At 42.6% G+C, this 115343-nt stretch carries 115 protein-coding genes, 1 tRNA gene and 2 pseudogenes (1 of these 118 cut by a window edge); 63 read left to right on the plus strand and 55 right to left on the minus strand.

Translation table 11 applies throughout. The features are described from left to right. Positions 1-350, plus strand: partial view of an IS5 family transposase gene (locus tag Bealeia2_RS03455; protein ID WP_331255236.1) — the 3' end only. 634 nt of this gene lie to the left of the window's left edge; the window shows 350 of its 984 coding nt (coding positions 635-984); the start codon falls outside the window, past its left edge; it ends in the stop codon at positions 348-350. A gap of 238 nt (positions 351-588) precedes the next feature. Here the strand turns inward: Bealeia2_RS03455 and Bealeia2_RS03460 are convergent, their stop codons facing one another. Continuing rightward, positions 589-2235, minus strand: a complete 1647-nt coding sequence (locus Bealeia2_RS03460; RefSeq protein ID WP_331255729.1) for a ribonuclease J — start codon at positions 2233-2235, stop codon at positions 589-591. A 482-nt stretch (positions 2236-2717) separates the two neighbouring features. Here Bealeia2_RS03460 and Bealeia2_RS03465 point away from each other — a divergent pair, with 482 nt between their 5' ends. The 6 genes from Bealeia2_RS03465 (at position 2718) to Bealeia2_RS03490 (ending at position 9610) form a co-directional block, all read left to right on the plus strand. Further along, on the plus strand, positions 2718-3860 hold the full coding sequence (locus Bealeia2_RS03465; protein WP_331255730.1) for an FIST signal transduction protein: 1143 nt from the start codon (positions 2718-2720) through the stop codon (positions 3858-3860). 3 nt (positions 3861-3863) lie between these two features. Further along, positions 3864-5807 (plus strand): putative bifunctional diguanylate cyclase/phosphodiesterase, encoded by a 1944-nt coding sequence (locus Bealeia2_RS03470; protein ID WP_331255731.1) that lies wholly within the window; start codon positions 3864-3866, stop codon positions 5805-5807. A 483-nt stretch (positions 5808-6290) separates the two neighbouring features. Then, positions 6291-6872 carry a dCTP deaminase gene (gene dcd / locus Bealeia2_RS03475; RefSeq protein WP_331255732.1) on the plus strand — a complete coding sequence of 194 codons (582 nt, stop codon included), beginning with the start codon at positions 6291-6293 and terminating at the stop codon, positions 6870-6872. Between the two features lie 12 nt (positions 6873-6884). Continuing rightward, entirely contained in the window at positions 6885-8150 is a 1266-nt protein-coding gene (gene murA / locus Bealeia2_RS03480) for a UDP-N-acetylglucosamine 1-carboxyvinyltransferase (RefSeq protein ID WP_331255733.1), read from the plus strand. Between the two features lie 49 nt (positions 8151-8199). Continuing rightward, positions 8200-8646: a DUF2948 family protein gene (locus Bealeia2_RS03485; protein WP_331255734.1), complete on the plus strand. Its 447-nt coding sequence runs from the start codon at positions 8200-8202 to the stop codon at positions 8644-8646. 325 nt (positions 8647-8971) lie between these two features. Next, entirely contained in the window at positions 8972-9610 is a 639-nt protein-coding gene (locus Bealeia2_RS03490; RefSeq protein WP_331255735.1) for a hypothetical protein, read from the plus strand. Positions 9611-9622: 12 nt separating this feature from the next. Here Bealeia2_RS03490 and Bealeia2_RS03495 read toward each other — a convergent pair whose 3' ends face one another. The 8 genes from Bealeia2_RS03495 to Bealeia2_RS03530 are packed head-to-tail and all read right to left on the minus strand — an operon-like array spanning position 9623 to position 16603. Continuing rightward, complete coding sequence (locus Bealeia2_RS03495; RefSeq protein WP_331255736.1) at positions 9623-10624, minus strand: tyrosine-protein phosphatase; 1002 nt, start codon at positions 10622-10624, stop codon at positions 9623-9625. Positions 10625-10649: 25 nt separating this feature from the next. Further along, positions 10650-11504 carry a polyprenyl synthetase family protein gene (locus Bealeia2_RS03500; protein ID WP_331255737.1) on the minus strand — a complete coding sequence of 285 codons (855 nt, stop codon included), beginning with the start codon at positions 11502-11504 and terminating at the stop codon, positions 10650-10652. After that, positions 11467-11703, minus strand: coding sequence for an exodeoxyribonuclease VII small subunit (locus Bealeia2_RS03505; RefSeq protein ID WP_331255738.1), 237 nt, complete (start codon positions 11701-11703; stop codon positions 11467-11469). The genes Bealeia2_RS03500 and Bealeia2_RS03505 overlap by 38 nt, the downstream gene beginning before the upstream one ends. Positions 11704-11719: 16 nt before the next feature. Further along, positions 11720-12592 (minus strand): 3-hydroxybutyryl-CoA dehydrogenase, encoded by an 873-nt coding sequence (locus Bealeia2_RS03510; protein ID WP_331255739.1) that lies wholly within the window; start codon positions 12590-12592, stop codon positions 11720-11722. Between the two features lie 11 nt (positions 12593-12603). Beyond that, positions 12604-13563: an electron transfer flavoprotein subunit alpha/FixB family protein gene (locus Bealeia2_RS03515; protein ID WP_331255740.1), complete on the minus strand. Its 960-nt coding sequence runs from the start codon at positions 13561-13563 to the stop codon at positions 12604-12606. Beyond that, positions 13563-14312: an electron transfer flavoprotein subunit beta/FixA family protein gene (locus Bealeia2_RS03520; RefSeq protein WP_331255741.1), complete on the minus strand. Its 750-nt coding sequence runs from the start codon at positions 14310-14312 to the stop codon at positions 13563-13565. Before Bealeia2_RS03520 ends, Bealeia2_RS03515 begins: the two co-directional genes overlap by 1 nt. A gap of 42 nt (positions 14313-14354) precedes the next feature. Then, positions 14355-15251: an arginase gene (locus Bealeia2_RS03525; protein ID WP_331255742.1), complete on the minus strand. Its 897-nt coding sequence runs from the start codon at positions 15249-15251 to the stop codon at positions 14355-14357. A 53-nt stretch (positions 15252-15304) separates the two neighbouring features. Continuing rightward, positions 15305-16603 carry an amino acid permease gene (locus tag Bealeia2_RS03530; RefSeq protein WP_331255743.1) on the minus strand — a complete coding sequence of 433 codons (1299 nt, stop codon included), beginning with the start codon at positions 16601-16603 and terminating at the stop codon, positions 15305-15307. Positions 16604-16840: 237 nt separating this feature from the next. On the opposite strand from Bealeia2_RS03530, the gene Bealeia2_RS03535 reads away from it, so the two are divergent. Further along, complete coding sequence (locus Bealeia2_RS03535) at positions 16841-17497, plus strand: LysE family translocator (RefSeq protein ID WP_331255744.1); 657 nt, start codon at positions 16841-16843, stop codon at positions 17495-17497. Here Bealeia2_RS03535 and rph read toward each other — a convergent pair. Continuing rightward, positions 17494-18210: a ribonuclease PH gene (gene rph, locus Bealeia2_RS03540; RefSeq protein ID WP_331255967.1), complete on the minus strand. Its 717-nt coding sequence runs from the start codon at positions 18208-18210 to the stop codon at positions 17494-17496. The two genes, Bealeia2_RS03535 and rph, sit on opposite strands and share 4 nt — an antisense overlap. Positions 18211-18342: 132 nt before the next feature. Here rph and hrcA point away from each other — a divergent pair, with 132 nt between their 5' ends. The 4 genes from hrcA to dnaJ all read left to right on the plus strand — a co-directional run bounded on the left by hrcA (position 18343) and on the right by dnaJ (position 23340). Next, on the plus strand, positions 18343-19383 hold the full coding sequence (hrcA, locus tag Bealeia2_RS03545; protein ID WP_331255745.1) for a heat-inducible transcriptional repressor HrcA: 1041 nt from the start codon (positions 18343-18345) through the stop codon (positions 19381-19383). Positions 19384-19393: 10 nt separating this feature from the next. Next, positions 19394-19924: a nucleotide exchange factor GrpE gene (gene grpE / locus Bealeia2_RS03550; RefSeq protein ID WP_331255746.1), complete on the plus strand. Its 531-nt coding sequence runs from the start codon at positions 19394-19396 to the stop codon at positions 19922-19924. Positions 19925-20060: 136 nt separating this feature from the next. After that, positions 20061-21980 (plus strand): molecular chaperone DnaK, encoded by a 1920-nt coding sequence (gene dnaK, locus Bealeia2_RS03555; RefSeq protein WP_331255747.1) that lies wholly within the window; start codon positions 20061-20063, stop codon positions 21978-21980. Positions 21981-22197: 217 nt separating this feature from the next. Next, complete coding sequence (gene dnaJ / locus Bealeia2_RS03560) at positions 22198-23340, plus strand: molecular chaperone DnaJ (RefSeq protein WP_331255748.1); 1143 nt, start codon at positions 22198-22200, stop codon at positions 23338-23340. Positions 23341-23565: 225 nt separating this feature from the next. On the opposite strand, the gene Bealeia2_RS03565 is transcribed toward dnaJ, so the two are convergent. Both Bealeia2_RS03565 and Bealeia2_RS03570 read right to left on the minus strand, forming a co-directional pair. Further along, positions 23566-24066 carry an IS630 family transposase gene (locus Bealeia2_RS03565; RefSeq protein WP_331255968.1) on the minus strand — a complete coding sequence of 167 codons (501 nt, stop codon included), beginning with the start codon at positions 24064-24066 and terminating at the stop codon, positions 23566-23568. Between the two features lie 22 nt (positions 24067-24088). Further along, positions 24089-24427 (minus strand): IS630 transposase-related protein, encoded by a 339-nt coding sequence (locus Bealeia2_RS03570; protein WP_331255749.1) that lies wholly within the window; start codon positions 24425-24427, stop codon positions 24089-24091. A 211-nt stretch (positions 24428-24638) separates the two neighbouring features. Between Bealeia2_RS03570 and Bealeia2_RS03575 the strand changes: the two genes are divergently transcribed. Beyond that, positions 24639-24959 carry a transposase gene (locus Bealeia2_RS03575; RefSeq protein WP_331255750.1) on the plus strand — a complete coding sequence of 107 codons (321 nt, stop codon included), beginning with the start codon at positions 24639-24641 and terminating at the stop codon, positions 24957-24959. 41 nt (positions 24960-25000) lie between these two features. Here the strand turns inward: Bealeia2_RS03575 and Bealeia2_RS03580 are convergent, their stop codons facing one another. The 3 genes and pseudogenes from Bealeia2_RS03580 to Bealeia2_RS03590 form a co-directional block, all read right to left on the minus strand. Beyond that, on the minus strand, positions 25001-25138 hold the full coding sequence (locus tag Bealeia2_RS03580; RefSeq protein WP_331255751.1) for a hypothetical protein: 138 nt from the start codon (positions 25136-25138) through the stop codon (positions 25001-25003). A gap of 81 nt (positions 25139-25219) precedes the next feature. After that, positions 25220-26734 (minus strand): hypothetical protein, encoded by a 1515-nt coding sequence (locus Bealeia2_RS03585; protein ID WP_331255752.1) that lies wholly within the window; start codon positions 26732-26734, stop codon positions 25220-25222. A gap of 191 nt (positions 26735-26925) precedes the next feature. After that, positions 26926-27947, minus strand: a pseudogene (locus tag Bealeia2_RS03590) (IS630 family transposase). A 76-nt stretch (positions 27948-28023) separates the two neighbouring features. Between Bealeia2_RS03590 and Bealeia2_RS03595 the strand changes: the two are divergent. Together Bealeia2_RS03595 and Bealeia2_RS03600 are read left to right on the plus strand one after the other, a co-directional pair. Continuing rightward, positions 28024-28248 (plus strand): hypothetical protein, encoded by a 225-nt coding sequence (locus Bealeia2_RS03595; protein WP_331255129.1) that lies wholly within the window; start codon positions 28024-28026, stop codon positions 28246-28248. A gap of 328 nt (positions 28249-28576) precedes the next feature. Then, positions 28577-28942: a hypothetical protein gene (locus tag Bealeia2_RS03600; RefSeq protein WP_331255753.1), complete on the plus strand. Its 366-nt coding sequence runs from the start codon at positions 28577-28579 to the stop codon at positions 28940-28942. A gap of 159 nt (positions 28943-29101) precedes the next feature. Here the strand turns inward: Bealeia2_RS03600 and Bealeia2_RS03605 are convergent, their stop codons facing one another. Further along, on the minus strand, positions 29102-29326 hold the full coding sequence (locus Bealeia2_RS03605) for a hypothetical protein (RefSeq protein WP_331255129.1): 225 nt from the start codon (positions 29324-29326) through the stop codon (positions 29102-29104). A 176-nt stretch (positions 29327-29502) separates the two neighbouring features. On the opposite strand from Bealeia2_RS03605, the gene Bealeia2_RS03610 reads away from it, so the two are divergent. Beyond that, positions 29503-29964, plus strand: a complete 462-nt coding sequence (locus tag Bealeia2_RS03610; protein WP_331255754.1) for a helix-turn-helix domain-containing protein — start codon at positions 29503-29505, stop codon at positions 29962-29964. A gap of 110 nt (positions 29965-30074) precedes the next feature. On the opposite strand, the gene Bealeia2_RS03615 is transcribed toward Bealeia2_RS03610, so the two are convergent. The 3 genes from Bealeia2_RS03615 to Bealeia2_RS10520 form a co-directional block, all read right to left on the minus strand. Next, on the minus strand, positions 30075-30296 hold the full coding sequence (locus tag Bealeia2_RS03615) for a transposase (RefSeq protein ID WP_331255755.1): 222 nt from the start codon (positions 30294-30296) through the stop codon (positions 30075-30077). An 80-nt stretch (positions 30297-30376) separates the two neighbouring features. After that, positions 30377-30508, minus strand: a complete 132-nt coding sequence (locus Bealeia2_RS03620) for a hypothetical protein (RefSeq protein WP_331255756.1) — start codon at positions 30506-30508, stop codon at positions 30377-30379. Positions 30509-30566: 58 nt separating this feature from the next. After that, entirely contained in the window at positions 30567-30893 is a 327-nt protein-coding gene (locus Bealeia2_RS10520) for an IS630 transposase-related protein (protein ID WP_414437841.1), read from the minus strand. Positions 30894-31054: 161 nt separating this feature from the next. Between Bealeia2_RS10520 and Bealeia2_RS03625 the strand changes: the two genes are divergently transcribed. Continuing rightward, on the plus strand, positions 31055-31435 hold the full coding sequence (locus Bealeia2_RS03625) for a transposase (RefSeq protein ID WP_331255757.1): 381 nt from the start codon (positions 31055-31057) through the stop codon (positions 31433-31435). A gap of 88 nt (positions 31436-31523) precedes the next feature. Here the strand turns inward: Bealeia2_RS03625 and mutY are convergent, their stop codons facing one another. After that, the gene (mutY, locus tag Bealeia2_RS03630; protein ID WP_331255758.1) at positions 31524-32549 is read right to left on the minus strand and encodes an A/G-specific adenine glycosylase; all 1026 of its coding nucleotides are present in this window, start codon (positions 32547-32549) and stop codon (positions 31524-31526) included. Positions 32550-32552: 3 nt separating this feature from the next. On the opposite strand from mutY, the gene Bealeia2_RS03635 reads away from it, so the two are divergent. Beyond that, positions 32553-33032, plus strand: a complete 480-nt coding sequence (locus Bealeia2_RS03635; protein WP_331255759.1) for a DUF721 domain-containing protein — start codon at positions 32553-32555, stop codon at positions 33030-33032. On the opposite strand, the gene Bealeia2_RS03640 is transcribed toward Bealeia2_RS03635, so the two are convergent. Continuing rightward, positions 33027-33848 (minus strand): hypothetical protein, encoded by an 822-nt coding sequence (locus Bealeia2_RS03640; RefSeq protein WP_331255760.1) that lies wholly within the window; start codon positions 33846-33848, stop codon positions 33027-33029. The two genes, Bealeia2_RS03635 and Bealeia2_RS03640, sit on opposite strands and share 6 nt — an antisense overlap. Positions 33849-33956: 108 nt before the next feature. Here Bealeia2_RS03640 and Bealeia2_RS03645 point away from each other — a divergent pair, with 108 nt between their 5' ends. After that, positions 33957-34205 carry a hypothetical protein gene (locus Bealeia2_RS03645; protein WP_331255761.1) on the plus strand — a complete coding sequence of 83 codons (249 nt, stop codon included), beginning with the start codon at positions 33957-33959 and terminating at the stop codon, positions 34203-34205. A gap of 78 nt (positions 34206-34283) precedes the next feature. Further along, on the plus strand, positions 34284-34769 hold the full coding sequence (locus Bealeia2_RS03650; protein WP_331255762.1) for an AAA family ATPase: 486 nt from the start codon (positions 34284-34286) through the stop codon (positions 34767-34769). Between the two features lie 35 nt (positions 34770-34804). Here Bealeia2_RS03650 and rnpA read toward each other — a convergent pair whose 3' ends face one another. Both rnpA and rpmH read right to left on the minus strand, forming a co-directional pair. Beyond that, positions 34805-35158: a ribonuclease P protein component gene (gene rnpA / locus Bealeia2_RS03655; protein ID WP_331255763.1), complete on the minus strand. Its 354-nt coding sequence runs from the start codon at positions 35156-35158 to the stop codon at positions 34805-34807. Between the two features lie 9 nt (positions 35159-35167). Continuing rightward, positions 35168-35302, minus strand: a complete 135-nt coding sequence (rpmH, locus tag Bealeia2_RS03660; RefSeq protein ID WP_331255764.1) for a 50S ribosomal protein L34 — start codon at positions 35300-35302, stop codon at positions 35168-35170. A gap of 141 nt (positions 35303-35443) precedes the next feature. Between rpmH and Bealeia2_RS03665 the strand changes: the two genes are divergently transcribed. After that, entirely contained in the window at positions 35444-36643 is a 1200-nt protein-coding gene (locus Bealeia2_RS03665) for a cation:dicarboxylate symporter family transporter (RefSeq protein WP_331255765.1), read from the plus strand. Between the two features lie 9 nt (positions 36644-36652). Here Bealeia2_RS03665 and Bealeia2_RS03670 read toward each other — a convergent pair whose 3' ends face one another. From Bealeia2_RS03670 to Bealeia2_RS03685, 4 genes are all read right to left on the minus strand, one after another. Next, positions 36653-36943, minus strand: coding sequence for a hypothetical protein (locus tag Bealeia2_RS03670; RefSeq protein WP_331255766.1), 291 nt, complete (start codon positions 36941-36943; stop codon positions 36653-36655). A 33-nt stretch (positions 36944-36976) separates the two neighbouring features. Continuing rightward, positions 36977-37327, minus strand: coding sequence for a hypothetical protein (locus tag Bealeia2_RS03675; protein WP_331255767.1), 351 nt, complete (start codon positions 37325-37327; stop codon positions 36977-36979). Positions 37328-37434: 107 nt separating this feature from the next. Further along, a complete protein-coding gene (locus Bealeia2_RS03680; protein ID WP_331255768.1) occupies positions 37435-39150 on the minus strand; it encodes a hypothetical protein in 1716 nt (571 codons plus the stop codon). A gap of 86 nt (positions 39151-39236) precedes the next feature. After that, positions 39237-41108 carry a potassium transporter Kup gene (locus Bealeia2_RS03685; RefSeq protein ID WP_331255769.1) on the minus strand — a complete coding sequence of 624 codons (1872 nt, stop codon included), beginning with the start codon at positions 41106-41108 and terminating at the stop codon, positions 39237-39239. A 400-nt stretch (positions 41109-41508) separates the two neighbouring features. Between Bealeia2_RS03685 and Bealeia2_RS03690 the strand changes: the two genes are divergently transcribed. After that, positions 41509-41847: a tRNA-binding protein gene (locus tag Bealeia2_RS03690; protein ID WP_331255770.1), complete on the plus strand. Its 339-nt coding sequence runs from the start codon at positions 41509-41511 to the stop codon at positions 41845-41847. Between the two features lie 64 nt (positions 41848-41911). On the opposite strand, the gene ndk is transcribed toward Bealeia2_RS03690, so the two are convergent. Then, a complete protein-coding gene (gene ndk / locus Bealeia2_RS03695; RefSeq protein ID WP_331255771.1) occupies positions 41912-42334 on the minus strand; it encodes a nucleoside-diphosphate kinase in 423 nt (140 codons plus the stop codon). Positions 42335-42663: 329 nt separating this feature from the next. Here ndk and Bealeia2_RS03700 point away from each other — a divergent pair, with 329 nt between their 5' ends. After that, entirely contained in the window at positions 42664-43086 is a 423-nt protein-coding gene (locus Bealeia2_RS03700) for an MgtC/SapB family protein (protein WP_331255772.1), read from the plus strand. A 34-nt stretch (positions 43087-43120) separates the two neighbouring features. Here the strand turns inward: Bealeia2_RS03700 and parE are convergent, their stop codons facing one another. Beyond that, positions 43121-45088, minus strand: coding sequence for a DNA topoisomerase IV subunit B (gene parE, locus Bealeia2_RS03705; protein ID WP_331255773.1), 1968 nt, complete (start codon positions 45086-45088; stop codon positions 43121-43123). A gap of 387 nt (positions 45089-45475) precedes the next feature. Here parE and Bealeia2_RS03710 point away from each other — a divergent pair, with 387 nt between their 5' ends. The 5 genes from Bealeia2_RS03710 to Bealeia2_RS03730 all read left to right on the plus strand — a co-directional run bounded on the left by Bealeia2_RS03710 (position 45476) and on the right by Bealeia2_RS03730 (position 50179). Further along, the gene (locus Bealeia2_RS03710) at positions 45476-45775 is read left to right on the plus strand and encodes a hypothetical protein (RefSeq protein ID WP_331255774.1); all 300 of its coding nucleotides are present in this window, start codon (positions 45476-45478) and stop codon (positions 45773-45775) included. Between the two features lie 54 nt (positions 45776-45829). Then, on the plus strand, positions 45830-46087 hold the full coding sequence (locus tag Bealeia2_RS03715; protein ID WP_331255775.1) for a hypothetical protein: 258 nt from the start codon (positions 45830-45832) through the stop codon (positions 46085-46087). Positions 46088-46161: 74 nt separating this feature from the next. Continuing rightward, the gene (locus Bealeia2_RS03720; protein ID WP_331255776.1) at positions 46162-47334 is read left to right on the plus strand and encodes a phage portal protein; all 1173 of its coding nucleotides are present in this window, start codon (positions 46162-46164) and stop codon (positions 47332-47334) included. Positions 47335-48302: 968 nt separating this feature from the next. After that, the gene (locus Bealeia2_RS03725) at positions 48303-48782 is read left to right on the plus strand and encodes an HK97 family phage prohead protease (protein ID WP_331255777.1); all 480 of its coding nucleotides are present in this window, start codon (positions 48303-48305) and stop codon (positions 48780-48782) included. Between the two features lie 185 nt (positions 48783-48967). After that, a complete protein-coding gene (locus Bealeia2_RS03730) occupies positions 48968-50179 on the plus strand; it encodes a phage major capsid protein (protein ID WP_331255778.1) in 1212 nt (403 codons plus the stop codon). 35 nt (positions 50180-50214) lie between these two features. On the opposite strand, the gene Bealeia2_RS03735 is transcribed toward Bealeia2_RS03730, so the two are convergent. Further along, positions 50215-50520, minus strand: a complete 306-nt coding sequence (locus Bealeia2_RS03735) for a hypothetical protein (RefSeq protein ID WP_331255779.1) — start codon at positions 50518-50520, stop codon at positions 50215-50217. A gap of 1 nt (position 50521) precedes the next feature. Here Bealeia2_RS03735 and Bealeia2_RS03740 point away from each other — a divergent pair, with 1 nt between their 5' ends. From Bealeia2_RS03740 to Bealeia2_RS03760, 5 genes are read left to right on the plus strand one after another with little or no spacing between them, the layout of a single operon-like run. Further along, the gene (locus tag Bealeia2_RS03740; protein WP_331255780.1) at positions 50522-51067 is read left to right on the plus strand and encodes a head-tail connector protein; all 546 of its coding nucleotides are present in this window, start codon (positions 50522-50524) and stop codon (positions 51065-51067) included. A gap of 9 nt (positions 51068-51076) precedes the next feature. Then, entirely contained in the window at positions 51077-51460 is a 384-nt protein-coding gene (locus tag Bealeia2_RS03745) for a phage head completion protein (protein ID WP_331255781.1), read from the plus strand. Beyond that, positions 51457-51819, plus strand: coding sequence for a hypothetical protein (locus tag Bealeia2_RS03750; RefSeq protein ID WP_331255782.1), 363 nt, complete (start codon positions 51457-51459; stop codon positions 51817-51819). The genes Bealeia2_RS03745 and Bealeia2_RS03750 overlap by 4 nt, the downstream gene beginning before the upstream one ends. After that, positions 51820-52332 carry a hypothetical protein gene (locus Bealeia2_RS03755; RefSeq protein WP_331255783.1) on the plus strand — a complete coding sequence of 171 codons (513 nt, stop codon included), beginning with the start codon at positions 51820-51822 and terminating at the stop codon, positions 52330-52332. It abuts the gene before it with no gap. Positions 52333-52389: 57 nt separating this feature from the next. Continuing rightward, complete coding sequence (locus Bealeia2_RS03760; protein WP_331255784.1) at positions 52390-52794, plus strand: hypothetical protein; 405 nt, start codon at positions 52390-52392, stop codon at positions 52792-52794. 49 nt (positions 52795-52843) lie between these two features. Here Bealeia2_RS03760 and Bealeia2_RS03765 read toward each other — a convergent pair whose 3' ends face one another. Further along, positions 52844-53761: a DMT family transporter gene (locus Bealeia2_RS03765; protein WP_331255785.1), complete on the minus strand. Its 918-nt coding sequence runs from the start codon at positions 53759-53761 to the stop codon at positions 52844-52846. A gap of 93 nt (positions 53762-53854) precedes the next feature. Between Bealeia2_RS03765 and Bealeia2_RS03770 the strand changes: the two genes are divergently transcribed. Beyond that, positions 53855-55141: a hypothetical protein gene (locus Bealeia2_RS03770; RefSeq protein WP_331255786.1), complete on the plus strand. Its 1287-nt coding sequence runs from the start codon at positions 53855-53857 to the stop codon at positions 55139-55141. Here Bealeia2_RS03770 and Bealeia2_RS03775 read toward each other — a convergent pair. Beyond that, positions 55125-56096, minus strand: a complete 972-nt coding sequence (locus tag Bealeia2_RS03775; protein WP_422388038.1) for an IS701 family transposase — start codon at positions 56094-56096, stop codon at positions 55125-55127. The two genes, Bealeia2_RS03770 and Bealeia2_RS03775, sit on opposite strands and share 17 nt — an antisense overlap. Positions 56097-56214: 118 nt before the next feature. Between Bealeia2_RS03775 and Bealeia2_RS03780 the strand changes: the two genes are divergently transcribed. The 6 genes from Bealeia2_RS03780 (at position 56215) to Bealeia2_RS03805 (ending at position 60102) form a co-directional block, all read left to right on the plus strand. After that, positions 56215-56787: a hypothetical protein gene (locus Bealeia2_RS03780; RefSeq protein WP_331255787.1), complete on the plus strand. Its 573-nt coding sequence runs from the start codon at positions 56215-56217 to the stop codon at positions 56785-56787. A gap of 557 nt (positions 56788-57344) precedes the next feature. Next, positions 57345-58205, plus strand: coding sequence for a hypothetical protein (locus tag Bealeia2_RS03785; RefSeq protein ID WP_331255788.1), 861 nt, complete (start codon positions 57345-57347; stop codon positions 58203-58205). 12 nt (positions 58206-58217) lie between these two features. Continuing rightward, positions 58218-58583 (plus strand): hypothetical protein, encoded by a 366-nt coding sequence (locus tag Bealeia2_RS03790; protein WP_331255789.1) that lies wholly within the window; start codon positions 58218-58220, stop codon positions 58581-58583. Beyond that, the gene (locus Bealeia2_RS03795; RefSeq protein WP_331255790.1) at positions 58574-59002 is read left to right on the plus strand and encodes a cell wall hydrolase; all 429 of its coding nucleotides are present in this window, start codon (positions 58574-58576) and stop codon (positions 59000-59002) included. Before Bealeia2_RS03790 ends, Bealeia2_RS03795 begins: the two co-directional genes overlap by 10 nt. A gap of 4 nt (positions 59003-59006) precedes the next feature. After that, a complete protein-coding gene (locus Bealeia2_RS03800) occupies positions 59007-59540 on the plus strand; it encodes a hypothetical protein (RefSeq protein WP_331255791.1) in 534 nt (177 codons plus the stop codon). Between the two features lie 73 nt (positions 59541-59613). After that, positions 59614-60102: a hypothetical protein gene (locus Bealeia2_RS03805; protein WP_331255792.1), complete on the plus strand. Its 489-nt coding sequence runs from the start codon at positions 59614-59616 to the stop codon at positions 60100-60102. A 322-nt stretch (positions 60103-60424) separates the two neighbouring features. On the opposite strand, the gene Bealeia2_RS03810 is transcribed toward Bealeia2_RS03805, so the two are convergent. From Bealeia2_RS03810 to Bealeia2_RS03845, 8 genes are all read right to left on the minus strand, one after another. Beyond that, a complete protein-coding gene (locus Bealeia2_RS03810; RefSeq protein ID WP_331255793.1) occupies positions 60425-61375 on the minus strand; it encodes a hypothetical protein in 951 nt (316 codons plus the stop codon). Between the two features lie 227 nt (positions 61376-61602). Continuing rightward, the gene (locus Bealeia2_RS03815) at positions 61603-61875 is read right to left on the minus strand and encodes an HU family DNA-binding protein (RefSeq protein WP_331255794.1); all 273 of its coding nucleotides are present in this window, start codon (positions 61873-61875) and stop codon (positions 61603-61605) included. A 159-nt stretch (positions 61876-62034) separates the two neighbouring features. Continuing rightward, on the minus strand, positions 62035-64443 hold the full coding sequence (gene lon, locus Bealeia2_RS03820; RefSeq protein WP_331255795.1) for an endopeptidase La: 2409 nt from the start codon (positions 64441-64443) through the stop codon (positions 62035-62037). Between the two features lie 85 nt (positions 64444-64528). Continuing rightward, positions 64529-65800 carry an ATP-dependent Clp protease ATP-binding subunit ClpX gene (clpX, locus tag Bealeia2_RS03825; RefSeq protein ID WP_331255796.1) on the minus strand — a complete coding sequence of 424 codons (1272 nt, stop codon included), beginning with the start codon at positions 65798-65800 and terminating at the stop codon, positions 64529-64531. A 113-nt stretch (positions 65801-65913) separates the two neighbouring features. Continuing rightward, positions 65914-66528 (minus strand): ATP-dependent Clp endopeptidase proteolytic subunit ClpP, encoded by a 615-nt coding sequence (clpP, locus tag Bealeia2_RS03830; RefSeq protein ID WP_331255797.1) that lies wholly within the window; start codon positions 66526-66528, stop codon positions 65914-65916. A 27-nt stretch (positions 66529-66555) separates the two neighbouring features. Then, positions 66556-67992, minus strand: coding sequence for a trigger factor (gene tig / locus Bealeia2_RS03835; protein ID WP_331255798.1), 1437 nt, complete (start codon positions 67990-67992; stop codon positions 66556-66558). 88 nt (positions 67993-68080) lie between these two features. Then, positions 68081-68165: transfer RNA gene (locus Bealeia2_RS03840), tRNA-Leu, on the minus strand. 532 nt (positions 68166-68697) lie between these two features. After that, a complete protein-coding gene (locus Bealeia2_RS03845) occupies positions 68698-73311 on the minus strand; it encodes a hypothetical protein (RefSeq protein ID WP_331255799.1) in 4614 nt (1537 codons plus the stop codon). 228 nt (positions 73312-73539) lie between these two features. Here Bealeia2_RS03845 and Bealeia2_RS03850 point away from each other — a divergent pair, with 228 nt between their 5' ends. The 3 genes from Bealeia2_RS03850 to rimK all read left to right on the plus strand — a co-directional run bounded on the left by Bealeia2_RS03850 (position 73540) and on the right by rimK (position 75581). Next, on the plus strand, positions 73540-73689 hold the full coding sequence (locus Bealeia2_RS03850) for a hypothetical protein (protein ID WP_331255800.1): 150 nt from the start codon (positions 73540-73542) through the stop codon (positions 73687-73689). A gap of 20 nt (positions 73690-73709) precedes the next feature. Continuing rightward, the gene (locus tag Bealeia2_RS03855) at positions 73710-74414 is read left to right on the plus strand and encodes a hypothetical protein (protein ID WP_331255801.1); all 705 of its coding nucleotides are present in this window, start codon (positions 73710-73712) and stop codon (positions 74412-74414) included. 246 nt (positions 74415-74660) lie between these two features. After that, positions 74661-75581: a 30S ribosomal protein S6--L-glutamate ligase gene (rimK, locus tag Bealeia2_RS03860; protein ID WP_331255802.1), complete on the plus strand. Its 921-nt coding sequence runs from the start codon at positions 74661-74663 to the stop codon at positions 75579-75581. Here rimK and Bealeia2_RS03865 read toward each other — a convergent pair. The 3 genes from Bealeia2_RS03865 to recJ form a co-directional block, all read right to left on the minus strand. Then, positions 75505-77067, minus strand: coding sequence for a YifB family Mg chelatase-like AAA ATPase (locus tag Bealeia2_RS03865; protein WP_331255803.1), 1563 nt, complete (start codon positions 77065-77067; stop codon positions 75505-75507). The two genes, rimK and Bealeia2_RS03865, sit on opposite strands and share 77 nt — an antisense overlap. Positions 77068-77231: 164 nt before the next feature. Beyond that, complete coding sequence (locus Bealeia2_RS03870; RefSeq protein WP_331255804.1) at positions 77232-78191, minus strand: hypothetical protein; 960 nt, start codon at positions 78189-78191, stop codon at positions 77232-77234. A gap of 169 nt (positions 78192-78360) precedes the next feature. Then, on the minus strand, positions 78361-80139 hold the full coding sequence (gene recJ, locus Bealeia2_RS03875) for a single-stranded-DNA-specific exonuclease RecJ (protein ID WP_331255805.1): 1779 nt from the start codon (positions 80137-80139) through the stop codon (positions 78361-78363). A 135-nt stretch (positions 80140-80274) separates the two neighbouring features. On the opposite strand from recJ, the gene Bealeia2_RS03880 reads away from it, so the two are divergent. Next, positions 80275-80469 (plus strand): hypothetical protein, encoded by a 195-nt coding sequence (locus Bealeia2_RS03880; RefSeq protein WP_331255806.1) that lies wholly within the window; start codon positions 80275-80277, stop codon positions 80467-80469. Between the two features lie 206 nt (positions 80470-80675). On the opposite strand, the pseudogene Bealeia2_RS03885 reads toward Bealeia2_RS03880, so the two are convergent. Beyond that, positions 80676-81472 (minus strand): annotated as a pseudogene (locus Bealeia2_RS03885) (winged helix-turn-helix domain-containing protein). Positions 81473-81679: 207 nt separating this feature from the next. Here Bealeia2_RS03885 and Bealeia2_RS03890 point away from each other — a divergent pair. The 5 genes from Bealeia2_RS03890 (at position 81680) to Bealeia2_RS03910 (ending at position 86346) form a co-directional block, all read left to right on the plus strand. Then, positions 81680-82018, plus strand: coding sequence for an IS630 transposase-related protein (locus Bealeia2_RS03890; RefSeq protein WP_331255365.1), 339 nt, complete (start codon positions 81680-81682; stop codon positions 82016-82018). Between the two features lie 58 nt (positions 82019-82076). Further along, positions 82077-82283 (plus strand): transposase, encoded by a 207-nt coding sequence (locus Bealeia2_RS03895; protein WP_331255807.1) that lies wholly within the window; start codon positions 82077-82079, stop codon positions 82281-82283. Positions 82284-82405: 122 nt separating this feature from the next. Next, entirely contained in the window at positions 82406-82675 is a 270-nt protein-coding gene (locus Bealeia2_RS03900; protein WP_414437842.1) for a transposase, read from the plus strand. A 257-nt stretch (positions 82676-82932) separates the two neighbouring features. Then, positions 82933-84684, plus strand: a complete 1752-nt coding sequence (locus Bealeia2_RS03905) for a bifunctional diguanylate cyclase/phosphodiesterase (RefSeq protein ID WP_331255808.1) — start codon at positions 82933-82935, stop codon at positions 84682-84684. A gap of 330 nt (positions 84685-85014) precedes the next feature. Beyond that, the gene (locus Bealeia2_RS03910; RefSeq protein ID WP_331255809.1) at positions 85015-86346 is read left to right on the plus strand and encodes a DEAD/DEAH box helicase; all 1332 of its coding nucleotides are present in this window, start codon (positions 85015-85017) and stop codon (positions 86344-86346) included. A gap of 196 nt (positions 86347-86542) precedes the next feature. Here the strand turns inward: Bealeia2_RS03910 and rplS are convergent, their stop codons facing one another. The 6 genes from rplS to Bealeia2_RS03940 all read right to left on the minus strand — a co-directional run bounded on the left by rplS (position 86543) and on the right by Bealeia2_RS03940 (position 91891). Next, positions 86543-86950 carry a 50S ribosomal protein L19 gene (gene rplS, locus Bealeia2_RS03915; protein WP_331255810.1) on the minus strand — a complete coding sequence of 136 codons (408 nt, stop codon included), beginning with the start codon at positions 86948-86950 and terminating at the stop codon, positions 86543-86545. A gap of 22 nt (positions 86951-86972) precedes the next feature. Further along, the gene (gene trmD, locus Bealeia2_RS03920) at positions 86973-87674 is read right to left on the minus strand and encodes a tRNA (guanosine(37)-N1)-methyltransferase TrmD (protein ID WP_414437843.1); all 702 of its coding nucleotides are present in this window, start codon (positions 87672-87674) and stop codon (positions 86973-86975) included. Continuing rightward, on the minus strand, positions 87674-88216 hold the full coding sequence (rimM, locus tag Bealeia2_RS03925; protein ID WP_331255812.1) for a ribosome maturation factor RimM: 543 nt from the start codon (positions 88214-88216) through the stop codon (positions 87674-87676). The genes trmD and rimM overlap by 1 nt, the downstream gene beginning before the upstream one ends. A 33-nt stretch (positions 88217-88249) precedes the next feature. Beyond that, entirely contained in the window at positions 88250-88684 is a 435-nt protein-coding gene (gene rpsP, locus Bealeia2_RS10525) for a 30S ribosomal protein S16 (RefSeq protein ID WP_414437827.1), read from the minus strand. A gap of 18 nt (positions 88685-88702) precedes the next feature. Continuing rightward, a complete protein-coding gene (ffh, locus tag Bealeia2_RS03935; RefSeq protein WP_331255813.1) occupies positions 88703-90061 on the minus strand; it encodes a signal recognition particle protein in 1359 nt (452 codons plus the stop codon). Between the two features lie 225 nt (positions 90062-90286). Beyond that, on the minus strand, positions 90287-91891 hold the full coding sequence (locus Bealeia2_RS03940) for a peptidylprolyl isomerase (protein WP_331255814.1): 1605 nt from the start codon (positions 91889-91891) through the stop codon (positions 90287-90289). Between the two features lie 486 nt (positions 91892-92377). On the opposite strand from Bealeia2_RS03940, the gene tssB reads away from it, so the two are divergent. The 4 genes from tssB to tssE are packed head-to-tail and all read left to right on the plus strand — an operon-like array spanning position 92378 to position 95640. Then, positions 92378-92878 carry a type VI secretion system contractile sheath small subunit gene (tssB, locus tag Bealeia2_RS03945; RefSeq protein ID WP_331255815.1) on the plus strand — a complete coding sequence of 167 codons (501 nt, stop codon included), beginning with the start codon at positions 92378-92380 and terminating at the stop codon, positions 92876-92878. Positions 92879-92924: 46 nt separating this feature from the next. Beyond that, positions 92925-94457 (plus strand): type VI secretion system contractile sheath large subunit, encoded by a 1533-nt coding sequence (gene tssC, locus Bealeia2_RS03950; protein ID WP_331255816.1) that lies wholly within the window; start codon positions 92925-92927, stop codon positions 94455-94457. Positions 94458-94498: 41 nt separating this feature from the next. After that, positions 94499-95128 (plus strand): hypothetical protein, encoded by a 630-nt coding sequence (locus Bealeia2_RS03955; protein WP_331255817.1) that lies wholly within the window; start codon positions 94499-94501, stop codon positions 95126-95128. 20 nt (positions 95129-95148) lie between these two features. Beyond that, positions 95149-95640, plus strand: coding sequence for a type VI secretion system baseplate subunit TssE (gene tssE, locus Bealeia2_RS03960; protein ID WP_331255818.1), 492 nt, complete (start codon positions 95149-95151; stop codon positions 95638-95640). Positions 95641-95822: 182 nt separating this feature from the next. Here tssE and Bealeia2_RS03965 read toward each other — a convergent pair whose 3' ends face one another. Further along, on the minus strand, positions 95823-97829 hold the full coding sequence (locus Bealeia2_RS03965; RefSeq protein WP_331255819.1) for a leucine-rich repeat domain-containing protein: 2007 nt from the start codon (positions 97827-97829) through the stop codon (positions 95823-95825). Between the two features lie 474 nt (positions 97830-98303). After that, positions 98304-99275, minus strand: coding sequence for an IS701 family transposase (locus tag Bealeia2_RS03970; RefSeq protein WP_422388038.1), 972 nt, complete (start codon positions 99273-99275; stop codon positions 98304-98306). A gap of 99 nt (positions 99276-99374) precedes the next feature. On the opposite strand from Bealeia2_RS03970, the gene Bealeia2_RS03975 reads away from it, so the two are divergent. Continuing rightward, positions 99375-99767, plus strand: coding sequence for a hypothetical protein (locus Bealeia2_RS03975; protein ID WP_331255820.1), 393 nt, complete (start codon positions 99375-99377; stop codon positions 99765-99767). Continuing rightward, positions 99757-100005 carry a transposase gene (locus Bealeia2_RS10530; protein ID WP_414437828.1) on the plus strand — a complete coding sequence of 83 codons (249 nt, stop codon included), beginning with the start codon at positions 99757-99759 and terminating at the stop codon, positions 100003-100005. The genes Bealeia2_RS03975 and Bealeia2_RS10530 overlap by 11 nt, the downstream gene beginning before the upstream one ends. 99 nt (positions 100006-100104) lie before the next feature. Here the strand turns inward: Bealeia2_RS10530 and Bealeia2_RS03985 are convergent, their stop codons facing one another. Continuing rightward, complete coding sequence (locus Bealeia2_RS03985; protein WP_331255821.1) at positions 100105-102387, minus strand: tetratricopeptide repeat protein; 2283 nt, start codon at positions 102385-102387, stop codon at positions 100105-100107. 425 nt (positions 102388-102812) lie between these two features. On the opposite strand from Bealeia2_RS03985, the gene pstC reads away from it, so the two are divergent. From pstC to putA, 7 genes are all read left to right on the plus strand, one after another. After that, entirely contained in the window at positions 102813-103751 is a 939-nt protein-coding gene (gene pstC, locus Bealeia2_RS03990; protein ID WP_331255822.1) for a phosphate ABC transporter permease subunit PstC, read from the plus strand. After that, positions 103744-104943: a phosphate ABC transporter permease PstA gene (gene pstA, locus Bealeia2_RS03995; protein ID WP_331255823.1), complete on the plus strand. Its 1200-nt coding sequence runs from the start codon at positions 103744-103746 to the stop codon at positions 104941-104943. The genes pstC and pstA overlap by 8 nt, the downstream gene beginning before the upstream one ends. A 7-nt stretch (positions 104944-104950) precedes the next feature. Further along, on the plus strand, positions 104951-105712 hold the full coding sequence (gene pstB / locus Bealeia2_RS04000) for a phosphate ABC transporter ATP-binding protein PstB (protein ID WP_331255824.1): 762 nt from the start codon (positions 104951-104953) through the stop codon (positions 105710-105712). A 13-nt stretch (positions 105713-105725) separates the two neighbouring features. Next, positions 105726-106406, plus strand: a complete 681-nt coding sequence (gene phoU / locus Bealeia2_RS04005; RefSeq protein ID WP_331255825.1) for a phosphate signaling complex protein PhoU — start codon at positions 105726-105728, stop codon at positions 106404-106406. After that, a complete protein-coding gene (gene tyrS / locus Bealeia2_RS04010; protein WP_331255826.1) occupies positions 106403-107662 on the plus strand; it encodes a tyrosine--tRNA ligase in 1260 nt (419 codons plus the stop codon). Before phoU ends, tyrS begins: the two co-directional genes overlap by 4 nt. 755 nt (positions 107663-108417) lie before the next feature. Continuing rightward, positions 108418-109413 carry a ribokinase gene (locus Bealeia2_RS04015; protein ID WP_331255827.1) on the plus strand — a complete coding sequence of 332 codons (996 nt, stop codon included), beginning with the start codon at positions 108418-108420 and terminating at the stop codon, positions 109411-109413. 33 nt (positions 109414-109446) lie between these two features. Next, positions 109447-112518, plus strand: coding sequence for a bifunctional proline dehydrogenase/L-glutamate gamma-semialdehyde dehydrogenase PutA (putA, locus tag Bealeia2_RS04020; RefSeq protein WP_331255828.1), 3072 nt, complete (start codon positions 109447-109449; stop codon positions 112516-112518). 66 nt (positions 112519-112584) lie between these two features. Here the strand turns inward: putA and Bealeia2_RS04025 are convergent, their stop codons facing one another. Beyond that, a complete protein-coding gene (locus Bealeia2_RS04025; protein ID WP_331255829.1) occupies positions 112585-112977 on the minus strand; it encodes a hypothetical protein in 393 nt (130 codons plus the stop codon). Positions 112978-113175: 198 nt separating this feature from the next. On the opposite strand from Bealeia2_RS04025, the gene Bealeia2_RS04030 reads away from it, so the two are divergent. Beyond that, positions 113176-113895 carry a hypothetical protein gene (locus Bealeia2_RS04030; RefSeq protein ID WP_331255830.1) on the plus strand — a complete coding sequence of 240 codons (720 nt, stop codon included), beginning with the start codon at positions 113176-113178 and terminating at the stop codon, positions 113893-113895. Positions 113896-113901: 6 nt separating this feature from the next. On the opposite strand, the gene alr is transcribed toward Bealeia2_RS04030, so the two are convergent. Then, entirely contained in the window at positions 113902-115044 is a 1143-nt protein-coding gene (alr, locus tag Bealeia2_RS04035; protein WP_331255831.1) for an alanine racemase, read from the minus strand. Between the last annotated feature and the right edge of the window lie 299 nt (positions 115045-115343).

The following is a 115343-nucleotide window of genomic DNA, read 5'->3' on the forward strand; positions in this document are numbered from 1 at the left end:
AAGTGAGAGAGTTGGAAGAGGTTGTGAAGAAGCGTCGAGATAAGAGGCTTTATGGAGACAAAGGGTATGCTTCCCAAGGAAACAAAGACTTGCTGAGGTCTAAGGGGATTAAGAACGGGTTGATGGAGAAAGCGAAAAGAAATAAGCCCTTAACCCATTGGCAAAAAGTATTTAACCGGATGATTTCGAAGATTCGATATAGGGTGGAACAAGGATTTGGAACCTTAAAACGAAAATTCAAATTCACGAGAGCATCCTATTTTACAACACCCAAAGTTCAAGGACAAATGGCCCTAAAAGCCATAGCCTTTAACCTCTTAAAGGCCACAAATAAGGTTGCTTATGGATAAATCAGGCGAGTTAAGTGAGTATTTGAGCAAAAAAAGAACAAAGAGACGAAGAAAAATATCATCCCCCTCAATTTAAAAAACTCAAAAATTAGCTTTTCAGGACCTCAGTTGGAATTTTTATTAATTATGCAATGGCCTTGAAAATCACATTTCTCTATTTATGCACCACTGTCATTGTTATTTGCGATAAGTTTTGTTGAAAAATAACTATTTGATTTTATTTGATGCTTCTGTGGTTTCACACCCGAATAACTTGGACATGGGTGGGTGGTTTTTTGCCTCTTGCCGCATTGACAATACGCCGAATCAGAGTTCTCGTTTTTTCTTCCAAAAGAACATCGTCCTGAAGTTCATCCAAAGTCATATCCGCCAAAATGGCTTGAAGTGATTCAATGCAGTCTTCTTGGAGTTCGAGCTCTTCATGAAATTCTCCCACCCCAAAAAAGAGGATTTCGGGTTCTGCCAGTAATTGACCTTTTTCCGAGACCACAAGTGTTGCAATAATTTGACCATTGGCCATCATGCGATGCCGAATGTGCATGGTTTCTCCTTGAAAAGGAATGAGAACGTTTCCATCCACTGCCAATCGCCCATGATGCACTTCGCCCACAATTTCAGGTTTTCCAGACGTGAGTTCTACGACCTGCCCATTATGTGTAACAATTGTATGAGGAATCTGGCAAAGCTTTCCAAGTTTCGATTGCTCGACCAAATGCTTTTCTTCTCCGTGAACGGGAATAAGAATTTGAGGTTTTGTCCAACCGTACATATCAATCAATTCATCACGGCAAGGATGACCGGAAACATGAACATCGGCTTCGATATGCGTGATGAGCTCAACACCTTGTTCCACGAGCATGTTTTGAAGCTCATCGATTTGCTTTTCATTTCCAGGAATTTGACGGGAGGAGAAAATCACAACATCACCCGTTTCGAGCTTAATATGTCTATCTTCTTGACTTGCAATGCGTTTGAGAGCTGCCCGTTGCTCACCTTGGCTTCCTGTGCAAATCAAAAGAGTTTTGCCGCGATCGAGTGCTTTGGCGTCATACGCTTTCAAAAAAGGGAGCATGCCTTGGAAATAACCAGATGCCCGTGCGGCGGCATCTACTTTTTCAAGGGAACGTCTGACTAAAACAGGAAAGCGGCCATTTTGATGGGCGGCTTCATAGCCTGTAGCCACGCGTGCGACGTTTGAGGCAAAGCACGCCATGACAACGCGTTTCCCAGGATATTTTCCTGCAAGTTCGATCAAGTTTTCGCGAATGACCGCTTCTGACCCCGAGCGACCTTCTTCAAAAACGTTGGTGGAATCGCATACAAGTGCCAAAACGCCCTCTTTTCCAAGGCGTTTTAATTTATCTTCATCCGTTGAATCTCCAACGAGGGGATTAGGGTCAATCTTCCAATCACCTGTGTGAAGAATTGTTCCTTTTGTGGTTTTAATGGCCAAGGCATTGGGCTCAGGAATCGAGTGGGTTAAATTAATAAAGTCAATGGAGAAAGGTCCAATATCAATGCCGCCACCTAGAGGTATCACGTGTACGGGCGGATTAATTCCGGCTTCCTTCGTTTTGTATTTCAGCATCTCTGCCGTAAATGGGGTTGCAAAAATGGGGCACTTGATTTTTGTCCAAAGATATTGAATCGCGCCATAATGATCTTCATGGGCATGCGTCAGAACAAGACCCAAAAGATCGTCTTTAATCTCTTCCAAAAAGGTGATGTCCGGCATGACAACTTCAATGCCAGGCGTATCATCAAAGGTAATTCCCATATCCACCATGATCCATTTTCCTTGATCATGGTAAAGGTTCAGGTTCATTCCGATCTCACCACACCCGCCTAATGGCAGGAAATACAAAGCATTTTTATCGAATTTCATCAAAGTCATTTCTTAAGTTAAAGTTTCTGCTTGTCTTGTAACATGCTTTATAATTTTAGGGGAGAGATTCATTGTAAATATTTTACGCCAATATGCCAGTATTCTTGATTTTCCGACAGGGTTACCCCCTGAAAAAGTTTACCTCAAGGGGGTATTGTATTTGAGCGTTTAAAATCAAAAAATATGTCACCCTGAACTTGTTTCAGGATCTTTTTTACCGAACACATCGCAAAAACTGTCTTTTCGGCAAAATATTGAGATGCTGAAATAAATTCAGTATGACGATTCGGTGGCCGTGATGTTTTCTGTTTTTCATGAGATTGCCTTGCGTTTTCCAAAAAGATTTCCCTTAAATTTATCTTTGTGGGGGAGGGGGCGTGCCATACATCTGTTGAGAAGAACCCAAAAATCAGTTAATCTTTTGTAAAGATATTTATGTCAAAATTTTGACGAATTAAAATATCGCAAAGGGGAGAAAACGAATGAAGGTTGAGCAGGGGTCATGGAACGCAAAACAATCGCTTGAGCAAAATACGCACCATCTTGGTGATGATGTTCAGCTAGTCCTATATTTTGGAGCTTACAAACTCCTTAAAAATCAAGATATTTATCAAAAGTTCAAAACCATATACCCTAATGCGATTATTGCTGGATGCAGCACAGGCGGTGAGATTTTTGATCGGGAATATAATGAGGATAGCTGCTCCTATTGTGCGATTAGTTTTGCAAACTCTGAAATCCAAGCCACCTCCCGCACACTCAACTCTTCAGAAGACTCTTATGAGGTTGGGAAAGAGCTCGCCCAAGAGCTGAATAAAAAAGAGAAGCTGCGTGCAGTATTTCTTCTTTCAGAGGGGCTTGTTGTCAATGGAAGCGCACTTGTAAAAGGTGTTAATGATGTTGTGGATATCTCGAAAGTAGTCGTTACAGGAGGCCTTGCGGGGGATGGCGATCGCTTCCAAGAGACCCTTGTAGGGTGTAATGCTAACCCCACCTCTCAAAATGTTGTAGCCATCGGCTTTTATGGCGATGACCTTGATATTCGTTGGGGAAGTCAAGGCGGGTGGGAAACCTTTGGACCTGAGCGCCTCATTACAAAGTCTTCAGGAAATATCATGTATGAGCTAGACGGAAAACCAGCCCTTGATCTTTATAAAAGATATTTAGGGGATGAAGCCGAAAACCTTCCTGCTTCCGCTCTCTATTTCCCACTTGCAATCTGGCCACAAGGACTCAATCCAGATCATGCAGTGACAAGGACTATTCTGGCTGTAGATGAAAACAACAACTCCCTTATATTTTCAGGTGATGTGCCAGAAGGATGGAATGCACGCCTTATGTGGGGAAAATTTGACAATATCGTAGAGGGAGCCGCCAAAGCTGCAGAATTTGCAGCTATTCCCGAAGCTGATAATTCATTTTCCATATTAATTAGCTGTTTAGGTCGTAAAGCGTTAATGGGACAACAGGTTGTGAATGAGGTTGAAGAATCCGCCAATATGTTGGGGGCAAACAACTCACGTCTTGGCTTTTATTCCTATGGAGAAATTGCCCCCCATTATCTTTCAGAAATTCCAGTCCTTCACAATCAAACGATGACAATTACAACAATTTCAGAAAAATGATCTATGTTTGAAAATATTGATGAATCAAGAATAAGGCATTCGCTTTTAAAAAAGCAAATAAAAAAGGCGGAGAAATCCACGTTTGCGGATCCCTTTGGCTATTTCGTAGCTCTTGTTGATCAAGCCTATTTAGATTCTGATAAGGAAAGACGTTTAAGCGAACACACCATGGAGGTAATGTCATCAGAGCTTATAGAGGCCAATCATGATTTAAGGCGCCAAGCACATGAACTCACTCAAACCCAGGAGCGCTATCTCTTGGCCGCAGAAGCTGCCAACGATGGCCTTTGGGATTGGGATCTTATGACAGATCTTGTTTATTATTCCATAAGGTGGCGAGATATGCTTGGAATTCCTCAAAGTATCGCTTTGAACTCCATTGAAGATTGGCTTTCTCGTATTCATCCTGACTATCAAGAGTTGGTACGAAAAGAAATTCAGCAACACATCGAAGGTCAATCTGAGAAAATTCAAATTGAATATCGCATTCAACATCATCAAGGACATTATATTTGGGCTCTTGCCCGAGGGCTTGCCTCACGAGACAAGATAGGGAAAGCCGTTCGCATTGCAGGATCTCAAACAGATATAACACTTCGCAAACAATACGAAGAGTCCTTATACAAAGCCGCCTTTCATGATGAGCTCACAGGTCTCACCAATCGTGCTCTTTTCATTGATCGCCTAGATCAAGCTATCCAAAAATCAAGACGATTGGGGGAAAAGAAAGTAGCAGTTCTTTTCCTAGATCTTGACCGTTTTAAATACATTAATGATTCCATGGGGCATGAAATTGGAGATGAAGTTCTTAAAGTTGTTGCCAATGTCCTGAGAGAGAGTACCCGCTCTACGGATACCGTGGGGCGCTTGGGAGGAGATGAATTCACGGTTCTACTTGACCCCATTAATGATCTTCAAGAGGCCAAAATCATTGCAGAACGCATTTTAAAAAAACTCAACCAGCCTTACAAAATTTCAGGCAAAGAAATTCACATTGCTTCGAGCATTGGATTAACTCTTTTAGATCCCAACCTCCCCGATCCACAAAGTGTTTTACGCAACGCTGATCTTGCGATGTATGAAGCAAAATCCACAGGCAAAGCCAGACTTGAGGTATTTGATCATTCTCAACATGAAAAAGTGATCTGGCGTATGCAAATGGAATCTGACCTCAGACATTGTGTGAATTGTGATGGATTAGAAGTCTATTATCAGCCCTTGATTGATCTTAAGACTGGACAAATTCATGCCTTTGAGACCCTCTTGCGATGGAACCATCCTGAAAAAGGGTTCATCTCTCCTGATCTTTTTATCCCGCTTGCAGAAGAAGTGGGTCTGATTGGACGTATTGGCCAGTCGGTTTTGGAAAAAGTGATTGCTCAGGTTCGTACGTGGATTCACACAATGGGAATTAAAAACACGCCTCAAATTGGTGTGAATATATCAGTGCGCCAATTGATGGATAATCATTACTTTGAACTTATTGTTTCAACTCTCAAAAAAATTGGAGGTTTGCGTCATTTTATTTATCTCGAAATTACGGAAAGTGTGATTATGAGAGATCCTAATCTTGTGATAGAGCGTCTGAAAAAACTGACTGCTTTGGGTATTAAAATCTCTATTGATGACTTTGGGACCGGATACTCATCTTTAAGTTATCTTCATAATTTTCCTTTTGATGTTTTAAAAATTGACAGAGAGTTCATATCTGCCATGATTAAAGACAAGCGTACAGAGCGCCTGGTTTCCACAATTATTGGACTTGCCAAAGATTTAGATTTAAAAATTGTAGCCGAAGGTATTGAAACTGAGGCCCAAATGAAAAAGCTCCAAGAACTATCATGCGATTACGGACAAGGTTATTATTTTGCAAAACCTATGGAAGCGGTTAATGCAACAGCCTTTCTATTAAATCAAAAAGCTTTTGACTCCGTGCGCGTGGGCTAGTTGTTTTAAGAGTTGAGGGCTATGCATTTGGAGCAATCCTCATATACGATACTTCTTGCGCATCAAACATGCCCTTGCTAACGGCGTCAGAAAGGCCAATAATCATAATTGGGAAATTTCTTTCCCTATTCTCACTTGTTATACTTCTGATGGAAAGTCTTAGTGGAAGTTTTTGGGATGGGTGCTCTGGAAAAGGCAAGCGCCCTCAAGATGCAAATTGTTCAAAAATTTGTCCATGTAGTCGCTTCTGAAAAACGGAGAGGAAATTACGAGAAAGGTCTAGGTTGTACATCCACCTAGTTCAGAACTGACTCAACACTTATAACAAAGTTTTTCAATGTAATAAGTCTCTTGGGCAATTGAAAAAATTGATTTTAAGCTCATTTTGTGCTTTTATCTAAATATACTCTTGAAGACCTCTTGTCCCAAGGCTCAGGATCCAGTAAAAGGAATCAGCTTATGACCCCTGGGGAGCCACCACACATGTCGATACTTTCTGATCAATGGATTCGCGCACAAGCCCGTGAAAACGGAATGATTGAGCCATTTGTTGAACATCAAACCAAAGAAGGCGTGATCTCTTACGGTCTTTCGTCTTATGGCTATGATGCGCGCGTGGCGCCTGAGTTTAAAATTTTCACCAATGTGGACAACGCCATTGTAGATCCCAAAAATTTCTCAGATGCAGGATTTGTCGACCGCGAGACAGACGTTTGTGTGATCCCTCCTAATAGTTTTGTGCTTGCACGCACAGTTGAATATTTCCGAATCCCTCGTGATGTTCTTGTGATTTGTCTTGGAAAATCCACTTATGCCCGTTGTGGTATTATTGTAAATGTGACCCCCCTTGAACCCGAATGGGAAGGTCATGTTACATTGGAATTTTCAAATACGACCCCGCTGCCTGCTAAAATTTATGCCAATGAAGGTGCGTGTCAGTTCCTTTTTTTAAAAGGGAATGAAGCGTGCGAAGTCTCTTATCGAGACCGTAAGGGCAAATATATGGGACAACAAGGCGTGACTCTCCCCAAAGTTATTTCTTCACTTAAATCAGTTAATTCTTAAAGGCTTGGTATTATGCATAAAATTAGAATTCAGGGCGGAAAAACGCTCAAAGGTACTATTCCTCTCAGTGGCGCTAAAAATGCGGCTCTCCCGTTGATGGCCACCTGTCTTTTGACAGATGATGCACTCCATCTTCAAAATATGCCTTTTTTGAGCGATATCAGCTCAATGATTGATCTCTTGGCGCAATTGGGCGTAGAAGTTCATTCTGACACAAGCTCAAAAACCGTCACCTTTAATGCCAAAGGATTATCGAGCACGACAGCGCCTTATGATTTAGTGCGCAAAATGCGGGCCTCCGTCCTTGTATTAGGGCCTTTGGTAGCCCGCCACGGGGAAGCTCACGTCTCCCTTCCCGGAGGTTGTGCCATTGGAACTCGTCCCATTGATCTTCATATTAAAGGGCTTCAAGCTTTGGGCGCTGAGATTGAACTCGGGGAAGGCTATATCCACGCCAAAGCCTCCCAGGGACTTAAAGGAGCTGATTTTACATTCTCCGTGGTTTCGGTGACGGGCACCGAAAACCTCATGATGGCCGCAGCCTTGGCCAAGGGGCAAACGCGCCTCATTAATGCCGCACGGGAACCTGAGATTGTGGATCTTGCCCATTGTTTAAATGGTATGGGCGCCAAAATTTCTGGCATGGGCACTGACACAATTACCATTGAAGGCGTTGAAAAACTCCATGGCTATACGCACCGTATTCTTCCTGATCGCATTGAAATGGGAACCTACGCTATTGCCGCAGCCATTACCCACGGCGATATTTTCTTAGAGTATGGAGATGTGAATCTCATTCCCAGTTTTGCGCCACTTTTAGAGCAAAGTGGTGTTAAATTCACTCAAAGCGAGACAGGCCTTCGTGTGAAATCAGTTAATGGAAAAAATCATGGTGTTGATATCATGACAGAACCCTTCCCCGGATTTGCCACCGATCTTCAAGCCCAGGCCATGACTCTCATGTGTACCGCAGAGGGTGCCTCGATGATTACCGAATCCATCTTTGAGAACCGCTTTATGCATGTGCCTGAACTTTGCCGCATGGGCGCCAACATTACCGTTCATGGTTCTTCTGCTCTTGTGCGAGGTGTCCCCCATTTAATTGGAGCACCTGTGATGGCCACCGATCTTCGCGCCTCCGTCTCTTTAGTACTTGCAGGCCTTGTGGCCCAGGGCGAGACCCTTGTTAATCGTGTCTATCATCTTGATCGCGGATATGAAGGCCTTGAAGAAAAACTCAGAAATTGCGGCGCAGAGATTGAACGCCTTCAGGAATGACACTATATATAAATGAGAACGATGACGATTCAACAGGGAAACATCAAGAATGGATCACAATTCTCATACAACACCACCTCTCAAACTCAAAGCCATTGATAGTGAAGATTTAACAATAATTTCCTCTCTTCTGCAAGATGCGCTTATTCCCATTTCGGGAATGCGTTATGAAAAAGAGAAAAATCAATTTTATCTTGTGGCCAATCGCTTTTGCTGGGAGTGTGCGCACCATCATGAAAAAGATGGAACTGCTTTTCATCGTGTGCAATCTGGGACCCTCTTTGATTATGTTAAAAATGTTCAAAAACAAGGACTTGCTACTCATCCAGAGACGCTCGTTAATCTTCTTACCATTCACAACACCAAAGATGGTTGTGTGCATTTAGTTTTCTCAGAGGGCGGACAAATCAAACTTGAGATTGAAAAGCTCAGCTGTAAACTTGAGGATTTAGAAGAAACCTATACGACTCCTTCTCATCCTGCCCATGGGATTTGAGCTCTAGGTTCTCGGAGTGTGGGCGTCCCATGAAAATGCTTTCCTCAAGAAGGTGTTGTAATTTAGTTAGAAAAGTCAGCTAACTGCATCACCCCTAACCTTTAGTCCCTGACTTGATCTGGTATTTTTTGGCTAAGTTGTTGTTTCACTGAGGGTATATTTTTAAAATCTCGTTCGTGTCCGAGTATTTCCTTGAAAGTTTTGAGTTTGCTAAAGGTTTAAAACACGAATATCTTTAAACTTTTTTGAATCCAAGGCATCGTTTTATGATTTTAAAAATTTATGGTTTTGTACAATAAAATTAAAACCTAAAGGGAGCTAATTAATGTCACATCGGAAAATCTTAATTTTATCCTTCGCTATTATTTTTGGACTCGCGCAAAATTTCATCGCTGCGGTCACGATTGAAGTTGAAGGAGAAACGGACAAGAGCATTTCACCAAAATTAAAGGTTATACAGCTAGCTCGACATCACGCATCTTTGAATGCATTGGGGTGCCCAGATCCAATAACCCCCCTTCAAATCAGCGGGAACTTGACGATCCAGTATGTAGCCAACAATCCCGCTTTAGTGGACACAATTACTATCAACAATGGAGACAGTTTAAATCAAGTGGTGGCCAAATTGAAAAACAATCAAAATATAGCAACCTATGAAATTGTAAGTCAAATGAATCCTAATATGGATAATTTTAACTATTTCATTCAAATGACTGCAAAGAAAATTGCCACTCCAATACAGGTGATTGATACAGCACTCACCTATCCAACACATTCTATTGTTTTTTCAAACACGCAAGGTTTAAATATTACAAATGGCACTCTTTTCGCTCTGGCACATCCAGAAACTACAAGTACCCTTTGTGCAAAATATGTTCGGAGCGATTTCCCAAACACGACTTTTTGTGCTGAGGAAAACTCTGTTATCATTGATGGAGTGACGTTTAATTTTAAAAGCCAATGATCACAAAGAATATTAAGCCTTAAACTCAGTGGATTTTCTGGAAAAATAATAATCCATAAAATCATAAAGAACCTGATATTGGTCAGGAGTGGCCACCATATTAGGACGTTGAACAGCAAGTTTTAAGACGACTTCTTCAATGCTGATATTATGAGGGTCCACACCTTGATCGAGGAGATTTGCTAAAGCAAATGCCGCAATAAATGTGCCGGTTCGTCCAACACCTGAAGCACAATGAACAGCAATAGGGCCTTTATTTTGCAAAGCTTGATGCGTTTTTTGAACGTCTTTAACAAGTCGATAAAGTTCTTCAACTTCGATGCCTTTATCATCTTCCCAAGACTCTGTATAAAAGTAAGTGATAAAACTAGGTTCAATTGGCTTAATGGGCCCCTGAATGGTAAGTTTGAGCAATGTATTTTTTCCATCTTGAGAAAGATTGTTTTCCCAATATTTTACAGAACCCTTTTTATTAAATTCACTTTGAGGTTTTAATCTGACCAGTGCGCTTACACGTTCATTTAAAAGAAGCTTATGAAAAGAATTGAGAATATCTTCACTGGGCTCTTGAAGCGCGATAAAATGCAGTCCCTGAATGAGAATGGTACTCGCATTATAGTGTTTATCCGTATTATTGTATTCAAAAGCAACGTTGTTGATGCTTCGGAAACGTCCTGACTCCAAAAGACTTTGAGAAAGAATATAATTTTGATGTGAAATTCTGGGCAAGGACTGAGCGTCTCGATACCATAAAGAAAGCCTCAGCTTTTCGATTTTAGCAAATTCTGCGGCGATCTCACTTTTTGTTTTTTTGTGATAGAGGGCAAAATCACTTTTCAAATTTATAAGGTGATTCCAACGATGATTAATTTCGTTTTTCACTTTTTTAATATGCTCCTGTTGAACCTCAAGAGGAAGAGAGGGGAATAGATAAGGTTGAAATTTATCGGCAATTAAAGTTGTTGAAAGTCCAGACTGAATCATCCCCAAAAACAAGCAAAGTCGATATTTCATTTGCACTTCAACTCCCTTTTAAATTTTAATCTGAAATTATTTTTTTCGCTTGTGTGATTAAATTCTCAAATTCTTTGCGCGCACCCTCAATTCCAAGAGCACTCACGAATGTCGTTTTATTGAGAGCTTCATCCCGACCCGTCGTTTTTCCAGAAACCACAGAGGAGACTTCTACATCTAAAAGGTCATCTTGTATTTGAAAGGCAATCCCATAGAGTTCGCCAAATTTGCGCAGATTTTGGAGGTCTTCAACAGAGGCTCCTCCTAAAATTCCACCAGCCTCAGTAGAAAATCCAAAAAGGGCACCTGTTTTTCCTAAAGATACTTGGAGAAGATCGCTGTGGCTCTCCGTCTTTCCTTCCCGTTCTAAATCCCGCATTTGGCCAATAACAAGGCCTTCTGCACCAATGGCACGGCTTAAAGAGGTGATCAAATGTAGTCGTACTTCAGGAGAAGGATGAGTTTTGGGATCAGAGAAAATTTCAAAGGCCAAAGGGATTAAGGCATCTCCAGCTAAAATTGCGGTGGCTTCATCAAATTGTCGATGGATTGTGGGCTTGCCCCGCCTTAAGTCCGCATTATCCATAGCAGGCAAATCATCATGGATCAAAGAATAACTATGGATAATCTCAACAGCAGCTCCCACTTTTAAGGCCTGGGATTGAGGCACGCCAAAAGCCGCAGCACTTTCCAAAACCATAAGTGTACGGAGCCGTTTCCCACCCCCCAGAGTAGCAAACGCCATCGCGCGGGCAAGTGTTGTTGTAGGCGGAGGAAGCAAATCCTTGAGCGTGTCTTCAATAAGAAGGCGCTGGGGTGCATATCCGGCTGACGTTGGGTTTTTAATTAAATTCAGCAGGTTTTGTTGAGATTTGACCATCTTGTCCTACCACGATTTGTTCTACGCGCATTTTGGCGTCCCTCAATTTTTTCTCACAATGAGATTTGAGCTGAGCGCCCCTTTCATAACAGGTAATTGCATCTTCAAGGCTGACTTTACCTTCCTCAAGACGTTTCACAATCGTCTCGAGTTCTTTTAATGCGTCCTCAAATGAGAGTTTTTCAATTTCTTGTGACATTGTTCACCACCTTTGTTTAACGTGTCGGCAGGGGCATATCACCGCTGTAATCATAAAATCCACGATCGGTTTTGCGACCGAGCCATCCCGCTTCAACATACTTGATTAAAAGAGGGCAGGGTTTGTATTTCACGCCACCTAATCCTTGATATAAGACATTCATGATTGAAGCGCAGGTGTCAAGGCCAATCAAGTCTGCAAGCTCTAAAGGCCCCATGGGATGATTGGTTCCCAAACGCATTCCCTTATCAATTGCCTCAACGGTGCCCACACTTTCATGAAGAGTCCAAACGGCTTCATTAATCATGGGCATGAGGATGCGATTGACGATAAATCCGGGAAAATCTTCAGAAATGGCGATTTGTTTCCCTAGTTTGCTCATTAGATCTTTGATTTCTGTAAAAGTGGCCTCGGATGTGGCAATTCCGCGGATGAGCTCAACCAATTGCATCAAAGGTACGGGATTCATAAAATGGACGCCCATAAAACGGTCTGGCCGATCGGTACTTGCCGCAAGGCGGGTGATCGAAATGGAAGAGGTGTTTGAGGCAATCATGGTGGCCGGAGGAAGATGCGGGACGAGATCCTTAAAGATTGCGTGTTTGAGCGTTTCATCTTCTGTTGCTGCTTCAATCACAAAATCGCAATCAGAGAATTTTTCATAGCCCACTTGACCTTTTATATGATTCAGAGCTTTGTCTTTTTCCCCTTCGCTCAATTTGTTGCGGACCACTTGCCGCTCCATATTTTTGCGAATTGTAGAAATTCCATTCTCAACACGTTCTTCGGAAATATCGCTGAGGCGTACATCAAATCCTGAGATTGCAAAAACGTGGGCGATTCCATTGCCCATTTGCCCTGCGCCAATCACTCCAACACGTTTAATCATAATGTAATCTCCTAACTAGCCTTCCTCAGGCCTTGAAGCTTTTGCGTAAGCTCGGGAACGATTTGGAATAAATCTCCCACAAGGCCATAGTCGGCAATTTGAAAAATGGGTGCCTCGGGGTCTTTATTAATGGCCACAATTACTTTACTGTCTTTCATTCCCGCCAAATGTTGAATCGCTCCTGAAATTCCAATTGCGATGTAAAGGTCGGGGGCTACGACTTTTCCCGTTTGGCCAACTTGATAATCATTGGGGACATATCCCGCATCCACCGCTGCACGAGAGGCGCCGATGGCTGCTCCCAATGTATCTGCAAGGGCTTCAATGATTTTGAAATTCTCTTGACTTTGAAGAGCTCGTCCTCCGGATACAACGATGGACGCCGAAGTCAAGTCGGGGCGATCACTTTTGCTCTCCATCAGGGAAATAAATTGGGGGAGTGGAGTTTGAGGGGGCGAAAATTCAATTGTCTCGACTTTTACATTTCCACCCGTTTGAGTGCTTCTTTCAAAAGCTGTTGTTCGAATGGTCATAACTTTAAGTGGGTCCAAAGACTCAACCGTCGTTAATGCATTTCCTGCATAAATAGGGCGGATAAATGTTTTCTCATCGATGATTTCGATGACATCAGAAATCTGTCCGACATTTTTGAGTGCCGCAATTCGGGGCAAAATATTCTTCCCAAATGTGGTCGCGGGCGCTAAAACGTGGGTATAGGATTTTTGATCTAAACATTTCAAAATTGTGGGCGTTAGGGCTTCTGCAATATCATTTTGAAGAGACGTATGACCACACGATAAAATACGCGTGACGCCGGAGCAAGATTTCAGTACTTCCACAACAGGGTCAATAACAGCACCCAAAACAAGTATATCAATGTCCTTGCCTAATTTTTGTGCCGCCCCAATTGTGGACAAAGTGCTTGCGGATAATTTTTGATCTCTGTGTTCAGCAAGAATGAGAGTTGACATTAGATCACCTTAGCTTCGTTCTGGAGTTTTGAGAGAAGTTCATCGACATTAGTTACTTTAATTCCACCATGGCGTTTTCCGGGCTCTTGGGTTTTCAAAGTTTTGAGATGCGGTGCCAAATCAATGTTTAAATCAGAAATCGCAATGATAGACATGGTCTTTTGTTTGGCTTTCATAATATTGGGGAGTGTAGCAAATCGGGGTTCATTCAAGCGGAGGTCCGTGGTTATTACGCACGGGAGGGAAAGTTTCAATGTCTCAAGCCCGCCATCGACTTCTCTTGTGACGGCTGCATGATTTCCTTCAATCGCAATTTTTGAAGCAAATGTCGCCTGACTCCAGCCCAAAAGCGCAGAGAGCATTTGTCCTGTTTGATTGCAATCATCATCAATAGCTTGTTTTCCTAGTAAAACGAGGTTAGGATTTTCTTGCGCAACAATTATTTTGAGCGCATGCGCCACATGAATCGGCTCGAGAATGGAAGTTGATTCGATATGAATGGCGCGATCCGCCCCCAACGCCAACCCAGCCCGTAAGGTTTCTTGGGAGGATTTTTCGCCCAAGCTTACGAGGACGACTTCACTGGCTTTGCCTTGCTCTTTAAGCCGAACAGCTTCTTCGATTGCAATTTCATCAAAGGGATTGATGGACATTTTTACGCCACTGAGTTCTATCCCTGATTCGTCAGATTTGACTCGAATTTTGACGTTGTAATCTATAACGCGTTTAATTGGCACCAAGATTTTCATGCACACTCCACTGTTTATAGGACTTTCTTATTGAAAGGGAGATTAAGACTTTTGGAGGACGGATGCAATGATATCTTGTAAAAGAGTTAACGTGATATCGTCTCGATCAAGCGTGGGGTTGAGTTCCACCACTTCAAATGCTTTGAAATTAGGATTTTGAATCAGACCTTGAAGAGCGGGCAAGGTCTCAGTGGGAAGGGCGCCATCGGTTTCTGGAACGCCTACACCGGGTGCAAAGCGGGGGTCGAACATATCCAGATCTAAAGTTACTCCAAAGCCTTTGGTGCCTTTTTGTGCAATCTCAAGGGCCTCATCAAAGCACGCCTGAAATCCCCGTTGATGGACTTCCTTTTGAAACATAATGCGAACATTGAGATTTTCGAGAAGCTTTTGCTCCCCTTCCTCAAAACTGCGTACACCAATTAAAACGACATGCTTTGGATTGAGTTTTGCTTTGGGGGAAATAAGATGCGTTAATTCTTCCTCACCATGTCCTAGAAGGGTGGCCAAGGGCATACCATGAATGCAATTGGAGGGCGTTGTTTGAGGTGTATGAGAATCCATATGCGCATCTAGCCAAATGAGACCAAATTCACCTTCTGCATTCAAATGATGAATCACACCGGACCACGTGCCAATGGCAACGGAATGATCTCCTCCAATCACAATTGGAAAAGCTGATTGCTCCAAAGAATCATCAACTGTATGGGCCAAACGGTGATTAAAATCGTGCACCACGGAAAGTGACTCAAGGGTTCCTGCCTGAATTTTATTGGGATTATGCTCCACAATTGTGTCTTCCCAAGAGGTCACATAGCCCAGATTATTGAGTTGCTTTAAAAAGGGCGTGTGATAAAGAGCCTCAGGGCCCTCAAGGGTCTCAGGTTTTTTGGTTCCGCAACCCAGAGCTGCGCCGATGAAATGAAGTATGTGTGTCATAATTCTAGTTCTTACATAAAATGATTAGGAAAGTCTTAAAAGCTTCTAAAATTTTATCTTCGAGGTCGTGCTTTCCTTTTCATCCATAAATGCATGGGAATTCCGCAGATGAGGAGTGCAAGTGAGAACAAAACCATCTTCAGGCTTGCGGCCCACAAGGCCCAAATAGAAAATGCGAGGGCTCCAACTCCAATCAAAATTTGAGTTATGGAATATTTTCCATCGCGGAATAGCAACTTAAAATAAGCCAAAACCGAAACCGTATAGACCAAAAGAATCAAAGTCACCGCCATATCCACAATAAACTGAAATTGCTCAAGAAGCGTATTTTCCAACGACATCAAAAGAAGGGGCAGGGTGCAAATGGAGGAAATTACAACACCCCAATAGGGCGTTCCGTGCTTGGTTGTTTTTTTGAAAATCTCAGGAAATACGCCATCATGAGCGGCACCATAGGGAATACGTCCAACCACAATCAACCATCCGTTTAGTGTTCCCAAGCAGGTGATAATAGCCGCAATGGCAATTGGTGTTCCCCAGCTTCCCCCAAAAATAAGTTGGGCCGCATCCGCATAAGGTGCCTTTGAATTGACCAAGTCATGGGGGGGGACGATGCCCATAATAGCCACAGTTCCCAAAACATAAACGGCGGTGGCAATAAGCGTTCCAATAACGGTGGCCCGAGGTACTGTTTTAGAGGCATTTAAAACTTGGCCTGCAGGAACCGTTCCCGTTTCAAGCCCCACAAAAGCCCAAAGAGTCAAAAACGCAACTGAATTCAAAGCCGTGCCCAAGGGCAATCCTGACGAATTTAAATCTGCAAAATGTGTCGGTTCAATATAAAAAAGTCCAATCAATGGCAAAAGTAACAAGGGCACAATTTTCAAAACAGTAATCCATAATTCAACCCATCCTGTGACCCTCAGTCCAAAAAGATTAAAAAGTGTGAATCCTCCTACAATCCCGAGCTCTAAAAGAAAGTGCACTGCTGGACTGAGGCCTCCCGATAAAACCGAAACATATCCCACAGCCGCAATTGCCAAGGTGGGATTGCTGATCCACGAGAGCATCCAATATCCCCAACAGACGTAATATCCCACTGTATTGCCAAAAGCTTCTCGTGCATAAAGGTAGGGGCCACCAGTTTTGGGAATGCGCGCACTTAACTGTGCAAATACAAGGGAGAGCAAAATCGCACCAATTGATGTGATGATCCATCCAAAAAGACTAATGGTGCCATAAACCGCAAGGGTTGCAGGCAATAAATAAACGCCAGAGCCGACTAAATTGCCTGTAACCAAGGACACTACGGGCCAAAGGCCAACTTTGTCGTTTGTATATCCTTTTTTCATATTCTAGAATTTCCATGAAAGGGGCACGTAATGCGCACAATTCCTTATAAGCCGTTTTTCAAATTGATAAAATAAAAATGTCGAGAGGGGGAGAAATATGTGCGCGCTTAGCTGCGCTTAAAACCTTTTTTAAAAGGTGAAGCCGTTTTTCGAAGGTACGTAATTTGAGTATACATTTTAATCATGTTGCAAACCTAGCTGGAATCCTCTTAAATAGTCAAGATTATTAATTCACCCATGCAATTTATGTTTGATCTTATTCTCACCTATTGGCCCGAAATTTTGACAGTCACGGGCATTCAAATTGCGGGGCTCATCAGTCCTGGGCCTGACTTTGCGATCGTGGTGAGAAATAGTCTTCTTTTTTCAAGAAGGGCGGCATTAGCCACAGCCTTAGGAATTGCCTTAGGGATTTTGGTTCATGTGAGTTATATTTTGTTGGGATTAGGCACTGTCATCGCCCAAACGCTCTGGCTTTTTATGGGGTTGAAAATTGTAGGCGCCGGATACCTTCTTTATATTGGATACAAAGGTCTTCGCTCTAAAAAATCGGAGGAAATTGAGACTGTAGAAAAGGCTCCTAAAAATTTAACGATTTTCCAAGCCTTAAGATTGGGCTTTCTTACAAACGCCCTGAATCCCAAAGCTATGCTTTTTTTATTAAGCCTTTTTACCGTGGTCATTCCCTCTGATGCGCCATCACTCCTTTTATCATTTTATGGCGTGATTATTTTTGGAACGACAGTTTTATGGTTTTCTCTTGTGGCGCTGTTTCTTTCCACACCGCGCATTAAAAAAGTCTTCACCCAGTCCAAGCATTGGATTGAACGTGTTACGGGTGGTGCTTTAATGGCCTTGGGTGTAAAACTCGCACTTTTAACTACAAGACCTTAGAGTCCCAAGGCTTTTCTTTGCAATTGAATGAGCTCTTGAATGCCACCTTTGGCAAGGCCCATCATCGCATTAAAATGTGTTTCTTCAAATGGTCTATCTTCGGCGGTGGTTTGAATTTCAATAATTTTGCCCTCATCCGTCAGAACAAAGTTGGAGTCGGCCTCAGCGCTTGAATCTTCGATATAATCAAGATCTAGCATGGGGTTGCCTTTAATAATTCCACAAGAGACCGCAGCGACTTGATGTGTTAAAGGAAGACTTGAAAGTTTTCCGGATTCTACCAGTTTTTGAAGAGCCAAATGCAGGGCGACGTAGGCACCAGAAATGGCGGCTGTACGTGTTCCGCCATCTGCTTGAAGGACATCGCAATCCAGTTTGATTTGACGTTCCCCCAAAGCCTTCAAATCAATTACGGCGCGCAAAGACCTGCCGATTAAGCGTTGAATTTCTTGGGTCCGTCCGCTTTGCTTTCCGCGGGCCGCCTCACGATCGATACGTGTGTGAGTCGAGCGTGGAAGCATGCCGTATTCTGCCGTAATCCACCCTGTGCCTTTGTTGCGCAAAAAGTGGGGCACTTGATCTTCGATTGTGGCTGTGCACAGTACATGGGTATCCCCAAATCGTGTTAAGCATGAGCCTTCGGCATGCTTGGTAAAACCTGTCTCAAAAGTAATTTCTCGTAATTGGTTGAACTGGCGTCCGGATTCTCGCATGATTGTATCCTTCAAAAGATTGACTGAATCTTGTGTCATTACTACATTATGTGAAATGAGGAAAGAGCATAACCTAAGGCGTCTCTTTTTGAGATGTTGAAATGAGATTAAAAACCGAAACGGTAATTAAATATGATTTTAAGCGAGCTGAATAAAAGATCTCGAGAGATTTTCCGGCATATTGTGGATGCCTATGTGGAAACGGGCGAGCCTGTGGGTTCGAAAACCCTCTCCCATCTTTTAGGGCTTTCGTTATCACCTGCCACAATCCGTGGTGTTATGGCGGATCTTGAGGAGGCAGGCCTTTTGTATTCTCCCCACACTTCTGCAGGGCGCGTTCCCACCGATGAAGGACTTCGTTTTTTTGTTCATGGTCTTTTGGAAATGGGTGACGTCTCGCCCGAAGAAAGGGATAAAATTGCACAGCAATGTCAAACCAAAGGCAAAAGTCTCGAGCAAGTTTTAGAGGAAACAACAACTGCTCTTTCCGGTCTTACGCGGTGTGCAGGGCTTGTGATTGCGCCCAAATCAGAATCCGTTTTAAAGCACATTGAATTTGTAAGTTTGGGGTCGGGGCGGATTTTGGTAGTGCTCATTACTCATGACGGTATGGTTGAAAATCGCATTGTGGAATTTCCACCGCACACACCGCTTCCTGACCTTACGCAAATTACAAATTATTTAAATTCCCATTTGCAAGGCCTCACCCTTTCTCAAGTCCGAGAGAATATTCAAAAGACTCTCTCAGAACGTCAAACGGAGCTGGATCTTTTATCATCCCAAGTTGTTCAAGAAGGCCTTGCCGTTTGGGGTGGAAAAGAGGGAAGTTCAACGGCTTTGATTGTGCGCGGCCAATCTCATTTGCTTCAAGATATCAGGCATATGGAAGATTTAGAAAGGCTCAAGTCTTTATTTGATGCACTCGATACGCAAGAGGATCTTTTAAGCCTTCTGGATGCCTCCATTCAAGCCGAAGGCGTACAAATTTTCATTGGTGCCGAAAATCGCTTCTTTCATTATTCGGGGTGTGCTCTTATTGTAGCACCCTATGCAAACGAAACGGGTCGCGTTGTGGGTGCCATTGGCGTCATTGGTCCTTCCCGTATGCGCTACCAACGTATTATCCCCATGGTGGACTATACGGCCAAATTAATTGGAAAGACTTTAAGTTAAGGAGATGATCATGAGTGAAACAGAAATAAAACCTGAAACAACCCCTGAGGAAATTTCCGAAGTTCCAGAGCAAACAAAGGAACAGCTTCTTGAAGAAGAAGTCGCAAAATTGAAAGATCAATTGTTGCGCACAGCAGCGGAACTGGAGAATAATCGCAAGCGATTTGATCGCGAAAAAGAAGACCTGGTCAAATATGCCCTTACTGGTTTTGCGCGGGATCTTTTGAATGTGTCTGACAATTTAAGACGTGCCCTTGAAACCATTCAAAAGGAAACGCTTGAACCTACCATCAAAACCATGGTTGAAGGGGTTGAGATGACGGAAAAAGAAATCCTTACGGTTTTTCAAAAATACGGTATTCAAAAAGTTGAACCCGTGGGGCAAGCTTTTGACCACAATGTGCATCAAGCGATGTTTGAAATTGAAACTGATGAGCATCCGCAAGGAACCGTTGTTCAAATGCTTCAACCCGGTTATACCTTGCATGGACGACTTTTAAGACCAGCTTTGGTAGGGGTCGCAAAACCCAAACAAAGTTGACGATCTTTTTTTGAAAGAGCCCTTGCAGAGCGAAAAGGGGCTGCTTACATAAAAGAAGAGAATAGTGTGAGAAGCCATCTTACAGCCACGTCTCGTAAGGCGCCTCCCCACCAACACAAATGAAGAAGAGGATAAAATGAGTAAAGTTATTGGAATCGATTTGGGAACCACCAACAGCTGTATTTCTGTGATGGAAGGCAGTCAACCCCGCGTGATTGAAAACGCAGAAGGTATGCGCACAACGCCTTCTATGGTGGCATTTACAAACTCAGGAGAACGTCTTGTGGGCCAAGCTGCAAAGCGACAAGCCGTGACCAACCCTGAAAATACACTTTTTGCAATCAAGCGTCTCATTGGTCGTCGTTTTGATGATCCGATGACACAAAAAGATATGGGGCTTGTTCCTTATAAAATTGTTAATGAGCAAGGGGACGCTTGGGTTGAGGCTGAAGGAGAGAAATATAGCCCCAGCCAAGTCAGTGCTTTCATTCTTCAAAAGATGAAAGAAACCGCTGAGAACTTCTTGGGCGAAACAGTTACACAAGCGGTCATCACAGTACCAGCCTATTTTAACGATGCCCAACGTCAAGCGACCAAAGACGCCGGACGAATTGCAGGTCTTGAAGTCTTGCGGATTATCAACGAGCCTACGGCCGCCGCTTTGGCCTATGGTTTGGACAAAAAAAATTCTGGGATTATTGCCGTTTATGACTTAGGTGGTGGAACATTTGACGTCTCTATTCTTGAAATTGGAGATGGCGTTTTTGAAGTGAAATCTACCAACGGTGATACATTCTTGGGCGGTGAAGACTTTGACCATCGTATCATCGAATATCTAGCAGAAGAATTCAAAAAAGATAACGGCATTGATTTGCGTAAAGATCGCTTGGCCCTTCAACGTTTGAAAGAAGCTGCTGAAAAAGCCAAGATCGAGCTTTCAAGTGCGATGCAAACGGATGTGAATCTTCCGTTCATCACAGCAGACGCCTCCGGCCCTAAGCATTTGAATGTGAAGATGACTCGTGCAAAATTGGAATCCTTGGTTGAGGATTTAATTGAACGGACAGTCAAACCTTGCAAAGCGGCTCTTAAAGATGCAGGACTGACTGCAGGTCAAATTGATGAAGTGATTTTGGTCGGGGGTATGACCCGTATGCCCAAAATCATGGAGACGGTTAAAAACTTCTTTGGACGTGAGCCTCACCGCGGCGTAAATCCAGATGAAGTTGTGGCTATGGGTGCTGCCATTCAAGGTGGTGTTTTGAAGGGCGATGTGAAAGACGTTCTCCTTCTTGACGTGACGCCTTTGTCATTGGGTATTGAGACTTTGGGCGGTGTTTTTACGAGACTCATTGATCGCAATACAACAATCCCAACGAAAAAAAGTCAGGTTTTTTCGACCGCTGAAGACAACCAAACCGCGGTGACCATTCGGGTTTTCCAAGGTGAGCGTGAAATGGCCGCAGACAACAAAATTCTTGGTCAATTTGATCTTGTGGGACTTCCTTCAGCGCCTCGTGGAATGCCGCAAATTGAAGTGACTTTTGATATTGATGCCAACGGAATTGTGAACGTTTCTGCAAAAGATAAAGCCACGAGCAAAGAGCAACAGATTCGCATTCAAGCCTCAGGCGGTTTGTCCGACGCAGACATTGAAAAGATGGTTAAAGAAGCGGAGCAAAATGCTAGTGAAGACAAAAAACGTCGTGAGATGGTGGAAGCCAAAAACCAAGCGGATAGCTTAATTCACTCGACCGAAAAGACTTTGGCTGAGCATGGCGATAAAGTTGACGCTTCTGAAAAAGGTAAGATTGAATCTGCTCTTCAAGAATTGAAAGACGTGTTGTCTTCTGATGATAAAGAGACGATTGAAACCAAAAGCCAAGCTTTGATGCAAGCTTCCATGGCATTGGGAGAAGCGATTTACAAATCCACCCAAGCGGAAGCCGAACAAGCCAAAGAGGGCGAAGTTGAAGGTTCATCATCCCACGCTTCAAACGAAGACATCGTTGACGTTGATTTTGAAGAAGTGGATGACGATAAAGCGGCGAAGTAACATTTTGGAAGGTTAAAAAAGCCGTCACAGCATCATGCTGAATTTGTTTCAGCGTCTTTTGAAAAGAAAGTTCGATGCAGTGATAAGGGACAAAAAAGATCCTGATTCACGGGATGCCTTGGCTTATCGTCAAGGCTCCTCTCAGGATAACGGAGTGTCCATTTTTTTTAACTCCAATGACTCATTTTAAACGTATTGATGAAACAAAGGTCTTTTAATGGCTAAGCAAGATTATTATGAACTTTTAGGTGTAAATAAAACGGTCAGTGCGGACGAGCTCAAAAAAGCTTACCGAAAGCTCGCCATGAAATATCACCCGGATAAAAATCCCAATGACAAATCTGCCGAACAAAAGTTCAAAGAAATTAGTGAAGCCTATGATGTCTTAAAAGACGAACAAAAACGCGCGGCCTATGATCGCATGGGACATGCAGCTTTTGAAGGTGGCATGGGCAGTGGTGCAGGTGCTGGTGGTGGATTCCATCCCGGATTTGATTTCTCCGATATTTTCGATGAAATGTTTGGCGGCGGTTTTGGTGGAGGATCTCAAAGAAGCACGCAATCTGCACAACGCGGAAATGATCTGCGCTATAATCTCACCATTAGTCTTGATCAAGCTTACAAAGGCTTGCAGAAAAAAATCACCATCCCCACGCTTCAAGAATGCGATGAATGTCATGGCAGTGGTGCAGAAAAAGGATCTAAACCCGAATCCTGTACAACGTGTCATGGTCGCGGAAAAGTCCGCTCCCAACAAGGCTTTTTTACCGTTGAGCGGACATGCCCGACCTGTCACGGTATAGGGCAGATGATTAAAAATCCTTGTCAAAAATGCCGAGGTGCCGGACGTGTCCAAAAGGAAAAAACACTTTCCATTAATGTTCCAGCAGGTATTGAAAATGGATCTCGCATCAGACTTGCGGGGGAAGGAGAAGCAGGCGTTCGCGGTGGCCCTGCGGGAGACCTCTATGTCTTTTTAAACGTCAAACCTCACCCATTTTTTGAACGCGAAGCCTCCAATCTTTTTTGCAAGGTTCCTATTTCCATGACAACGGCTGCTCTTGGTGGAAATGTGGATGTACCTACAATGGATGGTCAAAAAGCACGCGTTAAAATCCCCCAGGGTACGCAAAGCGGTAAGCAATTCCGTCTGAAGGGCAAAGGTATGCCGATTTTACGCTCCAGCGTTTTTGGAGATCTCTATATTGATGTTCATGTGGAAACACCCGTGAATCTTTCCAAAAAGCAAAAAGAGCTTTTGCAACAGTTCGCCGAATCTGAGGGTAACCATCATGTGAGCCCTGAATCTGAAGGTTTTTTCCAAAAAGTTAAGGATTTTTGGACTGATATGCGAGATTAGAAAGCCCTGGCAATCCTTTTGTATACATTGGGAAACGCGAACTTTGGGAGGGTTGGAAAACTTCTTAAGGTCAGCAATGTCGCTGTCTTAAAATGGGTTGGCAAAGAAGCAAAATCACTGGAAAGGCCTTTCCCTGCTTCTTCTTCGCCACCTCTCCGATCCTGATGTCTTGAAAAAATACCTAAACTCTTTCCTATCTATCTTTAGTAATATAGTACTTCTCCATTATATGGATAGATATTGGCTGAGGAGTTTATCAAGGAGTTGATGAAGGTTTTCTGGGTTTTGCTGGACGAGGGGGCGGAGGATGGATTTGATTTTGTGCCACCAATGTTCGATAGGATTGAGGTCAGGAGAGTCAGTTGGGAGAAAGAGGAGATGGCAGCCAAATTTCTCAATCAAATCTTTCGTTTTTGGCGATTTGTGAAAGGCGGCATTGTCCATAATCAGGGTGGTATTTTTTGATAAATTCGGCAATAAAACCTCCTCAAGCCAAGCATTAAAAAGATCTGCATGACATCCACCTTGAAAGGTGAAAGGCGCCACGAACGCACCCTTCATGAGACCGCCAATGATACTGACACGCTCTCTTTTTTGGCCCGGGATCTCCGCGTAAACCTTTTGCCCGCGCGGCGCCCAGGCATGCTCTCGATAAAGGCGATTATCAATCCCAGCTTCATCAATCCACACGATTGTTTCAGGATCTATTTTCTCAAGCTGTTTTATAAATTCGGCCCGCTTGTCTTCGTTACGTTCTTTGTAAAGCGTCGTCTTTTTTTCGTGTAATGTTTAAACGTTTAAGCCATTTACTCACGTTTTGGAATCTCAACCCCAAAGCTTCGGCGATTTGTTTGAGCGTATGATCCGGATTTTGAGCGACGTAGTCTCTGAGTTTTTGCTCATCGACTTTACGCGGATAAGAAGTGCGTTTTTTCGGTTTAATATCCCCTTGTTTATGAAGACATATCCATCGATAGATCGTGGTTTCTCCAACGTTAAAAACCTTTGCAGCCTCCCGCTTACGGTCGCCGCTCGTAATGGAGGAGATGACCTTTTTTCGCAGCTCTTCCGAATATGCTTTTACCATTCCCTCCTTATACCTAAACTTTTCCTAAAAATCTATCTATTTATAGGGGAAGGACTATATCTGTTTTTGACGGTTTCATATTGCAAGCTTTCGATCCGTTGATCCTCATTTCTTGCAATTATACTATCAAATTTTCAGCATAAAATTAATTTGATTCAACGTGTTAGGCAATATTTTAGGGGCGACAAATTAACCGGCGGAAACGTTCACAATGTCACCTGTTGCGGGCGGATTTTTTGAAGATATCATCGGCTGTTACGTGCTGGGAGATGCGGGTTACGATTCAGATCGATATCGCCGAGACCTCATGTCGAACAACAATATCGCCGTGATTCCGGGACGAAAAAATCGCAAAATTCCAATTGATTACGACAAAAAGATCTACAAGCTTCGCAGCCGCATCGAGATGTTTTTTGGAAAAATCAAAGAAAACAGAAGGCTTGGCATGAGATATGACAAACTGGATAGCTCTTTTCTCGGCTTCATTACCCTGGCTTCACTCAACATCTTCCTGAAATCAACAATTAGCTAACAGTGTCTAATTCAATGAATTCGCAATTATGAAAAATTTCTCTATGTAATCTGTTTTATGGCCGGATTAATATGTCCCTTACGGTTCATCTCTGATGACACTATCCGAATATCCGGAATGCCCAACTGATCTTCGATGATGTTCAATTTGTTCGCATTTTGAAAAGCATAAAACACCATTATCTGTTCAACACCTTGTTTTACAAACACTTTCTAGCATTTTTTTCAACAATAACTCCTAAAGAGTCAATCTTTTTTACCTCACTTATGAGCATTGGGCAGGTAGTTGAGCCCATGATTCCATCCATAGGTAGCAAACTGCCACTTTGCATATTCGTTGCGGTCTTTAATACCCAAGGGGTTAAAGGTAGGATTCCCGATACCCCCCTCATCACTATCTAGGCCGGGGTGTATTTTCCGATAAAGGTCTGGGTTGAAGTCATTGGGCAGGTAGTTGAGCCCATGATTCCATCCATAGGTAGCAAACTGCCACTTTGCATATTCGTTGCGGTCTTTAATATCCAAGGGGTTAAAGGTAGGATTCCCGATACCCCCCTCATCACTATCTAGGCCGGGGTGTATTTTCCGATAAAGGTCTGGGTTGAAGTCATTGGGCAGGTAGTTGAGCCCATGATTCCATCCATAGGTAGCAAACTGCCACTTTGCATATTCGTTGCGGTCTTTAATATCCAAGGGGTTAAAGTTAGGACTCCCGATACCCCCCTTATCACCATCTAGGCCGGGGTGTATTTTCCGATAAACCTCTGGGTTGAAGTCGACAGGAAAAGGGAATTGCTCTAACAGTGGTTGTTCTGGTCGTTGCTCATTTTTTGCTAACTTTACTGGGGTGATCAAGTGGACTAGGTCAGTCATTGGATTTTTTCCTTCAGCAAACCCAGGGATCCTGTCCGATTCTTGAAAGAGTTTGACCAGTTGTTCTGTCGTGTAAGTTCCGGAATTACTATTTTTGAACAATTCCTTAAAGCTTTGAACAAACATATGCAAGGTTACAATGGCCTTACGGGCCCCATTCTCATTCCAAGAAACATAGGAGTAAAGGCTATTCGTAAATTTGTTTAGGCCTTTGACTCCCAGAGGAACAGGAGATGTCACAACCCTCAAATGTGTTTCATCTGTATCTGCATGTGTACAATTACTACCACAGGCATGATGGACAATAAATGTCTTGTTGGGGACAATGCTTGTAATTATTTTTCCTGAATTATCCATCTCATTATTGACGGTAAAGTCTGGGTTTCCATCAACCCATGCATTTTGAATTTTATAAAACTCAACAACACCAGGCCCCTCGTTGAATAATAAGGACTTAACGTCCTTCTCTTTCCAATAGACCCCTCGATTGGGGGCATTGGGGTCAGTTCCATACTGCGGTTCAAATCCAACAACAGTTTCTGAGAGAGGCATGTGGTGATTGTGCGCAGAGACCAGGACAGTCAAAAAAGTTGGCGCGATTTGATCTTTTTCCATTTCGTCAAGAAGTCGTTTTGGCAAATTTGGAATATGGGAACGTGGAATTTGCATAAAGAGAGACGGGAACTCGGGAAAGCCTGAATGGGAATCGGGAAAATAATTAGAAAACTGTGGGACCTTAAACTGTGTAGATCCGTACAATGCGGTATGACCCACGTAATCGGGATCTTTCCCTGTCTTAGGGTAGGCGACTAGCCCGCATGGTTTGATCTTCTCCAAATTGCTGTCTACATTAAAATATTTGATTTGAAGTATCTCCACCTCCCACTGGTCATCCGGAGGCATTGAAATGCAGGGACCTAAACTGGAAAAAAAGCTGCAAAACACGGCAGCCAAAAAATACTCTTTTTTATTACGGCGCACAGGACGCATGTATACCATCTATATTACTCCAATCATAAAAAAAAATTACAAACAAATTTTACCATATTACAAAAGAATTGTCAAAAAAATTTGAGCCTTGTATATATACTCCTTTAACTTGAAGATGTCTTATTAAGGATCTGAAAGTTATCATTAATGAGGTCAACCATAGAGCTGGCGATTTGAGGCCACGTAGCAAAGAATGCGTCAATGGCATCCCTAAATTCAGCAGCACTTTGAAAGACACGATTGTTGCGTACGTACTCGTTCATCACTTTCCATAATCGCTCAATTGGATTCAAGTTTGGACTGTATGGCGGCAAATAATGAAGAACGATCCCATATTTTTCAGAGGCGCTCTTTGTGTCTTTGCTGATGTTATAAGGGCCCCTATCTAAAATCTGGTGAATTTTTGGGGCCTTGGGATATTTCTTTCGCAAGGCGGCAAAATGCTTTTCCATGGCCTTGCTATCAATGGTTTTAGGGGCTGCAATAGTCACATCCATCGTTTCCAAATTAATGGAACCCAAGAGATTAACCCGTGTACGAGAGGCAATGGTCGAGATCAACTTATCTTTCCCTTTATGAATCTACCCATGGGTTATTTTTGTTGCCATTGTGGGGTGGACGGCATCGGCAAACTCAACGGGTTCATCCTCAGGAAGATGATTGAGAAGATCTTCATAATATTGGATAAACTCAGCTTGTTTTACTGGATCAGCTTTCGAAGGTGTGCCCTTAGGTTTTTTGAAAGAAAAATGATTACGGATGAGCCACTTGTTCATTCCTGAAACAGTAAATTGGACGCCAAAAGTGTGATCCACATAGGCGCAAATAAGCTTAGCTTTGAGATAGATGTTGTCCTCAAGATGGCTGATCAGCTGCAAAGTTTGATGCGGGGTAAGATGGCTTTCAGAGCCACCATTTTCAGGATTAAGCTTTTGCTATTCTTGTAATCGTTGAGGTGATTTTGAACAGTTTCATAGCGAAGCCGCAAAGCCTGAGCGATTTGCTTTTGAGTCTCCTCCGCATTTAACAAAACGGCTTTGATGCGATCAGCCACGCGACGATCTCTTTCTTTACTGTGCTGAAATTCTAGATCTTGTTTTTCTTTATTTGTCAGTTTAATTTTCATGCCTTGTTTATACATAAAATTTTATTGAATTACAACGGTTGTTTCGTTCATTCCTCTGATTAACAAGGCTTCTTCATTGCCGAGCGGTATAGAAGACAAAGGAAAACACAAGTGGCAAGAGCTCACCGGTTACGGTCGCTGGGCTGGGGCTGAGAACAGTATGCACCCTTACAAATCACTCACCGGAGGAAAACTCAGAGCCAAACATTTTCAAAGCCAAGAAGTCGAAGTTCAGATCGTCGTGCAGATCCTCAATCGCATGGCGTCCCTTGGCATGCCCAAAGCCAGACCCTCAACTTGATCGTTTTTTCACACCTCACCTAAACTCGCCTTTATCTCTGATTTATGCACCACAGCCATTTGGGGGCGCGCTCAGCTCAGCTCATCTCATCTCCATCCCTCCCAATTTTGTCTCACTTCTATCTGAACTCGGACACAAATGAGTTACATCCTTAGGAAATAAGCCTTTTTAGAACTGAGGTCTGCGACAGATTAGCCACAGTTTGCAAGAAAGTGTTTTCAATTCTTAAGAAACTTCGGTTGACAGCGGTGAATGTGTTCGTTATTGTTTTTCTTACATTGGCACATGCCATTGATGATAACATATATCCTTAACTAGGGGAATTTTCATGCGTTTAAATTTACTTTCTATTCTCGGTGCGTCCATGTTGGCAACTGCTGGCCTAAGCGCTGATTCTGTTAATCTTTCTGGCTCTTTTGACCTTCAAGGCGAGCAAGCAAAATGCGCACAAGGCGATCAACCTTGCTTGGATCTTGCTCAAGCAAAATTTGATTGCTGGACTAAGAATTCTTCAGGGGATAGCGATATGGCTATTTGCCTTGATCATGCACAACGTGCTTGGGAAGCTGCAACAGGAAAGCCTTCAGATATGACCGCTTCTAACACAGGCGAAAGCCCCGTTGTGACTGAAGTTTCTAACTCTGACTATGATCTTGCTGATCCTGCTGATCACAAAGGCGGAGTTAAAGAATAAAATTTTATGTTTTTCTGAAAAAAACCCTCGAGAAATTTCTCGAGGGTTTTTTTGTGATCGTATCGTTTAGTTTTTGTTGAGATTTGCCAGCTCAATAATATTGGCTGTGGTGCATAAATCAGAGATAAAGGCGAGTTTAGGTGAGGTGTGAAAAAACGATCAAGTTGAGGGTCTGGCTTTGGGCATGCCAAGGGACGCCATGCGATTGAGGATCTGCACGACGATCTGAACTTCGACTTCTTGGCTTTGAAAATGTTTGGCTCTGAGTTTTCCTCCGGTGAGTGATTTGTAAGGGTGCATACTGTTCTCAGCCCCAGCCCAGCGACCGTAACCGGTGAGCTCTTGCCACTTGTGTTTTCCTTTGTCTTCTATACCGCTCGGCAATGAAGAAGCCTTGTTAATCAGAGGAGTTGCCCGAGTTCAGATAGAAGTGAGACAAAATTGGGAGGGATGGAGATGAGCTGAGAAAATTAAACGCCCCAAATTGCTGCGCAAATAAAGAATCTCCATTGCCACACCCAAACCAGGCCTCAAGAATAGGAAATGTAAAAAACCTATTGATGGAGGACTGGATGAGGATCCACGGATTACATAAAAATATGCATAGGCTTTATGCATACGCGCTTACACAAGACTGTTTGGACGTCTATCGCAAACGCTATGAAGGAGGTGTAAGGCTCTGGGAAAAGTTGAAAGCTGAAAACGTTTGCGATTCCACGTGCCAAGAAATTTGCGACATGTCCCGCGCAACTTATTATCGCCACAAGAAGATCCTGAAGGACCTTAACAAAGGGAGTGTTCCCCCTTCAAAAAGGCCACGAAATCTCAACAAACCGCGCTGGGGAGAGGCAGAGCTTCAGCTTGTTTTGAGAGTGCGCCGCGAAAATCCCACCTATGGCAAAGAGAAAATCGCCATCATTCTCAAGCGAGACCATGGGCAAATCCTGAGCGAAAGCACCGTCGGCCGTATCCTGACCTCCCTCAAAAACAAGGGGCTTGTGCAAAATCATCCTCCGCCCTGAGAACAAAAAGAAAAAGACAATTTTAACACTTGACATATTTTAAATTGGCCCAGAGTTTTTTGTATATAGTACTTCTCCATTATATGGATAGACATTGGCTGAGGAGTTTATCAAGGAGTTGATGAAGGTTTTCTGGGTTTTGCTGGACGAGGGGGGCGGAGGATGGATTTGATTTTGTGCCACCAATGTTCGATAGGATTGAGGTCAGGAGAGTCAGTTGGGAGAAAGAGGAGATGGCAGCCAAATTTCTCAATCAAATCTTTCGTTTTTGGCGATTTGTGAAAGGCGGCATTGTCCATAATCAGGGTGGTATTTTTTGATAAACCCGGCAATAAAACCTACTCAAGCCAAGCATTAAAAAGATCTGCATGACATCCACCTTGAAAGGTGAAAGGCGCCACGAACGCACCCTTCATGAGACCGCCAATGATACTGGCACGCTCTCTTTTTGGCCCGGGATCTCCGCGTAAACCTTTTGCCTGCGCGGCGCCCAGGCATGCTCTCGATAAAGGCGATTATCAATCCCAGCTTCATCAATCCACACGATTGTTTCAGGATCTATTTTCTCAAGCTGTTTTATAAATTCGGCCCGCTTGTCTTCGTTACGTTCTTTGTAAAGCGTCGTCTTTTTTTCGTGTAATGTTTAAACGTTTAAGCCATTTACTCACGTTTTGGAATCTCAACCCCAAAGCTTCGGCGATTTGTTTGAGCGTATGATCCGGATTTTGAGCGACGTAGTCTCTGAGTTTTTGCTCATCGACTTTACGCGGATAAGAAGTGCGTTTTTTCGGTTTAATATCCCCTTGTTTATGAAGACATATCCATCGACAGATCGTGGCTTCTCCAACGTTAAAAACCTTTGCAGCCTCTCGCTTACGGCCGCCGCTCGTAATGTAGGAGATGACCTTTTCCGCAGGTCTTCCGAATATGCTTTTACCATTCCCTCCTTATACCTAAACTTTTCCTAAAAATCTATCTATTTATAGGGGAAGGACTATATCTGTTTTTGACGGTTTCATATTGCAAGCTTTCGATCCGTTGATCCTCATTTCTTGCAATTATACTATCAAATTTTCAGCATAAAATTAATTTGATTCAACGTGTTAGGCAATATTTTAGGGGCGACAAATTAACCGGCGGAAACGTTCACAATGTCACCTGTTGCGGGCGGATTTTTGAAGATATCATCGGCTGTTACGTGCTGGGAGATGCGGGTTACGATTCAGATCGATATCGCCGAGACCTCATGTCGAACAACAATATCGCCGTGATTCCGGGACGAAAAAATCGCAAAATTCCAATTAATTACGAGAAAAAGATCTGCAAGCTTCGCAGCCGCATCGAGATGTTTTTTGGAAAAATCAAAGAAAACAGAAGGCTTGGCATGAGATATGACAAACTGGATACCTCTTTCCTCGGCTTCATTGCCCTGGCCTCACTTAACATCGTTCTTAAATCAATAATTAGCTAACAGTGTCTAGCCAATTTGGCAATTCTTGTGCACTCATGTGCGGAGGGGAACTGAAGAAAAACGAAGCGCCAAAAAATCATTAAAACTCTCAAAGACTCAATACCTTTTTCATCAAAGTCGGCAGTGCGTAATCTTTGAGATTTTCAAAATCTACCCATTCTCCCTGATTGAGGTGGCGGGTTGCGCCCTCCCAAACTTTGAGGTTGAGATGAAAATGGGTGAAGGTGTGATTCACCTCTCCCCGCAAATTTAGGTGTTCTGGCAATGAAATATCCTGAAGCAACCGTTTTGGTAAAGTGAGGTCCCAGTCCGTTGTGGGCACTTCATAAAGCCCGGAAAGAATTCCCTTTCCTGCACGCTTTCGAATAAGAATTTGGTGATTGGAATTTTTTAATAAAAACGCATGGCCAAATTTTTGAGGAAGCGCTTTTTTGAGGACTTTTTTGGGAAAATCTTCCGGCACAGCATTCAAATAGGCTTTGCAATTTTTCATTAAAGGACAATGTAAACACATTGGACTTTTGGGACGACACATGAGAGCCCCCAATTCCATGAGGGCTTGTGTAAAGTCTCCAAAGCGAGATTGCGGAATGACTTGCCACAAAAAGGCTTCGGCGTCTTGATCGAGCTGGGGACGCAGGCTTTCCAAAGTCAAATACCGTGAAATGACGCGCATCACATTGCCGTCCAAAGCAATGGCCGGCTTTTCAAAAGCAATTGAGGTAATGGCAGCGCTTGTATAAGGACCAATTCCGGGGAGTTTTAAAAGTGCGTTCCGATCTTCTGGGAATCTGCCCCCAAACTCACCTACAATCATTTGCGCACATTTATGGAGGTTTTTTGCGCGCGTATAATACCCAAGGCCTTGCCAAGCATGCAAAACCTCATCGAGATTCGCACGTCCCAAATCTTCAATGGTGGGCCATCTTTGAATAAAATTCAAAAAATAAGGGATCACGGATTTAACGGTCGTTTGTTGCAGCATGATTTCTGAAAGCCAAACATGGTAAGGGTTGGCGTGCCCACCCGCCTTGCGCCAAGGTAAATCGCGCTTGATTCCATCAAACCATTGGAAAAGGTCTTGTGAAAAGGAGTCGGAGTTGAGTACCATCATTTTATGAAAAAATCTTTACGTTCCATTGGAAATATCTCATCTAAGATAACAGCTCCTCTTCTTGGAAAACAAGGGCATGTTTTGGGGGCTATTTTGGCAGATTGGGGAAAAATTGTGGGCGAGAAAATTCTCTCACTCGCCGTTCCTCAAAAAATTGTCTTCCGGAATGACAAGCGCGTAGACGGCACTTTGCATCTTTTGATCTCCTCAGGGGCGGGCCCCCTTATCCAGCAGATCAGCCCCATGGTTATCGAACGCATTAATACGTATTTTGGATATGGTGCCGTGTCTATGCTCAGAATTCATCAAGGTTTCATTCCTGCCCAAAAAAAAGAGGAAACTGACATAGTCGAACTGAGCTCCCAAGATCTTCAATTTATCGGAGAGACAACGGAACATATTCAAGAAGAAGCACTGCGTGAAGCTCTCGAGAATTTTGGAAAATCTCTTATTCAAAGTCAGAAGCAGAAAAACAAATCATAATGAATGCGACATCAAACCATTAAATGCTGGCGCTGACTTGCCTGCGATCTTTTTATAAGCCAAAATTGTGGCCGTCATTACGATGGCTTCTCCGTAAGCCATTATAAAAACCATAGCAAGGGAAGGCGCAATGATGAAAAATTCATTGATCTCTGTAAAGGCAATGAGTCCTACGGCCATGAAAAACAGACCTATAGGTATGGTAAAAATGAGCTTGAGGAGGATATACAGCCCCGTCAATCGCATAACATTATTTTTGGAATCGTGAAAACTGGAGCGAATGGGTTTTTCATGACCGATAACCACAAAAGGAATGACAAAAAACAATCTTACACAAAGGTACAATGTGGCAATCACTGCAAGGCCACCTAAAACCCTGGCTAAACCTAAGAGGTCAGTTTCGGATGCAAAAACAAAGGCCATCGCCCCTGCGCCTACAACAGGAAGGAGCATAAAAATGATTACGATATAATAGCCCAAAACACGTCTTGCGATCGAAAGAAATCCCCACTGAAACCATTTCTCCCCACCTTCTTGATACATTGCGTATCGAAATCCATTAACCGCAAAGAGAATTGTCGCCAATATATCTCCTACGCGCCCAATGACAGTGGTGATGATTTCAAGAAGGGTTGGTTCCTCTTCTGTGAGTCCGTCTGAAACATTTCCAAAATTTTCCCCAACAAATCCCAAAAGAGCAGTGATAATCATGATAAGCACAGGAAGGGAAAGGACTTTCATCCATGCTTTGAGGTCGTGATTGACAAGGGAAAAGGCTTCTTTTGCCGTTTGCCAGACTTTAAATTGGGAATCCATTTTTGCACATTCTTAATTTAAGATTTTGAATTGAGTCGATCCAATATCTTAGATCGGGCTTCCCCGCAATCTATTTTATGAAAAATAGAGGCACTGAAAAAGTTTATTTTGATTTCCCCTCTTGTCTTGGTCCAAACGATTTCCGCCTACATTTTTTTTTTTGATCGCCACTGGGAATATACCACCAAGGTTTTGGCGCGTGACATTGCAGGGGACGTCTCACTTTTGGCTGATCTTTATGAGAAAAACCCAAAAAGCTTTGAATTCATCAAAGGCATTGCGGGATCTCAGCTGGGATTTTCCATGAAATTACTTCCTTTCTTCAGGGATTTTAACATACCTTTAAAAATTAGCTAACAGTTTGTATCTATTTAAGAAAATGGATTAAGATGATGTCTTGACGTAGAAATAGCATTGCGCTTTTATATGGCCATAATGGAAAATGTTCACCGCATTATGATTTTTGGGCCGCCTGGAGCGGGTAAGACAACTCTGGCTTTAAAGTTGTCGCAAGATTTGGGCTTGCCGCTTTATCACCTTGACAAATACTTCTTCGTGGATCATTGGCAAAAGCGCAACACTTTTGAGTTCCGTCAAATCCAAGAAGAGATTGTCTTACAAGAGAGCTGGATTATTGATGGCAACGCCACAGGCTCTCTTGAGATGCGTTATGTGCGGGCTGATATGGCGATTTATTATGCCCCCTGCCGATTAAGGTGCCTTTGGGGCATTTTCAAACGCACATTTTGGGATAAGCGGGATCATATCGATGATCGGGCTCCCTATTGCCCCGAGCGACTTACTTGGGGGCTCATTGAATACATGTGGGGATTTGATCGCCGGGTGACGCCAATTCTTCAGCGTTTGCAAATACAATATCCCTATGTGCGCTTTGTGAAAACGCAGAATGGGAAATTCTAAACGATGTTTAAAACTAGAATTCAAACTTGTTGTAACTATTCTTCAGTAGAATCCGATTTTTTCACTCGTTTTTCAATAAATTGAAGGGCCTTTTGAAAATCGGCTTCCAGATCCGCGAATTTGAGTTTGAGAATAGCGGGTCTGGCCACAATGACATAATACGTTTCAGAAAGGGGTTGAGATCTTAAATATCTTTGGACAAGGACACGAATGCGACGTTTGGCGAAATTACGGTCAACGGCTCCCCCCACTTTTTTGGAGGCTGTTAATCCAAAACGAGAAGGGCTTCCGCGATGGGGGAGGGCTTGGAGAATGAATCCGGGGGCAATGTATTTAAACGAAGACGCTGAAACCTTCAAGAAATCCCGTCGTTGCTTCAGCGTCTGCAAAACGATTATCTAGGCAGAAAGGCGTAAGCGGCCTTTTGCACGACGACGTGAGATGACTTTTCGTCCCCCCACTGTGGCCATACGGGCACGGAAGCCATGACGACGTTTACGAACGAGAACGCTAGGTTGATATGTTCTTTTCATGGTTTTTAAAACTCCAATTTATGATCTATTAGTGACTTGTATACGGTTTCGTGCACCAAAATGTCAAATCTAAAAAAGAAAATATTGAGAATTTGTTGGAAAATATGTAGATTCGCTGAAAGTTTATTAGGGGACCCTACCATGCTTCGCGAATTTGGACTGATTATCAAACTATTGGCTTGCATTCTTTTTATCACCTTTTTTGGGGAGTATATTCCCACGCCCCTCGAGCGGACGTTTTTCACGATCAGTCTGATCATCAAAGAACTATTGGTGTTCTCACTTCCCTTCATTATTTTTGTTTTTGTGACCTCGTGCTTACTTTCTTTTGGACAACGGGGGCCGCTTTTAATTTTCTCAATTTTTGGCGTTTTGACGGTGTCCAATTTTGTGGGGCTTCTTTTTGGATACAGCATTGGGAATTTTTTCTTAGGCGATTTTGCACAAACGGTTTCGCTTTTTAATGATGCCTCTGAAAGCGCTTTAAAACCTTGGTTTGCCTTTGCGTTGCCAAAGCTAATTCCCACAGACTATGCTCTTTTGGCGGGACTTGTGTTTGGCATTGTCGGCACTTTTACGGCTAGTTATCGATTGGTCAATATTTTCGTAAAATTAAAAGGCGCAATTAATTTTGGATTTAGTAAAATTTTCATCCCTCTTTTGCCCATTTATATCTCAGGATTTTTGATTGATATGGCCTATCAAGGATCATTGATCAACCTCTTTAAAGATTATGGGGCCGTTTTGATTCTGGTAGTTGTGGCACAAGTCTTAGTAATTTTAGCGCTTTTTCTTTTTTCGGCCCAAGGAAATCCAAAGCGTTTTATGGAATTCCTTAAAAATGCACTTCCCTCCGGATTGGTGGGATTTTCAACCATGTCGAGTGCGGCCACCATGCCTGTGACCATGAAGGGTGCTGATAAAAATACAGACAACTCAGGATTTGCCCATATCTTCATTCCGCTTTCTGCCAATATACACCAAATAGGGGATTGTTTGGCTATTCCTATTTTTATGGTGGCAATCCAAGGTATCTTTGGGCTTCCTCCCCTTTCCATGGAAACGCTCCTTTTTTTCACCGTTCTTTATGCGTTAACAAAATTTGGAAATGCCGGAGTCCCTGGTGGAAGCGTCATCGTTCTGATGCCAATTTTCCAGCAGCATCTGGGATATGATGCTCAAATGAGCGGCCTTATGACCATGCTTTATGTTTTAATGGATCCTGCCATCACTGCCACAAACGTAATGTCTAATGGGGCTTATACAATCTTTCTCAATGGAATTTACTGTAAGTGGTTTCACGGAAAATCTGATATGACTGCGGCATTGGCCTCGAAATAATCATTTGCGTTATTTTCGTCGGAACTGCTCCATTTTTTCCTTCATGGTTTTTTGAAAGAGGAACTTTTGGCGAGCACACCGAATTAAAAAGGCGCTCTTTTTTTCGCCTGGAAAAGCGTCCCATCGGAAACTAACTTTATTCAACCGTTTTAAAGGGAAATTCAAAAGGCGTTCTTGAATTGTTTTTCTTTTATAAAGCTGTGTGCGAGCGCAAATTTCTTCGTGATTTGAAGGTGTTGCATCGCAACATAGGGTTGCCGATATTGTATAAAGTATAATCAAAAACACTCGAAAATTCATTCGACTCACCTTCTTTTCATAAATTTTAAGCTTTTATGCATGCTCGTTATAATAACTTTCAAAATTTATGACCCGCTTTTCTTTTTCATAAAGTTCGAGATAAGCTTCCAGTAACTCCGCAGAGACCAGTGTGCTTTTAAGGTCCATTTCAAAATATTTAATAACGAGACACAATACATCTCTCAAGATAATTTCTGCATTTGCATCTTTAACCTTATAATATTTTACGAGTTGTGCCGTAGATGTATGCTTGAAAAAATCATTGTCTCGTATTTTCTTAATTACGGGATATTTTGTTTCCCATCCTTTGAGAGTCGCTTCAAACTCGGCGCGTCCAACGGCTTGTGCTTTGGTGGAAAATGCTAAGAGTAAAATGAAAAACATAAAATTTCTTCTCATAATACAAACCCTTGGTTGTCATATCCGTTTGTTAATTTAAAAATAATTTTGACGCTTCCCACGTTTGAGAGGATAACACTTTAAACGTGTTATCATTTTTCTTCCTTCTCAAGATTTTTCTCATTCCCTGAACCATAGGCTGAGTTAGTAGATTTGTTCAGCTCCATTCCAGGAATGGAGTCAGTTGATTTGTTCAAAGTTATGAATTTTTCTACCCGCGTTGGGAGTGGAAGATCATCATCGTCGAGAGTGATTGTCATGGATTGCCAGTTTTTTCCCAGATCTTGAGAATTTTTTTGCTTCTTGGACATTTGCTCTTCTTTTCTTTTTTGGTTCTCTTCTTCAAGCAGGAGGCGTTGTTCTTCTTGCTTCTTTCGTTTTTCAAGGGATTCGGGAAAAGTTCGCAATTCGGATTTAAGATCCCACTTTTTTTCCCATTCGCCTAAATCAGCCTCTTCAGGAAGTTTATTTTCCTCATGACACGATAAAGAAAACATTTCTAAAGAAGTTATTTTTTGGGGAAGGTCTAAGGGATTTATGTAAAATAGGTTGATATTTGCAGCACCCAGGCCTGCCTTTGTTTCAGTGATGTGAATGGTGCCCTTTTGAATGTTGTCCCCTGAATCATCAATGAGAACAATTCTCTTGGGCATTAATCCTATGATATCGGGTGCAAACATTTTTTCTTTCCAGTAGCCGTTAGAGTTTGCCCATTTGACAGAAATGATATTGCCAATGCGTTGATAGTCAAGGAAATCTCCGGTTTCAGTTTTGTGAATTCCTTTTTTTGGCGTATCATTATTCGAAAGCCCAAAGACTTTTTCTAATCCCAAGCAGGTGAGCTGCTCCAGAATATCTGAGAAAGAATTCCAAGCGCTTGATAAAATGAGTGTGGCGCCTGCATGGTGTAGGTCTTTTAATAATTCAACCGTAAATCCTCTGGCGGGAACTGTAGTTTCTCCGAGTTTGGGTTCGCTTTTAACCGTTAAAACACCGTGAAGATCAATTACAAAAGCGGTATCTTTCAGATTTTCAAATGTGAGTAGGGCTTTGAAAAGATTGGGAACGGAGGGAATGGTGTGCACCTGGATTTTATCTGCAATTTTGAGGCGTCTCTCCATATCGTTGTTTTCCAAAGATGCACTGCGCAGGAGATATTTTTTAATGTCTTCAAAATGATCTATTTTTGCTTTGATGGATTTCTTGGAGGTCAATGTTTTAATCCCAAATTGAATTTCCTCAGGACTTAAAACTGATATGAGCTCGGATAAATTTTTTGGGTTTTGAGCAGAATAATTATAGCTATAAGAATCTAGTGCTCCATAAATTGAAGACGGCAATAATGCCTTTATATCTTGAGGCGCGAGGACTTGACGCAGTTCAAGGTAAGCCAAAATAAAATCTTCATCCCATTTGTCTGAGGTTTGTGGGTTGATATATTTAACGAGTTCCTCTGTAATTTCTGGATAGGAGAGTTTTGTTTTTTTACTTGTTTCGAAGAACGCTTTGAAAATTGTGGAGCGTGCTGAAATGCTCTGTCTGTCTTTATCTAAAGTGTTAACAAGGCGCAATATTGATGTTTTAAAATCAATAAGTTCCTTTTCAGAGACTTTTCTAATTACTTTTCTTGTCTCTAAAATTTGTCCCGAGAACTCGTGTTTTAGAGAAACAGAACTTTTCTTTGAGGACCCAAAAACTTCATTAAAAAAACCAATGGCTTCTAGCTCATCTTTGCCGGCATAAAGGGGGTCGACGCCGGAAATAGAAGAGAGAAGGGATAAAGTAAAAAAAATGTGGGAGGTTTTCATGGGACAAACTCTTTCGACTAAAAATTAAAAGACAACAACATTAAAAGTGACTATTTATTAAAATTTACTTAATTTAATAAATATAATTACAATCTCCAGCGTGCACCAAGTTCAATGACACGTGCATAAGGAATTCGGAAGAACTCTGTAGCACTCATAGCATTTTTTGCAAGTAAAATATAAAGCTTGGATCTCCATTTTGGCATTTGCGGATGAACGGTGGCAAAAGGAATGCCGCGCGTTAAAAAGACAGTCGTCTCTTCAGGATCCATGTAAAGCCCCTCTGCTTTGCATCTTTCAGTAATCGCCGTAATATTGGGAACTTCCATAAAGCCATAAGTTGCACGTACACGAAATACGTCTTCTCCCAATTTTTCGAATGTAACTCGATTCTTAGAATGAATGTGTGGTACATTTTCAATAATGATGGATAGAAATATCAAACGCTCATGAATGACTTTGTTATGCTTATAATTGATTGTAAACGAGCTGGGGATACGACCCGGTGAGCTTGTCATATAAATGGCGTTTCCTGCAACGCGCAAAGGTTTGGCTTCTTTGAGCATCTCTAAAAGATCTTCATAAGAAAACGTTGCGTATTCCGCATGGGATTGCAACACGTTACGTCCTTTGTACCAGGTGGACATAATCAAAAAGGCAATCCCACCCAAAAGCATGGGGAACCAAGCACCATCAAGAACCTTGAGACTGGTCGCACTGAAAAAAACTATATCGATGAAAAGGAATGGTAAAAAAACCAGATAAGCCACAAGGGGGGGCCAACCCCATTTCTCTTGTGCGACTTGGCCGGTCAAAATGGTTGTGATCATCATGAGTCCTGTAACCGCAAACCCATAAGCGGAGGCCAACGCTGTTGAGTTTTTAAACATCAAAACGACAAGAATAATCAATGTCAGAAAAATCCAATTCATCATGGAAACATAAACTTGTCCAATATGGTGATGGGAGGTATGGAGGACGTGCATTCGGGGTAAATAATTCAACTGAATAGCCTGCCATGTTACTGAAAAAACTCCAGAAATTAAGGCTTGGGAGGCAATGATGGTGGCTGCTGTGGAAAGAATAACCATGGGAATCAAACCCCACGTTGGCGCAAGAAAATAGAATGGATTAGTGAGAGCCTCCGGATAATGCAAAAGAACGGCCCCTTGCCCAAAATAATTGAGAATGAGCGAGGGATACACAAATCCAAACCAAGATCTTCTTATGGGAGAAGGGCCAAAATGCCCCATATCGGCATAAAGGGCTTCGGCGCCTGTAAGGGCCAAAACAACAGCGCCTAACGTTGCAAAACTGCCCCAGGAATGATGGATCAAAAACGAAATGGCATAGAGTGGATTCAGAGCCTGAAAGACTTCTGGATGGTGAAGGCATCCAAAGATTCCCAAAAGCCCTATCGTAAAAAACCAGACCAGCATAATAGGACCAAAAAGTACGCCAATTTGCCCGGTGCCTTTTTCCTGATACCAAAACAGAAGAATGAGCACGAGAATACTTAAAGGCAAAATAAAGGGCGTGAGGGTGGGGGAAATCACAGATAGTCCTTCAAGGGCGCTTAAAACAGAAATTGCTGGTGTGATAATGCCATCTCCCAAAAAGAGGGCGGCGCCCAAAAGGCCCAGCATCAAAAGATTGGGACTCTTTTTCTTCTTCGAATTCGAAATGGCCAAAGTCAAAAGGGCTAAAATGCCGCCTTCACCATGATTGTCCGCCCGCATGATGAGAACGACATATTTCAAAGACACAATGAGCGTGATGGACCAAAATACAAGAGAGAGAATACCCAAAATATTTTCAGGCGTAGTACCGACTTGAAGTGAATTCAAACACTCCCGAATTGCATAAAGAGGGCTGGTTCCAATGTCGCCATAAACAATTCCTAACGCCCCCATCATCAAAAGAGGCATCGGTTCCTGGGCTTTTGATTTGGACGTCATTGGTTGTTAATTTTCCCCATTGATAAGTTAACTCCGTGCAGGCGGAGGATCTACTCCTCCGTCTGTACCGATCTTTTTAAGCGAAGATAATGACTTTTTTGTAATCCTTGTTTTATGATTCTCTACATTCGCGAGGATTGCATTTTTTTATGCTATAAAAGTTATCGAAAAAAGCAGGAAGTGTATAGTGACCTTTTGGAGTTTTTGACTTGAAGGACGCAGACATTCAATTTATAAATACGGTCATGATACAAAGCATCCACTCACTCAACCTCTGTTTTCTTTACAAACGTTAGTTTGTCAGCGCAGTAATTCGTCATCCTGAATTTGTTTCAGCGTGGCGAGTGTCTTTTATTTTTAAGCCAATATATCTTACAAATGACACAAGGATAAAACTGTTATGACTAAAATTACTTATGAAGATTTTGAAAAAGTTGAAATTCGCTCAGGCACTGTTGTGAAGGTCGAGGAATTTCCTCGCGCAAAAAAACCGGCTTACAAAGTGTGGGTGGATTTTGGCCCGACCATTGGCGTTTTGCAGACATCCGCGCAAGTGACCGTGCACTATACCTCCGAAACGCTTTTGGGACGTCAGGTTGCAGGATGTGTAAATTTAGGCGAACGGAATATTGCGGGATTTATGTCCCAATTTTTGCTGTTGGGATTTTCAGATACGGCACAGGCGATCGTCCTTATTTCACCTTCCGAAAAAGTCCCGAATGGGCAAAAACTCCATTAAGTCAATAAGCTGTATAAAAAAAGGGGAGCATTATTGCCCCCCTTTTTAAGGTCAAAACTAACTCTTAGCCAACGATTTCAATATCGCTGAAGAAGAATTTGATTTCGTTTTGTGCATTTTCGGCGCTGTCAGATCCATGGACTGAATTGGCTTCGATGGATTCAGCAAATTCTTTCCGGATTGTACCAGAAGCTGCGTTCTCAGGGTTTGTTGCGCCCATAACTTCGCGATAGCGTGCAATGGCGTTCTCGCCTTCCAAGGCTTGCACAACGACAGGTCCTGAGGTCATGAAGGTGCACAAATCATTGTAAAATGCGCGCTCAGCATGAACGCCATAAAATTGTTGAGCTTGCTCGAGGCTCAGGTGAAGGCGCTTTTGTGCAATGATACGCAAGCCTGAAGATTCAATGAGGGCGTTAATGGCGCCCGTTAAATTCCTACGTGTCGCATCAGGTTTAATAATGGAAAATGTTCTTTCGAGTGCCATGGAAAAATGCTCCTTTGGTTAACTTTTTAATGACGGGGCCATCTATACTCCCCTTCAGATCAAAAGAAAAGGTTGTTTGTATAAAACGTTGAAAATTTTTAAATTTTTATGAGCGTCTGCCTGAATTTTCTTTTTCTGTAAATAGTCTAAAAATCCAGAGAGTCACCAACTGTTTGCTTTTTTAATAAGGAAGACTCCAGTTTCACGCGTCTCAAAAAGTTTTTAAGGCTTTATGTTCCCTGCCTGATCTCTTATCATTATAAAATAGGTAGAAAAATAGAATTAGGGAAAAATGATAGATGGAAGGCCATGTTCCACATGTTTCATTAATGACTGAGATAAGTTATTTCACGGATATTCTTTTTGCTTTTTTTCTAGGAGCTTCAATTGGTTGGGAGCGCGCAATGTCTGGGAAAGATGCGGGCATTCGAACATTTGGCTTTATTTGTACAGGGTCGTGTGTTTTTACAATCATTTCAGAGCTTCTTTATGTGGATTCGTCTCGTATGATTGCTAATATTATCATGGGGATCAGCTTTGTTGCGGGTGGGGTTATTTGGAGGTCCTTGGAAACAGGGGGGAGTACCCACGGGTTAACCACTGCGGCTTCTTTATGGCTGACAGCTGGTATCGGAATTATGGTTGGCTCTCATTTTTATGCATTGAGTCTTTGCGTAACGGTCCTTGCCTTAGTCGTTCTTCACGTTCCTTACACTCAATTTTGGAAGAAGTATTTTGCACTCCATGATTAAAGATTTTAACGTAATGACGTGAGAGAGCAAAAGCTCACACGTCCAAATCTTTGGCGTAAGGAGCGTTTTGTTGAATGAAGGCAAAGCGTTCTTCAGGTTTACGGCCCATAAGGCGACTCACAAAGGCGGATACGTCTTTGACCTCCTCAGCTGGGGGTAACGTCACGCGGATAAGCGTGCGTTTTTGGGGATCCATGGTTGTAGATTTCAATTGAGCTGCGGGCATTTCACCAAGGCCCTTAAATCGGCTGACTTCAACTTTTTTCACGTTTTTAAATTCGGTGGTCATTAAGTGCTCGCGGTGCGCATCGTCTTGAGCATAAACGCTTTTTGCGCCATGTGTGATGCGATAAAGGGGTGGTTGGGTCAAGAAAAGATGACCTTGGGTCACGATTGGCAGCATATGCTGAAAGAAGAATGTGATGAGAAGGGAGGCGATGTGGGCGCCATCCACGTCCGCATCCGTCATAATAATCACACGTTCGTATCTGAGTTTTTTTGGATCACACTTGTCGCCAATGCCACAGCCAAGGGCAAGCATCATGTCCGAGATTTCTTTGTTGGCGAGGAACTTTTCCTCACTGGCGCTTGCAACGTTTAAGATCTTTCCGCGAAGGGGCAGAATGGCTTGAGTTTTGCGGTCGCGAGCTTGCTTGGCAGAGCCTCCCGCAGAATCACCTTCAACCAAAAAGATTTCTGTGCTTTTGGCGGCTTCAATGGAGCAATCAGACAATTTTCCAGGGAGTCTCAAACGACGTGTGGCTGAGGCGCGGGCGATGTCCTTGGATTGCTTACGCTTCAAACGTTCTTCCGCGCGATTGAGTGTGTATTCAAGAAGTGCTGTTGCAATTTCAGGATTGCCGGTAAGCCAATGGTCAAAGTGGTCCTTGACCGCGTTTTCAACCCAGCGGGTTGTATCCACAGTGACCAGTTTTTCCTTGGTTTGCCCTTGGAATTGGGGGTCGCGAATAAATGTTGAGATTACAAATGCAGCATTGCCGACGCAATCTTCAGCGGTAAGCTGGGAAATGCGTTTATTCCCAATCAGTTCACCATAATTGCGGAGGCTTTTTAAAATGGCATTGCGGAATCCAGTTTCGTGAGTGCCGCCCAAAGGTGTGATCACTGTATTGCAATACGAGCGTGCAAATCCTTCTTCGTCCAGGGGCCAGGTGATGGACCACTCAATGCGCCCTTGTTTTTTTTCAAATTGGGCTTCCCCAGAAAAGATTTCAGGGATAGCCAGGGGTTGATTTTTGGTAGTTTCCTCAAGGAAATCTTTGATGCCGCCGGGAAAGCGGAAAGAGGCCTCAAGTGGGAGTTCAGAGCCTTCAGGAAGAAGTTCGGGGGCGCATTTCCAACGAATTTCCACACCTTTGAAAAGATAGGCTTTGGAACGCGCCATTTTATAAAGCGTTTCGGGTTTGAATTCCGCGCGGGCGCCAAAGATTTCCGCATCGGGCAGGAATGTGATGGCGGTGCCGCGGCGATTGGAAACTTCACCTAAATCTTGGAGAGAGGAGAGGGGGATCCCGCGGCTGTACTCCTGCCGCCAAAGATGTTTGCGGGTGGCGACTTCCACCACAAATTTTTCAGAGAGTGCGTTAACGACAGACATACCCACGCCATGTAAACCTCCAGAGGTTTCATAGGATTTTCCGCCAAATTTAGCGCCAGAGTGAAGTGTTGTGAGAATAACCTCAAGGGCGGATTTATCGGGAAATTTGGGGTGAGGGTCGACAGGAATACCACGACCGTTGTCTTTGACCGTAATGGACCCATCCGCGTGAAGTTCAAGTTCAATCCGGCTTGCGTGACCAGCTACGGCCTCGTCCATGGAGTTGTCTAGAATTTCTGCGACCAAATGGTGAAGCGCACGCTCGTCTGTACCGCCAATATACATGCCAGGCCTTCTGCGGACAGGCTCAAGGCCCTCCAGGACTTCGATGTCTTTGGCAGAATAATCGTGGGCAACGGCAGTGTTTTCGAATAAATCACTCATGGCGCGCAGTATGATCAAAGTCCCTCAAAATTGCAAGGCATTCCTTGGGTTGTTTTGGTATGGGCAATTAAGAAACTTGATTTTTTAAAAAAGCTGTGGTACATGGTAAATATAAGCTGGTTGACGTGTATCTCGACTTCAGCTTATTTTTTTGTCTAAGCCCTCATGCTTTTAATATCACCCCGAACTTGTTTCGGGATCTTCTTTAGTGAACACAAATCGAAAATTGCTTTTTTTCAACCTACTGAGATGCTGAAATAAATTCAGGATGGCGATGGGGGACGTTGTTTTCTGGGTTTTATAAGGCGGCTCTGAGAGCTCTGACGTCGCATCTTTCAATGGTGCCTAAGAAATGCTAAACTTCTTAAAAAAAGAGGAGGGCAGACTATGACACAAAAAATAATCGGGGCGGCTTCAGTGCTGTTGGGACTTCTGAACTTTCATCTTCAGGCCAAAGCCTATGGCATTGATTCCCCCCGTCCTTGTATTCTTGAAAAAAGCTGTGAAGTTGAAAATCCCCATTGGAATACGTCGATTACCAAAATCGCCGTGACCTATCGTGATGAGATGAAAAATACACATCAATGGACAAAAATGATCCACTCTGATGAGAATATTAAAGATTGTGATAAGGCGGCAGCTTACTTTCCCTATCGATTTGAGACATGCCCTGAGGCGAGAGAGTAGAGGCAACACAGGTGTTAAAAGAATTTGACAACACTTAAATAAGGAAAGAACTGAATGTTGAAAAGATTTTTTATGGCCTTATCTCTCATCATGTTTGGGTGGACTCAGCAGGCGTGGTGTGAAAATAAATGTAAAACAGTACAGGGTAAGCCTGACGCACAACAGTTTTGTGAGAGCCTTTGTGGAAAGGATAATTGGAGTACGCATTATTCTGCCTATTTCCCAGACATCACAAAAGCTTCAGATGTTATGGAAAATGCTTGCAAAAACATTAATGCAGGTGAAGTTTTTCTTTGTGGATGCGATAAATAAAAATTCGTATTCATTTAAAAATTCAAATAACAACTCCCGGGAATGATCTCGGGAGTTTTTTTATGAGGTAAAATATGTGGAATTGGTTTCAAAAGAGTCAAAAGGAACTTGAGGTTAAAGAGAGTCAGGTGGCTCACTTGATTGCTGCGAAAAATGTCGGAAAACCTGTATGGACGCCCAGACAGTTTGATCAGTTGGCAGAAGAAGGTTATCAGAAAAACGTGATTGTATATCGATGTGTGTCTTTGATTGCGGGAGGGATTGCCAGTGTGCCTTGGGAGATTCATGAGAATGGGGAGACGTTGTGCGCACACCCTTTGGAAAAGCTGATTCGGGCTCCCAATCCTAATCAAGCCTTGGCGCGATTTATGGAAGCTTTGAGTGGTTATTTGATGCTTTCTGGAAATGCCTATATTGAGATGGTGCAAGTAGAGGGGGAGCCTTTGGAGCTTCATTTGTTGCGTCCGGATCGTGTTCGTGTGATTCCCGGAATTAGTGGTGTGCCAGAGGCTTATGAGTATCGAGTGGGAAGCTTTTCACGCAAAATCCCTGTGAATCCTTTAAATGGAGCGTCAACGATTTTGCATTTGAAGACGTTTCACCCTTTAAATGATTGGTATGGGATGAGCCCTTTGGAGGCTGCAGCCCATGCTATCGATCAACATAACGCGGTAGGTGGACATAATTTGGCGGTGCTACAAAATGGGGGGAGGCCCTCAGGGGCGCTGATTTTGCCTTCAGGAACGCTCACGTCCTCTCAACGTCAGGCCTTAAAAGAGGATTTTCGGGATTTCTATCAAGGGGGACCTAATGCCGGGAATATCTTTGTTTTGGAAGGGGAGTGGGATTGGAAGGAGCTGAGTATTAGTCCGAAAGATCTTGATTTTATAGAAGGTAAATATCTTTCAGCCCGTGAAATTGCTCAAGCCTTTGGGGTTCCGGCCATGCTCGTGGGCGTGCCCGGGGAGGCGACATTTTCAAACTATCGTGAGGCTCGTTATCATTTGTGGGAGGATACGATTTTGCCCCTTTTGGAATCCATAAAAACAGAGCTGAATCGATGGCTTGTGCCTTGTTTTGCATCGCAAGGGAAATTGGAATTGACCTATGACACGGATTCGATTTCAGCACTGACTCCCAGACGTGAGGGGCACTGGAATAAAATTGCACAAGCGAATTTTTTGACAATTAATGAAAAACGTCAAGCGGTTGGGTACGCGCCTATTGAGGGTGGAGATCGGGTTTAGTCCACGTTAATAATCTCTGGGTAATTGTAGATGGCTTGGGGGCCGTGACATTTAGGATGGCAACAGAAATTCAAGACCTTGTAATGCCGGTTTATAGCAGAATAACCAAAAAGAGATGGTGTGATGAGAAGCAATGAAATGGTTAGAAAATATTTCATATGATTCTCCCTAAAAATACTGAGTAAATTAGTACTCAGTATTAATATGACATAATAAGTATAATATATCGTTAATTTTGGGGATGAGGAGCTTCGGTTGCAGGTGATGCTAGGGGTTTGAAAGGACAAATATAGAGATTATGTTGTGTGTCATAAAATGGTTTTTGTTCCTTATCACATCGAAAGGCCGTGCCTTCGGGCAGCGGAGCCCCTAAGGTTAATTTTTTGAGTTCTGAGAGATTTGGTATACACTCGCATGAGTCTCCAGCGGGGCAAGTCGAACAAGGGCATGGAGCTCCATTTGAGCATTTTGCAGATGTGTTATTAGGGCAACTCGTGCACGTAAGTGCAGCACTGACAGGAAGGGAAAAACTCAGTACCAGAAGTGAAAGTGCAAAAAAGAATTTCATGAGAGAGCGCTCCTTGTGAATTATTATTGTGGGTTTGTGGTCTTAGGTGAAGGTGGGGTTACAGGTTGAGGTATGAGCTTTTGGCATTCGAAGATATTTTGTTTATCTTCCAGTAGAGAGGGGGCTTTGCCGCCTTCACATTGGTAGAGCTGGCCCGATTTAAGAATCGTAAGAATGTTCTCGTTATTGGGAATGCAAGCACATCCTGTGGGGCATGATTGTCCTAGGCAGTTGCCTTGGCATTTTAGATCACAGGTGGAGCCTATTGCACACTTGTTGGGACACGTGTCTATGACTGATGGCAAACTCGTGAGGGATCCCATAAGACTTAAACAAAAAGCTGAAATCAAGAGGGGCACCTTCATGATAAAATCTCCAATATTTTAAGGAATTTATAAAAATGTATCATAAAATTCAGGGAAAAGAAAATATTTCTGCCGCAATGTCTGCGGGAAAATTGTCAGAAACGGGCTTTATTTCAGGCTATGCCAGTGTGTTTGGTGTGTTGGATGGACACCGCGATCAAGTGGAGCGGGGCGCTTTTGACAAGACTTTACGCTCTTGGAAGTTGATGGGGCGCGCGCCTAAAATGCTGTGGCAGCACTCGCCCCTCAAACCTATTGGCGTTTGGACAAGGCTGTGCGAGGACGCTCGCGGACTTTATGTGGAGGGGCAGTTGCTCTTGAATGTTCAACAGGGGCGTGAGGCGTATGAGCTTATCAAGCATGGGGCTTTGGAAGGGTTGTCTATTGGATTTCGGACGATTGCGGCCAGTATTGATCAGGGACGAAAAATCAGAGTTTTGAAGGATATTGATCTTTTGGAAGTGTCCCTTGTCACGTTTGCCTCGAATACGGCGGCCAGAGTGGGAATATACTGAACCTTTAGTCTCAGGCTTTGTAGAACGGTATAGCCGCTTTTGTCGCCCTGAACTCATTTCAGGGTTTAATGAGATGCTGAAATAAATTCAGGATGAAATTGAAATTTAGTAAGGAAAAATAATGCCTTATTGAGTGCCTCGGAAATAACTTCCGAGGTTTTTTTATAACCAAATATGAGGAAAGAATGCACGATTATGATATTGCAACAACTTTGGATGATCTTGGACGGACATTTCAAGAATTTAAATCAACGCAGCAAGAGCGTTTGGAGAATCTTGAAAAAAAGACTGGAGAAGATCCACTTCTGGTTCAAAAATTGGACCGAATGAGTACAGCAATCGATCAAGCAGAAGTCCGCTTGAAACAGTTGGAAGTGGCGCGCTTAAGGCCGCAGTCTATGATGAGTGAAAATCCTGAAATGCGAGGACATAAATCTGCCTTTTTGAATTATGTGAGACAGGGGGTAGATCAAGATCTTCATGCCTATGAGGTTAAGGCTTTGTCGAGCCAAACGGGGAAAGAAGGCGGATTTTTAATTCCTTCAGGTCTTTCGGATACCTTGCAAGCGGTTTTGGATTCAACGTCTGTCATGCGTCAAATCGCCAACGTCAGAGAGATTGCAAACGATGCGCTGGAGCTTTTATTCGATAAAGATATGGCGGATGCGGGGTGGGCGCTTGAGACGGCTGCGCGTGATGAAACAAAAACGCCTGAATTCATAAAGATCAAAATACCCGTTCATGAGATGTATGCACGGCCACGTGCGACGCAAAAGCTTTTGGACGATGCGACTTTAAATATTGAGGAATGGCTTTCGGAAAAGATTGCTCAAAAAATGGCAGCAATGGAAAATACGGCCTTTATTTCAGGGGATGGTTCTGGAAAGCCCAAGGGTATTTTGGCTTACGATACGGCACTTAAAGGCGACTGGGCGTGGGGAAAATTTGAGCATGTCCTTTCGGGGAAAGATGGTGCTTTTGGAGATCAGGGCGTGGATACGCTTTATGATGTAATGCAGGCACTGAAACCCCAATATATTCCAGGCGCTTGCTGGTTAATGTCAAGATCTGCCCAAGCGTCATTGCGGAAATTGAGGGATGCCAATGACAACCGACATGTCTGGCAGCCAGCACTTGTAGAAGGGGCGAATCCTACCCTTTTGGGATCTCCCGTTTATGTGTCGGATGATATGCCCGCATTGGTGGGAGGAACGGAAAGTATTTCTCTTGCCTTTGGGAACTTTAAGGAGGCTTATCAAATTGTGGACCGTCAAGGTATTCACGTATTGCGAGACCCTTACAGCTCTAAACCCTATGTAGAGTTTTACACGACACGTAGGGTTGGCGGTGAAGCCGTCAATTTTGAGGCTTTAAAACTTATTAAGTTTAAAGCGTAAACTCAAAATCGGAGGGGGTTTTAGGCCCCTTCCGATTACCATCCATAATACCAAGGACGCACAGGGCAGCGATAGGGCATACAATTTTTTTCTGCAGGTTGACTGCTGTAGTTGTATCCCTTGCGATCGCTATCACCACGACCACGGGCTTGTGCATCTGAAGTGAAAACAGCTCCTGCGGCTGACAAAGCAAATGCAGATATAATTAATGTGCTGAAAAATTTAGACATAACCATTCTCCTATTAATACAAATTTTCAAATCAAAAACACCACTACTCATGCTTTTATTATGACCCAAAATTCGTAAATAAATCATTAATTTTTTATAAGGAATCAGCAAAATGATGGCAATTTTATCACGGGAGAAAAACCTTCCCGTCACGGTGGAGGAGGTGCAAACATTTTTACGGCTTTCGGATACGCAAGATGTTTCATTGTTGGAAAACTTGATCAGATCCGCCGTTGAGGAAGTCGAAACGTTTACGGGGCTTCTTTTACAAAAATGCACGAGTCAGCTTGTGTGTGATCTTAAATCGCGAAAGCCGGAGGGGCTTGTCCAAGCTCAAGGCGCTGAGATTGTGATTCGCATTCCCCATATCCCTTTTTTGAAAATGTTGAGCGTGAAAGTTGGGGAGCAAGAGATGTCCAAATATCGAATTCAAGTCTCGCATCAAGATGTGGCTCTGTGTCAGATGAGTGTGGAGGAAGGGCGAACGCTGAGCTTGACTTATGATGCTGGCTTTGGCGGCGAGATCCTTATCCCTGAAGCCTTGAAACTGGCCGTCCTTGAGATTGTAGCGTTTCGTTATGAACATCGCGGTGAGGGGCGAGGAGAGGTGCCTGGAATGACTACGTTCTTGCGTCCTTATCGTATTTTGCATCTTTAGGAGGGGTTCATGAAAATTCGTATTGGTGATTTAAAAGAGCGTATCTCCTTTTTGATTAAGAAAAAGGCGAGTGATAACAAGGGCGGCTGGATTGAATCCATTGAGGAAACAGTGCCCGTATGGGCCAATATCGTGCCCATTGTGGGACGTGACGGTTATCATCCTGATGATTTGGGAGGAGGCCTGGCATCGGGTGTGGGGTATTTGAAACAACCTTCGCGGGCCCGTTATCGTGTGACGGTTAGACGAGATATTGCAGTTCCCAATGGGGGCGATGTGATTTGGTCATTGGGTGTGATGAAAAAGCGATTCACGATGGCGTCCAGGCCTTATCTTATTTTGGATAAGCAATTTCAAGGTTTTGTTATGGTGGAAATGGGAGATGAATCATGATTGATATTTTAGGAGAGATGTGCCAAAAATTGGGCAAATCTGAGGATTTTAAAGCACTTTCAGGTGTCTTTACCCATGTTCCCTCTGAAACGCCTTATCCCTACATGACTCTTGAAAAAACAAAGAGTGAGGAAAGTTTTTCGTCTCATCGCTCAAACGTTGTACTCAAAGTTTGGAGTCGGTATCGGGGCGATGCGGAAGTTTCCCTTTATGAAAAGAAACTCAAAGAGACTCTGGAGATGGCAGAGTGGATTTCAGGGGCGTGCCTTAAAATTGAAGCTTCTCAAGTGAAAATTTTAAATGATGGTTTGACGCGCGTTTTGGAGATGAGGCTTGAAATATGGATCAGGGGAATTTAAATGGAAACAGAATTAACTCTTGAGATTCTGGGCTCACATAAGGGCTTTCCGCCTTTTTCTGCTCGTGGGTGTGTGCAAACGTTGGAGCCTATTCCTCAAGGGGAACTCCACCGCACCGTCAATGGTGATCTAGTATTGGTAGGGGGCTATCGTGAGACAAAATATCGCTCGAAAATAACGTGTAAAGATAAGCAGGGGATTGCATTGGGTGGAGTTATTATTGGTGCACCTGTTCGTGTGGGTTGTATCCAGCGCTTGGTAGAATCTGTTGAAGCAAAAAAAGATAAATACCTTTTAAAATATAACCCAGTGGAAGGGTCTATTTATTTCATTTCTGAATCAGGAATGCGGATTCAACTTGAAGGAGGGCGCGAGATAGCTTTATCCTTAGATCATGGCGTGGGATATTTAAGCTATCGTCCTACGATTGAAATGCGGATTACGTCTTATAAACTCGAGACCGATGAGTGGGGTATGACCGTTGGGTGGGCACTTGACTGTGAAGAGATTTAGGGGTTAAAAAGTTCAATTCAATATATATAAATTTTACATTTAATTGAAATTGGAGTTATGATGTTACGCTATTATTTCCCCCTTTTGATTTTTTTTATGAATTTGTATTTTAATGTCTCTGCGATGCAGAAAGATGATGATGGATGTGATGAGAATCAAAATTCTTCATCCACGCCCATTAAAGACTCAAAGGAAGAGAAGAAAGACCCAAAAAAGAAAGAAGAGAAAGAGAAGTCAGTTCTTACAAAAATGGAACCAGCCGATGAAAATGACACTCTTGTATTACAGAGTAATTTGGAAAATACTAACAGTATAGTAGAAAATCTTAATTTTAAAAATTTTCTTTTTTATGACTTAACTACTTTGACAGAGGATTCTGATGAGGACTCTCAATATGATGAAGACTCTGGCACGTCTGGCCCTGAGTCGACCTCCTATGATAGTTCCGGCAGTGACGATTAATACTATTTCGAAAAAATAGTTAACGTAATAAAAGCAGGATGATGATTGCCTAAACACCTACCTCGGCGGTTAACTTTTCCGCTTTGCGGGCTTTAAGGTGCTTGTGGGTCTCAATGTAAGCAATGTAGAACGTGGCGGGTACGATAATGGCCGCCCCCATGAGAGTGTTTATGGTAGGAAGCTCGTTGAAAATCACAAATCCAAAAGCTGCGGAAACCATCAGCTCAGAATAACGGAAAGGCTGAAGTGCGGAGACTTCGGTGGCTGCAAAGGCTTTTAAGAGGCAGAAGAGAATGAGATTTGAACCCACCCCCAAAAGAGCCAAGAAGAAGAGCTCAGAAAACTCAGGGGCGACCCAGATATAATACGTCGGGATGGCGTCCAAAATGGAGGTTCCCAATGCGGAGTAAAAAAGCATGGGGAGCATGCCTTCGTTTCCAGTCACAAGCTTTTTGTTGATGATATCAAGAGATGCAAACATGATGGTTGAACCTACGAGCAAAAGTGCCATGGGGTTGAGCGTCCCGCCATCAGGATGAAGGCTGATAAAAATTCCAATGAAGCCCAAAAAAGTCGCAATCCAACGGTGAATACCAACGTGCTCCTTTAAGAAGATTTTGGCCAAAGGCAAAATGAAAAACGGTGTTGTGAAGCTAATAGTAGTCGCCAGAGTGAGGGGCAACTGTGCCAATCCATAGCACCAAGGAGCAATTGCCATAAAAAGAAGTAATGCGCGGATCATGTGGGCTTTGGGATGTTTGGTTTTAAAGGCGACAGACCCTAATGTCATCATGAAGGGAAGAAGGACAAGCGCCCCAAATAAGAAACGGAAAAAAGCAACTTCTGCGCCAGGTAAGCGGGATCCTGCAAGTTTGGTGAGGATGTCGTTCATATTGCTGACAACACAAGACATAATCATCCAGAAAATACCTTGAAAATAACCTTTTTCGGTAAACCAACTGAGCACGGAAAGATATCCACTTCTTAAATACTATACAAGACGCACCTTCATAACGAAGTTGTGTGATGAAAGTCAAGATTATTCGGAAGGCAGTAAAAGATGAAAATTTATTTTGCAGGGGCGGCTTTGAGTGAGGCGTTTGATGAAAAAAAACATGCACGGTACGATTTTGCGGTCTTCGCACTTTCTATTTCACAAAAGGAAAATGAGGTGGCACGTGCGGAAATCAAAATGGAAAACGAGCCAGGGAAGCTTGAACATCTTAAAAAATATGAGAAATTCTTTATTTCCTGGGAAAGTCAGGGAAAAAGTGAGCTTATTTTTACAGGGATTCCTTCAAGAGGTAATCAGACATGTGAAGGTTACTTTTGTGTATTTGAGCTTTATGCCGCCCCCCCTCATCTAGAAGAGGACGTAAAGGCATTTTTAGAGCGACAAAAGAAAGCCCCATATTGGGATCCTTTGTTTGTTCCCCCTGAAAAACGTGGAAAATCTTTGGAAGTTCAAGACACGCTTCTTGAGAGCCTTTATGTGGATCGCAAATCTTGGGAGTTAAAGCGTTCATCTTTTTTTAAAGGGTCGCAAAAAATTGATTTAAAGGGAAACTTTTTGAGAGAAAGTTTTATCAATTATGTTGTGCAGACGCCTTTGCGGGCTGTCACTGTGAAGCTTAAAGCCGAATGGATGCAAGATCAGGAAGGGTACGTGGATATTGCCCGTGTCATTGCGCGAAAATTTCCAGGATTTCAAATTAATAGCTTCTCAAGTATTGGAATTGAAGCCAACTGGCCGAAACAAGGGCAAAAAGTGGGTCGCTCAGGGTATGAAGTTATCAAATCGCGCTTTGATAGAATTAAGCCGAATGCCCATGAGCCTATTCCTTTTTCCCCGCCTCTTAAAGCGCACTTAGGTATTGAGAAATACTATGTGCGACGCCATTGGTATGACGCAAAGCTTTATCTGAGATGGCAGTATCGTCAAAAGCGGCGTGAGACGTTGTTATTTACGCTTCAGCATGAATTTCAAAAAGGGGCCTCTTTGGATGGTGAGGTGAAGGAAATTTCTATTTCCCTTCAAAATATCAATCCAGAGCCACGGTCTTACCGTTGGATTCCAAAGGCTTATTATCGTGAAGGAATGCTCGTGACTCTGGGGGCTTATACGTATGTCGCCAAAGACGATCACAAATCGTCATATATATTTGAGGAGGATCGTGCTCATTGGAAGCTCAAATCCGACTCGGCTCTGGGACGAGAGGAGCGCGTTGATGAGACGTTTTTTCTAAGCCCTCGTGGTCGGCAAGCCTTTGAACATGGGTTGACTCTTGCTCAGTCACGAGTTACGCAGTTTGCAGCAAAAGGGTGGGAATCTAAGCGAAAGACATGAGTTTTGTTATTTCTCTAGAGATATCATGCTTAATAACATCCCACTGCTGCTGATAAAAAGAGAAGCCTCCAGCAAGTCGTCTTTTAAATCTTTGAATCCAAGCCGAAATGGCAAGAAATATATGATTTCTTTGGGCTCGTCCCGTGCGAGACTGACAGCGTTCAAGACCGCATGTTTGCTTTAATTCCCGATGATAAACTTCGATTTTCCAACGCGATTTCATGACCAGTTCAATATGATCACGAGAGGGATTATCCCTATTGGTTCCGATATAATCCGTGCGACCGTTTTTGGCAACAAACCGGAAAACAGTAATCCATCCATATCCGCGTAAGTGAACTTTCAGTCCTTCATCTGGAATGTCCAGCTTTTCAAGAGTTTCTCCACGATTCACTTTCCTGTTTTTCTTCAACCCCATCACCCATGTCCAGCCTATGGATTCAATGGCCTTCAGATTATTCAAGCTCGAGTACCAAGCGTCTGCAACCACGTCATCCGGATTTATCCCTCTGTCTTGAGCCAGCTTTAACATTTCCCTGAAATGGTCATTCTTGCTTTTGCCATCGCTGGCTTTATCATAAATACGATAATCAACAGGAATAGAGTCATGACTCCTCAGGCCATGCCATACCAAATTGACAAGACCTATCCCCGCAATAACATCATGGGCATTCCCAGAATACTGATAATGCACAAGCTCTATCTTCTCGCTCCGATTTTTATCCAAAATTGTATCGTCACATACTAAAAAACAAGGTTCTTTCTTGTTAATAAGAGATTGAGTAAGATTCCACACTCCGCTCGGACGCAATGCACTAGAACTCAACCATCGATTGACGCTGTCATGCGACAATGGAATCGGTGACACCTCCGAAAGTGCCAACCCTGAATAGCGCACACTGCTGGCTTGTAAAAATGAACGATAAAGTGATTTTGTGCATTTGTGTCGAGACATCATTTCTTCTCATTTAATAAATATTCCCTCTCACCTTATCTCTTCTCTCTTCTCCTGCAAACTGCGTAACTCGTGTCAGTATCATCTCGCTAAAAGCGCGAGATCCAGTGAAATAAAAGTGACTGGCTCTTGGGAGGACCTTCTCTCTGTCACAACGGACCACACAGTGCGACTTGAGGATCCTCGGATTCCGGGCGGACAAGCCCAAGGCAAAGTGGTCCATTACCGAATCTATGCCGAGGGGGAGGGGGGAAGACGCGCTGTTGAGATCACGATTGCCCACACCCTCGGTATAGCCCCCAAAACGAAAGTTCAGCTTCAAGAAAAGTATGCTCCTCATTTTGCTCTTGATGGCTATTGTGAGGAAGATTATTTGACAAAGTCAGGACTTTTAAGAGCGGCACCTTCTGGGATTGCTTATTATGATTTTGGAGGTCAATGTCCACGAGAGGGACTTTTGAATTGGCGACGGCTTCATTCAGTTCGTATGGTGAAATCTGTGGCTGTCAAAAATGGACCGATTGAGCAATTGAAAGCCCTTGTTACGGCTCAAGGACAATTCAAAGAGGTTTTGAAGGACAAGCAAACACAAGTACAAGTCCAGCTTTATGACTTAAGGACAAAACCGTGTCTTGATCATAAAATTGAGGTGACCCTGGCAGGTGGATGGTCAGCTCCGGTATGGGGTTGAGATGGGCCCCGGATCACGTGACCTTGAAAGCTCAAGATAAACCTTGATTTTCGATCATTGTCTGGGATGACGTAATTGTGGAAACAGTTTGCTCCACATCGTTACTCTGAAATTAATTAGAAAACTTAACTTTATTAATTAATTTTTAATAAAATTTATATTATAATCAAATCATAACAAATAGGGAGATTGAAAATGAAAATTATATCAATATTATTTTTCACAGTGTTTTGTGCTGGATCAGCACAGGCTCTCACTCATACAATGATTAATTGGCCCTACTGTATAGGTGAACATTGTCCTCCTCCTCATGCTATGCAGGTGGTTCCCCATGATAAGGTACAAAACATGATGCATTATCGAGCGCCTATAAATCATCACTAAGTAATCACTAATTATATTAAAAAGCCTCGAGGCGCTTCTTTAGCCTCGGGGTTTTTTGTTGGCATCTCAAGAGAGTTTTGACCAAAACTGCAGCGTAATGAAATAAATTTTGACGAAATATATTTGGATTCCTCCCTCATATACAATTCTAAACAAAATAAATGGAAATATAAATGAAATGGTTCATTCGCAATGACTTGCCTCAAAATTGGCCAGGCCATCAGCTCCCTGATCTTTTGGATTTAAATGAAGAGGAGGGGCTGATCGATATGACTTCTGATCAAGAAAGTGAGATCGAAATCCTTTCTGAAAATGATCTTTTTCCTGAAAAAATTGTTTTGCGTCTCAAAATTGCGCCCGTGCCTTACGAGAGCTTTCAAATCATGGGAATGAGCTATTTAGGTAATGATTATGGAAAGATCTCAATTTATGAAAAGACTAGGGTTAAGGCGATTGCAGGTGTGAAAATAAGTTCTGATAAAGCGCTTTTTCAAGGAATTGATCTTGTTGAGACGGGGAGAGGATGGTTTGAAACACAAGGAAAACGAGTGGACTTTACCCCCTTTTCAGAAGTGCAGTTTGTGATGGAACGGGACACACAAGCCCCACTTTTTCGGAAATTATTTGGTGTGGTTCGAAACGATTTAAAGATTTCACATGACCCACAAAAACGCTTTTTAATTCCTTTTGGGGGGCTTTTTTATCCTGGGATTTTGCCTGAAGAGGCACAACAAGTGTATTGCGAAGTTTTGAAAAAACAAGATCAAACCTTTGATCTGGGGTTTACATCTTCAAGCCTTTGGCGGGAGCGTGGAATTTTGCCGCCCCAGCCAGGTGATTATGAAGGAAAAGAGATTCAATTTGAAGGAGATCTTGAGGATCACCTGAGCTTGGGCGCGGCTTTAGTGGCTGGCTCTGCGCAATTTTTAGTGCGGTTGAAGTCTATCCCTGAGACGAAGGTTTATGCCTCACAGAGTTATCGCATCCCGGGCGGGCACCCGGAGTTGATTGAGGTCACGTTTGTACCCAAATAGTAAGGAGAAACCATGGGACTTATATTGAGAAAAAACAAAGGAATGCCGCTGACTTCAGATGAGGTGGATGGGAACTTTCAAGAGCTTTTAGAGCGAATTGTCGCGTTAGAAGAAACACCTCTCAAAGGAGAAGGATTGAGCCAAGTCGTTGAAGATCAAGGCGAGATTCGCTTTATAGGCTCTTATGGGAATAACTTTGGTGCATTTAAACTGCCAAATTCCACATTTTTTTTGAAGGTCTACAAAGGGACTTTGCCGGGAGTGGCCAAGACGGGTCAACTTGCAATCTATCAAGATGAGAAAAACTTTATACTTGTATTTTATGAAGGAACAGCTTGGCGACAAGTCTATAACGGAGAGGTTATTTTATGCAAATAGTGACTGAAAAAGATATCGATATTTTAGCACGCACTATTTATGGCGAGGCTCGGTGTGAATACAACCATCCGCAAGGTGGGCTGGGATCTTTGATTGCAGTAGGAAATGTGGTGATGAACCGTCTGAACGCCAAACGCCGCTTTGGGAATAGCATTGAGGATGTGTGTCTCAAGCCTTTTCAATTCTCGTGCTGGAACGCCAAAGATCCCATGCGGAAAGTCATTACGGGGGAGGGTATTGAAAAAGATATTGTCTTTAAAATTTGCCAAGAGGTGGCCAGTGCGGTGGCCAATCAAGCATGGCCAGACTTTACACGGGATAGCAATCATTACCATGCTTATTATTGCAAACCCGATTGGGCGGATCCCAGAAAGCTTCAGGTCCGCTTGGGTCGTCATTACTTTTACAAATTAGGGTGAGTTTATGAGTTTTCCTGTTGTTCCTTTAGCGTTGGCCCTGGCTGAGTTTGCGCCCTTAGTTGCTCGGTGGGTGGGTGGTGAAAAATCAGAAAAAGTAGCCCAAAAGATTGTCGATACCGCCAAACGCCTGACTGGTGAGGACGATCCTGCCAAGATTCTTCAGGCGATGAAGGCCGACCCTAAACTGGTTGCCGAATTTCAGCATGCCGTTTTGAAAATGGAACATGAGCGGGAGATGGCGATTTATGAGGATCGCAAAAACGCACGTGCACGGGATATGGTTTTTATTCAATCACAAAAACATAATATTCGCGCTGATGTGATGGTGATATCTGCAGCCATGGGTTTGATCAGTTGTCTTTTAACTATCACTTTGTATTCAGGATCCCTTCCTGGCGAAGCGGTTGGAATTATCTCAACTATTGCAGGTATTTTCGGCTCGTGCCTTAAAGATGCCTATGCCTTTGAGTTTGGATCTTCCCGTGGCAGTAAACTCAAAGATATTCAATTGGCTGAAGCGACGTTGAGGGAGAAATGAGAGATTGCTTTTCACTCAATTCAGCCTTACCCTACTTAGGAAATGGCTGAATATAAAAACGGGGGAAGACATCATGAAATATCAAAAGACTAAAAGCCCTTTAGCATTCTGCGTAACTGGACTAGGGGTAGCGATTACGATCCTTACTTTCAATAATGATCTTTTTGCTGATTTGGTGTTTTCTGCTGTTAATTATACTGGAAAAGATGTGATGTTGCAGGTCCATCAAGGGCTTCCAACTCTTAGAAGCTCGGACTGGAACACCATATCAAGTGATCGAAAAACAAACGAATTTTATAAGGCTCATGGAATTCTTTTGTTTAATAAATGGAAGGCTGATGTCCACACAATGGATGGAAGTCAATCTTGTACAATTGATGGTATTGAAGGCTTTGGCGGTGATGAAAACAATAATTATGTTTCATTTTCGATTACATCTGATGGAGGGAAGTTAAATCTTGTTAATAATGAACCGGGAGGAAACTCTTGTGTTTCTATTTCTCAACCCAAAACACATATCCATTATGAAAAAAAACAGCCAGTTTCGACTGAAAAGAAGTGATGATAAGGTTGCCGATGTAATGGCATATTACTTTCTTTGTTATAAAATGAAGTCAACCTCGCAGCGCGGGTGGAATCATGAAAATGCCAAGTTTTTTCCTGGCGTGTTAGCATAAATTTTGCATTCGCTATAGCTTGTGAAATTCCCACCTGAAACAGTTTGTTCAGTACATAAAAAAACCACCCGAAAAAATAGGTGGGTTTTTAAATCTGAGAACCTCAAATATTAAGCAATAGTTTCTTTGAGGACTTTACCAACACTGAACTTAGGAAAGAAGAAAATAAACCACGGCACTGAGGAGCGCCGTGGTTAAAAAGCAAGCTTACTTCAGATAATCTTCGTAGGTTACTTGTTGAATAATGTCTGCCACCCTATAGCCTTCCAGGTCGTTCAAAGCTATACCAGGGTTCTTAGAAACAAGATTTTCTTTCTCTTCTTTTGTTAAAAGACGTCCCTTTTCTTCACCAGTGCAGAAGATAGCCTTAAAATAGCTTTTTCCTGGTTCAAGAACAATTTTACTGTAAGGCAAAGAAATTCTTGTATTGACGGATTCTTTTTTTGATTCTCCCTTTTTCACAACATAATTACTGTTGGAACAAGAATTAACGTTTGGCTCAGAGAGAAGGCGAAAACGAATGCAATCAATTTTTATAGTTTTTACTGCATCGTCAAAGGACTTATTGCTCATGTTCTGAAATGCTACTAAAAAGTCACTTTTACGAAGCAAATGGAGCTGACTATTTTGACTTGAGATGTTAGGAAATTCCTCTTTCGCATACTGATTTTGAAATGAAACCTTGTCGAATCCTATTGAATCTCCGTAATGAAATTCCACGGATAATTTGACATTATTTTGCCCCATATTATCCTGAAGGACGAGCAGAATCGGATTTCGCAAATGAGAAATCCAGAATGTTCTCAGGGGCTGTTGTAATGTTTTTGAAATCTCAGCAAACCCATTCCCCGTTTTTGAGAGAATTTGCCAAACCTTATCGCAGTTATAAATTGTGTTTTTAAACTTTTTTGCCGTCAGTGCCAGGCTAAGAATGTCTTTTGTAGCCTCATGAGAATCGGGATTTTGTGCAAGAAAAATGGCAACTCCTTGAATGAGCTCTGTTGGAAGATCGTCCAAAGAAGTTTTTTTTACAGGAGCAGCGGTGCTTATTGCTGTATCAGGTGCTTTATTTGAATCTTCCATCATTGCTTGAGCGGACGAAAAAGATAGTGAAGCCAAAAAAGCAAGGCTCAAAGTCAGATTTTTGTTTAACATCATAGTACTCCAAAAAAACAATTATTAAAAAACCAGGAATTCAATCTCCCTTAAATTTATATATTTATTATTTTTAATAATGCAACATTTTTTTGTCCTGATTCAAATTAAATGAAAATCAAGAGGTAGAGGAGTTCTAAACTTGTTTCCCCTCTTGATTCTGCCAACACAGTTGAAACAAAAAGACCCACCTGAAGTACAGGTGGGTCTTTTTTTGGAAAATCTCAATATTAAGCAATAGCTTCTTTGAGACCTTTACCAGCGCGGAACTTTGGAAGTTTGCTGGCTTTGATTTTGATTTTTTCGCCCGTACGTGGGTTACGTCCTTCACCAGCAGCACGTTGTGTGACTGTGAATGTACCAAAACCAACAAGACGAACTTCTTTGTTGGATTTTAAGGAAGTTGTTACAGCCTTGATAAAGCCATCAACGGCTTTTGCTGCGTCAACTTTTGTAATTCCTGCATATTCAGCCACGGAGGCCACTAAATCGTTCTTGTTCACTGCTCACACCCTTCGTTAGTGGTTAATAGATATTTTTTACTTCATAGCGTCCTAAAAATCCAAGACAATTTAGTAAAGACTATCAAAAAAACACACTTCCGTCAATCAAATGAAACAAATAAAAAAGCGAAAAAAAACATTAAGTTAAAAAAATATTTTTTAATGTGCTTTTATTTCTTCCTGCATTTCTGCGGTTTTTGATGCATTTATAGGCAATGATTCTTCCCAAGAAATTGGATTTAAGGGACGAGTCAAAGCATGCAATAACACCTCATCCACAGAGTCTACTGGAACAACCGTCATGCCGGTTTTCACATTGTCTGGAATTTCAGAAAGGTCTTTTTCATTTTCTCGGGGAATCAAAACAGTTTTAATTCCGCCGCGTAATGCTGCTAGAAGTTTTTCCTTAAGACCGCCAATGGCCAAAACACGACCTCTTAATGTGATTTCACCGGTCATAGCGACTTCGCGATGAACAGGAATGCCTGTTAAAACGGACACAATAGAGGTGCACATTGCAACTCCTGCAGAAGGACCGTCTTTGGGCGTGGCTCCTTCGGGAACGTGGACGTGGATGTCGTGTTTTTCAAACGTATTGGGGTTAATCCCATAAAGAGCTGCACGAGATTTCACAAAGCTGGCCGCGGCTTGAACGGACTCTTGCATGACTTCCCCAAGCTTTCCTGTTATTTGCATTTTTCCTTTTCCAGGAAGCATGAGGGCTTCAATGGAGAGAAGTTCACCCCCTACTTCCGTCCAGGCCAATCCCGTGGTTACGCCCACCGCATCTTTTTCAAGAGCTTCGCCATAGTGAAAGCGCGGAACCCCTGCATAATCTTTCAAATTTTCATGGGTAATGGTGAGTGATTTTTCTTTTTTAGATGCAAGTTTTCGTACAACTTTTCGACAAATATTATTAATTTCTCGCTCAAGACTACGAACCCCGGCTTCCCGTGTATAAAGACGAATAAGATCACGAATGGCCGAGTCCTCAATCACAATTTCTTTGGACTTCAGATTATGATGTATCATTTGCTTAGGGATGAGGTGGCTCTTTGAAATCTCTAACTTTTCATCTTCGGTATATCCAGAAAGACGAATGATTTCCATACGGTCAAGCAAAGGTTGAGGCATATCCAACGTATTAGCCGTTGTGATAAATAAAACATCGGAAAGATCATAATCAATTTCCAGATAGTGATCATTAAATGTATTGTTTTGCTCGGGATCCAAAACCTCAAGAAGGGCAGAGGAGGGGTCTCCCCGCCAATCACTGGACATTTTGTCGATTTCATCAAGAAGGAAAAGCGGATTGCTTTTTTTGGCTTTCTTCATGCCTTGGATGATTTTTCCAGGCATAGAGCCAATATAGGTTCTTCTGTGTCCACGAATCTCAGCTTCATCGCGCACGCCACCTAAAGACATGCGCACATACTGGCGACCTGTGGCCCGCGCAATGGATTTTCCAAGGGATGTTTTTCCAACACCTGGGGGGCCCACAAGACAAATAATTGGCCCCTTAATTTTGCCTACACGGTTTTGAACAGCCAAATATTCAATGATGCGTTCTTTGACTTTTTGAAGGCCGTAATGATCTTCATTCAAGATTTTTTCGGCTTCTTCTAAATCCTTCTTAATGCGGCTTCGCTCTTCCCAAGGAATGTCCAAAAGCCAATCGAGGTAATTTCGAACGACGGTGGCTTCGGCTGACATTGGGCTCATTTGACGAAGCTTTTTAACTTCTGATTCCGCACGTTCATTTGCCTGTTTGGAGAGTTTTGTTGTCTTGATCCGATGCTCGATTTCACCGACCTCATCACGACCTTCTTCATTTTCGCCAAGTTCTTTTTGGATGGCTTTGAGTTGCTCGTTTAAATAATACTCACGTTGTGTTTTTTCCATTTGGCGTTTGACGCGGCTGCGGATGCGTTTTTCTGCTTGCATCACGCCAATTTCGCCTTCCATAAAATTGGCGAGGGTATCAAGACGTTTTGCAACGTCTGTCATTTCAAGGAGTTTTTGTTTTTCATCGAGCTTCACGCCAAGGTGCGCTGCAATAATATCTGAGAGTTTTCCAGCATCATCAATTTGAGAAATGGTTGTGATCAGGTCTGCAGGATATTTTTTATTAAGTTTTGTGTATTGATCAAACTGGGAAATGATCGTGCGGGATAAGGCTTCAAGCTCTTGGGCGCTTTCAAAATGATCAATAAGCGGGAGAGCTTCCCCTTCAAAAAAGGTTCCATTATCTTGAATGGACTCGACTTTAACGCGTTGCGTTCCTTCGATTAAAACTTTGACTGTGCCATCGGGAAGGCGCAACATTTGAAGAATGCGTCCCGTGGTTCCCACGGTATAAAGATCTTTGATTCGAGGGTCATCAAGAGAAGAATTTTTTTGGGTGACCAGCATCACTTCCTTATTGTTTTTGGAAGCGTGATCCAATGCTTTGATGGATTTTTCACGTCCCACAAAGAGCGGGACCACCATGTGTGGAAAGACAACAACATCGCGTAATGCAAGAACTGGATAAGATGTATCTGTCACGTCTTTAATTTTTTTTGCCAAGAGTCACCTAAAAACCATATGGATCATATGAGAGACAGTCTACAGAACTGTCTCTCTGAAATAAAGAGTGAATTCTCGAAATCACCTACTTTTGTGAACTTTTCGCAGTCTTGGCCTCAGGTGTGTAAACGATAAGGGGTTGAGCCTCACCATTCACGACTTCAGCATTGACGACGACTTCCTCCACATTTTCAGATCCTGGAAGATCAAACATGGTGTCGAGCAAAATACCCTCTAAGATTGACCGTAGTCCACGTGCACCGGTTTTCCGCTCAATCGCTTTTTTTGCAACAGCATCCAAAGCATCGTCGGTAAACTTGAGCTCAACGTTTTCCATATTGAAAAGCTTCGCATATTGCTTAATTAAAGCATTCTTGGGTTCGGTTAAAATCTCAACAAGGGCGGCTTCATCTAAATCATCTAAAGTCGCAATGACGGGAAGACGTCCCACAAACTCTGGGATTAGGCCGTATTTCAAGAGATCTTCAGGCTCAAGGCTTTTTAAAACTTCTCCTGTTCGTCTCTCTTCTGTGTTTCTGACATCAGCCCCAAATCCAATGGAGGTGCCACGACCGCGGGAAGAAATAATTTTATCAACCCCTGCAAAAGCACCACCACAAATGAAAAGAATGTTGGTGGTATCCACTTGCAAGAATTCTTGCTGGGGGTGCTTCCGTCCACCTTGAGGGGGAACGCTTGCAACCGTACCTTCCATAATCTTCAAAAGGGCTTGTTGAACACCTTCACCGGAAACATCGCGGGTAATGGAAGGGTTGTCTGATTTCCGTGAGATTTTATCGATCTCATCAATGTAAACAATACCGCGTTGTGCTTTTTCAACGTTATAATCTGCGGCTTGTAAAAGTTTGAGAATAATATTCTCAACGTCTTCACCCACATAGCCGGCTTCTGTTAAAGTTGTTGCATCAGCCATGGTGAAGGGGACATCGATAATTCTGGCAAGAGTTTGAGCCAAAAGGGTTTTACCGCAACCAGTGGGGCCTACTAGCAAGATGTTGGATTTTGCGAGTTCGATGTCACTTGTGCGTGAGAGATTATCGAGGCGTTTATAATGATTATGAACGGCCACTGATAAAATGCGCTTGGCGCGATCTTGGCCAATGACGTAATCATTAAGGACACCAAAAATCTCTTTAGGCGTAGGCGCGCTTCCTCCCGCTGTTTTGATCAGGGGACCTTTGTTTTCTTCGCGGATAATATCTTCGCAAAGATCAACGCATTCATCGCAGATATAGACAGAAGGCCCTGCAATTAGCTTGCGGACTTCTTGCTGGCTTTTTCCACAAAAAGAACAGTAAAGTGCCCCTCTGGGATCCTCAGTTGTATTTTTACTCATCTCAGACCTCTCATCCTAAGGGGGGTATATTTTATAAAGGTTTATAAGTCCCCTTACTTATAGAATCCCATAAAAGGGCAAATAAATGGTTAACGTGATAACTTTTTTATTTCCTATGCAGATTTTTTCAGATTTTCAGGAGCTGGACGGTGAGATACAACTTCGTCAATCAAACCAAACTCTTTTGCGGCCTGTGCGCTTAAGAAGTTATCACGGTCCATGGATTTTTCGATAATTTCCATATTTTGTCCTGTGCGCTCTGCATAAATTTTATTCAAGCGCGAGCGAATGTCCAAAATTTCTCTGGCATGAATTTCGATGTCAGACGCTTGCCCCTGGAATCCGCCCAAAGGTTGGTGAATCATCACGCGAGAATTCGGAAGTGCAAATCGTTTTCCCTTGGCGCCGGCCATCAAAAGAAAGGATCCCATCGATGCTGCTTGACCAAAGCACAAAGTGGAGACATCAGGTTTTATGTATTGCATGGTATCAAAAATCGAAAGACCTGACGTGACAACACCACCCGGGGAGTTGATATACATCGAGATATCTTTGGAAGGGTTTTCAGATTCAAGGAAGAGAAGTTGAGCACACACAAGGCTTGCAACATTGTCGTCAATAGGGCCAATGAGGAAAATAATTCTTTCCTTCAAAAGCCGTGAGTAAATATCAAAAGACCTCTCACCGCGGGCTGTTTGTTCAACAACCATTGGAATTAATGTGTTCATTCTCTCCCCTGACATAACTGATCTCCTTTATTTCTTTGTTTCTTTTTTAGGTTTTTCCGAAGCTTTCGGTTTTGCTTTTTTAACAGAATCATCATTGTCTAATTCTTTTGTGCAAAGTTCAATCACTTCTTTTGTAGGTTTTTTGATTTCCTTCACATCCGCTTTGGAAAGAATGAATTCAATCACTTTATCTTCAAACAAAGGGGCACGCAAAGAGGCCATTGCCCTCTCGTTCTTCGTATAATAATCGAAGACTTGCTTTTCTTGACCGGGATATTGACGGGCTTTTTCCATGACAGCACGTGATAAAGCTTCCCGCGGTACGGTGACATTGTTTTTCCTTCCAATGTCTGCCAAAAGAAGGCCCAAACGTACGCGACGCTCAGCTATATCACGATATTGTTTTTTGAGATCTTCTTCCTTAAGGCCTGAGGCTTCTTCAACAGTCTTATACTCAACTTCATGATTGTGATTGGCGTGTTCATGATGACCACAATCCACATTCAATTCATGCATGAGTTGATGCCAAATTACATCGAATTCCATGTCCACCATCGTAGGGGGGATGTCAAAGGTGTGTGCTTCTGCCAAAGCGTCCAAAACATGGCGTTTTACGCGTTGATACGCCAAGAAAGCAGCTTCTTCGACCAGACGGCCTTCAATGGCTGTTTTAAGTTTATCAAGTGTTTCAAATCCGCGATTTTTTGCCCAATCGTCATTCAGCCCTTTTTCATCCGCTTCTTGAATTTCATGGACTGTAATGGAGAAAGGGATGAGTTTTCCTGCAAACTCTGGGATAGGATGATCCGCGGGAAAGTTATGTTCGATATTAAGCGTCTGACCTTTTTCTGCTCCCACGAGCTTCATCTCAAAGCCACCCATATCATTTTCGTCAACTTTTACAAGTAAGCGCTCGGCTTTTTCCAGTTTGTGAGTTTTGAGATTTTCAGTCTCAATATCCACAATTAAGAAGTCGCCTTTTTTAACTTTGCGATCTTTTTCAATAGCCTTAAGGGGAGGTTGAGCCTCTGATAGCTTTTTCACAGCTTCTTCAATGAGTTCTTTTTCCACTTCGGGAGAAAGCTTCTCAAATTTGAGTCCCTCAATTTTAGCCTCATCAATTTCAGGCAAAATTTCAATTTTAATTTCAAATGCCAAATCTTTTTCAGGTTCAGCAGACTTGATGTCATACTTGGGGGTGATTGCGGGTTGAATCTTGTGTTCGTCCACAATTTTACGGGTAGCATCATTGGCGAAATGCTCAATGGTATCCTCAAAGGCTTTGCCTAGATAATTTTTCTTTAAAATAGGAAGTGGGACCTTCCCAGGACGAAATCCTGCGATTTTGACCTTCTTTCCAATTTCTTTAAGAACCGCATCAATTTTGCCAGAGACTTCTTGAGCCGGCACAATGATGCTGAATTCGCGTTTTAAACCATCTGTCAGTGTTAACTTGATATCCATCTTTCGTCCTTTAGGTATTATGTGATCTGCCAACTTAAAATGACATGAACAGTTTGTATAGAGGCAAATTGGAAAAAAAGAGTTAATTTGGTACGGGTGAAGGGACTCGAACCCCCACGACTTGCGTCACCAGATCCTAAGTCTGGCGTGTCTACCAATTCCACCACACCCGCGTGATATTTTGGTTTCCTAGCATTTTTAAGCGCGAAGTTCAACCTGGATTCTGCTCCCTCTCTTTCTTTTTGAAGAGCTGTATGTCTTTAATCAACGGTTTGATCTTAAAATCAAGTTGAAATCCGTGAACATAGTGAGCTCCTTTATGTGGAGACGCGCAATTTGTTTTGCATTCAAATAAGTTGTCTTGGCAATGATTGATCTGGCCCAGGGGATCTTCAAGTCCCTCAAAACAATTTTGTTTTTGAGAAAAGCATTGGCGTGTACAGTCATCAAGTTCAGCCATAACGGAAGGCAGGGATGACGATAAAGTCCACACAGTCAACAGTACCATGGAAAACATCATAAGCTCATTTTGAATTTTTAAAAACTTAAAGCCCTTCATTTTAAGAGAACCCTTTTTCTAAATCAATCTGAGAAAAAGTTTAAGCAGAATATGTTTAATATTTGCTGAAAATGTGCAGAAATATTTTTTGAGCGGGAAGGGGGCAGCACTGCATTTAAGGGGGAAATACAGCGCGCCCCTAAGGGTTAATTCTTTTCAGATTTTTTTGTCTTCAAACGTTTTTCCAGCATTCCAAAGAGCATTGTTCCATTTTTAAATCGACTTGGAAAAGATTCAATAATTTCAGAAAGGCTTAACCCATCCTCAGATTGAATGTCCAGGAAAGTGGGTTTCTTTTTAATGAGGGTTTCAACCAGCTCCTTGTTGTCATTTGTAAAAAGAAGACATACAAAATAAGGCGTATTTAACTCTGGCTCATTTTTAAGCAATTCATCAATGTGACTGAGGGCAAATTCTTTTCTCAATTCCAGAGGAAGCTCCCACAATGCTGATCCAAAAAAGTCCTTATTTTCACCATGATTTTTAAAAAGCTCAGGGTTGTTGTTTAAGAGTTTTGAAATAAACTCCAATGGTAACTTTGAGAGAAGATCCTCAAAATTGTCTTCATCTAACTTTTTAAGTAGAGTCGTTTGTTGTTGAGGGCTCAGTAAATTTAAAAACGAAACTATTGCTTTATCAGATAAATCAGGGTCTGAATAAAATAGAGAAACTGTGTATGGGCTTTCAATAAAGGCCATTTGGCTGTGGGTAGCAAAATTGACACATGCCTCAAGAAGAGGAATTAATCGTTCGTCTTTCATTAGCAGCCTGAGCGTATTCGAAAATTCCCAATTATTGAAAGCCCCAGGATTCGGAGCTGATTTCAAATGCTTCTCAAATTTGGTTATTGCAGATTCATTAACCTGTTTGGTGAGATCTTCCTTAAGTATCTGGAGTTCAGAGGTCCAGTCATGTGTGGCTTTTTCATAGGGAATGACATACGCATTATAGAAATCAAGTGTATAGTTTTTGAGAATTTCATAAATTTCTGAATTCGTGTACCAAATATAAGAAGGTACTTTATGAAGAAAATTACGCAAGGCCTCCTCACCCTTTTTTGCCATACTCTCAAGCTCTTTTGTCCAGTTTTTTGATTTTTCTTCAAGAAGTCCAAATCTTCCTTCTAAAGGCGTTTTAAATTTTTCCTCTAAATCGGTAAATTCTGCCTCATATTCCGTAATAGACTCAGGCGCATTTGAAATAAGCTCTTTCATTTTCGACTCATCATTTTTTTTCACAACCTCCGTGAACTGTGTTTTCCAGTTTGTCATGATTTCATAGTTTTTATTTGCCTTTGCTTGCAATAGATTTAAAACAGACAAATTTGAAAATCTCTGAGAGAATATGTTTAATAAAATAGAGCTGGGACATTCGTTCACAATTCCGGGAAGTTCCGAAATCTGAGTAATTTTTTTGGCTTTCTCAATCCATTGACGAGATTGAGGTTTTTGCAGCACATTATCGCCATAAAAGTATATGTAGTCCGTTCCAAAAAGTTCTAAAAATTCCTTGTCATAAGCGGAGCCAACGTCACGTTTTGCATTTTGCAGTGCTTGAATCAGAACCGTTATCAACCCGCCCATCATCTGGCCTTCTAGATAGGTTTTTTGAGCCACTTCTAAAAGTGTGAATCCTTTCTTGTTTTTAAGATCGAGCAATCCTTTTATTTTTTTTAACTCATCTGCGACGCTTATGTCATTAATAATACTTTCTGTCGCAAGCAAACTAAAAATAATAGGATCTTGTGTTTGCGGATGAAGTGCACTTAAGTCCACACCATTTTCCAGGAGTTTTTTCAATTGTGAGACGGTCTCATGATACTCTTTAAGGTCGCCATTGCGGACATAATCACTAAACTTCACAAGAAGATCTTGAGGTGTTAGCATTTTTGAATCAAGAATCGATTGAAAGCAATCGGCACTTAGTCCCGATTTTAAAAGAATTTCAAGTGCTTGTTCAAAAAGGTGGGGGGCCTTTTTGACAACTGCGTGTGTCACAGAAAGGTTGTAATCCTCATATGCCGAAGCCTTAATCCAGAACAACTTGATTTTGTCATCAATTTTAGAAATATTATAGTTTTCAATGAAATAAACTAAAGATTTATCTTTGTTATCAGTTAAAAGAGTGCGCACGATTTTGGTAAACTCATGGTCATCTGAAACAAACTTTTGAAGCGGTGCGTTTAAAATTTTTGTAAAGACAAACTCCAGACATTGAGGATTATTGGAGTCCATGGCTGCACGCATTAAGCTTTTCTGATCAATTCCCCCTTTTTGGATGATATCTGGATAAAGCTTAAGATAAGTCTCAACTGCACCCGTATGCCCATGACGAATGAGGTAGAGGAATCCATCAACGGCAAGGGATTCTTGAACTTCTTCACCCGTCAAACCTTTGTAAGCCCACTTGTAAAGTGTTTTTAAGAGAGGATAATCCTGAAAGCTACCTGACAGCACTTTATTTTTTTGAGCAAGCCAATCTGCCAACATCGTGATAGATGTCTGACGCATTTCTTGATCATAAGCCTTTTCTTCTTTTTCAGATAAAGGAAAGCGATTAAATGCTTTAACTTTGACGTTTCCAGGGTTAAGCATGTTTTTAGGATGCAAGAAAAATCGAGCTTCTGGGATAAGATTCCTTTTCCTCTCTTTATCCGTTTCAAAGGATTCTTTTCCAGATTTCTGCTTGAGTCCCTCAGATTGAAGTCCACGCAAAACATGAAGGGGTGAGTTTGTCGTTTGGTCTTTGTCATCTTTAAGATCAAAAGATGCCCCCCCACCGTGAGCTGCATACATATTATCTTCCAAAATGTCTGGATTGATAGAGATAGGAAGCATGACGCTATTTCCAAGCTCTGGATGCTTATGGGCGACAAATTGCTCGAAAATGGATTGGAAATAATCATAAATAGGTTTGGCAAATCCAGCTAAAACCATAGCCTCTTCAAATCGATCATTCAGATTTTGTTCTTCAACGCTGTGATCATTAATGACATATTCAATGGAGGAAGAAGAAGTTCGGGTTGTGGCTAAGCCCGCCAGTAAGACATAGTTCAAACATAAAATCATGGAGGCGCGGTTGTTTGCATAATCCTCATAACCAATTTTTTTCAGAACTTCCGCTATGTTATTGAAGTCTTTAAAATAAATGTCGGTACCGCGGAGTGCTAGTTGCTCATTAAATGCCTTAACACCAATTAATTCGCGCAAATACGTAAATGATTTAAAGAGGTTGTTTAAATTTGCGCTAGCGGCGTGGAAAAAAGTAGGCCATTTTTTATTTTTCTCTTCATAAGCCATCACATCGGCAAACATTTCAAAATCACTTTCCAAGAAATTGATTTTACGTTTGAACTCAACTTTTCCTTTTTGCTCGAATTCTGCACTATTGTAACGTTTGAAATATTCCTTGATATTTGTAAGATCAGCCTCTCGTTTTGAATTTTCGCTTTTTGGGAAATCTTTAGGCTCTTTATAATCTGGGCCCAAAATAATGCGCAAATGAATACGGCTTAAAGTTTCGTCCTGGTTAGGATTCCAGTGAGGGGTGGAAACGTGGGGTATTGTGTTATTATTATTATTTTTTGCAAATCTGTTTGATTTCTTCAGTTCCACCATGGCGGCGCCATGGGCTGCCACCGCTTCTGCAAAAATGTCTTCTTCTTTTTGAGTGTTAAAAGTTACTTTATCTTCATCTACGCGTTTTTCCTTCTCCAATAGACTTTTTTGTCCTTGCGTGCGGCCAAATCCATCTTTTCCAAAAGGGATAGGTGTATATTTTGTAGGTATTCTGGAGTCTAATTTCGGTTTTTGATAGGGCTTGTCAAAATCAAATTCTTTAGAAGTTCCCCACCACTCTTGGGTTGGAAGGTCCCAATGAACTTTAAAATCTGCATGAGCTTTGTCATTAATAAAGTCGATGGCCTCTTCATCTTTTGGATTTTCAATTTCCTCAGACAAAATATAGAGTCGGTTCACAAGAGGTCTGATTCTTTTTTTAAAAGGATTGAGTTTTTTAAAAGTCGTAAGCTCTTTTAAGAAAGCCACGCCACTGTCCGTTGATAGCGTCTCAAACAAAGGTTCATAGATAAAGATGGGGTTTTCTTCATTCCCTAAATTTCGGTTTTCTTCTTGAACTGCTTCTAAAAGGTCTTTCGCTTTTACCCATTTAAAATCCGTATATTCCTGACTGTGGTGATCTTTTGCGGTTTTGAGTTTTTCCTTGAAAACTTCTGGAGCAAGATAGTGAACTTTTTTCCAATACATGCGGTAAAGAAGGTCCCCTTTTGCTTTCTCAGTATATATATCAATAAAAGGACTATGGCGAAGGATGCGTGGATGATGGGCATAAAGGGTATTCGATTCCTCACGCGTTTCACGATCCGCCGTGTCTGCGAGCGTTAAACTCGTCTCAGTTTGATTCTTGTCTTTTAAAGGATTTTTAGATTTACTCGCACCCTCTGTTGGCGTTTCTTCAGCGTCACTTTTTCCACCAAAATTACACCATTCTTTCTTATCATCACGGAGGCCTAAAGGTATCCAGATTTCACCTTCATGTTCAGCATAATGAAGAACACCAGCTGCTGTGTTGGAATCAGCTTTAAAATTCAAAGCGGCGGGAACGGATTTAAATTGGGATAAACCCTTAACATTTTCCTCCAATTCACTCATGGACGAAATCTGCACGGCAAGGACGGGGGCAATCGGTTGGGCCAATAGACTGAGGGACGTCAAAAGGGAAATCTGCTTTTTAAAGGTCATAGTATTCTCTCAAAAATATTAAAAAACAATGGGTATATTTGTAATAAAAATTCTTATAAGTCAACTACAATTGTATATATTGTTTATTTTCCACTAACTCTTTCATTTCAATGGCTTTCTTTGGCTGAGATTTTGAAATTTCTAATTTAATGGGTTATGATGTTTTCCATGATGAATATGACAAAAATAATCTCGGTTGTCCTAGCAAGTTTTATGGCAGGGAAGGCTATGGCGACAAACGTTAGCATTGATTCTACTGAAGAGACAATGCAGTCGCACACACCTCGGCGTAAAATTGGGGATCCTAATCCTCAACATGCAGGATTATTTCAGACTCTTCCCAAAGATATTTTGAAGTTGATGGCAAAAAAAAATTAAAATGGGAAAATATCGCGTTTTTGGCGCATACATGTCAGTTTCTTAATAGGTTTGCTCAGGAAGAACAAGCACGGCGTATCGCTGAAATTTTCATCCTTCCTCCTACAGATACAGCAAAACAATGGTTTTTTTTACTCTACCCAACGCTTCTCACGCGTTTGTGGAGTTCTCAAGATATTCAACGTATCCGTTTAGGGTCTTATCAGGTGGCCCCCAAAAGCATTCCTCTCATTCACTCCATTTATCGGATGTTTCAAAAAAATTACAAAATTAACCGCTTGGAGCACATCATCTATTTTCACCTGCCTCTTGGGGGCTTTCGAGAGAAAACACATTTAATTCTTTCTTATGCTGAGGATTGGTTCCCGGAAACATCACCGCTTTCTGATGCGACTTTGCAAATTCAAATCCCTAAAATGGAGTATGATCCATTTTTAGAACGCTGCCAACTCATTACCCAGTATTCTCATGTGCTCTTTTCGGCAGATATGGATTCTTATGGTCGGGTCCAAATTATCAATGCCATTTTGCCGCTGACTCCGGGTCAAAGTGTTGCCAGAATTCAAATGATTGAAAAATATTTAGATTTAATCAAGGGGGATAATTCTCAGCGTGCAACAATCACGGCAAAACTTTTAGGACTGATCCCTGAAGATATCTCAAAACGTATGGAGGCGTTGAGTTCTCCAACACTTAGCTCTTTGTGGGAAAACCCCCTACCATGATAAAAAATATATTTTCATAAGAGAGCTTCTTCGAGGAAATGCTGATCAAATTCAAGTGTTTGTTGAAAAAATTACTTCTTTTTATAAACATACAGTCAGCATTCCATTTTGGATTAGTTTTATACCTTTTTTGATGAGCTTATCAACTGATGAGATTTCAGAGCGTCTGCGACTGGATTAAATCGTTGCACATCTTCTTCAATTCCATTAAGGGTCCTTTAACCTTTTTTTAGTAAGCTGATAAGTATGAAAATTCTTGTTCTCGCGCGAAATGCCGACCTTTATTCTCACAAGCGCCTTGTGGAAGCCGCTCATGCGCGCGGTCATGAAATTGACGTGATTGATACTCTCAAGATTTATCTTAATGTTAGCGGCGGTGAAGATTCTATTCACTATGCGGGCAAAGTTTTGGACAAATATGATGCGGTCATTCCGCGAATTGGGGCCTCGATTACCTCTTATGGACTTGCCGTTTTAAGGCAATTTGAGCTTATGGGAACGTGGCCTTTGAATGGATCTTTGGGGATTATGAGGTCCCGCGACAAATTAAGATCTATGCAAGTTTTGGCCAGAAAAGGTTTGCCTTTGCCAGTGACTGCATTTTCCAACTCCTCAAGCTCCATTGATGACATGATTTCAATGGTGGGTGGCGTTCCTCTCATTGTTAAACTTTTAGAAGGAACTCAAGGCATTGGGGTTATTTTATGCGAAACAAAATCCTCTGCAAGAAGTGTCATTGAGGGATTCTTGGGCGTGAATGTGAACATTTTGGTTCAAGAGTTTATCAAAGAAGCCAAAGGGGCGGATATTCGTTGTCTGGTTGTAGGGGGGAAAGTTGTGGCTGCCATTGAACGGCAGGGGTCCCCTGATGAGTTTCGGGCCAATATTCACCGTGGCGGCACGGCCAAGAAAATTCGACTGACTAAACAAGAACGCGATATTGCCATTCGCTCAGCCAAGGCTATGGGCCTTGATGTCTGCGGTGTCGATCTTTTGCGCTCTAGCCGAGGACCCCTTGTACTGGAGGTTAATTCCTCACCAGGACTTGAGGGGATCGAGAAAGCCTCAGGCGTGAATGTCGCCGATACAATTATCGATTATATTGAACGGAACGTGGGGAAGACGTCGCCGAAGTCCCGCCTCCGTAAGTCATCATCCGGTAGCTAAGAGCCTCTCCCAAATGTTCTTTTTGAATGGTTTTCGAGTTTGCAAGATCTGCAATGGTCCGCGCTACCCGTAAGACGCGTGCATAACCCCGTGCGGAGAGTTTGAACCGTTCAGATGCGGTCTCGAGAAACGTCCGATCTTCCAGAGACAAATTAACGATTTTCTCTAAAAGCTGACCTTCAGCATGGGCATTTAAAGAGATCTCACTTCCCTCAGATTCAAAGCGTGCTTTTTGAATGTTTCTCGCGTGGATTACACGGGCACGAATTGTCTCGCTAGTTTCTCCAGTGGCTGGTTGGTGGAGGTCTTGGGCTTTAACTTCTGGCACATCAATATGAATATCAATACGATCAAAAAGGGGGCCTGAGATGCGACTTTGATAATCAAGTGCACATTTGGGTGCCCGTGAGCATGATCTTTCGGGATCAGAGAGATATCCGCAACGGCAAGGATTCATGGCGGCCATCAGCTGGATGCGGGCAGGATACACGTAATGCGCATTGGCACGCGACACCACAGCGCGACCCGATTCAACAGGCTGACGCAAGGCTTCTAATGTGGATCTGGCAAACTCAGGAAGCTCGTCTAAGAAAAGAACCCCGTGATGAGCTAAGGAAATTTCCCCAGGTCCCGCTTTGATCCCTCCACCAATCAGTGCCGGCATGGTTGCTGAATGGTGAGGATCGCGAAAGGGTCGCGTCCTTAAAAGTCGACCTTCGGAAAGTTGCCCTGCCAAACTATGGATCATGGTGACTTCGAGTGCTTCTTCTGGGGTGAGGGGAGGGAGGATCGAAGATAATCTTGAGGCCAACATGGATTTCCCCGAACCTGGAGGCCCCCACATTAGCATGTGATGTCCGCCTGCGGCTGCAACTTCAAGCGCGCGCTTGGCGGTTTCTTGCCCCTTGATGTCGCGCATATCGAGATGTATCTCTTTGCTGTCATCTTCTAAAATGGCCTCAGGGGCGCTTAAAACTTGAGTGCCTTTAAAATGATTAATTAAGCTCAAAAGATGATTGGGGGCGATGATATTTAAATCTCCGGCCCAGGCCGCTTCCCCACCGCACGCCTCAGGGCAAATAAGGCCTTTACCAACGGATGAGGCATAAATTGCGGCTGGTAAAGCACCTGAGACGGGCGCTATAGCTCCATCGAGTCCAAGCTCCCCCAAGGCCACCAATCCTTCAATGGCATCTTGAGGAATGACACCCATACTGACCAAAAGCCCGACGGCAATGGGAAGATCGTAATGAGTGCCTTCTTTTTGAACATCTGCTGGCGCCAGATTGACTGTGATTCGTTTGGACGGTAGAGCTAACGCCAAAGCATTCAATGCCGCGCGTACTCGCTCTTTCGATTCCCCGACCGCTTTGTCGGCAAGTCCTACAATAATAAAATTGGGAAGCCCAGGTGAAATTTGAACTTGAACATCAATGGGCGTGACTTCCACGCCTTGGAAGGAGACAGTTTCAATGCGAGCGAACACTATTTGTCCTTTATTTTTTGTTTTTATGGAGAAATATTAAAGCTTTGCACGGAGAGTTTCAAGTGAAAGTCAGAGGGTGTAAAGGGCAGAATGCGCATTAAGAAAAACCCACTCCCTGATTTCTCAAGAAGTGGATTTTGTAAGTACTTAAAAGACGTTTGGTACTATTTTTTTTCTTCAACATCTTTTTTTAAGGTGACGCTAACGGCGTAAGGTGCTGCATCATTTTCCCACATTTTAAGGGATTCATTCCAGCGTCCGGGGCCAGCATTATAATCAAAACGAAATGTTTCTTGAGAATCTGTCTTCGTCACAGAGTGTAAATAGAGCTCATCCATGGTCCCAAAGAGGAAGTTAAGATTGGAAGCCGTATCATCTCCATAGGGCCCGAAGATTGCAAATGTCATCGTTCCCAAGTTTGTTTTAAGCGTGCCAGATTTGGCTGCTTTTTTCAAGTCCTCTAAACGTATAACAAGCGAACCGTACAACATCTTTACTTGCGCGACAGGCAGGGATTCTTTTTCAGTTTTCTCAAGGGAAACCTTAGTTTCAATTGAGGGCTTCTTTTCCTCAAGAACTCCTTCTTTTGAGGAAATGGTCAAGATTTGAGTTTTTTCTTTGATTTGCACAATGGAGTTGTTATTAACATCAATTTTCTTGACTTCGCTTTTAGGTTCACTAAGTTTTTTTGTGGAAATAATTTTAACGTCTAGGTCAAAAAATCTCGTTCCTGACATCAATTCGTTTTTGTATATAGGTTGTGTAAGATCATCTTCCAATACCTGTGTGGACGCGTTGTATTTTTTAACATAACCTTGGAATACTGCTATCGTGCTTCCAGGTGTTTCTTGGACGAAGTGTGCAGTGTTACTTGTGACAGGCGTAGTCAATTTTTGATCTTTGTCAAGAGTTGTAAAGTTAGGCTCTGAAGCGTAACTAGGTTTTGTGACGGAAAGCTTTGTTCCATCATTTAATGTAACTTCTCCGTTCATGTAGCCGTACTTAAGTTTGCGAATAGAAACAGATAACTGACCCTTTTCCTCATCATATCCAGCAGTGGCTGGGGACGTCATTGTCAAAGCACTTGTGGCCAAAAGACCGGCAAATAAAAATTTATTTAACATTATTAATATCTCCATTAAAAAACAAATACAGAAATTGTATTCTAAAAATCATATAGGGTCCCTATTAGAAAAAAACAAGGGGAAATTTTGAGGGATTTAAAATTTTGAAATAATTGCAAAAAACAGTTTTTAAGAGCCTTCAACAAAGAGTAAAGGGACTCTATTCTTTTTAAGAAACCAGCTTTTGAGCTTCATAAACCGATGCGCGAACATCTTCCACCATCAATTGGATTTCGTTGCGTCCTCCCCAGGTGTCGCGTTTGAGGGTGGCTACAAAATCAAGTGGTTCACCTTTGTTTTTTTGGAGAAGCTCTCCCAAAGGTGTTCCGAGACTTCGGAAAGCCATAGCTTTGAATGTGGTTCTGTCATCTTGCGAAAGTTGAAGGGAAAGATGGTTTTCCCCTACAATTTTCCAATATTTAAGGCGCACACCTTCAAATAAAAATTTAGGAGAAGGATTCCCCACCCCAAAAGGCATCATTTTCTCAAGATGATCTAAAATATCGCCTTTCAAGGCATGAAGTCCCAAAATTCCATCAATCTCAAGGAAAGGTGAAAAATCTGTGTTTTCGGATAGCTGAAGATAGGATTCATTTAAATAATTATGAAACTCAGGAATTTGATCGATCGTCACACTGACACCGCCGGCCATGGCATGCCCCCCTCCACCGAGGAGGAGGCCTCTGTGATGTGCATTGTGAATCAGCGTTCCCACATCAAATCCGGGGATGGAGCGCGCAGAGCCTTTGCCCACACCTTCATTTAACGCCACGATAAATGTGGGCTTTTGAAAGCGATCTTTAAGACGTCCTGCCACAATTCCAATGACGCCCTCGTGCCACCCCGCATGCGCCAAAAAGAGCACGGGATGATTTTGTTGAAGCTCTGCCAATTGGAGAGCCTCTTCCAAAACGACGGCTTCAATGTCTTGGCGTTCTTGATTGAGGTGATTGAGCTCTGTTGAGATTTTCTGCGCTTCGTAATGATCAGGTGTTGTGAGAAGTCGTGTTCCCAAATCAGAGGCGCCCACGCGCCCCCCGGCGTTAATGCGAGGTCCCAATAAAAATCCCAGATGATAAGTGCTCGGAGTTTCATTGAGCCCCGCTATATCCGCAAGGGCTTTAAGGCCAATATTTTTTCTTAAATTTATAACTTTGAGGCCTTGCTTTACAAAAGCACGATTTAATCCTGTTAAGGGCATAACGTCACAGACGGTCCCTAATGCCACCAGATCCAAAAGGGATAAAAGATCTGGAAGGTGAGTGATCATTTCAGGCAGATCTGTTTTGATGCGCTTTGAAAGGGCTGTTGCAAATAAAAAGGAAACTCCCACGGCTGCCAAATGACGTGTTTTTTTAGAGGTCTCGCTGATTTCATCCAGACGATTGGGATTAACGAGGGCATAAGCTTCGGGCAGTTTGGATTCGGCTACATGATGATCGAACACAATCACGTCCATGCCGTTGTCTTTGGCGAAGGCGAGGGGGGCATGGGCAGCCGTTCCGCAATCAACCGTAATAATAAGTTTTACGCCTTCTTTTAAAAAAGTATCAAAAGCGGGAAGCGAAGGGCCGTATCCTTCGGTGATACGATCGGGAATATAAAAAGAAACATGAGGCGTTAAAGGTTTTAAAAATCTCAAAAGGAGGGATGAGGAGGTCGCCCCGTCCACATCATAATCGCCAAAAATGATAATTTTTTCCTGATTTTGAAGAGCGATTATCATACGGGAAACGGCTTTCTCCATATCCAAAAGGTTCAACGGATTAGGAAGAAGATCTTTTAATTTTGGGTTTAAAAATGAGTCAATATTCCCGCAATCAAAGCCGCGACGAACCAAAATTCGGGCTACACTATCCGGCAGCTCATGCTTTTGAATGAGCGTTTGAACCTGCCGATAATTGGGGTCTTCATAAATCCAACGTTTATTTGTGACGGAAAGTTTCACTGTTGCCTCGTTAAAACAGGCCTTACTTTAAATCATTAAGATTCCTCTTCACAACCTATAATTTTGTGTTAAGCTTCTATGAGATGGCGGAAAGTTAATAAATAGAAATGCTGCCCTTAAAAACAGGAGGTTATTATGAAAAAAGTATTGATTTCCCTAAGTGCACTGATGATTTTTTGGGGCAATATGGCGGTTGCCGTGGCCGAGCTGCCAAAAGGTCATCATCAGGCCTACAAGCTTACCAAATCTCAACTCATGGATCACTCTGACATTTTTGATGATCCTGAATTTGGAACGTCACCAGAAGTGTATCCGCATGAGGCGCATTAGGTTGCGAAACATTAAGTTTCAAAGGCAGCAGTTTACATGAACCCATCACCAAAAAATCTGCGCCTTAAGTCAGATGATAAATTGAGTGTGAGTGCAGGACTTTCACTGAAAAAGGACTCTCACCGCAAATTTTGATATTTCTTGATGTGCCGTTTTTGAACGGGTTGTACCTTCTTAATCATTGGCGTGGTTTGAGATATACTCCTTTAACTTGAAGATGCCTTATTAAGGATCTGAAAGTTATCATTAATGCGGTCAACCATAGAGCTGGCGATTTGAGGCCACGTAGCAAAGAATGCGTCAATGGCATCCCTAAATTCAGCAGCACTTTGAAAGACACGATTGTTGCGTACGTACTCGTTCATCACTTTCCATAACCTCTCAATCGGATTCAAATTGGGGCTGTAAGGAGGGAGCTAATGCAGGACAATTTCATAGTCCTCAGCTTTATGAATCCACCCATGGGTTATTTTTGTTGCCATTGTGGGGTGGACGGCATCGGCAAACTCAACGGGTTCATCCTCAGGAAGATGATTGAGAAGATCTTCATAATATTGGATAAACTCAGCTTGTTTTACTGGATCAGCTTTCGAAGGTGTGCCCTTAGGTTTTTTGAAAGAAAAATGATTACGGATGAGCCGCTTGTTCATTCCTGAAACAGTAAATTGGACGCCAAAAGTGTGATCCACATAGGCGCAAATAAGCTTAGCTTTGAGATAGATGTTGTCCTCAAGATGGCTGATCAGCTGCAAAGTTTGATGCGGGGTAAGATGGCTTTCAGAGCCACCATTTTCAGGATTAAGCTTTTGCTATTCTTGTAATCGTTGAGGTGATTTTGAACAGTTTCATAGCGAATACGCAAAGCCTGAGCGATTTGCTTTTGAGTCCATCCTTCCGCATTTAACAAAACGGCTTTGATGCGATCAGCCACGCGACGATCTCTTTCTTTACTGTGCTGAAATTCTAGATCTTGTTTTTCTTTATTTGTCAGTTCAATTTTCATGCCTTGTTTATACATAAAATTTTATTGAATTACAACGGTTGTTTCGTTCATTCCTTTGATTAACAAGGCTTCTTCATTGCCGAGCGGTATATAGCAAAGGCGAGATAATTTTATTATAATACAGGATGACTTTAAAATGTCAGAGTTTTATAGTCCTTCCCCTATAAATAGATAGATTTTTAGGAAAAGTTTAGGTATAAGGAGCGTATGGCAAAAGCATATTCGGAAGAGCTGCGAAAAAAGGTCATCTCCTCCATTACGAGCGGCGGCCGTAAGCGGGAGGCTGCAAAGGTTTTTAACGTTGGAGAAGCCACGATCTATCGATGGATATGTCTTCATAAACAAGGGGATATTAAACCGAAAAAACGCACTTCTTATCCGCGTAAAGTCGATGAGCAAAAACTCAGAGACTACGTCGCTCAAAATCCGGATCATACGCTCAAACAAATCGCCGAAGCTTTGGGGTTGAGATTCCAAAACGTGAGTAAATGGCTTAAACGTTTAAACATTACACGAAAAAAAGACGACGCTTTACAAAGAACGTAACGAAGACAAGCGGGCCGAATTTATAAAACAGCTTGAGAAAATAGATCCTGAAACAATCGTGTGGATTGATGAAGCTGGGATTGATAATCGCCTTTATCGAGAGCATGCCTGGGCGCCGCGCGGGCAAAAGGTTTACGCGGAGATCCCGGGCCAAAAAAGAGAGCGTGTCAGTATCATTGGCGGTCTCATGAAGGGTGCGTTCGTGGCGCCTTTCACCTTTCAAGGTGGATGTCATGCAGATCTTTTTAATGCTTGGCTTGAGTAGGTTTTATTGCCGAATTTATACGCGCGAAAAAACCACGGGGCTTGTTCCATGGATGAAGCGCCCCTCATATAATTAGTGATATGAGGCAAGCGCAGCTTGAACTTGGCCTTTAGGCCAACGAGATACCACGGGGCTTGCCCCGTGGAGGTTCACCAAAAAATACCACCCTGATTATGGACAATGCCGCCTTTCACAAATCGCCAAAAACGAAAGATTTGATTGAGAAATTTGGCTGCCATCTCCTCTTTCTCCCAACTGACTCTCCTGACCTCAATCCTATCGAACATTGGTGGCACAAAATCAAATCCATCCTCCGCCCCCTCGTCCAGCAAAACCCAGAAAACCTTCATCAACTCCTTGATAAACTCCTCAGCCAATGTCTATCCATATAATGGAGAAGTACTATAGTTGAATACTCTCATGTATCGATTTATCCCAGATTTTGAGACGCTGTATGAGTCGATTATCAGACCTCCTCCTTTGGATCTACCTGTCGTTGCTTGAAATAGCAAAATAACTCATAGCCTCGACTGAAATTCAAATCTTTCTGTACTCAACTTGCTTGACGAGATATGGTCTTTTTGCATTTGCAATTTGCTCATTTCGAAAATCTTCTTGCCGGGAGCTGCTGTGCAAAAAACACTTCATTTTGACGGCTTCTCTTTTTAGTGATATCATCCAAGAAAGGAATAAAAAAAGAGGCTTTGATGATTTTCAAAAGCATAACTATTTCATGATGACGCTTGAATCATTAAAACCCTTTTTCTTTCCCAAGGGCTGGACTTTAGGGACGATGGTTATGTTCATCTCCTTCATGCTGGGCGGCGGGTACTACCTTGTTTTGGAGATGGGTGGCACCCATCTCGCTTATGTGCATCTGCTTTATATTCCCATTGTTCTGGCAGGCCTTCTCTTTTCCGTTTGGGGCGGGGTCATTGCAGGACTTGTGGCTGGTCTTCTCATGGGACCTATTATGCCTGCAGATATTGAATTATCCATCGAACAACCCCATGCCTCCTGGATTTTAAGAGCCCTTATTTTTGCAGTTGTGGGGGGGCTTTCGGGACTTGGAGCGTCTCTTTTCCGAGCGTATCTTCATGAGCTTGAGCTCAAACGCACAACAGATCCTTTGTCAGGCCTTTTGAATCTCACGGGCCTTAAAATCTGGTATCAAAATTATTTAAAAACTCACAAACCTACAGCCATGATCGTGATTGTGGCCGAACTCAGTCATATGGGGAAAATCGATAGAGCTTTGGGTACAGACGGGACATCTCGCCTCATTCATTATACGTCTCGTCAATTGCAAAATATGATTGATGGAAAAAGCATAATAGCTAATCTTCAAACTAATCGATTTGCAATTATCATCCCCCATCAAACGGATGCTGCGGAAGTTTTGAAGTCTTGTGAATCTTTGAGTTCTCAAACTTACACTTTAAATGGCATTCCAATTTTCATTGAAATGCGGTTTGGCGTAGCAATTTATCCTCATGATGACAATGACTTAAATGAGCTTCTCCGAAAAGCCCGAATTGCGCTCGATAAAGGCCAAAAAGAAGTCAAACGCTTTACCCATTATGATAAAAGCACGGATCAAAATCCAGAGAGAAATCTTCTCATTTTAAATCGACTTACCGAAGCCATTGAGAACAAGGCGCTCAAACTGGCCTATCAACCTAAAATTGCAATGGGATCTCATAAAACCATAGGTGTGGAAGCCTTGGTCCGCTGGGAGGATCCCGTTTTAGGATTTGTGCCTCCCAATGAATTTATTCCGCTCACAGAAGAAACACAGCTCATAAACCCCTTCACCAAATGGCTTTTGGAAGAGTCTTTAGCCCAGATGGAAAGGTGGCACGCCCAAGGCTATCCGATTAGTGTTGCTGTAAACTTTTCAATGAAGAACTTTAATGATGCGGGTGTACTTTCAACCCTGGACACTCTTTTAGAAAAACATCAAATCCCTAAGAAAAAGTTTGAAATTGAAGTAACGGAAACATCTGTCGCAACGAATATCAAATCTGTGGCGGCTATTTTAGCAAAACTCAGGTCCAAAGGCATTAAAATTGCCATTGATGATTTTGGGACGGGGCAATCCACACATCAATATCTTTATGAGCTTCCTCTTGATGTGATTAAGGTGGATCAACTTTTTACGCGTGATATTACAACCAATCCTGCAGCGGCCGCCATTGTGCGCAGTGCTATTACGCTTGGGCACGAACTTCAACTTGAAGTCGTGGCAGAAGGCATTGAGACGCAAGAGCAATTTGATCTCATTCGCCTTTGGGGATGCGATGTGGGGCAAGGTTATTTCATGTCAAGACCGCTTTTTGCAGATGACCTTACAACTTGGCTTGAAACCCACAGCGTGAAGAAAAAGAAACCGGGAGCTTGAAGGCTTCTCTCTCCCCCACCCTTAGATAAAAATATACAATAAACACTCCAGGGGACAAGCACCATAGCTTTTTGCGCATATAAAATGGATCCTAAATACGTTTGTGATAAATGAAAACTTTTTACCTCTGGGAGATAGGCCCTTGATGGTCTTTGATTTCTTGACCCAACTGGGGTTTTTAAAACGCTTTTTTTCTCGACTAAGGAGAGGGTATTGATGCATTTTCGCAACAAAAAAATTTATTTAATAGAAAAAGCTTGATTTTTAGTTAGTGTTGATGCGTTATCAAGCCATGTTATTAGATATTAATTTATTCGATTTAAAACATTCATGAATTTTACAGATTTGGGCCTTAGCGCCTCTCTCCTCAAAGCTATTGAAGATGTGGGTTACACAACGCCTACACCTATTCAAGAAGAAGTCATCCCCGAAGTCTTAAACGGGCATGATATATTTGGTGTTGCGCAAACGGGTACGGGCAAAACCGCATCATTCGTGCTGCCAATGCTTGAAAAACTTTCCAAAGGCCGTGCTAAAGCGCGCATGCCCCGCTCACTGATTCTTGAACCCACTCGAGAACTCGCCATGCAGGTCGCTGAAAATTTCGAACACTATGGCAAGAACTCGAAACTCAATTTGGCACTTTTGATTGGCGGCGAATCTTTTGTGGATCAGCAAAAAAAGCTTGAACGCGGTGTGGACGTTTTGATTGCAACGCCCGGACGTCTCATGGATCTTTTTGAGCGCGGAAAAATTCTTCTGACAGACGTTCAAATGTTTGTGATTGATGAAGCGGACCGCATGCTCGATATGGGATTCATCCCTGATATTGAAAAAATATCAAGTCTTCTTCCGAAGAAAAGGCAAACACTTCTTTTTTCGGCAACTATGCCTGCTGAAATCAAAAAGCTTTCTTCAAAATATTTAAACAATCCCAAAGAAGTGATCGTAAGCCCTCAATCGACCACAGCTTCAACAATTGTTCAAAAATTTATTCATGTAGCGGCTTCTGAAAAACGGAGAGCCTTGCGGCAAATTATTGAAAGTGAGAAAATTCCCTCCGCCATTATTTTTTGCAATCGCAAAAAAGATGTCGATTTTTTGGAAAAATCAATGACAGGCTATGGATATCTTGCCGGTGCCCTCCATGGGGATATGGCCCAATCCGCCCGCAACCAGGTACTTCAAGCATTCAAAGATGAGAAAATAAAATTCTTAATTGCGAGTGATGTCGCTGCCCGCGGTATTGATATCGATAAACTTCCTTATGTGTTTAACTTTGACGTTCCCCTTCAAGCAGAAGATTATGTCCATAGAATTGGACGCACGGGGCGCGCGGGGAATATCGGGCATGCCTTTATTTTAATTTCTAAGGCGGACGAAAAGAACTTTCAGAATATTCTGAAAATTGCAGGTGGCGCCTTGGAAGAAGTTAAACTCGATGAGAGCTTTTCTGTGGATCAAGCCAAAACATTACCTCAGAAAAAAGCACCTGTGCGGGGAAAATCCCCAGGGCGTCCACAAAAGACTCCCCCACAAGAGAAGGCTCCGTCACCACAGCGTCCTCCAAATCCACCTCAGCCCAGAGTTCAAAAACAATCTGAGGAACCCAAAGGGCCCATTATTGGCTTTGGAGACGATCTACCATCATTTATGCGCTGAAGACACACACCATTAATTTCTCTTTTTTGCTTTTGAGAAATAGAGCAAACTGAAGTTATTGTTCTCTGCCCCCTCACCCGCTATCATTTTAAGGAGATTCCGAAACAAGTTCAAAATGATATCGCTGACAAAAAAAACACAAAAAAGGTCTCTCGTCAAAACGAGAGACCTTTTTTTGAATGATATCAAAATAGATTTATTCAGCAGCAGGCGCCGACAAGGCTTCTTGCACTTTGATACCTGTTTTTTTGACAATCTTTTCAGCAATACGTGCTTTTTTACCAGTCAAACCACGGAGATAGTAAAGTTTCGCACGACGAACAATACCACGACGCACGAGTTCAATCGTGATGTTTGGGGAATGCAGTGGGAAAAGACGCTCAACGCCTTCACCATAAGACATCTTGCGCACGGTAAAGGACGAGTTGAGACCTGCATTTTTGCGTGCAATGCAAACGCCTTCATAAGCCTGAATCCGCTCACGCGTACCTTCCACAACTTTCACCAAAACGCGGAGAGTATCCCCGGCTTGAAAGTCAGGAATTGTCTTTCCTTCTTTCAGTTTTGTGAGCTGATCTTGCTCAAATTTTTGTAAAATATTCATTAGTAGTCTCCTCTTCTATTCTCTATATAGCGCGTTCTTCATATTTTTTCCAGAGATCTGGACGCTTTTGTTGCGTAATTCTTTGAGACTCGGCCAATCTCCATTTTCGAATATTTTCGTGATGACCCGAAAGTAGAATTTCTGGGACATCTTGACCCTCCCACATCCGCGGACGTGTATAGTGGGGATATTCTAAAAGACCCGATGAAAAGCTTTCCTCTTCCAGGGATTCCTGATCTCCAACTACGCCAGGCAAAAGCCTAACGCTAGCTTCAATCATCACCATGGCGGCCAATTCACCGCCCGTGAGAATAAAATCCCCAAGACTAACTTCCTCAACATTCCAAGCGTCAAGAACCCGTTGATCGATCCCCTCATAACGCCCACACAAGAAAACAAAAGGTTTTGTTTCGTGCGCAAATTCATGAGCGAGATTTTGATCAAAGACCCTCCCCCGGGGGGAAAGGTAAATCACACGATCTCGACTTTTTTGAGCAACTGAGGAAAGCGCAGCATCCACAATATCAGGACGCATCACCATTCCAGGACCTCCACCAAAACAGGTGTCATCAACCGTTTGATGTTTATCCTGAGCAAAGTCACGGATATCTACGGCCTCAAGTTCCCAGATTCCTTTTTCAAGGGCTTTTCCCAAAAGTGTATGTCCCAGAGGTCCTGGAAACATTTCGGGAAAAAGCGTCAAGACTGTGGCTTTCCAAGGCATCATGCTGGCTCTCCTGCAGCTTCGAGTAAAGCGGTCAGGGCTACGACCAAAGTTCCCTCCTCAAGATTGACCTGAGGAATAAATTCTTTGGTAAACGCAACTGCAAGCATTTTGCCATCTTGGGATTTAATCTCTAGAATGTCACCTGCGCCATAATCATTGACAGAGACAACACGTCCTAAAGATTCGCCACTTTCGCTCAAGGCCTCAAGACCCAAAAGGTCGGCATGATAGAAAGTTTCCTCTTCCTCAATCTCCACCAATTGATCACGATGAATCATAAAGTGGAGACCTTTGAGAAATTCGGCTTCCGTGCGATCCTCCACGCCTTCCAAATGAACCGTTAATTTGTCCCCTTGGCTGGAAAGAATTTTTGCAATGCGTACTGGCTTAAGGTCCTCACCCAAATAAAGGGGGGCGTAGGAGGCCAGATCTTCCGGATGTTCAGTAAAGCTTTTCACTTTGAGGTCACCCCGAATGCCATGAGCAGCACCAACTACACCTATAGATAAATAGGGAGATTTGGATTTGTTCTGGGTCATAGTGGGCACCTCATTACGCAACAGGCCTGATCTTTATTCAGGCGCAACTTCTTCTGCAGGTACAGCTTCAGCGGGAGTTTCCTCAACAACAGGCGCTGCGGCAGCAGCCGCGGCAGCCTCTGCAGCTTCACGAGCCGCTTCAGCAGCCATACGAAGACGCTCTTGGGCTTTGGCTTTTGGAGCTGATTTTTTCGGGCTTTCAACAATTGCGGGCATTTTTATAATATTTGCTTGGCCTAAGAAACGAGCAACACGATCAGAAGGCTCAGCACCAACGCCCAACCAATATTGAATGCGTTCGGAGTTCAAGTGAAGACGATCATTGTGTTCTTGAGGAAGCATAGGATTATAAGTTCCCAACTTCTCAATAAAACGACCGTCGCGTGGAGCTTTCGCATCTGCCACTACAATTTTATAAAAGGGGCGCTTTTTAGCTCCACCTCTTGCTAATCGAATACGTAAGGCCATTGTTTTCCTTTCTTTGGGTTACATCATTTTTGTTGGCATAAGAGCCCGAAGGCCCTGGCGCATTAAGCCCTTTTTACCAAGCTTATTCATGCGCTTCATCACGTCACTCATTTGCATATAGCTTTTGAGCAAACGGTTGAGGTCTTGTACCGAAGATCCGCTGCCTTTGGCAATGCGACGTTTCCGCGATGCATTTAATATTTTGGCATTCTTGCGCTCCCAAGGCGTCATCGCACGAATAAGGGCTATTTGACGCGCCATGACTTTATCATCGATGCTGGCGTCTGCCATTTTATCTTTGAGTGCCCCCATTCCGGGAAGCATGCCCATTATGCCGCCAATTCCACCCATCTTCCCCATTTGTTGGAGTTGAAGAGCCATGTCATCCAGATCAAAACTTCCACTTTGCATTTTTTTGGACAAGCGTTCAGCATCTTCTTGATTCACGTTCTCCATAGCTTTTTCCACAAGAGAGACGACATCGCCCATGCCTAAAATGCGCCCGGCAATGCGCTCGGGGTGAAAAAGCTCGAATTGATCCGCGCGTTCACCGGTGCCCAGAATCTTAAGAGGGCATCCCGTAACCGCACGAATGGAAAGGGCCGCACCACCTCTTGCATCTCCATCAATTCGGGAAAGGGCAATACCGGTCAGGCCAATTCGCTCATGAAACGTTTTAGCGATAAGGACCGCATCTTGACCGGTCATGGCATCTGCCACTAAAATAGTTTCAACGGGGTTCGCGAGTTTCTTGACGTGTTCAACTTCCGTCATCAATTCATCATCAATATGAAGACGTCCAGCGGTATCGAGAATTAAAACATCATAACCTTCTGTGCGTGCTACTTTTAATGCGCGTTCGGTGATGACTAAGGGCTTTTCCGATTCAACAATGGGGAGAGTTGCAACATCAATAGACTTTCCCAAAGTCTCCAATTGCTCGCGTGCGGCAGGCCGATAGATGTCCAGGGAGGCCATCAAAACCTTCTTTTTGAGCTTTTTTGAAAGATAATAGGCCAACTTCGAAGACATCGTGGTTTTACCCGAGCCTTGAAGTCCTGCCATTAAAATGACAGCAGGGGGTTGAGCCTTGAGCTCAATCTCTTGAACCTCTTGTCCTAAAAACTCGACCAAATGATCATGAACGATTTTAATGACCAATTGCCCGGGGTTAATTCCACGGAGAATGTCTTGCCCAATGGCTTGCTCTTGAATTTTTTGAATGAGGTCTTTGACAACGGTCAGCGAAACGTCTGCTTCGAGCAAAGCAATGCGTACTTCACGGAGAGCTTCTTTGACATCGGCTTCCGTTAACGCACCGCGCCCCCTGAGACGGGAGACGATGCCAGTAAGACGCTGTGACAAATTGTCGAACATTCAAGATCCTTAACGCAACTTACGCCAGTGCACGAACCTTCGCAGACTGGCGTTAAAACTCTATTAGGCTCTTCTATAGCCCTCACCCTTTATTGTCAATGAAAATATGTCGTTTGTTACCGACACAATAGTTGACCGAGTTAATACAACCACAAAGCTGAGCACAAAATATAAGCATTCGTTCAATCTGCTCCTTAAATCAAAAGTAACAGAGCAATTTTTTTCTCACCCCTCATTGGATTGGGTCAGCATTTTAAGAGCCGCTGAATTAATTCGAACAGGAAATTGTACGCGAAGCGCATCGACAAAGTCGTTCACAACATCCGATGCAAGACGTTTCTCAATATCTTTTTTGAATCCGTCAAACTTTTCAGTTTTGACCGTTTCCGAAGGTTCAATAATCTGATTCAAAACCACAACTGCAACACCGTCTTTCACGGGGACAACGCCTGCTTTACCTAGCGCTAGAGTCATAATGGCTTCTTGAACCTGCTCTGGCAAAGTCGATTTCCCTTCGGCCAAAATCAAGTTGGGCAAAAGCTCCAGCATGGTAGGCTTTTTAATTCCCGTATTAATATCTTGCGCCAAAGTTTTCGCACGGGTCACTGCTTCTTGAATTTGTTGCTCGAGCGTCCAAGCCTTTTCCACCCGAAGTTTTGCCTCAGCAAAAGTTTGGGCTTGGGAAGGTTTTACGTCATCAACGCGCACCAGAAAATGGATTCCCTGAGGGCCGTCAATAAAATTGCTGTCTTGTCCATCTTCTGTCGAAAAAGCGGTGGCCAAAACAACATCTTTTAGGAAATCCACACCCTTAAACGCAGGTGATGCATCCCCTTGAAGAGTTGTCCCTTGTCCGTCCACAGCTTCGACTTTCATCGTGGAAAGTTTATGCGCTTTGGCCACTTCCTCTAATGTCGCGCCTCCTGCCAAAGTATCATCAAGGCTCTGTGTCAGCTCATAAATCTTATCCACAGCTTGATGCATTTGAAGATCGTGAATGACCTTGTCTTTTACCTCTGCCAATGGCTTGTTCTCGTAATGCGCAATTTTTGCGCGATATTCCGCTTGGATATCGTCCTCACCTGGAATGATCTCTTTAGCAATATCATTGGCATTAATTAAAAGGACCGTAAACGAACGCATTTCAGGAGCCACAAACTGATCTTTGTGCTCATTATAATAAGTTTGAAGATCAGTTTCAGCTGGAACATTTGGAGCAGGCATCGTCTCGGGCTTAAAGGTTACCATCGCAGCTTGGCGGCTTTGATATTCCGCATTAAAGAGATGATTTGCCATAATAGCTGGTACCGTCACTCCAGATTTAATCGCCTCAATTAGCTGCTCTCGCAGAAGATCGTCTCGCATTTGGTCTACAAACATTTGCTCCGTAAAGCCATTATTTTGAAGGACGATCTCAAAATTCTTCCGACTAAAGTTACCTTTATCATCTTGAAACGCTGGGATTTTCTGAAGGGCCGAGACAACATCTTCATCACGCACCATTAATTTAAGACGTTCCACCTCTTGGGCCAAAAGGCTCGATTGAATCATATTTTCCAAAACCATCCGAGGAAGGTTTAGAGCTTGAATTTGTGCAGGGTCAATTGTTTGACCACTTTGCGCTTGAATTTCCCGAAGTTTTTTCTGAATTTCCATCTGCAAGGTCTCACGACCAATGGCATGTCCTCCCACTTCTGCAACAATGGCATTGGGATCATGCTTTCTGAAAAAGTCTGATTGACCAAAAAAGGCGCCAAAGCTCAGAGCAACAATAATAAGGAATCCCTTTGCAATCCAGGATTGTGAGAAATTATGAAATGCTTGGATCATTCTTCAGCGCCTTTGTTTATTGTCCTAAAGTTGACGGATTTTAAGGGCAAGCGCATTTGGATGCAAGATGTGTTGGAATTAATATTAAAAACAGAGACGATCTTAGTCACATTTACCAATGGGCCAATTGAAAACCTCGCGGTTGAGCTGTCTGAATTTCCCCAAGACCATCCCCCAAGCGACTATCATCATGATAAATTATTTCAACATCTCCTTAAAAATGCTTGGGAAACGAAAAAATCCCTTTGATACGCCACCTTCAGAACTAAATTTTTAATTATCCTGAAGCATAATCGTTTCATAATTGTTTTTTTTGTAGTATCATCTCTTCAATTGCATTCTTTTTAAGAAAAATCAAAAAAATTGTATGCGAAAAAAATCTTCTAAAAATTTACAGAATTTTAATCATATGTGTCGTTTAATAGGAATATAAAGAGCGTTCAATTTTTTTGAATGTGATCCATAAAAAAAAGTGAGGGGGAAACCATGGCAAGTATACAACAAAAAATAGGCAGAATTCGTCCACCACGTGTTCAAATTACATATGATGTGCAGGTCGGCAATGCCGTTATCAAAAAAGAACTTCCCTTTGTGGTAGGGGTTTTAGCGGATCTTGCGGGACAACCCTTGAACCCTCTTCCCAAATTAAAAGACCGGAAGTTCGTCGAGATTGATCGCGATAATTTCAATGGTGTAATGGCCTCTCTTGGCGTCAGGCTCCCGATTCGAGTGGCTAATACGTTAGGCGGAAGTGCACCTGATCTCAATATAGAGCTCTTTTTTAATTCTATGGATGATTTTAATCCTGGCACCATTGTGCAAAATGTTCCTCAGCTCAATAGCCTTTATCAAAGTCGCGTTGCACTCTCCGATCTTTTGGCCAAGTTGGATGGAAATGATGCTTTGGATGCGCAGCTGAGAAATCTCATCGATAATCCGGATCAATTGGCACAAGCTCAAAAAGAATTGGGCATGTCCTCAAAATAAAATTAGACACAACACATAGATAAAAAATTAAAAACAGGGGGTTACAATGGCAGACGATAAGACTCCAACAACAAAAGGAAGTGGCGGCGGAGCCCCAACTTCTGGTGGTGGAACTTCAGGTGGAGGAAACTCAAACGCTGGAGGTCTTGTAAATCAAATTATGACACAAGGTCGTATGGCTCGTGATGAAAGTCAAATTCTTGCGGCAAAGGCAATGTTGGCAGAGTTTGTCAATCAAGTTGCAAGTGCGTCCAAGGGAAGCGTGGGTGATGATACCTATGCCTTCATTGTGAGCTCAATTGCAAATATTGATCGTCAACTTTCCTCACAAATGGACACCATTATGCAAGCTCCTACCTTCCAAAAATTGGAGGCGTCTTGGCGCGGTCTTAATAATCTTGTGATGAACTCAGAAACCGGAGAGAAGCTCAAGATTCGTGTTTTGTGTGCGACAAAACACGAGCTTATGAACGACCTTGAGACGGCCGTAGAATTTGACCAAAGCCAGCTCTTCAAAAAAGTTTATGAAGAAGAATATGGCACTTATGGTGGAAATCCTTATTCATGCCTTATTGGGGATTATGACTTTGGCAGAAATCCACAAGACATCGAATTAGCCACATTAATTTCAGGTGTGGCTGCGGCTTCTCTGGCTCCCTTTATTGCAAGCGCCAATCCCACGATGTTCTCTATGGATTCCTTTACGGAATTGAGTGGACCTCGAGATATGGCCAAACTCTTTGATAGTACGGACGCCATCAAATGGAACAGCTTTAGAGACACAGATGATTCCAGGTATTTTACACTGACAATGCCGCGCGTTTTGATGCGTCTTCCTTATGGCCCCAATACGGTGCCTGTCGATACCTTTAACTATCAAGAAAATGTAGACGGAACAGTCAATTCCAAATTCTGCTGGGGAAGCCCTGCGTATGCTTTGGGACAACGGATTACAGAGGCCTTCTCTCTTTATGGATGGACAGCAGCAATTCGCGGTGTTGAAGGCGGCGGTATGGTTTCTGATCTTCCGGCCTATACTTACAAAACCTCAGGCGGTGATATGACAGTCAAAATTCCAACGGAAGTGGCTATCACAGATCGCCGTGAAAAAGAGCTTAGTGATCTTGGCTTTATGTCTTTGTGCTATTGCAAGGGAACGGACTACGCGGCTTTCTTTGGCGGTCAAACTACTCAAAGAGCTAAGATCTATGATGAAGATTCAGCAAATGCCAATGCTGCAATTTCAGCGCGTCTTCCCTATATGCTCAATGCCTCACGGTTTGGACATTATATTAAAGTCATGATGCGGGATAAAATTGGAAGCTTTATGTCCCGTCAAGAGGTCTCTCACTATCTCAACAACTGGATTGGTGGATACGTTCTCTTGTCAGATGTGGCACCTCTGGAGGTCAAGTCAAGATTCCCACTCCGTCAAGCGCGGGTGGACGTTTTGGATGTCCCAGGCAAACCCGGAAGTTACAAAGCTGTGGTATTCTTAAGACCCCACTTCCAATTGGAGGAGCTCACAGCATCCATTCGTTTGGTCGCAACATTGCCACCACCTGTAACCCAGCTTTAAGCGGATAAAAATGAAAAAAATGAGCGTGAAAGGATAAGAAAATGGCTGACTCAGAGAGCTTTATGGAGCAATGGATTACGGATCCCACGGCGGTTGGGATCGAACTTCCCGATTTTGTCGTCCAAATTGGCAGTTATACAAATTCAACGGACCAAGGCGGTGCCTCAGGCGGTACAGGTGCCTATGCAAATTGCATTCGATTATACCGATTCACAGAAAGATTGTCGCGAGCTGTCAATCCCAATGCGATTAACCAGCTTTTCACAGGGGGACGTATGCAGTCCTCGGCGGTGGGAATTGAAATTCCCCGCGTGAATGGTTTGAGCAACATGATTAACGCTTTGTCCAATGGTGAAAATATTCCACAAATTATTATTCAGCGGATTGGTCAAATCCAAAAAGGCTCAAAAACCCTTGAGAAAATTGAATATGATAATTGCTTATTTACACTTTATCATTACGTAACAGTGAAAGATGCTCAAGGGAATACATCCGATCGCGCACGTTTGGCATTTCGCCCTTTAAAGCGGACGCAAACCATTATCTCCTATAAACAGGATGATGGAACACAGCAAGGCCAAACACAGTCTGTAATTGACTTCACCACCGGTGATTTCACCATGGGTGGAGGTGATTCCGGTGGCGGTGGCGGCGGCGGTGATGCTGTTTAACACCTCGCACTAGTAATTTCATGAAAAACACTCAAAATCTTCGGGGGGCCACTGCCCCCCTCTTTGATCGCATTAAAGCCCCGGGTTTCTCTGGGGACTCAACTCAGGTATTATTAAATTCTCACGAGCTCTCTCAATCCGTGATGACAGAATTAAAGATTATGCTCAATACGAGGTGCACCGTGCGGCGGAGCCTTTATGAATCTCATATTGACGATGTTTTAATTTATGGAATGCCAGATTTATTGGGCTTTCCCGATTTTAGCTATTTTGATGCCGCCAATGCCCAAGAGTGGGGACGAGTGGCCTCGCTTTTGGAGATTACAATCCAAGCTATTGAACCCCGTTTTCAAAACGTTAAAGTCGATATTCAAGCGTTTGACGCTAAAACTCAAGAGCTTCACATCAATGTGTCCGGCCTTATTAAAAGCGGACCTTTAACACAAGATATTCGCTTTCCCTTGGCACTCTCTAAAAATGACTCCCACCCCTATAAATCTAAAGCAGCTTGAAATTAAAAGGGTAATGCTTGAAATTTTAAGCATATTCAAGTCTCCCTACTTTTTTCTAAACTTTAATAAAACGGCGATTATCCTTAGCAATCCCTCCCCATGACCTCTAAAAAACTCCAGGCATCATCTGAAATGTCGTGGCGTCGGGGAGCTACTGTCATTGGAAAGCTCTTCCTTTCATCTTATTCCTTTTTATAATTTTGTTTTTGAGTCGTTGATTGAATATGAATCTTATCATTGGGACCCCCAAGAATTACAACAAGTTCTGGGCGGCTCTCAACAATCTCTCTAAATGACTTTATTATTTCAGGTGGATACGGAGTCGGAGAAAAAATAGAACCATTCAGAGTTCCTTGCATCGAGAGATTCAAAATTTTTAGACTCTTGTTTATCTTTAACATTTCTGCAAAAAATAATAATCCTTTTTCCGTCATTGCACACCACGCAAGATTTAACCTTTCTAATGTTCTATTTTTCGTCAAAGCATCTGCGAACATTTTGGCTTCAGTATCTGAAAAATTTGAGGTTACAGAAAGATCTAAACCCTTGAGCGTTTTATTGGTCTTCAAAGAGTTTGCGAATATTTTATGAATGTCCGTAGCAAAGCAGTTCGCACCTATACTCAATTTCTCAAGAGTCGTATTGTAAGCTAAACCCTCTGCAATAGGTTGAAGACCAAAGGGCTTTAATTCACAGCCGCTCAAGTTTACCTTTTTTGGCGACATATTATTCTTAAGTAAAAATCCAAAATCTTTCGCATCCTCATTACGGAAAACATCGTTAGCAAACTCAAAGTTTACCTCGTCAAGAGAGCTAATCATCAAATCTGCTAAATTCTTTAAGTCGCTGTCCTCGCCAGTAGTATATACGAATTCAAGTTTTTTCAGAGAAGGAATTTCTTTCAACCTTTGCGCAATATATTTTATAACATCAAATTCTTTTTTCGCGGCGAGGTAGCTTAAATTAAGTTTTAAGCGTTTAATCTTACTACTTTCTAGCACATCAAATACGGTTGACAAACCTTCTTCTATAAGGGGAATTTGAAAATTTAAAAAAAGATTTGAGACATAGGGATTATTCTTGAAATAAAGTTCAAGTACTTCGCTGGATGCTGCATAATGCTCGGACTTTACATCATCTGGATCCAATCGTGTAATTAAAGTTTTACCATACCAAGAGGAATCTGGATCATCACAAACCTGCAAATAACCTATGTCACAATCAAGAGTCGTATCTGCGTAGACAAATTGGAGGATATCTCCATAAACTGAGGTGCCTGTTGCGGCTTTATTCAAATATCTTGTCCACGTCTGGAAAGAATCTTCCTCACGATCTTTCATGTGATTTATTGTAAAAAATTTTCTTGTTCTAAAATCATTACTCAAAAAAGAAATTTTTTCATTTTTATTCTTCTCTTCAGTATTTTTAATTATGGAAAGAATAGTTCTTGCTAGACTAAGCTTAAATTTTTCCTCCTTTTCTGAATTATATTCTATATTTTTATTATTGTATTCATCATCACATGTGAGTTTTCTATAGATGTTTTTGAATTGTTCGTCTTGAGTTACATATGGAAACCACCATTTTTTATACCATGTTAGGGATACAAGACCAACTTTTGATCTATGGTTCAAATCTCTTATAAAACTCATAATATATTCTTTTATTTCATTGGGAAGACCCTCCCAATTAAATTTAGATCCGTCTTTAGAAATATTGTTCAAATTTTTATTTTGACTAGTATTCAAATCGATTATTTCATTAGATGATTGAGAGATTTTAGAAGCCTGTTTTTGTTTTTTAACTTCTTTCAACTGTTGTGAATTGATTGCGTCAAGAATTTCTTTTATAGAAAATTTACCTTTATTTTCTTCTCTTTCCAATTCACATTCAATAACCTCTTGCAAATCGTCCATTCTCTTTATTTTTTCCTTCTCATTCATATTTGATAATTCTGAGAGGAAAGTTTGTATATTTTCATGATTGAGTTTACGAAGACACTCATTAATAAATTTTTCACGGAATTTATTGTTTTGTTCATAATTCTTGTGGGGCGCAATTGTAGTTTTTTCTTCAAATTCTAGCTCTTCTTCTTTGCCACCATTTATTCCATAAGCTGGTAAAAGAGTGAGAGAAAAAAGAGAGCATGTGGTTAAAAAAACAGACAAATTAAAGTTATAAGATTTCATAATAATTTACTCATACATATTTATAATAAAAATAAAAACAAATAACTTATAAAAATATTTTTTTAGAAAGTCAATGAAAATATGCAGGGTTACTTCATAAAAAAGTTTGCCTCAAGAAGAAATTATAATTTAGAATTTAAAATCAAACAAATATAGAATCCTAAACTTGTTTCGGGATCTTTTTTACTGAATTTTACTGAAACCTATTGAGCTGCTGACCGGAACGGCGGCGCAGCCAAATAATTCAGCCTGACGATTCTGGGGTGTGATGCTTTCTGTTTTTCAGAAGGTGCTCCAGTTGACATGTCCGAGTTCAGATAGAAGTGAGACAGGATTGGGAGGGATGGAGATGAGCTGAGCGCGCCCTCAAATTGCGCTGTAGCGAGGCTCATCTCCATTGCCACACCCAAACCAGGCCTCAAGAATAGGAAATGTAAACACGAGTTACGCAGTTTGCAGCAAAAGGGTGGGAATCTAAGCGAAAGACATGAGTTTTGTTATTTCTCTAGAGATATCATGCTTAATAACATCCCACTGCTGCTGATAAAAAGAGAAGCCTCCAGCAAGTCGTCTTTTAAATCTTTGAATCCAAGCCGAAATGGCAAGAAATATATGATTTCTTTGGGCTCGTCCCGTGCGAGACTGACAGCGTTCAAGACCGCATGTTTGCTTTAATTCCCGATGATAAACTTCGATTTTCCAACGCGATTTCATGACCAGTTCAATATGATCACGAGAGGGATTATCCCTATTGGTTCCGATATAATCCGTGCGACCGTTTTTGGCAACAAACCGGAAAACAGTAATCCATCCATATCCGCGTAAGTGAACTTTCAGTCCTTCATCTGGAATGTCCAGCTTTTCAAGAGTTTCTCCACGATTCACTTTCCTGTTTTTCTTCAACCCCATCACCCATGTCCAGCCTATGGATTCAATGGCCTTCAGATTATTCAAGCTCGAGTACCAAGCGTCTGCAACCACGTCATCCGGATTTATCCCTCTGTCTTGAGCCAGCTTTAACATTTCCCTGAAATGGTCATTCTTGCTTTTGCCATCGCTGGCTTTATCATAAATACGATAATCAACAGGAATAGAGTCATGACTCCTCAGGCCATGCCATACCAAATTGACAAGACCTATCCCCGCAATAACATCATGGGCATTCCCAGAATACTGATAATGCACAAGCTCTATCTTCTCGCTCCGATTTTTATCCAAAATTGTATCGTCACATACTAAAAAACAAGGTTCTTTCTTGTTAATAAGAGATTGAGTAAGATTCCACACTCCGCTCGGACGCAATGCACTAGAACTCAACCATCGATTGACGCTGTCATGCGACAATGGAATCGGTGACACCTCCGAAAGTGCCAACCCTGAATAGCGCACACTGCTGGCTTGTAAAAATGAACGATAAAGTGATTTTGTGCATTTGTGTCGAGACATCATTTCTTCTCATTTAATAAATATTCCCTCTCACCTTATCTCTTCTCTCTTCTCCTGCAAACTGCGTAACTCGTGGTAAAAAACCTATTGATAGAGGACATGATGAGGATCCACGGATTACATAAAAATATGCATAGGCTTTATGCATATGCGCGTACACAAGACTATTTGGACGTCTATCGCAAACGGTATGAAGGAGGTGTAAGGCGCTGGGAAAAGCTGAAATCTGAAAACGTTTGTGATTCCACGTGCCAAGAAATTTGCGCCATGTCCCGCGCAACGTATTACCGCCACAAGAAGATCCTGAAGGACCTTAACAAAGGGAGTGTTCCCCCTTCAAAAAGGCCACGAAATCTCAACAAACCGCGCTGGAGAGAGGCAGAACTTCAGCTTGTTTTGAGAGTGCGCCGCGAAAATCCCACCTATGGCAAAGAGAAAAGTATTTTTGATTGTGGACAATCACAAAGTCCATCATGCCAAAGTGGTCAGTGAATTTTTGAAGGAAAACAAAGAAAAAATTGAGGTATTTTTTCTGCCCTCTTACAGCCCAGATTTGAATCCGGATGAGCTTTTGAATCAAGATGTGAAAAGCAATGCCGTTGGGCGTAAACGTGCCAAATCCTTAACGGAACTCAAAAACAACATCACAAAATATCTTTTTGGCACCCAAAATTGCCCCGAAATCGTTCGCTCCTATTTCCTCAAAAAAGAAGTCACCTACGCCTCCTAACGTCATCTGTTTTATTGCCGGAGTAATATTATATCTCATTGGCTAAGCCTCTTTCTTGTTTTTCCAAGTTTAAGAAAGGCTTAGCCTACCGTATTTGCATTATTTTCCTCTTAGATTTTGTTTTTTATTGTTGTTATAATTTAAAAACATAGAAGCGTTTTTAATGCCATCGCTGGCTTTATTGTAAAGAGAAGAATTCGCTCCTACAAGTTTTTGTGCATCTTTATAATAAGTTATGGCCTCTTCGTTTTTTTTCATTGACCTTGACGCATTCCCGAGACCCATGAGAGCTTGAGCGCGAAGATTGACATCTCCGTTATCTCCAAGAATTGTGAGAGCCTTTTGGTACCAGTCAAAGTCATGTTTATGATCATTATCGGTGAATCGCGCATTCCCAAGACCAATGAGAGCTTGAGCGCGAAGATTGACGTCTCCCTCCTTCCCCAGAATTTTGAGAGCCTCTTGGTACCAGTCTGTATTAGATGTATGATGATTATCGGTGAATCGCGCATTCCCGAGACCTATGAGAGCTTGAGCGCGAAGATTGACATCTCCGTTATCTCCAAGAATTGTGAGAGCCTTTTGGTACCAGTCAAAGTCATGTTTATGATCATTATCGGTGAATCGCGCATTCCCGAGGCCAATGAGAGCTTGAGCGCGAAGATTGACATCTCCATTATTCCCAAGGGTTTTGAGAGCCTCTTGGTACCAGTCTGTATTAGATGTATGATCATTATCGGTGAATCGTTTATTCCCGAGACCAATGAGAGCTTGAGCACGAAGATTGACATCTCCATTCTTCCCAAGGATTGCGAGAGCCTCTTGGTACCAGTCTGCTCGTTCATGATGAGGATCGGTGAATCGCGCATTCCCGAGACCCATGAGAGCTTGAGCGCGAAGATTGACATCTCCATTCTTCCCCAGAATTTTGAGAGCCTCTTGGTACCAGTCTGTATTAGATGTATGATCATTATCGGTGAATCGCGCATTCCCAAGACCCATGAGAGCTTGAGCGCGAAGATTGACATCTCCCTCCTTCCCAAGGATTTTGAGAGCATCTAGATACCAGTCAAAGTCATGTTTATGATGAGGATCGGTGAATCGTGCATTCCCGAGACCAATGAGGGCTTGAGCGCGAAGATTGACATCTCCCTCCTTCCCAAGGATTTTGAGAGCCTCTTGGTACCAGTCTGCTCGTTCATGATGAGGATCGGTGAATCGCGCATTCCCGAGACCTATGATGACTTTAATTCTATCCTTTTTCGTAATATTATCATGATTAAGTGCGCGACTTAGAAGATCTGCGCCTTTCTTTTTTTGATCCAAAATGGAATAAGTAGCCCCTCCCCAAAGAAGTATTTTTGGAAAATTTCCCTTCACCTCTAAAGCTGATTGTAGATGTCGCATAACATTTTTTGTTTCATTGCGCCGAGCCGCTATTTTAGCTAATCCTAAATAAGAAAAAGCTTTTTTTTCATCCGGTATGTTTTGGCTATTAGCAAGTGTTTTAAGGATTTCTTCAGCCAACCCCCACCAATTTTGTTGATTATGGCGTAATGAGGTTGCAAGCTGATAAAAAACATCTACATCAGTAGGCTTCATTTTAGAGAGCTTTTGTCTAAGCTCCCCTACTGTGCGAATGTTATGCTCTTTAAGAAAAGAAGGAATTTTATCGAACTTAACCCCATCAAAATTCGGAAGAATTTCCTTTTCGTTTATAAAATTTCCACTTTCAGAGATATAATTTTCTAAATGTTCGTGTTTTTTATTAGGATTTTTTTTCGATTGATTTGAAGAAGATCCTAATAAAGACTGCGGTTCTACCTCATTTTTTTCCGCTTTTGAATTTAAAGGTTTGCCCCAATCTCCTTTGGGTGAGAAAGAGATTGATGAAGGAGGCGAAGGAAGAGCATTCACTTTTTTCTCTTTTACGTGTTTCTTTGAGGGAGATTTTTTTATTTCTGACGATTCAAAAAGCGTCTTCCCCTTTTCTATAGACTGAGGTTTATTATCTTTAGGAGTGAAAGGATTTGCGTTCTTATTTAAATATTTTTTTTGAGAGGGTTTATTTTGATTTGCTGAAAGAAGAAAGGATCCACCTAAATGTTGAAGAGCTTGGTTTAAGAAGTTTCCATTACTTGGAACATATAGATATGCATTGCTATTTTCATCTCCATATCCACCATAGCCATACCCATGATAGCCAGAGTTCATATCTTGAGGATAATACTCATAGAAAGCATAAGGATTATAAGGATTTTCATATTCAGCGTATGAACCTCCATAGTATTCCCTGTTATTTTGAGGGGAAGGATTGCTGAGTGGATATTTAGCTTTGTCGTCTTTCCGGGGCGCAAAATGTTTTTTTTCCTCTTCGTCCATTGCATTTGCAGAGTTTCCAAGAAGCAAAACAAGACTAATTAAAGAAGAAGATAAAAAAATATGATTTCTTAAACACAACGACCTCACAAAAAAAATAAATATATTAATAAACATATAGGTATGATTTTTTTAAATTCAATATGATTTTAAGAAAAAAATCCAAAATATTTTTAATTATTTGAAATTACACATATCTTTTTTATTGATCATTAATCAAAAGAGGATGTCAAATATTGTTTCAACCACACATCGTTCGCTCCTATTTTCTCAAAAAAGAAGTCAGGTACGCCACGGGGCACCTACGGCTAAAAAGAGAGCTTAAGCCCATGTGAGTTTGTTTTTCTGAAGTTGAATTTTCCTTGCGCCCATTTGAGATGACGTCTAAATTCACCTTAACTTTTCTCATCGGTGAAATTTAAAAAGGCATGAAAAATTTACCCCGTCATCCTCATTATGCCTTGAGAAAAACGATGGATCGTCTCACCCGCGGGCTTCTTTTTGGATGTGCAATTTCCGCCGTTATTGTGACTTTTGCAATTTTCTTCTCGATCATTTTTGAGGCACTTAAGTTTTTTCAATTTGTCTCACCCCTTGATTTTTTCTTGGGAACTCATTGGAGCCCTCAGGTCTCCTCTGTTACAGGGAATCCTTTAGGATTTGGCGCAATTCCTCTTTTTACGGGCACCTTTCTCATTACCATTATTGCCCTTGGAATTAGCGCACCTTTGGGGCTGATGTCTGCGATTTACATGTCTGAATATGCAAGTTCAAAAGCGCGCCATACGATCAAGCCTCTTCTTGAAATTTTAGCGGGAATTCCCACCGTCATTTATGGGTTTTTTGCAGCGATTATTTTGGCTCCCCATCTTCAATGTGTCGGAGAGTTTTTGCACATCCCAATTGCCTCAGAAAGCGCCATCAATGCAGGCGTTGTGATGGGCATTATGATTCTCCCTTTCTTCTCCTCACTCTGTGACGATGTCATTCATTCTGTTCCCAGAGCTCTTCGAGATAGCGCATTGGCATTGGGATCGACGTCTTCTGAAACCATTATGAAAGTCGTTATTCCGGCTGCACGTCCAGGTATTATTTCCGCGTTTTTACTCGCGATGTCCCGCGCTGTGGGGGAGACGATGATTGTGGTGATGGCAGCAGGAATGGCTGCAAAACTCACCTTAAATCCTTTTGCATCAGTCACAACAGTCACCGTTCAGATCGTGAGTTTGCTCACCGGCGATCAAGAATTCAATAGCCCTAAAACTTTAGCGGCCTTTGCATTGGGGCTTGTTTTGTTTATCATGACGTTAGCACTTAATATGATGGCTTTAAAAATTGTGAACCACTACAGGCAAAAATATGGTTAAGGCGAAATCCAAATCTCGCTTTCAAATGCGGCATTTTTATGAAAAGGGATTTCAAGCGTTGGGGCTCCTTTCCATTGGTATGGCCCTTCTTTTTTTGATTTTCTTTCTCGTTTCAATCGTCAAAGATGGTTACACTGCTTATATCCGACATGAAATTGCACTGCCCCTTTATTTTGATGGAGACGGTTTTGAAACCGAAATCGCCAAAGCCTTACGGTCTGAGTTGGGGAGCTCAACCCCTGATCTTTCATCTCATGAAATTTTGGGATTTTTAAGCCATAATGCCCCCCAAGAAATTAAAAATGAAATTGTACGGGATCCATTGGTTCATGGAAAAACGCGATACCTTTGGCTGAGAGCGTCCGATGAAGTGGATCTTTACCTCAAAGGAAAAACGTCGCGTTTGAATGAGCCCCAAATAAAAGTCCTGGAGATTCTCAAGGAGAAAGAAAATGTGCGTTCTGTTTTTAATTGGCAATTCATCTTTGGACGCGATTCTCGGGAACCAGAGCTAGCAGGCATTGGAGGTGCGTTTTTAGGATCTCTTTTTGTAATCCTCATTACACTTCTCACGTCATTTCCGTTGGGGGTGGGATCAGCCATTTATTTGGAAGAGTTTGCGCCTAAAAATCGCCTCCTTCATTGGATTGAAATCAACATTAATAATTTGGCCGCCATCCCCTCCATTATTTTTGGGCTTTTGGGATTGGTCCTTTTTATTAATATATTTCATCTCCCAAGACCTTCTGCTTTGGTGGGGGGACTGACCTTGGGCCTTATGACAATGCCCATCATTATTGTTTCAACACGAACCGCCCTTCAGACAGTTCCTCAAAATATTCGCGATGCGGCTTTGGGACTTGGGGCCTCCCATGTTCAAGCCGTGTTTCATCACGTGGTCCCCTTAGCACTTCCTGGAATCTTAACAGGAACAATTTTAGGAATTGCGCGCGCTTTAGGAGAAACGGCCCCTCTTCTCATGGTTGGCATGGTGGCTTTTATTGCAGAACCGCCTCACAGTATTTGGGATCCCGCAACCACTTTACCTGTTCAAATTTTTGCGTGGGCCAGAAGTGCAGAACCCGGATTTGTAGAAAATACATCGGGTGCGATTATGGCATTGCTTCTTCTCTTGGGAATTTTGAATGGGGGAGCTATTATCCTCCGCAAACGATTTGAGCACCATTGGTAAAAGGGTAATGATTTTAATGAAAATGGCCACGAATAATTTAAAACTGCGCTATGGTAGCAAAGAGACGCTTCACGGAATTACGCTGGGGATTCCTCAAAATCAAGTGACAGCGCTCATTGGTCCTTCCGGTTGCGGGAAAAGCTCATATTTGCGGTGTTTGAATCGAATGAATGATACGATTTCAGATGTCACCATTGAAGGACAAGTGTTGCTCGACGGTGAAGATATTTATGCACCCACCGTTGATGTGGTTGAATTAAGAACACGGGTGGGAATGGTCTTTCAAAAGCCCAATCCTTTCCCGAAATCCATTTATCAAAATATTGCCTATGGCCCTAAAATTCACGGCCTTTACCAAAACAAAACCGAACTTGATCAAATCGTTCAATTAAGTCTTGAGCGGGCCGGCCTTTGGAAAGAGGTCAAGGATCACCTTGACAATCCCGCCACATGCCTTTCCGGTGGACAACAACAGCGGCTTTGCATCGCGCGTGCGGTAGCCGTGAGTCCTGAAGTCATTTTGATGGACGAGCCGTGCTCAGCTCTTGATCCAATTGCCACCGCCAAAGTAGAAGAATTAATTGATGAATTACGGGAAAATTTCACCATTGTAATTGTGACTCATAGCTTACAACAAGCTGCCCGCGTCTCTCAACAAACCGCCTTTTTCCATATGGGAGATTTGGTCGAAGCTGGAGACACCTCCCTCATTTTCACAGCCCCCCAAGATGAACGCACCCAGGGCTATATCACTGGCCGTTATGGTTAATAAGGAGACGCTCATGTCAGAACATATCGTTAAAGCCTATGATACAGAGCTCCAAGATCTGGATGATATGATCGTGGAAATGGGCGAGGCCACTGCGCGCCAAATTCAAGACTCTATCCAGTCGGTCATAACACGGAATACAGAGCTTGCCAAAGCCGTGATTGATCTTGATCAAGGAGTCGATCAACTCGAGCGGAAAATTGATGCACTTGCAGTCAGGATTCTCGCCCTTCGTCAGCCAGTGGCTGCAGATTTAAGGCGTGTTGTAGCTGCCCTTAAAATCTCAAATCAAATTGAACGTATTGCCGATTATGCCGCCAATATGGCCAAACGTGCACTTGCACTGAATGACATTCCAGAAGTCACTCCGGTTTATGTTTTGCCGCGCATGGTCAAAATTCCACTTGAGATGATTCGAGGCGTGATAAAAGCCTACGTTGATCTTGATCTTGAAGCCGCCTATCGCATTTGGCAATTAGACGAGGAGGTAGATGAGATGTATATGAGCTATTTGAGAGAACTTCTCACTTATATGATGGAGGATCCTCGCAATATTGGCCCTTGTACACATCTTTTATTTATTGCAAAAAACATTGAGCGCATTGGTGATCAATGCACCAATATCGCCGAGTCCATTCACTACATGGTCAAAGGCACCCCTTTTGAAGAAAGCCATATCGAGTCCGCATCATGACATCATATAAATCTCCCTTCCTCCAAGAAATTAACGCCCGTGGTTTTATCAATCAAGTCACTCACCCCCATGAGCTGGATGAAGCACTTTTGAATAATAAACCCATCATTGGCTATATCGGATTTGACGCCACCGCGGACAGCCTTCATGTAGGAAGTTTCGTCCAAATTATGCTTTTGCATTGGATGCAGAAAATGGGGCACAAACCCATTGTGATTTTAGGGGGGGGGACCACAAAAATTGGCGATCCTTCCGACAAAGACGAAATGCGGAAAATGTTAGATGAAGAGTCCATCCAAAAAAACATCACTGGCATCTCTAAAATCTTCCACCGTCTTTTGAAAGTGGGGGATGGCCCTACAGATGCCGTCATTCTCAATAATGATGATTGGCTCAAAAACATCAAATATCTTGAGTTTTTGCGAGATTATGGCAAGCATTTTACCATCAATCGGATGATCTCTTTTGAACGCGTTAAAGCTCGACTTGAAAAAGAACTGCCGCTCACATTTTTAGAATTTAACTACATGTTGATTCAAGCCTACGATTTTCTAGAGCTCAACCAAAAATACAATTGTCGCCTTCAAATGGGAGGTGCGGATCAATGGGGGAATATTGTCTCTAGTGTGGATCTTGTGCGCCGTTTGGGGCAATCTGAAGGATTCGGCCTGACTACGCCTCTTATTACCACCTCAAGCGGTGCCAAAATGGGGAAGACCGCGCAAGGGGCTGTGTGGCTTAATTCTGATAAGCTTTCGGCTTTTGACTTTTGGCAATTCTGGCGCAATACGGAAGATGCAGATGTGGGCCGATTCCTGCGCCTTTTTACAACCCTTCCACTGGAGGAGATCGCACGTTTGGAAAAACGTGAAGGCGCTGAAATTAATGAATCCAAAAAAATGCTTGCCGATGAAACAACGCGCCTTGTTCATGGGGACGAAGCGGTACTGGAGGCACGCAAAACCGCGCACGATCTTTTCGAATCTCAAGGTTCACTGGATCACGCCCAATTGCCTCATATTGAGATCTCTTTATCACAGATTACGTCTGGATTCTTGCTCATTGATGCCTTCCGTGAGTTGGGCCTGGCAACCAGTAATGGTGAGGCACGCCGCCTTATTCGAGGTGGTGGAGCTCGTTTGAACGATTCTGTTCTAAGTGATGAAAATCAAAAACTCGCCCCCTCCGATTTTGAAGAAGGGCTTGCTAAACTCTCTGCCGGAAAAAAACGACACGGTGTTGTGCGGCGGATTTAGATTTTCACACAGAGACGATTTTACTCACCTTCGTGGTGTGCATTACGTACAGGAAGCTTTCCTGCCTTTACGCCTTGAGAGCCTGAATTTGAAGTGCTGCTGCAATTAGCATTAGAGTACTGGCATTGAGCACACCCCTTATCAAAACCGTAGTTATATGCGCAGCCCAATGGGCAACCGTCACTGGTATCAAGGCAGCCAGCGCTCAATCCCTGCGTTAAAATACAGAAAAAGGAGGTAATCATAAGAAATTTTAACATGTGGGTCCCCTGTTCTAAAATGAAGTGCAACACGGTAAAGTGTATTTTGGAAACAAAGACACAGAACGAAGCTGCAAATGAAAAAATATCACAACATGACCCAAGACGAAAGGGTGAAAATAAGCGTGTAGGAGTTCATAACAAATGAGGGTGGTGTAAGCGATTTTTGTGGATATTAACAAACGCCGGAGAATTGGATTTCCCTTAAGTTACGCTAAGAAACAATTACGAAAAAAGAGGTTGTGTAATCCGGATCCATTGTGCGGAGGAGAAATGAATTTTGCAGAATCCAACTTCAATTGCAGGACTTTCTAGGGCCTCAGTTGATCTTCCAGAATGATAAAAGTGGAGAGTTATAGAATTATCAATGAATCCCAACACACTAATCTTATGCGACAGTATAATCCAAATAAAATCAGGGTGAGAATTTCCATTGCATGAGTTTTTATGCCGTCATTGCAGAGCTTGGTAATCAACACCTTAAAATGATATTTTTTGCAAATACGATTGATTAATTTTACCGATCAGAATATAGACAGAGAAATTGAACTTAAATCCGGATTGAATATGATCGTTGTTTTTGGATCGCTCAATATCGATATGGTCATGTCAGTCAAGACAATGCCACGACCTGGGGACACGGTTTTGTGCCCCTCTTATAAGCTGGTGCCTGGTGGTAAGGGGGCCAATCAAGCGGTTGCAGCCGCTCGTGCTGGGGCGGAAGTTAAATTCTTTGGCAAAGTCGGTAATGACGAGCTGGGGAAAATTGCCGTCAAATCCTTGGAAGACAACGGCGTCGATCTGACAGGGCTTTCCAAATGTGATGTTGCAACTGGATGCGCCATGGTGTGCGTGGATGCTGGTGGTGAGAATATGATTGCAGTTGCAAGTGGAGCTAATGCTCTTGCGAATCAATCTGAGATTCCCGATTTTCTTTTGTCAAAAGATCATACCGTTGTGATGCAACTTGAAACTCCTTTGGATCAAAATTGGGATTTAATTGAGCGTGCGAAAAAAATTGGGGCGAGGACTATTTTAAATCTGGCGCCTGCACACGGTATTCCTGTGACGATTCTCGAATCCATTGATGTTTTGGTTTTGAACCAAATTGAAGCCACAACTTTGGCCCTGCATTTAGGATTCGATGTGATTTCACCCTCCGTTGCTGCCCGTAGGATTTCAACTAACTTTGGGATTACCTGCATTGTGACTTTGGGTGCTGAAGGTGCTATTGCATGCTCTCCCGATGGCGTGTGGCAAGTTCAAGCTATGCCCATTCAAGCCATTGATACAACCGCAGCTGGAGATGCTTTTGTTGGCGTTTTGGCAGCAAGTCTTGATTCCGGGATGGCTTTGCCAGAGGCTTTAAGTCGTGCGTCTGTGGCCAGCGGTCTGGTGTGTACACAATCTGGTGCACAATCGAGTCTACCTCTTTCTAATTTAATAGACCAAGCCATCATTGACCTTCCCATGCCTTTGCAAATTGCATAGAATCCAGGCCTAGATTATTAGGTAAGGATACAGATGACATTGCGATTTGGATTGCCGGAATTTCAGAATGACCCTCTTTTTGAACGCCTTCAGGGAACATACCGTGCACCTGAGGAGAAAATTGTTGCGGAATTTCTTGAGACTTTAAATCCCTTTTATACGAGTGAAAAAGATCAGATTCGTGTGCGTGCCGGAAAATGGGTTGAGGCGGTGCGGACTCACAAATTGTCCTCTTTGAATGTGCAATCCATGCTTCAGGTTTACCCACTCTCGTCTGAGCGAGGGCGGTCGATTATGTCGTTGGCCGAAGCGCTTCTACGAATTCCAGATTCTTATACAGCAGGTCTTTTGATTCGTGATAAAATTTCGGAGCTCAATTGGAGCGCAACAGAAGCGCAAGTTCCTATTCAATTGGCGGGGTGGGGGCTTGAGTTTTTAAGAAAATTCATCCTTGAGAAAGAGTCAAAACTTCTCAATCGTCTTTCTGATCCTTTTATTTTAAGGGTCTTTAAAATCGGAATGCAGCAAGTGGCTAATCAATTTATTTTGGGAACCACGATTGAAAAGGCTATCAAGCGCGCAGAACCCAGCGCTTTGCGTCGTTATTCTTACGATATGTTGGGGGAGGGGGCGCGTACGTGGGAGATGGCGCATCGCTACAAGGGCGCGTATCTTCATGCCATTGAAACGCTCAAGTCAGCAGATCATTTAGAAGCACAAAGTATTTCCGTCAAACTTTCAGCACTTCATCCAAAATATTTCGTGGGACATGCGGAAGACGTTCTCAAGAATCTGGTGCCGACCCTGATTGAAATTGCAGAGGCCGCAAGGTCAGCCAGGCTTGCCATGACGATTGATGCCGAGGAAGTGGCGCGTTTAGAGCTTTCCCTTGAAGTCATGGATCGTGTGATGAACTCCGAATCGTTGAAGGCTTGGAATGGTTTTGGATTGGCCGTTCAGGCGTATCAAAAGCGAATGCTCCCCACTCTCGATTGGCTTTGTGAGAAGGCGCAATCCTATAAAATGCCTTTGAATGTGCGCCTTGTGAAAGGGGCTTATTGGGACACAGAGATTAAACTGGATCAAGTGGCAGGACTTTCCGATTACGCGCTTTTCACGAAAAAATCAGCCACAGATATTTCTTATTTGCGGGGCGCACAGCGTATTTTTGAAGGGGAAGGGCATTTACGACCTCAATTTGCAACACACAATGCTTTTACAATTTCAAGCGTTATTGCGATGGCAAAAGGCCGCAGAGATTATGAATTTCAGCGTCTTCAAGGCATGGGAGAACCACTTTATCAGGCGGTGCAAAAGGACTATGAGATTCCTTGTCGAATTTATGCGCCCGTGGGGGAGCATCAAGATTTGCTTGCTTATTTGGTGCGGCGACTTTTGGAAAATGGGGCGAATTCGTCGTTTGTGAATAAAATTTATGATGCAGATTTGGCGATTTCTTCAGCGCTTGATGATCCCTTTCAAAAGTTTGAAAAAACGCAGCCTTCCCGAAATCACAATATTCCTCTGCCTTCCCATATGTATGGGGATTCCCGGCGCAATTCGAAAGGTTTTGATATGCAAGATATTTCTGGACTCCGAACATTGGAAAGCGAAATTCAAAAAGTGAGTCTTGAGAAAATATCCGTTAATTCTAGGCATTCCCAGGGAGAGAGGCGCGAAATTATCAATCCTGGAGATTCCAAGCACGTTGTGGGAGGGATTCAGGAATGCACCCTTGAAGATCTGGAGAATGCCTTGGAATTGGCGCATCAGAATTGGGAATCTTGGGAAATGACACCCGCTTCTAAACGGGCAGAAATTTTGGAGAAGGCGTCTCAACTTTTTGAAAAGAACGCCCCACGTCTTTTGGGGCTTTTGCAATGTGAGGGTGGAAAAACTTTAGCGGATGCCATAAGCGAACTTCGCGAAGCGGTAGATTTTTGCAGGTATTATGCGAACCAAGCGATTCTTGATTTTGAAAATCCAACGCGCCTTCCAGGACCTACGGGTGAAGTGAATACGATTTCTTTAAGAGGTCGAGGGGTTTTTGCCTGTATCAGTCCGTGGAACTTTCCCTTGGCGATTTTTATAGGCCAAGTTACGGCAGCGCTTGCTTCTGGAAATGCGGTTATTGCAAAGCCAGCCTCCCAAACACCCTTAATTGCGGCGATTGCAATTGAACTCTTGCATGAAGCGGGGGTGCCTCAAAACATTCTTCATTTCTTGCCTGGAAAAGCCAGCCTCATTGGAAATATGCTTGTGTCTGATTCCCGTATCAGCGGGGTTGTTTTTACAGGCTCCACAAAAACAGCAAAGCACATAAATGCTCAGTTGGCAAATCGGAATGGTCCCTTGGTGCCACTGATTGCCGAGACAGGGGGCCTCAATGCGATGATCGTGGATTCTTCTGCCTTGCCAGAGCAGGTGGTTGATAGTGTCATAATTTCTGCCTTTCAAAGTGCGGGGCAACGTTGTTCGGCTTTGCGGATACTCTATCTTCAGGAAGACATTTACGACACCGTCATGCCAATGCTAATTGCGGCCATGAAAGAGCTCAAAGTTGGGAATCCCTCCCGTCTTGAGAGTGATTTGGGGCCGGTTATCGATAAAGCGACATGTGATGAAATTGAGGAGTATTTAACCCAAAATTCGAAACGTATTATAGCGCGGGGGAGCGTCCCCTCAGATCTTCAAGGGAGTTATATCGCGCCTGCTATTGTGAAACTTTCAGGAATTGAAGAATTGGAAAAAGAAGTTTTTGGACCTGTCCTTCATGTGGCCAAATTCAAAGCGCGTGAATTGGATCAGGTAATCTCACAAATCAATGAAAAAGGATATGGTCTGACCATGGGGGTTATGAGCCGGATTGAATCCACAATCTCCCATATTCAAAAGCACGCTCATGTTGGGAATCTCTATATTAATCGCTCGATGATTGGCGCTGTTGTGGGTGTGCAGCCTTTTGGTGGCGAAGGTCTTTCTGGAACTGGGCCCAAAGCAGGTGGTCCTTTCTATCTTCACCGATTTGCTGTGGAGCGGACTTTTACAGATAACATCACCGCTATGGGAGGTAACCCCGAACTCCTGACCTTAGGAGAGGGTTGAATTACTTAATGAAAAAGTTTGAGTTAAGAAGGTTTTTCATGAGGTGGCCCTGTAAGGGAGAGATGTTCATTTCTTTTTCACATTGAGGCGATGTTGCTCTAAAATAGCGACGTCAGGGGCGTTGTAAACTTTATGGAGTCTGTCGCACTCACGGTCATTCCTGTTTGCAAATGAGGCGAGGTAGCTTTTGATATCGTGATCTATAACCTCACATTCATCTTCGTATTTCTTTTTCTCGCAAAGAGTTTTTCGTGTGTCCATCAACTTTTCAAGGCCACTTTTATTGCAACGTGCTCCAAGAGGGGACGTGAAAAGGAAAGCGGATAGAAGAATTAAAAGAAAAAACTTTTCAACGCTTGGATCCTCCATCTTTCCGGGATGACATAAAAGGGCAATTTTACGATTCATCGATAATGCAAAATTTTCACAAATCTCCAACACAGATAAATTATTTTTCATGAATTTCACCCCTATTTTTAATAATTTATTAATTAATTTTTTTTACAATAACATAAGATGAGACTTCTGTAAAATATGGAAACTCTCTTCAAAGGATGAATAGGGGTAAGGTATTTTGAAAAAGTGCAGCTTTCCTGTAAGGTCCTCAATTGACTTATGTATTTAATTTTAAGCTCATTAATAAAAGGGAGATAAAAAATGAAAAAATTATTGACACTTTCAGCGTTGCTTTTGGCCAGCGCCAATCTAAGCGCACAAGCAAAGCCTTTAGATTTAGCCGAAACAAGCAAAAATCTTAAAGTGGCAGCTTTAGGCTTGGCGCAAAAGCAATCAGAGCTTGAGAAAGCTCTAAATGATATGATTGCTTCTATTGAGGCAAATTCACAGGCATTTGAAGGAGGAATTAATGCTTACACGGGTATTTTAGATGCCTTGGCGATGGATAATAAAAATAACGGAGACGTTTTGAAACAGATTAACGCTGTTAAATCACAGCTTAACCTTATGAAGGGTAATATTAATGATTTGAAAGGACTTGCTCCTACTTTTAAAGCAGTTCTTGCGCCAACAAATACAGCCCAATCGACTATTTCCAATCTAACATCTGCATTCATTGGAATAGATTCAAGCGTTGTTAATATTGAAAATCAAACTCCTCCTTATTTATGCAAAAACTACAAAGGAGCTATTGTAACAGGGTGGATTCAGACTGGTAACGTTCGAAATACTTGGAATCTTGTTGATAAAAACGGTAAGTATTATTTAATCAGTCCTAATGTAGGCCTTATTGGCAAAGGGACGGAATATGTTGTGAGCCGCACTGTAAAGGGGTGGATAGATTCAGGAATGTTAGGAAGTGATGGTAAGACCATTGTTTGTATGAATGCGCCAACTCCCCCACTACCCCCTAAAAAATAAAAGCTCTTAATTCTCATACATCCGATAGAGCCTCGATCCCAAATGGATCGAGAGCTCGCGGGAAATGGTGTTGATTGAGAGGGCAAGATCATCCAAAGTTTGATGCTCATTCACAAGTTGGACCCAAGATCCGGGATAACACAAAGATTCCGGCACATCACTCACATCCACAACGGAATAATCCATGGAAATACGGCCCAAAATGGGAGCTTTGAAATCTCCAATAAAGACGTGACCCTGATTGCTGAGATCACGGCTAAGACCATCGGCAAATCCAATACCTAAGGTGGCCAATCGGGAATGGCGTTTAGTTTTAAAAGTGGCGCCATAGCCTACGGTTTCACCCTTAGGCACACTGCGGACTTGGATAATTTTTCCCCATAATGTGAGAACATTTTGAAACGGATTGGGACCTTCCAAGGATTGAGGATGCATTCCAAAAAAACCAAGTCCTGGACGGATGATGTCGTAATGATATTCGGGATTTAAAAAAAGGCCACCTGTATCCGAAAGGCTTTTTTGAAGGCGTTGAAAATGAGGAATGACCTTTTGGAAGGCTGCGAGTTGTTGTGCATTCATTGGGTGCCCTGGAATCTGGGAGCAGGCCAGATGGCTCATTACCATCTCAAGGGAAAGCCCTTCAAAACATCGCGCATTCGGAATGTCTTTCATCTCAAAACCCAAACGATGCATTCCCGTATCAATATGAAGGGCGCATTGCAGGGGTCGATTCTCCAGATGGCCGGCCGTTTTCCAAAGCTCATACATACCCGCATGATTCAAAACGGGTGTGAGATTGTGTTGGATAAGTTCATTTTCTGTTCCGGGAAGAACTCCCGTCAAAATATAGATTTTCTCATTTTGAAGGGTTTTTCGAAGGGCAATGCCTTCATCCAAATGAGCCACAAAAAAAGTCTTGCATCCCGCATCCCGAAGAGCTTTTCCTACAGGAGAGGCCCCAAATCCATAACCGTCGGCCTTGAGGACCGCTGAAATTTCTGCATGGGGCGCCAGATCTTTCATAAGCTGATAATTTTTGACAATCGTTTTAAGATTAATCTCAAGGCACCCCATTTCTGTGGCGGGAATAACCGCCTTGGGTGAGAGAGAAAAGTTCTGATTTAAAAGGGGTTTTGATAAGGGGCGCACCGAAGGCTCATCCAATAAAAAAGTCACACAACTGTGTAGCAATATCTGTGCGAAATGACAATTGAGAAAACCAGAATCACCCCATGAAAAAGTTTGTGTCAAGAAGCTATTAATTTATTTATTAAAACCAAAGAGCTGCGTCATCTTGAGAGAGCGATTTGTGACAGCAAGAAAGTCATTTCTCAGGATCTTTTCGTTGCTGCGCCATTTTTAAGGGGGGGGCCTGAAATAAAATTTAACATGACGATTTGGGGAGGACTGTTTTCTGTTTTTAATGAGGTTCCCCTGCGATTGAGGAG

The organism is Candidatus Bealeia paramacronuclearis, from assembly GCF_035607555.1.
GTDB classification, from domain to species: domain Bacteria; phylum Pseudomonadota; class Alphaproteobacteria; order UBA9655; family UBA9655; genus Bealeia; species Bealeia paramacronuclearis.

Bases quoted from the DNA above. Each gene is read 5' to 3' on its own strand.
- Bealeia2_RS03460 (WP_331255729.1), bottom strand. From the start codon at position 2,235: ATGAAATTCGATAAAAATGCTTTGTATTTCCTGCCATTAGGCGGGTGT.
- Bealeia2_RS03465 (WP_331255730.1), top strand. From the start codon at position 2,718: ATGAAGGTTGAGCAGGGGTCATGGAACGCAAAACAATCGCTTGAGCAA.
- Bealeia2_RS03470 (WP_331255731.1), top strand. From the start codon at position 3,864: ATGTTTGAAAATATTGATGAATCAAGAATAAGGCATTCGCTTTTAAAA.
- dcd (WP_331255732.1), top strand. From the start codon at position 6,291: ATGTCGATACTTTCTGATCAATGGATTCGCGCACAAGCCCGTGAAAAC.
- murA (WP_331255733.1), top strand. From the start codon at position 6,885: ATGCATAAAATTAGAATTCAGGGCGGAAAAACGCTCAAAGGTACTATT.
- Bealeia2_RS03485 (WP_331255734.1), top strand. From the start codon at position 8,200: ATGGATCACAATTCTCATACAACACCACCTCTCAAACTCAAAGCCATT.
- Bealeia2_RS03490 (WP_331255735.1), top strand. From the start codon at position 8,972: ATGTCACATCGGAAAATCTTAATTTTATCCTTCGCTATTATTTTTGGA.
- Bealeia2_RS03495 (WP_331255736.1), bottom strand. From the start codon at position 10,624: ATGAAATATCGACTTTGCTTGTTTTTGGGGATGATTCAGTCTGGACTT.
- Bealeia2_RS03500 (WP_331255737.1), bottom strand. From the start codon at position 11,504: ATGGTCAAATCTCAACAAAACCTGCTGAATTTAATTAAAAACCCAACG.
- Bealeia2_RS03505 (WP_331255738.1), bottom strand. From the start codon at position 11,703: ATGTCACAAGAAATTGAAAAACTCTCATTTGAGGACGCATTAAAAGAA.
- Bealeia2_RS03510 (WP_331255739.1), bottom strand. From the start codon at position 12,592: ATGATTAAACGTGTTGGAGTGATTGGCGCAGGGCAAATGGGCAATGGA.
- Bealeia2_RS03515 (WP_331255740.1), bottom strand. From the start codon at position 13,563: ATGTCAACTCTCATTCTTGCTGAACACAGAGATCAAAAATTATCCGCA.
- Bealeia2_RS03520 (WP_331255741.1), bottom strand. From the start codon at position 14,312: ATGAAAATCTTGGTGCCAATTAAACGCGTTATAGATTACAACGTCAAA.
- Bealeia2_RS03525 (WP_331255742.1), bottom strand. From the start codon at position 15,251: ATGACACACATACTTCATTTCATCGGCGCAGCTCTGGGTTGCGGAACC.
- Bealeia2_RS03530 (WP_331255743.1), bottom strand. From the start codon at position 16,603: ATGAAAAAAGGATATACAAACGACAAAGTTGGCCTTTGGCCCGTAGTG.
- Bealeia2_RS03535 (WP_331255744.1), top strand. From the start codon at position 16,841: ATGCAATTTATGTTTGATCTTATTCTCACCTATTGGCCCGAAATTTTG.
- rph (WP_331255967.1), bottom strand. From the start codon at position 18,210: ATGCGAGAATCCGGACGCCAGTTCAACCAATTACGAGAAATTACTTTT.
- hrcA (WP_331255745.1), top strand. From the start codon at position 18,343: ATGATTTTAAGCGAGCTGAATAAAAGATCTCGAGAGATTTTCCGGCAT.
- grpE (WP_331255746.1), top strand. From the start codon at position 19,394: ATGAGTGAAACAGAAATAAAACCTGAAACAACCCCTGAGGAAATTTCC.
- dnaK (WP_331255747.1), top strand. From the start codon at position 20,061: ATGAGTAAAGTTATTGGAATCGATTTGGGAACCACCAACAGCTGTATT.
- dnaJ (WP_331255748.1), top strand. From the start codon at position 22,198: ATGGCTAAGCAAGATTATTATGAACTTTTAGGTGTAAATAAAACGGTC.
- Bealeia2_RS03570 (WP_331255749.1), bottom strand. From the start codon at position 24,427: ATGGTAAAAGCATATTCGGAAGAGCTGCGAAAAAAGGTCATCTCCTCC.
- Bealeia2_RS03575 (WP_331255750.1), top strand. From the start codon at position 24,639: ATGTCACCTGTTGCGGGCGGATTTTTTGAAGATATCATCGGCTGTTAC.
- Bealeia2_RS03580 (WP_331255751.1), bottom strand. From the start codon at position 25,138: ATGGTGTTTTATGCTTTTCAAAATGCGAACAAATTGAACATCATCGAA.
- Bealeia2_RS03585 (WP_331255752.1), bottom strand. From the start codon at position 26,734: ATGCCTCCGGATGACCAGTGGGAGGTGGAGATACTTCAAATCAAATAT.
- Bealeia2_RS03600 (WP_331255753.1), top strand. From the start codon at position 28,577: ATGCGTTTAAATTTACTTTCTATTCTCGGTGCGTCCATGTTGGCAACT.
- Bealeia2_RS03610 (WP_331255754.1), top strand. From the start codon at position 29,503: ATGGAGGACTGGATGAGGATCCACGGATTACATAAAAATATGCATAGG.
- mutY (WP_331255758.1), bottom strand. From the start codon at position 32,549: ATGATGGTACTCAACTCCGACTCCTTTTCACAAGACCTTTTCCAATGG.
- Bealeia2_RS03635 (WP_331255759.1), top strand. From the start codon at position 32,553: ATGAAAAAATCTTTACGTTCCATTGGAAATATCTCATCTAAGATAACA.
- Bealeia2_RS03640 (WP_331255760.1), bottom strand. From the start codon at position 33,848: ATGGATTCCCAATTTAAAGTCTGGCAAACGGCAAAAGAAGCCTTTTCC.
- Bealeia2_RS03650 (WP_331255762.1), top strand. From the start codon at position 34,284: ATGGAAAATGTTCACCGCATTATGATTTTTGGGCCGCCTGGAGCGGGT.
- rpmH (WP_331255764.1), bottom strand. From the start codon at position 35,302: ATGAAAAGAACATATCAACCTAGCGTTCTCGTTCGTAAACGTCGTCAT.
- Bealeia2_RS03665 (WP_331255765.1), top strand. From the start codon at position 35,444: ATGCTTCGCGAATTTGGACTGATTATCAAACTATTGGCTTGCATTCTT.
- Bealeia2_RS03670 (WP_331255766.1), bottom strand. From the start codon at position 36,943: ATGAATTTTCGAGTGTTTTTGATTATACTTTATACAATATCGGCAACC.
- Bealeia2_RS03675 (WP_331255767.1), bottom strand. From the start codon at position 37,327: ATGTTTTTCATTTTACTCTTAGCATTTTCCACCAAAGCACAAGCCGTT.
- Bealeia2_RS03680 (WP_331255768.1), bottom strand. From the start codon at position 39,150: ATGAAAACCTCCCACATTTTTTTTACTTTATCCCTTCTCTCTTCTATT.
- Bealeia2_RS03685 (WP_331255769.1), bottom strand. From the start codon at position 41,108: ATGACGTCCAAATCAAAAGCCCAGGAACCGATGCCTCTTTTGATGATG.
- Bealeia2_RS03690 (WP_331255770.1), top strand. From the start codon at position 41,509: ATGACTAAAATTACTTATGAAGATTTTGAAAAAGTTGAAATTCGCTCA.
- ndk (WP_331255771.1), bottom strand. From the start codon at position 42,334: ATGGCACTCGAAAGAACATTTTCCATTATTAAACCTGATGCGACACGT.
- Bealeia2_RS03700 (WP_331255772.1), top strand. From the start codon at position 42,664: ATGACTGAGATAAGTTATTTCACGGATATTCTTTTTGCTTTTTTTCTA.
- parE (WP_331255773.1), bottom strand. From the start codon at position 45,088: ATGAGTGATTTATTCGAAAACACTGCCGTTGCCCACGATTATTCTGCC.
- Bealeia2_RS03710 (WP_331255774.1), top strand. From the start codon at position 45,476: ATGACACAAAAAATAATCGGGGCGGCTTCAGTGCTGTTGGGACTTCTG.
- Bealeia2_RS03715 (WP_331255775.1), top strand. From the start codon at position 45,830: ATGTTGAAAAGATTTTTTATGGCCTTATCTCTCATCATGTTTGGGTGG.
- Bealeia2_RS03720 (WP_331255776.1), top strand. From the start codon at position 46,162: ATGTGGAATTGGTTTCAAAAGAGTCAAAAGGAACTTGAGGTTAAAGAG.
- Bealeia2_RS03725 (WP_331255777.1), top strand. From the start codon at position 48,303: ATGTATCATAAAATTCAGGGAAAAGAAAATATTTCTGCCGCAATGTCT.
- Bealeia2_RS03730 (WP_331255778.1), top strand. From the start codon at position 48,968: ATGCACGATTATGATATTGCAACAACTTTGGATGATCTTGGACGGACA.
- Bealeia2_RS03740 (WP_331255780.1), top strand. From the start codon at position 50,522: ATGATGGCAATTTTATCACGGGAGAAAAACCTTCCCGTCACGGTGGAG.
- Bealeia2_RS03745 (WP_331255781.1), top strand. From the start codon at position 51,077: ATGAAAATTCGTATTGGTGATTTAAAAGAGCGTATCTCCTTTTTGATT.
- Bealeia2_RS03750 (WP_331255782.1), top strand. From the start codon at position 51,457: ATGATTGATATTTTAGGAGAGATGTGCCAAAAATTGGGCAAATCTGAG.
- Bealeia2_RS03755 (WP_331255783.1), top strand. From the start codon at position 51,820: ATGGAAACAGAATTAACTCTTGAGATTCTGGGCTCACATAAGGGCTTT.
- Bealeia2_RS03760 (WP_331255784.1), top strand. From the start codon at position 52,390: ATGATGTTACGCTATTATTTCCCCCTTTTGATTTTTTTTATGAATTTG.
- Bealeia2_RS03770 (WP_331255786.1), top strand. From the start codon at position 53,855: ATGAAAATTTATTTTGCAGGGGCGGCTTTGAGTGAGGCGTTTGATGAA.
- Bealeia2_RS03775 (WP_422388038.1), bottom strand. From the start codon at position 56,096: ATGTCTCGACACAAATGCACAAAATCACTTTATCGTTCATTTTTACAA.
- Bealeia2_RS03785 (WP_331255788.1), top strand. From the start codon at position 57,345: ATGAAATGGTTCATTCGCAATGACTTGCCTCAAAATTGGCCAGGCCAT.
- Bealeia2_RS03790 (WP_331255789.1), top strand. From the start codon at position 58,218: ATGGGACTTATATTGAGAAAAAACAAAGGAATGCCGCTGACTTCAGAT.
- Bealeia2_RS03795 (WP_331255790.1), top strand. From the start codon at position 58,574: ATGCAAATAGTGACTGAAAAAGATATCGATATTTTAGCACGCACTATT.
- Bealeia2_RS03800 (WP_331255791.1), top strand. From the start codon at position 59,007: ATGAGTTTTCCTGTTGTTCCTTTAGCGTTGGCCCTGGCTGAGTTTGCG.
- Bealeia2_RS03805 (WP_331255792.1), top strand. From the start codon at position 59,614: ATGAAATATCAAAAGACTAAAAGCCCTTTAGCATTCTGCGTAACTGGA.
- Bealeia2_RS03810 (WP_331255793.1), bottom strand. From the start codon at position 61,375: ATGATGTTAAACAAAAATCTGACTTTGAGCCTTGCTTTTTTGGCTTCA.
- clpX (WP_331255796.1), bottom strand. From the start codon at position 65,800: ATGAGTAAAAATACAACTGAGGATCCCAGAGGGGCACTTTACTGTTCT.
- clpP (WP_331255797.1), bottom strand. From the start codon at position 66,528: ATGAACACATTAATTCCAATGGTTGTTGAACAAACAGCCCGCGGTGAG.
- tig (WP_331255798.1), bottom strand. From the start codon at position 67,992: ATGGATATCAAGTTAACACTGACAGATGGTTTAAAACGCGAATTCAGC.
- Bealeia2_RS03845 (WP_331255799.1), bottom strand. From the start codon at position 73,311: ATGACCTTTAAAAAGCAGATTTCCCTTTTGACGTCCCTCAGTCTATTG.
- Bealeia2_RS03850 (WP_331255800.1), top strand. From the start codon at position 73,540: ATGGCGACAAACGTTAGCATTGATTCTACTGAAGAGACAATGCAGTCG.
- rimK (WP_331255802.1), top strand. From the start codon at position 74,661: ATGAAAATTCTTGTTCTCGCGCGAAATGCCGACCTTTATTCTCACAAG.
- Bealeia2_RS03870 (WP_331255804.1), bottom strand. From the start codon at position 78,191: ATGTTAAATAAATTTTTATTTGCCGGTCTTTTGGCCACAAGTGCTTTG.
- Bealeia2_RS03880 (WP_331255806.1), top strand. From the start codon at position 80,275: ATGAAAAAAGTATTGATTTCCCTAAGTGCACTGATGATTTTTTGGGGC.
- Bealeia2_RS03890 (WP_331255365.1), top strand. From the start codon at position 81,680: ATGGCAAAAGCATATTCGGAAGAGCTGCGAAAAAAGGTCATCTCCTCC.
- Bealeia2_RS03910 (WP_331255809.1), top strand. From the start codon at position 85,015: ATGAATTTTACAGATTTGGGCCTTAGCGCCTCTCTCCTCAAAGCTATT.
- rplS (WP_331255810.1), bottom strand. From the start codon at position 86,950: ATGAATATTTTACAAAAATTTGAGCAAGATCAGCTCACAAAACTGAAA.
- trmD (WP_414437843.1), bottom strand. From the start codon at position 87,674: ATGCCTTGGAAAGCCACAGTCTTGACGCTTTTTCCCGAAATGTTTCCA.
- rimM (WP_331255812.1), bottom strand. From the start codon at position 88,216: ATGACCCAGAACAAATCCAAATCTCCCTATTTATCTATAGGTGTAGTT.
- rpsP (WP_414437827.1), bottom strand. From the start codon at position 88,684: ATGGCCTTACGTATTCGATTAGCAAGAGGTGGAGCTAAAAAGCGCCCC.
- ffh (WP_331255813.1), bottom strand. From the start codon at position 90,061: ATGTTCGACAATTTGTCACAGCGTCTTACTGGCATCGTCTCCCGTCTC.
- Bealeia2_RS03940 (WP_331255814.1), bottom strand. From the start codon at position 91,891: ATGATCCAAGCATTTCATAATTTCTCACAATCCTGGATTGCAAAGGGA.
- tssB (WP_331255815.1), top strand. From the start codon at position 92,378: ATGGCAAGTATACAACAAAAAATAGGCAGAATTCGTCCACCACGTGTT.
- tssC (WP_331255816.1), top strand. From the start codon at position 92,925: ATGGCAGACGATAAGACTCCAACAACAAAAGGAAGTGGCGGCGGAGCC.
- Bealeia2_RS03955 (WP_331255817.1), top strand. From the start codon at position 94,499: ATGGCTGACTCAGAGAGCTTTATGGAGCAATGGATTACGGATCCCACG.
- tssE (WP_331255818.1), top strand. From the start codon at position 95,149: ATGAAAAACACTCAAAATCTTCGGGGGGCCACTGCCCCCCTCTTTGAT.
- Bealeia2_RS03965 (WP_331255819.1), bottom strand. From the start codon at position 97,829: ATGAAATCTTATAACTTTAATTTGTCTGTTTTTTTAACCACATGCTCT.
- Bealeia2_RS03970 (WP_422388038.1), bottom strand. From the start codon at position 99,275: ATGTCTCGACACAAATGCACAAAATCACTTTATCGTTCATTTTTACAA.
- Bealeia2_RS03975 (WP_331255820.1), top strand. From the start codon at position 99,375: ATGATGAGGATCCACGGATTACATAAAAATATGCATAGGCTTTATGCA.
- Bealeia2_RS03985 (WP_331255821.1), bottom strand. From the start codon at position 102,387: ATGGACGAAGAGGAAAAAAAACATTTTGCGCCCCGGAAAGACGACAAA.
- pstC (WP_331255822.1), top strand. From the start codon at position 102,813: ATGAAAAATTTACCCCGTCATCCTCATTATGCCTTGAGAAAAACGATG.
- pstA (WP_331255823.1), top strand. From the start codon at position 103,744: ATGGTTAAGGCGAAATCCAAATCTCGCTTTCAAATGCGGCATTTTTAT.
- pstB (WP_331255824.1), top strand. From the start codon at position 104,951: ATGATTTTAATGAAAATGGCCACGAATAATTTAAAACTGCGCTATGGT.
- phoU (WP_331255825.1), top strand. From the start codon at position 105,726: ATGTCAGAACATATCGTTAAAGCCTATGATACAGAGCTCCAAGATCTG.
- tyrS (WP_331255826.1), top strand. From the start codon at position 106,403: ATGACATCATATAAATCTCCCTTCCTCCAAGAAATTAACGCCCGTGGT.
- putA (WP_331255828.1), top strand. From the start codon at position 109,447: ATGACATTGCGATTTGGATTGCCGGAATTTCAGAATGACCCTCTTTTT.
- Bealeia2_RS04025 (WP_331255829.1), bottom strand. From the start codon at position 112,977: ATGAAAAATAATTTATCTGTGTTGGAGATTTGTGAAAATTTTGCATTA.
- Bealeia2_RS04030 (WP_331255830.1), top strand. From the start codon at position 113,176: ATGAAAAAATTATTGACACTTTCAGCGTTGCTTTTGGCCAGCGCCAAT.